The 115,343-nt window shown below is 38.1% G+C and carries 111 protein-coding genes and 17 tRNA genes (1 of these 128 running past the window's edge); 73 read left to right on the forward strand and 55 right to left on the reverse strand.

Features of this window, described 5'->3' with window-relative positions:
* On the reverse strand, positions 1-182 hold a 182-nt coding region (locus BUB03_RS22150), incomplete at its 3' end, for a hypothetical protein (RefSeq protein ID WP_228417938.1).
* Positions 183-287: 105 nt separating this feature from the next.
* Between BUB03_RS22150 and BUB03_RS19030 the strand changes: the two genes are divergently transcribed.
* The gene (locus BUB03_RS19030) at positions 288-1,406 is read left to right on the forward strand and encodes a vWA domain-containing protein (protein ID WP_073066162.1); all 1,119 of its coding nucleotides are present in this window, start codon (positions 288-290) and stop codon (positions 1,404-1,406) included.
* Between the two features lie 58 nt (positions 1,407-1,464).
* On the forward strand, positions 1,465-2,904 hold the full coding sequence (locus BUB03_RS19035) for an AAA family ATPase (RefSeq protein WP_073066164.1): 1,440 nt from the start codon (positions 1,465-1,467) through the stop codon (positions 2,902-2,904).
* Positions 2,905-3,165: 261 nt separating this feature from the next.
* Here the strand turns inward: BUB03_RS19035 and BUB03_RS19040 are convergent, their stop codons facing one another.
* Together BUB03_RS19040 and BUB03_RS19045 are read right to left on the reverse strand one after the other, a co-directional pair.
* Positions 3,166-4,794: an acyl-CoA carboxylase subunit beta gene (locus BUB03_RS19040; RefSeq protein WP_073066167.1), complete on the reverse strand. Its 1,629-nt coding sequence runs from the start codon at positions 4,792-4,794 to the stop codon at positions 3,166-3,168.
* A gap of 292 nt (positions 4,795-5,086) precedes the next feature.
* Entirely contained in the window at positions 5,087-5,614 is a 528-nt protein-coding gene (locus BUB03_RS19045) for a GNAT family N-acetyltransferase (RefSeq protein ID WP_073066169.1), read from the reverse strand.
* 248 nt (positions 5,615-5,862) lie between these two features.
* On the opposite strand from BUB03_RS19045, the gene BUB03_RS19050 reads away from it, so the two are divergent.
* The 4 genes from BUB03_RS19050 (at position 5,863) to BUB03_RS19065 (ending at position 11,550) form a co-directional block, all read left to right on the forward strand.
* On the forward strand, positions 5,863-6,741 hold the full coding sequence (locus tag BUB03_RS19050; RefSeq protein WP_073066172.1) for a DMT family transporter: 879 nt from the start codon (positions 5,863-5,865) through the stop codon (positions 6,739-6,741).
* A 13-nt stretch (positions 6,742-6,754) separates the two neighbouring features.
* Positions 6,755-7,837, forward strand: a complete 1,083-nt coding sequence (locus BUB03_RS19055; RefSeq protein ID WP_073066174.1) for a putative type IX sorting system protein PorV2 — start codon at positions 6,755-6,757, stop codon at positions 7,835-7,837.
* Positions 7,838-7,861: 24 nt separating this feature from the next.
* Entirely contained in the window at positions 7,862-8,620 is a 759-nt protein-coding gene (locus BUB03_RS19060) for a hypothetical protein (RefSeq protein ID WP_073066176.1), read from the forward strand.
* Between the two features lie 71 nt (positions 8,621-8,691).
* Entirely contained in the window at positions 8,692-11,550 is a 2,859-nt protein-coding gene (locus BUB03_RS19065) for a T9SS type A sorting domain-containing protein (RefSeq protein WP_073066178.1), read from the forward strand.
* Positions 11,551-11,594: 44 nt separating this feature from the next.
* Here the strand turns inward: BUB03_RS19065 and uvrC are convergent, their stop codons facing one another.
* Positions 11,595-13,388: an excinuclease ABC subunit UvrC gene (gene uvrC, locus BUB03_RS19070; protein ID WP_073066181.1), complete on the reverse strand. Its 1,794-nt coding sequence runs from the start codon at positions 13,386-13,388 to the stop codon at positions 11,595-11,597.
* An 85-nt stretch (positions 13,389-13,473) separates the two neighbouring features.
* A complete protein-coding gene (locus BUB03_RS19075; RefSeq protein WP_073066183.1) occupies positions 13,474-14,235 on the reverse strand; it encodes a hypothetical protein in 762 nt (253 codons plus the stop codon).
* Between the two features lie 129 nt (positions 14,236-14,364).
* On the opposite strand from BUB03_RS19075, the gene hutH reads away from it, so the two are divergent.
* The 4 genes from hutH to BUB03_RS19095 all read left to right on the forward strand — a co-directional run bounded on the left by hutH (position 14,365) and on the right by BUB03_RS19095 (position 18,477).
* Positions 14,365-15,855, forward strand: coding sequence for a histidine ammonia-lyase (gene hutH, locus BUB03_RS19080; RefSeq protein ID WP_073066568.1), 1,491 nt, complete (start codon positions 14,365-14,367; stop codon positions 15,853-15,855).
* 7 nt (positions 15,856-15,862) lie between these two features.
* The gene (locus BUB03_RS19085) at positions 15,863-16,330 is read left to right on the forward strand and encodes a DUF2059 domain-containing protein (protein ID WP_073066186.1); all 468 of its coding nucleotides are present in this window, start codon (positions 15,863-15,865) and stop codon (positions 16,328-16,330) included.
* Between the two features lie 88 nt (positions 16,331-16,418).
* The gene (locus BUB03_RS19090) at positions 16,419-16,865 is read left to right on the forward strand and encodes a GNAT family N-acetyltransferase (RefSeq protein ID WP_073066189.1); all 447 of its coding nucleotides are present in this window, start codon (positions 16,419-16,421) and stop codon (positions 16,863-16,865) included.
* Between the two features lie 121 nt (positions 16,866-16,986).
* A complete protein-coding gene (locus tag BUB03_RS19095; RefSeq protein ID WP_073066192.1) occupies positions 16,987-18,477 on the forward strand; it encodes a S8 family peptidase in 1,491 nt (496 codons plus the stop codon).
* A 94-nt stretch (positions 18,478-18,571) separates the two neighbouring features.
* Here BUB03_RS19095 and ygiD read toward each other — a convergent pair whose 3' ends face one another.
* Together ygiD and BUB03_RS19105 are read right to left on the reverse strand one after the other, a co-directional pair.
* On the reverse strand, positions 18,572-19,399 hold the full coding sequence (gene ygiD, locus BUB03_RS19100) for a 4,5-DOPA-extradiol-dioxygenase (protein WP_073066194.1): 828 nt from the start codon (positions 19,397-19,399) through the stop codon (positions 18,572-18,574).
* Between the two features lie 109 nt (positions 19,400-19,508).
* A complete protein-coding gene (locus BUB03_RS19105) occupies positions 19,509-20,021 on the reverse strand; it encodes a YceI family protein (protein ID WP_040997027.1) in 513 nt (170 codons plus the stop codon).
* A gap of 357 nt (positions 20,022-20,378) precedes the next feature.
* Here BUB03_RS19105 and BUB03_RS19110 point away from each other — a divergent pair, with 357 nt between their 5' ends.
* The 4 genes from BUB03_RS19110 (at position 20,379) to BUB03_RS19125 (ending at position 24,613) form a co-directional block, all read left to right on the forward strand.
* Complete coding sequence (locus BUB03_RS19110; protein ID WP_073066196.1) at positions 20,379-22,517, forward strand: S9 family peptidase; 2,139 nt, start codon at positions 20,379-20,381, stop codon at positions 22,515-22,517.
* Positions 22,518-22,655: 138 nt separating this feature from the next.
* Complete coding sequence (locus BUB03_RS19115; protein ID WP_073066199.1) at positions 22,656-23,681, forward strand: LLM class flavin-dependent oxidoreductase; 1,026 nt, start codon at positions 22,656-22,658, stop codon at positions 23,679-23,681.
* 81 nt (positions 23,682-23,762) lie between these two features.
* Positions 23,763-24,014 carry a VF530 family protein gene (locus tag BUB03_RS19120; protein ID WP_040997025.1) on the forward strand — a complete coding sequence of 84 codons (252 nt, stop codon included), beginning with the start codon at positions 23,763-23,765 and terminating at the stop codon, positions 24,012-24,014.
* 98 nt (positions 24,015-24,112) lie between these two features.
* Positions 24,113-24,613: an FKBP-type peptidyl-prolyl cis-trans isomerase gene (locus tag BUB03_RS19125; protein WP_040997023.1), complete on the forward strand. Its 501-nt coding sequence runs from the start codon at positions 24,113-24,115 to the stop codon at positions 24,611-24,613.
* A gap of 38 nt (positions 24,614-24,651) precedes the next feature.
* Here the strand turns inward: BUB03_RS19125 and BUB03_RS19130 are convergent, their stop codons facing one another.
* Together BUB03_RS19130 and BUB03_RS19135 are read right to left on the reverse strand one after the other, a co-directional pair.
* Positions 24,652-25,029, reverse strand: coding sequence for a YchJ family protein (locus tag BUB03_RS19130; protein ID WP_073066201.1), 378 nt, complete (start codon positions 25,027-25,029; stop codon positions 24,652-24,654).
* A gap of 218 nt (positions 25,030-25,247) precedes the next feature.
* Positions 25,248-27,389, reverse strand: a complete 2,142-nt coding sequence (locus tag BUB03_RS19135) for a M3 family metallopeptidase (protein ID WP_040997018.1) — start codon at positions 27,387-27,389, stop codon at positions 25,248-25,250.
* A 58-nt stretch (positions 27,390-27,447) separates the two neighbouring features.
* Between BUB03_RS19135 and BUB03_RS19140 the strand changes: the two genes are divergently transcribed.
* Positions 27,448-28,284 carry a head GIN domain-containing protein gene (locus BUB03_RS19140; RefSeq protein WP_073066204.1) on the forward strand — a complete coding sequence of 279 codons (837 nt, stop codon included), beginning with the start codon at positions 27,448-27,450 and terminating at the stop codon, positions 28,282-28,284.
* A 3-nt stretch (positions 28,285-28,287) separates the two neighbouring features.
* On the opposite strand, the gene BUB03_RS19145 is transcribed toward BUB03_RS19140, so the two are convergent.
* The 5 genes from BUB03_RS19145 to BUB03_RS19165 form a co-directional block, all read right to left on the reverse strand.
* The gene (locus BUB03_RS19145) at positions 28,288-30,177 is read right to left on the reverse strand and encodes a monovalent cation:proton antiporter-2 (CPA2) family protein (protein WP_040997015.1); all 1,890 of its coding nucleotides are present in this window, start codon (positions 30,175-30,177) and stop codon (positions 28,288-28,290) included.
* Between the two features lie 6 nt (positions 30,178-30,183).
* Entirely contained in the window at positions 30,184-30,705 is a 522-nt protein-coding gene (locus tag BUB03_RS19150) for an NAD(P)H-dependent oxidoreductase (protein ID WP_073066207.1), read from the reverse strand.
* Positions 30,706-30,894: 189 nt separating this feature from the next.
* Positions 30,895-31,701 carry a TPM domain-containing protein gene (locus BUB03_RS19155; RefSeq protein WP_073066209.1) on the reverse strand — a complete coding sequence of 269 codons (807 nt, stop codon included), beginning with the start codon at positions 31,699-31,701 and terminating at the stop codon, positions 30,895-30,897.
* Positions 31,682-32,113, reverse strand: coding sequence for a TPM domain-containing protein (locus tag BUB03_RS19160; protein WP_073066212.1), 432 nt, complete (start codon positions 32,111-32,113; stop codon positions 31,682-31,684). Before BUB03_RS19160 ends, BUB03_RS19155 begins: the two co-directional genes overlap by 20 nt.
* Complete coding sequence (locus BUB03_RS19165; protein WP_040997006.1) at positions 32,113-32,718, reverse strand: LemA family protein; 606 nt, start codon at positions 32,716-32,718, stop codon at positions 32,113-32,115. The genes BUB03_RS19160 and BUB03_RS19165 overlap by 1 nt, the downstream gene beginning before the upstream one ends.
* A 73-nt stretch (positions 32,719-32,791) precedes the next feature.
* Between BUB03_RS19165 and BUB03_RS19170 the strand changes: the two genes are divergently transcribed.
* Both BUB03_RS19170 and BUB03_RS19175 read left to right on the forward strand, forming a co-directional pair.
* Positions 32,792-33,286: a dihydrofolate reductase gene (locus tag BUB03_RS19170; RefSeq protein ID WP_040997004.1), complete on the forward strand. Its 495-nt coding sequence runs from the start codon at positions 32,792-32,794 to the stop codon at positions 33,284-33,286.
* Between the two features lie 75 nt (positions 33,287-33,361).
* The gene (locus BUB03_RS19175; RefSeq protein ID WP_040997002.1) at positions 33,362-33,931 is read left to right on the forward strand and encodes a membrane protein; all 570 of its coding nucleotides are present in this window, start codon (positions 33,362-33,364) and stop codon (positions 33,929-33,931) included.
* 61 nt (positions 33,932-33,992) lie between these two features.
* Here the strand turns inward: BUB03_RS19175 and BUB03_RS19180 are convergent, their stop codons facing one another.
* The 3 genes from BUB03_RS19180 to BUB03_RS19190 form a co-directional block, all read right to left on the reverse strand.
* Complete coding sequence (locus tag BUB03_RS19180) at positions 33,993-34,625, reverse strand: trimeric intracellular cation channel family protein (protein ID WP_073066213.1); 633 nt, start codon at positions 34,623-34,625, stop codon at positions 33,993-33,995.
* A gap of 99 nt (positions 34,626-34,724) precedes the next feature.
* Positions 34,725-35,189, reverse strand: a complete 465-nt coding sequence (gene coaD, locus BUB03_RS19185) for a pantetheine-phosphate adenylyltransferase (RefSeq protein ID WP_027373487.1) — start codon at positions 35,187-35,189, stop codon at positions 34,725-34,727.
* Positions 35,190-35,318: 129 nt separating this feature from the next.
* On the reverse strand, positions 35,319-36,305 hold the full coding sequence (locus BUB03_RS19190) for a D-alanine--D-alanine ligase (RefSeq protein ID WP_073066571.1): 987 nt from the start codon (positions 36,303-36,305) through the stop codon (positions 35,319-35,321).
* 155 nt (positions 36,306-36,460) lie between these two features.
* Here BUB03_RS19190 and BUB03_RS19195 point away from each other — a divergent pair, with 155 nt between their 5' ends.
* The 6 genes from BUB03_RS19195 to murI all read left to right on the forward strand — a co-directional run bounded on the left by BUB03_RS19195 (position 36,461) and on the right by murI (position 43,399).
* Positions 36,461-37,564, forward strand: coding sequence for a PASTA domain-containing protein (locus BUB03_RS19195; protein ID WP_040996998.1), 1,104 nt, complete (start codon positions 36,461-36,463; stop codon positions 37,562-37,564).
* A gap of 71 nt (positions 37,565-37,635) precedes the next feature.
* Complete coding sequence (locus BUB03_RS19200) at positions 37,636-38,709, forward strand: RluA family pseudouridine synthase (RefSeq protein ID WP_040996996.1); 1,074 nt, start codon at positions 37,636-37,638, stop codon at positions 38,707-38,709.
* A gap of 51 nt (positions 38,710-38,760) precedes the next feature.
* On the forward strand, positions 38,761-39,711 hold the full coding sequence (locus BUB03_RS19205) for a PorP/SprF family type IX secretion system membrane protein (protein WP_040996994.1): 951 nt from the start codon (positions 38,761-38,763) through the stop codon (positions 39,709-39,711).
* A 50-nt stretch (positions 39,712-39,761) separates the two neighbouring features.
* Positions 39,762-40,886 carry a radical SAM family heme chaperone HemW gene (gene hemW / locus BUB03_RS19210; RefSeq protein ID WP_073066216.1) on the forward strand — a complete coding sequence of 375 codons (1,125 nt, stop codon included), beginning with the start codon at positions 39,762-39,764 and terminating at the stop codon, positions 40,884-40,886.
* A gap of 50 nt (positions 40,887-40,936) precedes the next feature.
* The gene (locus BUB03_RS19215; RefSeq protein ID WP_073066219.1) at positions 40,937-42,526 is read left to right on the forward strand and encodes a DUF4139 domain-containing protein; all 1,590 of its coding nucleotides are present in this window, start codon (positions 40,937-40,939) and stop codon (positions 42,524-42,526) included.
* Positions 42,527-42,568: 42 nt separating this feature from the next.
* Entirely contained in the window at positions 42,569-43,399 is an 831-nt protein-coding gene (murI, locus tag BUB03_RS19220) for a glutamate racemase (RefSeq protein ID WP_040996991.1), read from the forward strand.
* Between the two features lie 53 nt (positions 43,400-43,452).
* Here murI and BUB03_RS19225 read toward each other — a convergent pair whose 3' ends face one another.
* Positions 43,453-44,052: a nitroreductase family protein gene (locus BUB03_RS19225; RefSeq protein WP_073066222.1), complete on the reverse strand. Its 600-nt coding sequence runs from the start codon at positions 44,050-44,052 to the stop codon at positions 43,453-43,455.
* Between the two features lie 85 nt (positions 44,053-44,137).
* Between BUB03_RS19225 and BUB03_RS19230 the strand changes: the two genes are divergently transcribed.
* Complete coding sequence (locus tag BUB03_RS19230) at positions 44,138-44,488, forward strand: winged helix-turn-helix transcriptional regulator (RefSeq protein WP_073066225.1); 351 nt, start codon at positions 44,138-44,140, stop codon at positions 44,486-44,488.
* Here BUB03_RS19230 and BUB03_RS19235 read toward each other — a convergent pair.
* The 4 genes from BUB03_RS19235 to BUB03_RS19250 all read right to left on the reverse strand — a co-directional run bounded on the left by BUB03_RS19235 (position 44,485) and on the right by BUB03_RS19250 (position 46,903).
* Positions 44,485-45,057, reverse strand: coding sequence for an RsmD family RNA methyltransferase (locus BUB03_RS19235; RefSeq protein WP_040996985.1), 573 nt, complete (start codon positions 45,055-45,057; stop codon positions 44,485-44,487). The two genes, BUB03_RS19230 and BUB03_RS19235, sit on opposite strands and share 4 nt — an antisense overlap.
* Before the next feature lie 84 nt (positions 45,058-45,141).
* On the reverse strand, positions 45,142-45,858 hold the full coding sequence (locus BUB03_RS19240) for a DUF3822 family protein (RefSeq protein ID WP_040996983.1): 717 nt from the start codon (positions 45,856-45,858) through the stop codon (positions 45,142-45,144).
* Between the two features lie 18 nt (positions 45,859-45,876).
* Entirely contained in the window at positions 45,877-46,371 is a 495-nt protein-coding gene (locus tag BUB03_RS19245; protein WP_073066227.1) for a Smr/MutS family protein, read from the reverse strand.
* Between the two features lie 34 nt (positions 46,372-46,405).
* Positions 46,406-46,903 carry a metallophosphoesterase family protein gene (locus tag BUB03_RS19250; protein WP_073066230.1) on the reverse strand — a complete coding sequence of 166 codons (498 nt, stop codon included), beginning with the start codon at positions 46,901-46,903 and terminating at the stop codon, positions 46,406-46,408.
* Positions 46,904-47,036: 133 nt separating this feature from the next.
* Here BUB03_RS19250 and BUB03_RS19255 point away from each other — a divergent pair, with 133 nt between their 5' ends.
* Positions 47,037-48,581 carry a serine hydrolase gene (locus BUB03_RS19255; protein ID WP_073066233.1) on the forward strand — a complete coding sequence of 515 codons (1,545 nt, stop codon included), beginning with the start codon at positions 47,037-47,039 and terminating at the stop codon, positions 48,579-48,581.
* 168 nt (positions 48,582-48,749) lie between these two features.
* On the opposite strand, the gene BUB03_RS19260 is transcribed toward BUB03_RS19255, so the two are convergent.
* Positions 48,750-49,226, reverse strand: coding sequence for a SixA phosphatase family protein (locus tag BUB03_RS19260; protein WP_073066574.1), 477 nt, complete (start codon positions 49,224-49,226; stop codon positions 48,750-48,752).
* Between the two features lie 115 nt (positions 49,227-49,341).
* Between BUB03_RS19260 and ruvX the strand changes: the two genes are divergently transcribed.
* The 6 genes from ruvX to BUB03_RS19290 all read left to right on the forward strand — a co-directional run bounded on the left by ruvX (position 49,342) and on the right by BUB03_RS19290 (position 53,959).
* Positions 49,342-49,758: a Holliday junction resolvase RuvX gene (ruvX, locus tag BUB03_RS19265; RefSeq protein ID WP_040996975.1), complete on the forward strand. Its 417-nt coding sequence runs from the start codon at positions 49,342-49,344 to the stop codon at positions 49,756-49,758.
* Positions 49,755-50,327, forward strand: a complete 573-nt coding sequence (gene def, locus BUB03_RS19270; protein WP_073066235.1) for a peptide deformylase — start codon at positions 49,755-49,757, stop codon at positions 50,325-50,327. Before ruvX ends, def begins: the two co-directional genes overlap by 4 nt.
* A 79-nt stretch (positions 50,328-50,406) precedes the next feature.
* Entirely contained in the window at positions 50,407-50,961 is a 555-nt protein-coding gene (locus BUB03_RS19275) for a DUF5606 family protein (protein WP_040996971.1), read from the forward strand.
* Between the two features lie 259 nt (positions 50,962-51,220).
* On the forward strand, positions 51,221-51,988 hold the full coding sequence (gene mazG, locus BUB03_RS19280; protein ID WP_073066238.1) for a nucleoside triphosphate pyrophosphohydrolase: 768 nt from the start codon (positions 51,221-51,223) through the stop codon (positions 51,986-51,988).
* 1 nt (position 51,989) lies between these two features.
* Positions 51,990-53,072 carry an FUSC family protein gene (locus tag BUB03_RS19285; RefSeq protein ID WP_073066240.1) on the forward strand — a complete coding sequence of 361 codons (1,083 nt, stop codon included), beginning with the start codon at positions 51,990-51,992 and terminating at the stop codon, positions 53,070-53,072.
* 2 nt (positions 53,073-53,074) lie between these two features.
* Complete coding sequence (locus BUB03_RS19290; protein ID WP_040996966.1) at positions 53,075-53,959, forward strand: hypothetical protein; 885 nt, start codon at positions 53,075-53,077, stop codon at positions 53,957-53,959.
* 103 nt (positions 53,960-54,062) lie between these two features.
* On the opposite strand, the gene BUB03_RS19295 is transcribed toward BUB03_RS19290, so the two are convergent.
* On the reverse strand, positions 54,063-57,776 hold the full coding sequence (locus tag BUB03_RS19295; protein WP_073066243.1) for a metallophosphoesterase: 3,714 nt from the start codon (positions 57,774-57,776) through the stop codon (positions 54,063-54,065).
* A 26-nt stretch (positions 57,777-57,802) separates the two neighbouring features.
* On the opposite strand from BUB03_RS19295, the gene BUB03_RS19300 reads away from it, so the two are divergent.
* Positions 57,803-58,972, forward strand: coding sequence for a Pycsar system effector family protein (locus tag BUB03_RS19300; RefSeq protein WP_073066245.1), 1,170 nt, complete (start codon positions 57,803-57,805; stop codon positions 58,970-58,972).
* 15 nt (positions 58,973-58,987) lie between these two features.
* On the forward strand, positions 58,988-59,911 hold the full coding sequence (locus BUB03_RS19305; RefSeq protein WP_073066248.1) for a bestrophin family protein: 924 nt from the start codon (positions 58,988-58,990) through the stop codon (positions 59,909-59,911).
* Here BUB03_RS19305 and BUB03_RS19310 read toward each other — a convergent pair.
* From BUB03_RS19310 to BUB03_RS19390, 18 genes are all read right to left on the reverse strand, one after another.
* Entirely contained in the window at positions 59,908-62,214 is a 2,307-nt protein-coding gene (locus tag BUB03_RS19310; protein ID WP_073066251.1) for a GAF domain-containing protein, read from the reverse strand. The two genes, BUB03_RS19305 and BUB03_RS19310, sit on opposite strands and share 4 nt — an antisense overlap.
* A gap of 548 nt (positions 62,215-62,762) precedes the next feature.
* Entirely contained in the window at positions 62,763-64,142 is a 1,380-nt protein-coding gene (locus BUB03_RS19315) for an NADH-quinone oxidoreductase subunit N (RefSeq protein WP_073066253.1), read from the reverse strand.
* Between the two features lie 16 nt (positions 64,143-64,158).
* The gene (locus tag BUB03_RS19320) at positions 64,159-65,652 is read right to left on the reverse strand and encodes a complex I subunit 4 family protein (RefSeq protein ID WP_040996955.1); all 1,494 of its coding nucleotides are present in this window, start codon (positions 65,650-65,652) and stop codon (positions 64,159-64,161) included.
* A complete protein-coding gene (gene nuoL, locus BUB03_RS19325) occupies positions 65,652-67,565 on the reverse strand; it encodes an NADH-quinone oxidoreductase subunit L (RefSeq protein WP_073066255.1) in 1,914 nt (637 codons plus the stop codon). Before nuoL ends, BUB03_RS19320 begins: the two co-directional genes overlap by 1 nt.
* A gap of 3 nt (positions 67,566-67,568) precedes the next feature.
* A complete protein-coding gene (gene nuoK / locus BUB03_RS19330) occupies positions 67,569-67,898 on the reverse strand; it encodes an NADH-quinone oxidoreductase subunit NuoK (protein WP_034703571.1) in 330 nt (109 codons plus the stop codon).
* A gap of 4 nt (positions 67,899-67,902) precedes the next feature.
* Positions 67,903-68,400, reverse strand: coding sequence for an NADH-quinone oxidoreductase subunit J family protein (locus BUB03_RS19335; RefSeq protein WP_040996952.1), 498 nt, complete (start codon positions 68,398-68,400; stop codon positions 67,903-67,905).
* Complete coding sequence (locus BUB03_RS19340; RefSeq protein ID WP_040996950.1) at positions 68,400-68,957, reverse strand: NuoI/complex I 23 kDa subunit family protein; 558 nt, start codon at positions 68,955-68,957, stop codon at positions 68,400-68,402. The genes BUB03_RS19335 and BUB03_RS19340 overlap by 1 nt, the downstream gene beginning before the upstream one ends.
* A 128-nt stretch (positions 68,958-69,085) precedes the next feature.
* Positions 69,086-70,150, reverse strand: a complete 1,065-nt coding sequence (gene nuoH, locus BUB03_RS19345; protein ID WP_073066259.1) for an NADH-quinone oxidoreductase subunit NuoH — start codon at positions 70,148-70,150, stop codon at positions 69,086-69,088.
* 99 nt (positions 70,151-70,249) lie between these two features.
* Positions 70,250-71,248: an NADH-quinone oxidoreductase subunit G gene (locus BUB03_RS19350; protein ID WP_040996945.1), complete on the reverse strand. Its 999-nt coding sequence runs from the start codon at positions 71,246-71,248 to the stop codon at positions 70,250-70,252.
* A gap of 43 nt (positions 71,249-71,291) precedes the next feature.
* Positions 71,292-72,170 carry a hypothetical protein gene (locus tag BUB03_RS19355; protein WP_139258931.1) on the reverse strand — a complete coding sequence of 293 codons (879 nt, stop codon included), beginning with the start codon at positions 72,168-72,170 and terminating at the stop codon, positions 71,292-71,294.
* Between the two features lie 7 nt (positions 72,171-72,177).
* Positions 72,178-73,536, reverse strand: a complete 1,359-nt coding sequence (gene nuoF, locus BUB03_RS19360; protein WP_073066261.1) for an NADH-quinone oxidoreductase subunit NuoF — start codon at positions 73,534-73,536, stop codon at positions 72,178-72,180.
* A gap of 101 nt (positions 73,537-73,637) precedes the next feature.
* A complete protein-coding gene (locus BUB03_RS19365) occupies positions 73,638-74,147 on the reverse strand; it encodes an NADH-quinone oxidoreductase subunit NuoE family protein (RefSeq protein WP_040996940.1) in 510 nt (169 codons plus the stop codon).
* Positions 74,148-74,250: 103 nt separating this feature from the next.
* Positions 74,251-75,474: an NADH dehydrogenase (quinone) subunit D gene (gene nuoD, locus BUB03_RS19370; protein WP_040996938.1), complete on the reverse strand. Its 1,224-nt coding sequence runs from the start codon at positions 75,472-75,474 to the stop codon at positions 74,251-74,253.
* A gap of 74 nt (positions 75,475-75,548) precedes the next feature.
* Positions 75,549-76,043 (reverse strand): NADH-quinone oxidoreductase subunit C, encoded by a 495-nt coding sequence (locus BUB03_RS19375; protein WP_040996936.1) that lies wholly within the window; start codon positions 76,041-76,043, stop codon positions 75,549-75,551.
* 5 nt (positions 76,044-76,048) lie between these two features.
* The gene (locus BUB03_RS19380; RefSeq protein WP_034712360.1) at positions 76,049-76,609 is read right to left on the reverse strand and encodes an NADH-quinone oxidoreductase subunit B; all 561 of its coding nucleotides are present in this window, start codon (positions 76,607-76,609) and stop codon (positions 76,049-76,051) included.
* A 95-nt stretch (positions 76,610-76,704) separates the two neighbouring features.
* Entirely contained in the window at positions 76,705-77,076 is a 372-nt protein-coding gene (locus BUB03_RS19385; RefSeq protein ID WP_040996932.1) for an NADH-quinone oxidoreductase subunit A, read from the reverse strand.
* Between the two features lie 121 nt (positions 77,077-77,197).
* Entirely contained in the window at positions 77,198-77,374 is a 177-nt protein-coding gene (locus BUB03_RS21955) for a hypothetical protein (protein ID WP_175547517.1), read from the reverse strand.
* A 169-nt stretch (positions 77,375-77,543) separates the two neighbouring features.
* Positions 77,544-78,677: a GNAT family protein gene (locus BUB03_RS19390; RefSeq protein WP_040996930.1), complete on the reverse strand. Its 1,134-nt coding sequence runs from the start codon at positions 78,675-78,677 to the stop codon at positions 77,544-77,546.
* A 106-nt stretch (positions 78,678-78,783) separates the two neighbouring features.
* Between BUB03_RS19390 and BUB03_RS19395 the strand changes: the two genes are divergently transcribed.
* Positions 78,784-79,494 carry a zinc metallopeptidase gene (locus BUB03_RS19395; protein WP_175547518.1) on the forward strand — a complete coding sequence of 237 codons (711 nt, stop codon included), beginning with the start codon at positions 78,784-78,786 and terminating at the stop codon, positions 79,492-79,494.
* On the opposite strand, the gene BUB03_RS19400 is transcribed toward BUB03_RS19395, so the two are convergent.
* The 8 genes from BUB03_RS19400 to rbfA form a co-directional block, all read right to left on the reverse strand.
* Entirely contained in the window at positions 79,491-80,096 is a 606-nt protein-coding gene (locus BUB03_RS19400; protein WP_073066267.1) for an IMPACT family protein, read from the reverse strand. The genes BUB03_RS19395 and BUB03_RS19400 overlap by 4 nt on opposite strands.
* Before the next feature lie 114 nt (positions 80,097-80,210).
* Positions 80,211-80,387 carry a bacteriocin-like protein gene (locus BUB03_RS21960; RefSeq protein ID WP_155859135.1) on the reverse strand — a complete coding sequence of 59 codons (177 nt, stop codon included), beginning with the start codon at positions 80,385-80,387 and terminating at the stop codon, positions 80,211-80,213.
* 143 nt (positions 80,388-80,530) lie between these two features.
* Positions 80,531-81,562 (reverse strand): bifunctional diaminohydroxyphosphoribosylaminopyrimidine deaminase/5-amino-6-(5-phosphoribosylamino)uracil reductase RibD, encoded by a 1,032-nt coding sequence (gene ribD / locus BUB03_RS19405; RefSeq protein ID WP_073066269.1) that lies wholly within the window; start codon positions 81,560-81,562, stop codon positions 80,531-80,533.
* Positions 81,563-81,625: 63 nt separating this feature from the next.
* Positions 81,626-83,428, reverse strand: a complete 1,803-nt coding sequence (locus BUB03_RS19410) for a DUF349 domain-containing protein (RefSeq protein ID WP_040996926.1) — start codon at positions 83,426-83,428, stop codon at positions 81,626-81,628.
* A 75-nt stretch (positions 83,429-83,503) separates the two neighbouring features.
* Positions 83,504-84,241 carry a shikimate dehydrogenase family protein gene (locus BUB03_RS19415; RefSeq protein ID WP_040996924.1) on the reverse strand — a complete coding sequence of 246 codons (738 nt, stop codon included), beginning with the start codon at positions 84,239-84,241 and terminating at the stop codon, positions 83,504-83,506.
* A 61-nt stretch (positions 84,242-84,302) separates the two neighbouring features.
* Positions 84,303-86,093, reverse strand: coding sequence for an endonuclease (locus BUB03_RS19420; protein ID WP_073066272.1), 1,791 nt, complete (start codon positions 86,091-86,093; stop codon positions 84,303-84,305).
* Between the two features lie 70 nt (positions 86,094-86,163).
* Positions 86,164-87,369, reverse strand: a complete 1,206-nt coding sequence (locus tag BUB03_RS19425; protein ID WP_073066274.1) for an ABC transporter permease — start codon at positions 87,367-87,369, stop codon at positions 86,164-86,166.
* Positions 87,370-87,372: 3 nt separating this feature from the next.
* On the reverse strand, positions 87,373-87,732 hold the full coding sequence (gene rbfA, locus BUB03_RS19430; RefSeq protein WP_040996922.1) for a 30S ribosome-binding factor RbfA: 360 nt from the start codon (positions 87,730-87,732) through the stop codon (positions 87,373-87,375).
* A gap of 94 nt (positions 87,733-87,826) precedes the next feature.
* Between rbfA and mce the strand changes: the two genes are divergently transcribed.
* Together mce and BUB03_RS19440 are read left to right on the forward strand one after the other, a co-directional pair.
* On the forward strand, positions 87,827-88,225 hold the full coding sequence (gene mce, locus BUB03_RS19435) for a methylmalonyl-CoA epimerase (protein ID WP_073066277.1): 399 nt from the start codon (positions 87,827-87,829) through the stop codon (positions 88,223-88,225).
* A 62-nt stretch (positions 88,226-88,287) separates the two neighbouring features.
* A tRNA-Ile gene (locus tag BUB03_RS19440) sits at positions 88,288-88,361 on the forward strand.
* Between the two features lie 48 nt (positions 88,362-88,409).
* Here BUB03_RS19440 and BUB03_RS19445 read toward each other — a convergent pair.
* Entirely contained in the window at positions 88,410-89,987 is a 1,578-nt protein-coding gene (locus BUB03_RS19445) for a Na+/H+ antiporter (protein ID WP_073066280.1), read from the reverse strand.
* A 235-nt stretch (positions 89,988-90,222) separates the two neighbouring features.
* Here BUB03_RS19445 and map point away from each other — a divergent pair, with 235 nt between their 5' ends.
* The gene (gene map / locus BUB03_RS19450; RefSeq protein WP_073066283.1) at positions 90,223-90,987 is read left to right on the forward strand and encodes a type I methionyl aminopeptidase; all 765 of its coding nucleotides are present in this window, start codon (positions 90,223-90,225) and stop codon (positions 90,985-90,987) included.
* 72 nt (positions 90,988-91,059) lie between these two features.
* Here the strand turns inward: map and BUB03_RS19455 are convergent, their stop codons facing one another.
* Together BUB03_RS19455 and BUB03_RS19460 are read right to left on the reverse strand one after the other, a co-directional pair.
* The gene (locus BUB03_RS19455; protein WP_040996914.1) at positions 91,060-91,266 is read right to left on the reverse strand and encodes a bacteriocin-like protein; all 207 of its coding nucleotides are present in this window, start codon (positions 91,264-91,266) and stop codon (positions 91,060-91,062) included.
* A 196-nt stretch (positions 91,267-91,462) separates the two neighbouring features.
* Positions 91,463-93,604 (reverse strand): TonB-dependent receptor domain-containing protein, encoded by a 2,142-nt coding sequence (locus tag BUB03_RS19460; RefSeq protein ID WP_073066286.1) that lies wholly within the window; start codon positions 93,602-93,604, stop codon positions 91,463-91,465.
* Between the two features lie 302 nt (positions 93,605-93,906).
* On the opposite strand from BUB03_RS19460, the gene BUB03_RS19465 reads away from it, so the two are divergent.
* Positions 93,907-94,953, forward strand: a complete 1,047-nt coding sequence (locus tag BUB03_RS19465; protein ID WP_073066288.1) for an MBL fold metallo-hydrolase — start codon at positions 93,907-93,909, stop codon at positions 94,951-94,953.
* Between the two features lie 160 nt (positions 94,954-95,113).
* On the opposite strand, the gene BUB03_RS22155 is transcribed toward BUB03_RS19465, so the two are convergent.
* The gene (locus BUB03_RS22155; protein WP_073066291.1) at positions 95,114-95,965 is read right to left on the reverse strand and encodes a DUF4822 domain-containing protein; all 852 of its coding nucleotides are present in this window, start codon (positions 95,963-95,965) and stop codon (positions 95,114-95,116) included.
* A 178-nt stretch (positions 95,966-96,143) separates the two neighbouring features.
* Between BUB03_RS22155 and BUB03_RS19475 the strand changes: the two genes are divergently transcribed.
* The 4 genes from BUB03_RS19475 (at position 96,144) to BUB03_RS19490 (ending at position 98,739) form a co-directional block, all read left to right on the forward strand.
* Positions 96,144-96,872: a DUF434 domain-containing protein gene (locus BUB03_RS19475; protein ID WP_073066293.1), complete on the forward strand. Its 729-nt coding sequence runs from the start codon at positions 96,144-96,146 to the stop codon at positions 96,870-96,872.
* Positions 96,859-97,509, forward strand: a complete 651-nt coding sequence (locus tag BUB03_RS19480) for a hypothetical protein (RefSeq protein ID WP_073066296.1) — start codon at positions 96,859-96,861, stop codon at positions 97,507-97,509. Before BUB03_RS19475 ends, BUB03_RS19480 begins: the two co-directional genes overlap by 14 nt.
* 127 nt (positions 97,510-97,636) lie before the next feature.
* Complete coding sequence (locus BUB03_RS19485; RefSeq protein WP_073066298.1) at positions 97,637-97,957, forward strand: hypothetical protein; 321 nt, start codon at positions 97,637-97,639, stop codon at positions 97,955-97,957.
* Entirely contained in the window at positions 97,954-98,739 is a 786-nt protein-coding gene (locus BUB03_RS19490) for a TatD family hydrolase (RefSeq protein WP_073066301.1), read from the forward strand. Before BUB03_RS19485 ends, BUB03_RS19490 begins: the two co-directional genes overlap by 4 nt.
* A 121-nt stretch (positions 98,740-98,860) precedes the next feature.
* Here BUB03_RS19490 and deoD read toward each other — a convergent pair whose 3' ends face one another.
* Positions 98,861-99,571, reverse strand: coding sequence for a purine-nucleoside phosphorylase (deoD, locus tag BUB03_RS19495; RefSeq protein ID WP_040996904.1), 711 nt, complete (start codon positions 99,569-99,571; stop codon positions 98,861-98,863).
* Between the two features lie 250 nt (positions 99,572-99,821).
* Here deoD and BUB03_RS19500 point away from each other — a divergent pair, with 250 nt between their 5' ends.
* The 31 genes from BUB03_RS19500 to BUB03_RS19625 form a co-directional block, all read left to right on the forward strand.
* Positions 99,822-100,211: a VOC family protein gene (locus BUB03_RS19500; RefSeq protein ID WP_073066304.1), complete on the forward strand. Its 390-nt coding sequence runs from the start codon at positions 99,822-99,824 to the stop codon at positions 100,209-100,211.
* A gap of 298 nt (positions 100,212-100,509) precedes the next feature.
* Positions 100,510-101,133 carry a hypothetical protein gene (locus BUB03_RS19505; protein WP_262484342.1) on the forward strand — a complete coding sequence of 208 codons (624 nt, stop codon included), beginning with the start codon at positions 100,510-100,512 and terminating at the stop codon, positions 101,131-101,133.
* Positions 101,123-101,836, forward strand: a complete 714-nt coding sequence (locus BUB03_RS19510; RefSeq protein ID WP_073066306.1) for a hypothetical protein — start codon at positions 101,123-101,125, stop codon at positions 101,834-101,836. The genes BUB03_RS19505 and BUB03_RS19510 overlap by 11 nt, the downstream gene beginning before the upstream one ends.
* 6 nt (positions 101,837-101,842) lie before the next feature.
* Positions 101,843-102,976 carry an AAA family ATPase gene (locus tag BUB03_RS19515; protein WP_073066320.1) on the forward strand — a complete coding sequence of 378 codons (1,134 nt, stop codon included), beginning with the start codon at positions 101,843-101,845 and terminating at the stop codon, positions 102,974-102,976.
* Positions 102,949-103,692, forward strand: coding sequence for a hypothetical protein (locus BUB03_RS19520; RefSeq protein ID WP_073066323.1), 744 nt, complete (start codon positions 102,949-102,951; stop codon positions 103,690-103,692). Before BUB03_RS19515 ends, BUB03_RS19520 begins: the two co-directional genes overlap by 28 nt.
* Positions 103,683-106,064: a hypothetical protein gene (locus BUB03_RS19525; RefSeq protein WP_073066324.1), complete on the forward strand. Its 2,382-nt coding sequence runs from the start codon at positions 103,683-103,685 to the stop codon at positions 106,062-106,064. Before BUB03_RS19520 ends, BUB03_RS19525 begins: the two co-directional genes overlap by 10 nt.
* The gene (locus tag BUB03_RS19530; RefSeq protein WP_073066327.1) at positions 106,054-107,760 is read left to right on the forward strand and encodes a US12 family protein; all 1,707 of its coding nucleotides are present in this window, start codon (positions 106,054-106,056) and stop codon (positions 107,758-107,760) included. The genes BUB03_RS19525 and BUB03_RS19530 overlap by 11 nt, the downstream gene beginning before the upstream one ends.
* Positions 107,753-108,772: a soluble NSF attachment family protein gene (locus BUB03_RS19535; RefSeq protein WP_073066330.1), complete on the forward strand. Its 1,020-nt coding sequence runs from the start codon at positions 107,753-107,755 to the stop codon at positions 108,770-108,772. The genes BUB03_RS19530 and BUB03_RS19535 overlap by 8 nt, the downstream gene beginning before the upstream one ends.
* A gap of 845 nt (positions 108,773-109,617) precedes the next feature.
* Positions 109,618-109,691 (forward strand) — tRNA-His (locus tag BUB03_RS19545).
* A gap of 82 nt (positions 109,692-109,773) precedes the next feature.
* Positions 109,774-109,850: transfer RNA gene (locus BUB03_RS19550), tRNA-Lys, on the forward strand.
* Between the two features lie 103 nt (positions 109,851-109,953).
* Positions 109,954-110,027, forward strand: a tRNA-Arg gene (locus BUB03_RS19555).
* Positions 110,028-110,034: 7 nt separating this feature from the next.
* A tRNA-Asp gene (locus BUB03_RS21965) sits at positions 110,035-110,105 on the forward strand.
* A 68-nt stretch (positions 110,106-110,173) separates the two neighbouring features.
* Positions 110,174-110,245: transfer RNA gene (locus BUB03_RS21970), tRNA-Pro, on the forward strand.
* A gap of 122 nt (positions 110,246-110,367) precedes the next feature.
* A tRNA-Ile gene (locus BUB03_RS19560) sits at positions 110,368-110,441 on the forward strand.
* An 88-nt stretch (positions 110,442-110,529) separates the two neighbouring features.
* A tRNA-Met gene (locus BUB03_RS19565) sits at positions 110,530-110,603 on the forward strand.
* An 88-nt stretch (positions 110,604-110,691) separates the two neighbouring features.
* Positions 110,692-110,763 (forward strand) — tRNA-Asn (locus BUB03_RS19570).
* A 174-nt stretch (positions 110,764-110,937) separates the two neighbouring features.
* A tRNA-Cys gene (locus tag BUB03_RS21975) sits at positions 110,938-111,019 on the forward strand.
* 190 nt (positions 111,020-111,209) lie between these two features.
* Positions 111,210-111,293: transfer RNA gene (locus BUB03_RS21980), tRNA-Tyr, on the forward strand.
* An 83-nt stretch (positions 111,294-111,376) separates the two neighbouring features.
* Positions 111,377-111,448 (forward strand) — tRNA-Glu (locus BUB03_RS19575).
* A gap of 265 nt (positions 111,449-111,713) precedes the next feature.
* Positions 111,714-111,787 (forward strand) — tRNA-Leu (locus BUB03_RS19580).
* A 6-nt stretch (positions 111,788-111,793) separates the two neighbouring features.
* Positions 111,794-111,867, forward strand: a tRNA-Leu gene (locus BUB03_RS19585).
* Between the two features lie 112 nt (positions 111,868-111,979).
* Positions 111,980-112,055 (forward strand) — tRNA-Phe (locus tag BUB03_RS19590).
* 100 nt (positions 112,056-112,155) lie between these two features.
* Positions 112,156-112,228: transfer RNA gene (locus BUB03_RS19595), tRNA-Gln, on the forward strand.
* Between the two features lie 8 nt (positions 112,229-112,236).
* Positions 112,237-112,307, forward strand: a tRNA-Trp gene (locus tag BUB03_RS19600).
* Between the two features lie 113 nt (positions 112,308-112,420).
* Entirely contained in the window at positions 112,421-112,702 is a 282-nt protein-coding gene (locus tag BUB03_RS22160) for a ribonuclease H-like YkuK family protein (protein ID WP_228417940.1), read from the forward strand.
* Positions 112,684-112,923 (forward strand): ribonuclease H-like YkuK family protein, encoded by a 240-nt coding sequence (locus tag BUB03_RS22165; protein ID WP_262484343.1) that lies wholly within the window; start codon positions 112,684-112,686, stop codon positions 112,921-112,923. Before BUB03_RS22160 ends, BUB03_RS22165 begins: the two co-directional genes overlap by 19 nt.
* Before the next feature lie 69 nt (positions 112,924-112,992).
* A complete protein-coding gene (locus BUB03_RS22170; RefSeq protein ID WP_228417942.1) occupies positions 112,993-113,133 on the forward strand; it encodes a hypothetical protein in 141 nt (46 codons plus the stop codon).
* A gap of 40 nt (positions 113,134-113,173) precedes the next feature.
* Positions 113,174-113,770, forward strand: coding sequence for an ATP-grasp domain-containing protein (locus BUB03_RS19610; protein WP_073066332.1), 597 nt, complete (start codon positions 113,174-113,176; stop codon positions 113,768-113,770).
* A gap of 11 nt (positions 113,771-113,781) precedes the next feature.
* Positions 113,782-114,153 carry a cyclic-phosphate processing receiver domain-containing protein gene (locus BUB03_RS19615; protein ID WP_083539016.1) on the forward strand — a complete coding sequence of 124 codons (372 nt, stop codon included), beginning with the start codon at positions 113,782-113,784 and terminating at the stop codon, positions 114,151-114,153.
* Positions 114,153-114,716, forward strand: coding sequence for a DinB family protein (locus BUB03_RS19620; RefSeq protein WP_073066335.1), 564 nt, complete (start codon positions 114,153-114,155; stop codon positions 114,714-114,716). The genes BUB03_RS19615 and BUB03_RS19620 overlap by 1 nt, the downstream gene beginning before the upstream one ends.
* 5 nt (positions 114,717-114,721) lie before the next feature.
* Positions 114,722-115,343 carry the 5' portion of an RNA ligase, Rnl2 family gene (locus BUB03_RS19625; protein WP_073066338.1) on the forward strand. Its footprint extends 392 nt past the window's final position, so only the first 622 of its 1,014 coding nucleotides appear in the window; it begins with the start codon at positions 114,722-114,724; the stop codon falls past the right edge of the window.

Raw genomic sequence — 115,343 nt, forward strand, 5'->3', positions numbered from 1 at the left:
ACAGAAGTTAAGCCCACCAGCGCCGATGGTACTGCGACAAGCGGGAGAGTAGGCCGCCGCCAGTTTTTATTAAAAGTCTCATACAACATGTTTGTGTGAGACTTTTTTGTTTTTATACCCCTTATCTTTGCAATAAGCAATAAGCAATAAGCAATATCTACAATTTCCGTTAATCTGTTCATTTTCTTTATTCTACTTTAAAATATTAATCATATTATTTTTATTCATAAAAATTAAAATAGATTAAATCTCTTAAAGGCCTTTTATTTATGTCGTAACTTTATTATATGAAAGAGCATATTGTGAGAGGGTTCAGATTTGAAACTTACAAAGCACCGGAATTATCTGTATTTGACCGGTTGCTGGAAATTTTTACAGATTTGCTGACCCATACCTCGGGAGATTTTGATGAAGCAATCGACTGGCTTCGAATGTTGGATGAAGAATACCAGCTGACTATTCCGGAATACACTATTGATGATTTTATTGAAGACCTGAAAAAGAAAGGATATATCCGTGAAGAAGTTGATCCTAATGGTGGAAATGGAATTCGTTTGAGTGCAAAAATGGAACAGAATATCCGTAAACAAGCACTTAATCAGATATTCGGGAACCTTGGAAAAAGTGGAAACGGGAATCATAAAACCAATAAAAGCGGAACGGGAGAAGATACAACAGGGGAATTCCGTAATTATAGCTTTGGAGATCCGGTAGAGAAGATTTCTATTACCGAAAGTCTAAAGAATGCCCAAATCAATAATGGAATCGGAGATTTTCATCTTACTGAAGATGATTTAATTGTTGAAGATAGTATTTACCAATCTCAGATGAGTACGGTTTTGATGATCGACATCAGCCACAGCATGATTTTGTATGGAGAAGACCGTATCACTCCAGCCAAAAAAGTGGCGATGGCGCTTGCGGAGCTTATCACAACGCGTTATCCGAAAGATACTTTGGATATCATTGTTTTTGGGAATGATGCCTGGCCCGTGAAAATTCAGGAACTTCCTTACTTACAGGTTGGGCCGTATCATACGAATACGGTTGCCGGGCTTCAGCTGGCGATGGATATTTTACGCAGAAAAAGAAATACCAATAAACAGATTTTCATGATTACCGACGGGAAACCAAGCTGTGTTCGTCAGTCGGATGGTACCTACTACATGAATTCCTATGGTTTGGATGAATATGTTGTTCAGAAATGCTATAATATGGCGTCTCAGGCGAGAAGGTTACATATTCCGATTACTACTTTTATGATTGCACAGGATCCTTATTTGCAACAATTTGTAAGTGAATTTACGGAAGCCAATCAGGGAAAAGCTTTTTATACGGGATTGAATGGACTAGGTCATATGATTTTTGAAGATTATGAGACTAACCGTAAGAAAAGAATTCGCTAAAAAATCATTATTCATAAAATATTCAAGAAGTTAATAAATCAGATTTTAAATAAATAAAATGACTGAAAAGCCAACTATACAAACACTAGGCTCATTAAGAGCATCAGGATACCTATCAAAAAACATTAAAGACGAATTAAGAGATAATTTAAAAGCCAAAATTCGCAATAAAGAATCTGTATTTGAAGGAATTTTCGGATATGAAAATACAGTTATTCCTCAATTGGAGCATGCTATATTAAGCCGGCATAATATTAATTTATTAGGATTAAGAGGTCAGGCAAAGACCAGGTTAGCAAGAATGATGACGTCTTTACTGGATGAATGGATTCCTTTTATTGCAGGAAGTGAAATTAATGATGATCCGTTTCATCCGATTTCCCGCTATGCTAAAGAATTAATTGAAAAAGAAGGTGATAATACCCCGATAGAATGGCTTCACCGTGATGAAAGATTTTTCGAAAAACTGGCGACTCCGGATGTGACTGTTGCCGATCTGATCGGTGATGTGGATCCTATTAAAGCTGCCAACCTTAAGCTTTCTTATGCGGACGACCGTGTAATTCATTTTGGGATGATTCCGCGGGCAAACCGTTGCATTTTTGTCATTAATGAATTACCGGACCTTCAGGCAAGGATCCAGGTTTCTTTGTTTAATATTTTGCAGGAAGGAGATGTACAGATTCGTGGGTTTAAGGTGAGGATGCCTTTGGATATCCAGTTTGTTTTCACAGCGAATCCTGAAGATTATACGAACAGAGGAAGCATTGTGACTCCTTTGAAAGACCGTATCGGATCCCAGATTTTGACCCATTATCCTGAAAACATCAATATTGCCAGAGAAATTACCCGGTATGAATCCAGCTTAGACAGTCGTCAGAAAAATGGAGTATACGTCCCTTCTCTGGCGAAAGATCTTTTGGAACAGATCGGTTTTGAAGCTCGTGACAGCGAATATGTAGATTCAAAAAGTGGAGTGAGCGCCCGTATGAGTATCACTGCTTTTGAAAATTTATTGAGTACGGCAGAACGCAGATCTTTATTAACCGGTGATGAAACAACATCAGTAAGGTTAAGTGACTTTGTGGGCGTAATTCCTGCGATTACAGGGAAAGTGGAGCTGGTGTATGAAGGTGAACAGGAAGGGGCAGAAGCGGTTGCCCAGTTGCTAATTGATAATGCGATCAGAACTTTATTCACCTCTTATTTTCCGAAAGTGGAAAAGCTAGAGAAAAAACATATTGACGGGCCGTTTAGCCAGATTACGGATTGGTTTCTGGAAGATGACGGTTCCTTGGAAATTACCGATGAGTCTTCAGATGAAGTGTATGCAAAATCTCTTAACAGAATTGTTCCTCTTGACCAGATCATTGAAAAATATCAGCCGGATACATTACCTGAAGATATTTTATTCTTAAAAGAATTTATTCTTTGGGGACTAGCAGTTAATAAAAAACTGAATAAAGAGAGATTCAGAACGGGCGTGTTCTTTTCTTAGAATTGAATTTATTTAAAGCTATTCCCGCTTTCCGCACTCGCTATTTTCTATTTTTGGCTGTGGCGGCTTTGCCGCCGCAGCCAAAAATAGAAAATGAGCTCAAACAATTGCTGCAATCGGGGCTAGGGTACAATCAGTATTTATAAATACTGAAAAATAAAGGAATTTTAAAAAATTACAATGCTTCTAAAAGCTTGAACAAAAAAAGATGTGGAAAACCAATTCCACATCTTTTTATATTTTCAGGATAACTCAGGATTATCAAACCTGGATAACTCCCAGATTAAATTTTTCAGTAATAGGAGAGTGATTGGCGGCTTCAATACCCATGGAAATCCATTTTCTTGTATCTGTAGGATTGATGATCGCATCTGTCCAAAGTCTTGCAGCGGCATACGTGGCCTCTGTCTGCTTCTGATACCTTTTGGTAATGGTATCCAAGATTTCATTGTGCTCTTCCTCGGAGATTTCTTTACCTTGCTTTTTCAAAGTAGATTCCTGGATTTGAACCAAAACTTTTGCTGCTTGTGATCCACCCATTACAGCAAGATCTGCCCATGGCCATGCTACAATTAATCTTGGATCATAAGCTTTACCACACATTGCATAGTTTCCGGCTCCGTATGAGTTTCCGGTGATAATTGTGAACTTTGGTACTACAGAATTGGAAACGGCATTTACCATTTTAGCTCCGTCTTTAATAATACCGCCATGCTCGGATTTTGAACCTACCATAAATCCTGTAACATCCTGAAGGAATATCAAAGGAATCTTTCTCTGGTTACAGTTGGCAATAAACCTTGTTGATTTATCAGCTGAATCCGAATAAATAACCCCTCCAAACTGCATTTCACCCTTTCCGCTTTTTACAAGCTTTCTCTGGTTGGCTACAATTCCTACAGACCAGCCATCAATTCTGGCCGTTGCGCAGATGATGCTTTTCCCGTAGTCAGGTTTATATTCTTCATATTCCGAATTATCTACCAGACATTTAATTATTTCATAGGTGTCATACTGCTCCGCTCTGGAAACAGGGATTATTCCAAAAATGTTGTCTGGATTTTGCTTTGGCGGAAAACTTTCTATCCTGTCAAATCCTGCTTTTTCAGTACTTCCGATGGACTTCATGATGTTTTTGATTCTGTCCAGAGCATCTTTATCATCCTTAGCCTTATAATCGGTAACTCCTGAAATAGAGCAGTGCGTAGTAGCTCCTCCAAGAGTCTCATTGTCAATAGTTTCCCCGATGGCTGCTTTGACAAGGTAGCTTCCGGCTAGGAAAATAGAACCGGTTTTGTCAACAATCATGGCTTCGTCACTCATGATCGGAAGATAAGCACCTCCGGCAACACAACTTCCCATAACCGCTGAGATCTGGATGATTCCCATAGAGCTCATCTTGGCATTATTTCTGAAAATACGTCCGAAATGCTCTTTATCAGGGAAAATTTCATCCTGCATTGGAAGGTAAACTCCTGCAGAATCAACCAGATAGATGATCGGAAGTTTATTCTCCATAGCAATCTCCTGTGCTCTAAGGTTCTTTTTTCCGGTAATAGGAAACCAGGCTCCAGCTTTTACAGAAGCATCATTGGCTACAACAAGGCACTGTCTGCCGGAAACATAACCCATCACGACTACCACTCCGCCGCTAGGGCAGCCTCCATGCTCTTCATACATTTCGTAACCTGCAAATGCACCGATTTCTATAGAATCTGAACCTTTATCAAGAAGATATTCAATTCTTTCTCTGGCTGTCATTTTTCCTTCATCGCGAAGCTTTTGAAGCCTCTTCTCTCCGCCTCCTTTTTTTATTTCAGCGAGCAATTGATTGATATCAGATAATTTTAATCTATTCTGATCTTCCCGTTTATTAAATTCAAGGTCCATAAAATTTCAATTTTTTACGGCTAAAGATACTATTTTTATAATGAATGAAGGCTGAAGTAAAACAAGTGTTTAATATATTGGTTCTCAGAAAATTGTGAAATTTTTAACAAAAAATTATTTTTAAATTACTGATATTTTTTCTAACTTTACTTCAGAGTAAAAGGGATGATATTCCCTTATATTTACTCTAAGTTCCTAGTTTATTTTTTTAATAGTTTATTATTTGAAGGCCCTGAACGTTGAACAAATTTTCAGGGTTTTTTTATGTCCATTAAGTTCAAATTATGCAGTATTATTCAGCATAATATTTTCTGTACTCTATGATATTCAGATAAGAAGATACCCCTTTGTTTTTCTGGTATTTTTTATAAGGGCTGAACCCTAACTTTTCCGGGATTTTTCTACTTGCTGTATTTTCTTCATCAACGGGATAGAGAATATATTGAAAGGTAAAATTATTTTCTGAAAATTCAATCAGGCTGGTAATAATTTCAGTGCCTAATCCCATACCCTGCCTATCTTTTCTTAACCAGAGTCCAAGTTCTATAGACTCTGCCGTTATATTATGAATGCCACAGCAGCCTATAAATTGATCATTAAAGTCAAGAACAGTCATTACCAGATCAGTATTCTTTAACAGAGATTCTTTGGATGCCTTTACAAAACTAATGACGTCATTTCTATCCCCTGTTGGATTGAAAGGCATATATCTGGTAACTTCTGCAATGAAGCATTCGTTTATGTCGTCAATATATGATTCATCCACTGGTTTCAGAATCAACCGATCTGTTGTGATCCTAATATTGGTATTTAATCTCATTACGCAAATCTAAAATTTTTATCTTATCATAAAGTTTTTGTGTCATAAACCCTTAATTCCAACCAGGTTTTATTGTTGTTTGATAATTGAGTAAATGTATCTTTTTTATTATTTTCTAAAATTAATTATAGAAAAAATATAAAAACAGACTAAATAATTATTTGTTAAAATAATATTTATATTTTTTTATGAGATTTATAAAAGCCTATTTGTAAATTTGCCTGTTAAAAATTTACAGAAGTTAGGATATGCAAAAATTAGCGCTTTTCAGGCTGCACTTGATTGTTTTTTTATGGGGGTTCACTGCAATTTTGGGAAAACTGATTCATGCTAATGCCCAGATTCTTGTATTTTACAGAATGCTGTTTGCAGCTGTGTTTTTATTTGTCTTTATCAGGGTTTATAAAAAGGAAAGTATTAAAGTATCAAGGAAAATATTTTTTCAGCTTGCAGCAATAGGTTGTGCCATGGCACTTCACTGGTATTGCTTTTTTTATTCAATTAAAGTATCCAACGTATCGATAGCGCTAAGTTGTCTTTCACTTTCCACTTTATTTGCCTCTATTTTAGAACCTGTAATTTTTAAAAGGAAGATCGATATATCAGAAGTCGTAATGGGGGTGGTAATAGTAGCCTGCATATTACTGATCTTTAAAACTGAATTTCATTTCAAAGAAGGGATTGTCTACGGGATACTCTGTGCGGTGTTCGGGACTGTTTTCTCTGTTTTTAACGGCAAAATGTTTGGTAAAACCAGCTCGGGAAACATTATATTCTATGAAATTTTTAGCGGATGGTTTGTTCTCGCTCTATTTTATATGTTTACAGGACAGATTTTTCAGATGAATGAAATAAATTACAGAGATCTGGCGTTAATATGCTTACTGGCAAGCGTTTTTACTGCTTTTCCAATGTTGGAGTCGGTAAAGCTGATGAAATATATTTCGCCTTTTACTCTAATTTTAACAGTTAATTTAGAACCTGTCTACGGAATTATACTAGCTTTTTTTATCTTTGGAGAATCAGAAGAAATGAGTCCTATATTTTATGTGGCTTCAGGCGTTATGATACTGGCAATCATTGCAAACGGATTAATGAAAGCCAGAAAACAAAAAAACTTTAACTAAGCATCAAATTTATATGATGAAGAAATATTTTTTACTTGCATTTTCACTGCTGTTTGGGCTGTCTCAATCTCAGATCATAAGAAAATACTCCAATGAATTTTTAAATATCGGTGCCGGAGCGAGAGGGCTAGCCATGGGTGGGGCTGTAATTTCCAACCAAGATGATGTGTATTCACCCATGTGGAACCCGGCCGGTTTAATGGCCATTGAAAAAGACTGGCAGGGAGCAGCAATGCACGCAGAATATTTCGAATCCATCGCAAAATATGATTATCTGGCATATGCAAAAGTTCTGGAAGAAGGAGTGTTTGGAGTTTCAGTTGTCAGATTGGGGGTAGATAATATCCTGAACACAACCCAGATGATTGATTCTGAAGGTAATATAGATTATGATAAAATTACCAAATTTTCCCAGTCTGATTATGCAGCCATCCTTTCTTATGCCTTTAATCCTGCCGGAAATACTAAACTTGATGTCGGGGTAAATGCCAAAATTGTTTACAGAAATGTCGGGAAATTTGCCAGCGGATATGGTTTTGGTTTCGATATCGGAGCTATTTATAAAGCAGATAACGGATGGAAATTCGGAGGGATGCTGCGTGATGCAACGACTACGGTAAACTTTTGGAGCATTAATCAGAAAGAACTTTCAACAGTGGTGAACGGGGAAGAATTTAACCCGGCACCAAAAGATAAAATGGAACTTACCATGCCAAAACTGAATGTAGGGGCAAGTAAGATCTTCAACATTAACAGCAGCCTTTATGTATTGCCGGAAGCAGGGATCAACGTTGATTTTGCCAAAACAGCAGCTTTGATATCAACAGATTTTGCAAGTATTACACCCTATGCCGGTGCTGAACTTGGATATCAGAAAATGATCTTTGTACGACTTGGGGTGAACAGGTTTCAGTCCATTACAGATATTGAAGACCTTAAAAGAAAAGTTTCTTTCCAGCCAAGTGCAGGTATCGGGATAAGATACCGCGGACTTACACTGGATTACGCGATTACCAATTCAGGAATCGGAGGATCCAACTTCTATTCTAATTTTTTCTCTCTTAAACTGGATATGGGAGCGTTCAGAAATGATTAACTTTGAAACGTAATTTTAAAAGCAATGAAAAAGATTTCCATACTTACATGTATATTCGCAGTAACAGCTGTTTTTGGACAGAGAGTTTCAGATTATAAATATATTTCCATTCCTCAGACGTTTAAGGATTTTGAAAAAGAATCCTATGGCCTGGATGGAGTTTTGATAAAGACCTTAAAATCTAAAGGCTATATAGCGATTCAGGAAGGAAAAGATCAGTGGCCCGCTGAAATTGACAAAAGCTCATGCAGTTTTGCAACAGGTAATATCAATAATAAAAGCAGCTTTCTGAGAAACAAAGTAGAAGTCGAGTTCAAAGACTGTAACGGAAAGGTATTATTTTCATCAAAAGGAGACTCCAGTCTTAAAGAATATAAAGAAGGATATCAGGACGCCCTTAACCGTTCTCTGGTTTCACTTCCAGTTTCAAATCCGATAGCAAATCTTCAGGTTACAAAAACTGAAAGTCCGAAAGAACAACAGGTTGTGAAAAAAGCTGAAGAGGCTTCATCTGCACCCGTTTCTGAAAATAAATCAGGAAAATACACCAACGGTAAGGTAAACCTTCAGAAAATCCAGGTAGATAATAATCAGTTTATCCTGGCAGACGGAGGAAGCTCTGTGCCATTTGCTGTTTTTAAAAATTCTTCCAAAAAGGATGTTTTCAGAGTGAAACTTTCGGATGGAAGCTATACCATCGGATATTTCGAAAACGGAAATATCGTGATCGATATGCCGCAAACCAACGGAGAATTTGCCAAAGAAGTATTTTCAGCAAAATAAAGATACATTTGAACAACACTATAATCCTTAATTCAAACGTAAGAATGAGTTAAGGATTAAATTTTATACTTATGAAAAAAATTTATATTTCCATATTGGCAGCTCTGTCAATATATTCCAATGCCCAAAATGTTTTCAATGCCAAGCTACATGAAATAAATTTCGGTTCTTCTGGTGATCCCGGAAATTTAATTAAGTTGAATGATCTGATCATCTTTCCGGCCACAAGATACAGTGATGAAGGAAGAGAACTCTGGTGTTTTAATTCTGTAACTCAAAAGTCTGTATTACTTAAAGATATTTTTCCAGGTTACAACAGTGGTTTATCTGGTTCTCCCTCTTTTGTAAATGTAAACGGCAAAATATATTTTGTAGCACAAGATACTTTTTCTAGCTATCAGCTTTGGGTAACAGATGGAACCGTTGCCGGAACGATGAAAGAAAAAGATCTCGGCACAAATTATTCTATCGGTAACCTTGTTGTTGCCGGAAATAAAATTTTCTATTATGTACAAAATGAATTGTGGTCGTATGACACGGTTTCAAAGGTACTGCTGAAAGTGAAAACTTTTGTGTATTCCGGGGATGTAAAAATGTATTCATTTAATAACGAATTAATTATAGGAGCCGATGACGGTGTATCTGGAAAAGAAATCTGGAAATCGGATGGGACGGTAGCTGGAACTGTTCTACTGAAAGATATTGTACCTGCAGGCGGAAGTATTTCCGGAGATTTCAATATACTTCCCATGAATAATAAGTTCTACTTTATTGCCAGTCTGGGAACCGGATATGGACTTTATGCCAGTGATGGAACTGAGGCCGGCACAGTTCCGGTAAAACCTTTAAGGGCACCGAGGTTGAACGGAATTTCTGCAGATAATTATTTTGTATTTGAAGGATTCGATCCTGATGCGGGAGGAATGGAACCTTGGGTATCAGATGGAACGGCTGCAGGTACTAAAATGCTTAAAAATATTATGCCGGGAAATACCAGTTCCATGGGCAATAGCAAATTTATAAAACTTAATAATAAAATATATTTCGATAGCAATGGAAATGGAGTAAGCACGGCTTATGGCGACTATATCTGGGAAACAGATGGTACTGAAGCAGGTACTGTTTTATTTAATACCCCATCTGGGACGGAATTATATGGAAAAAGTTCAGATGGTATGCATCTAATTCTTACAAAACCAAACTACGGCAACAGATATTGGATAACGAATGGAAACTCATCTCAGACATTTGAAATTACGGATATTGGAATGCCTTATAACAATAGCTTTATTGATCTGAATTCTAAAATTTATCTTACCGGGTATAGTCCAAAGAATGGAACAGAACTATTCTCTGTAAATCCGATTTCTCAGAACTCTTCTTTAGCTACTGATATCAGCAGATTTGAAAGTTCTGCACCACATTCTTTTGGTATTCTGGACAACGAATTTATTTTTATTGCAGCAGATCGCCAATATAACAACCAACTCTACAAAAGAAATAAAAATACACAACAGCTTGAAAGACTTTCCACCTTTGGAAACACTTCTTTTATGGGAATGTTTTCTGATAATAAAGATACTTTCTTTAAAGTAGGAAACTATCTTTATACTAAAAACGGAACTCCAAATCCAAGGAGCGGAATGTACAGAACAGCTGGTACAGAGATATATTCAGAAGGATTGTCTACACCGCCGGGTACGGTTACTTATGATAATTCTTTCTATGTCAATTTAAATGACAATACCCTTTTATTTTCCGGCTACAATAATATAATAGGAACAGAATTATGGAAAATCGATAACGATACAGATACAGCGGTTTTGGTAAAAGATATTTCAACAGATAACATGGGAAGTATGTACAATACAGACTCTCAAACTGCAGTTTTGAATGGTTTTGCCTATTTTGTAGCTAAAGAAAACGGAAAGCTGGGGATCTGGAAATCCGATGGTACATCTGCAGGAACTTCAAAAGCGATTGAATTCAGTTATCAGGACGGAACAGATGGAGATATTAAAGTATTAAAGAGTTTCAACAACAAGCTCTTCTTCACAAAAAGACAGGAAAATTCAAGCTATGGACAAAATGAACTGTGGGCTTCAGATGGGGATCAGGCATCTGCAGTGTTGTTGAAGAATTATGGCTCAGGAAATATTTCCAGAGAAACAGAAGTTCTAAATGGTAAATTGTTTTATAATACTACAGGATATCCATCAGGTCTCTATTCAACAGATGGTACTGTCGTGGGAACTACCGAAGTTCTAAGCGGAAACTTTTTTGGAGAAACTAAATTCAAAAAATGTGGAAATCAGTTGTTTTTTACCAATAACAATGGAGCTCAGCTTTGGAGAACGGACGGGACGGCCAGTGGTACTTTCAGTTTAGTGTCCAATTTGTCTTCTGCAAAAGAGATGATTTGTGTTAATAATTATCTGTACTTTCTGAATGGAGATTCGCAGAAAGTATGGAAAACAAATGGTATGGCTTCCAATACAATGCCAATGGATATTTTTGTAACCAATGATGACAATCAGCTGCTGTCTAATGAAAATATAGAAAGAATAGCAACTGATGGAGAAAGATTATACCTTTCCATTACCACAAAAAATCATGGTACTGAATTGTATGAAGTTACGGATACTTTGCCGGCTCATTTGGCTACTGATGATATTCACAGAGCGGATGAAAAAAATGCTAATGCGGATATTCAGATTTATCCTAATCCTGTTACAGAATATTTTTCTGTAAAAAGTAAAGAAAATTATAGAATTGAAACAGTAAAAATCTTTGATGCTTCTGGAAAATTGATGAAGAGCATAATGAACACTAATGATAAAATCAACGTATCAGATCTCTCTTCAGGAATATATTTTGTTAGAATAAAGACCGAAAAAAGAGAACATCTGGGCAAGATCATTAAAAAATAATTATACAAAAGGCTCTTGGAAAGAGCCTTTTGTATTTTACAATATTAATTACCGTTGAAATATTCATAAATAACAGCTGCCTTACTTTTCCCAAGAATCTCCTCCAGGGTTTCAAGGTTTGATTCTTTGATTCTTTTTACAGATTTCAGTTTAGAAAGGAGAAGTTCAATTGTTTTTTCTCCAACGCCCGGAATTTCTTCAAGCTCAGATTTGATGGTAGAATTTTTTCTCCTTGTTCTGTGATGCCTTACCCCGAAACGGTGGGCTTCATCCCTTACTCTCTGCAGGATTTTTAAAGTTTCAGATTTTTTATCAAGATATAAAGGAATAGAATCTTCAGGAAAGAAAATTTCCTCCAGCCTTTTGGCGATCCCTACAATCGTGATTTTGCCATAAAGACCTAATAATTTTAAGCTTTTTACAGCAGATGAAAGCTGCCCTTTTCCTCCGTCTATAAGGATCAGTTGCGGAAGATCTTCCCCCTCGTCCAGCATTCTTTTATAGCGGCGGTAGATTACTTCTTCCATGGTTGCGAAGTCATTGGCGCCTTCTACCGTTTTGGGATGGAATATCCTGTAATCTGCTTTACTTGGCTTACCGTCTTTAAAAACGACACAGGCAGAGACAGGGTTGGTTCCCTGGATATTCGAGTTATCGAAACCTTCAATATGTCTAGGTTCTACAGGCATCCGAAGCAGCTTTTGCATTTCGGACATAATTCTGTTCGTATGTCTTTCCGGATCTACAATCTGTACCTGCTTTAGTTTTTCTAAACGGTATTCTTTTGCATTCTTCTCGGAAAGTTCCACAATTCTTTTTTTGTCGCCAACTTTGGGAACGATGAGTTTTACATTCGGGATTTCCACAGATAAATGGAACGGAAGTAATACTTCCTTGGAATCGGAGCCGAATTTCTGGCGGATCTCGATTAAAGCTTCTTCCAGAATATCTTCATCGGTTTCTTCAAGAATTTTCTTTATTTCAGTGGTAAAACTCTGGATGATATTTCCGTTTCTGATCTTGAAGAAATTGACATAAGCCGCCGTTTCATCACTCGTCATTCCAAAAACATCCACATCATCAATATTAGGATTTACCACCGTATTTTTAGCCTGGTAATCTTCCAGAATATCCAGTCTTTCCTTGATGATCTGTGCTTCTTCAAATTTAAGGTTGGAAGCCATTTTCATCATCTGATTCACCAGATATTCTTTAGCTTTCCGGAAATCTCCTTTGATAATCCCACGGATAGCATCGATCTTTTCATCATAATCCTCTTTGCTTTCCAGATTTTCACAAGGGCCTTCACAATTTTTAATGTGATATTCCAGGCAAACTTTGTACTTTCCTTCTGCAATTTTTGAAGGGGAAAGATTAAGATTACACGTTCTTAGCTTATAAATATGTTTAATGGTATCCAGTAAAATCTTTGCCGGACGTACCTTAGCGTAAGGACCATAGTATTCAGAACCGTCCTTGATTACATTTCTGGTCAGGAATATTCTTGGAAAACTTTCATTTTTAATGCAGATCCATGGATAGGTTTTGTCATCCTTCAGCAATACATTATAAAAAGGGCGATGCTCCTTGATCAGGTTGTTTTCCAGTAAAAGAGCATCATACTCACTGTTTACGATGGTTGTTTCCAGGCGGGCGATCTTGCTCACCATTATTTTAATACGGTAGCCCGGAAGGTTTTTATTGAAGTAGGAGAGAACCCTTTTCTTTAAATGCTTGGCTTTTCCTACATACAGCAATTGATCGTTTTTATCATAATAACGATAAACGCCAGGTTCCGATGGTAAAGTTTTGAGCTGTAATTCTAAAGAAGGATTCATATAACAAAATTAAGGAAACTTTCCCTATTTAAAAAAGAAAACCTGCAGATGACTCTACAGGTTCATTTTATTGTTCAAAGTATTTTTATCCGTGGTTCATTTCGGTGTATTGATAGATCAGGAAGCTTAGATAATCCCACTCTACAGAGTTTTTAGGATATTTTTTCATAAACTCGGCATTGTCTCCAAACAGGAAATCGTAATTGTCTTCAAAATCATCCTTGTGAAGCCACATTACTTTTTCACCCTTTTTTACATAATAAGATTTGATGACACCACCGCCAAATGCAGGAGCACCACCAAAACCTGTAGATATGGTTTCTGAAGCAAAAGGATCATGATAAACCGTAATAAGTTCATTAAATTCAGGATTTATAACCTGCATTAAAAAAGCTTTGGGCTCTTTCTTGTTTTTTAAGGAAACAATCTGGTTTTCGTAGGGGATTGCATCATTGGTTACAGATTTACTGTATTTTTTGGTGCTGTAATTTCTCATGTTTGAAATGAACTTTCCTGCTTTCATAGATTTTTCCCTCTCTGTCGCATACAAATACATTTCAGCAATGTCTGCCGCCGCAAATTTCATGGGCTTTCCTGTATCAACATCTTCAATTGTAATGGAAAGAATCTGTCCCCTCTGTTTTTCCCACGATTTACTGTAACCCTGGTGTTCAGTATTGTCTTTTAATATAATTGTAGAAACCTTTTTATCAGATGCAGTATCGAAACCTTCGTTAAACAGATAACGATTCATTTCTTTTCTTTCTTCTTTAGAATATTTTACTTTCTGGGCGAAAGCTGTTGTACTTGCTACACATACAGCAAGGAGTAGAGTTTTCAGTTTCATGTATTATTGTTTTTAATTTCGGCAGTAAAAATAGCAAATTAATTTACTTGTTATTTAGAAAAATATAAGACGGTAAAATTTAGCTTTTACAATTATTGTTAAATGTGTAATTTTAAGAAAATTTTAGAAATGATATACGGTGTAGATGTTTTCACTTTCCATGATGTTCTGGAAATCTGTAAAAAACCAGGTAAGGCTAAACTTAATAAAGCAGCCAAAGAACAGATTTTAAAATCTCAAAAAAATGTTCAGAAAATAGTAGAGTCCGATAGATGCGTCTATGGGATCAATACTGGTTTCGGGCCTCTCTGCGATACCAAAATATCAGCTGACGAAACTGCCCAGCTGCAGTATAATCTTATTATTTCTCATGCAGTAGGAGTAGGAAAACCTATCCATAAAGAACTTTCCAAAATCATGATCATTGCTAAAGTTCATGCTTTATCAAAAGGATTTTCAGGAGTTTCCCTGGAAGTGATTGAAAGACTGATCCTGATGCTGGAAAAAGATATTATTCCTGTAGTACCGGAGCAGGGTTCTGTAGGAGCATCCGGAGATCTTGCGCCTCTTGCCCATCTTGTACTTCCATTGCTTGGATTGGGACAGGTTTGGGAAGGAGATCAGATTTACGAAACGATGGAAGTTCTGGAAAGACACGGTCTTGAACCATTGGCCCTGGGCCCGAAAGAGGGTTTGGGATTAATCAACGGAACCCAGTTTATTTTGGCTCATGCAATCAAAGGACTGGAAAAGTTTGAATACCTGCTAAATCTTGCGGATATGACTGCTGCCATGAGTATTGAAGCTTACAGAGGTTCTGAAAGCCCGTTTAAAAAAGAGCTTCATGAGATCAGACCCTTCGAAGGCAGCAAGAAAGTAGCAGCCAGAATGGTTAAATTTTTAAAAGGCTCAGAAAATATGAAGGCCCACGAAGACTGTGAAAGGGTTCAGGATCCATATTCCATGAGATGTGTTCCGCAGGTACACGGTGCCAGCAGAAATGCCTTTGAACACCTCAGAATGATGGCAGAAACTGAACTGAATTCTGTAACAGACAACCCGATCGTTCTAAGCGCTGAAGAATCTATTTCCGGAGGAAACTTCCACGGACAGCTGATGGCTCTTCCATTGGATTACGCTACACTGGCGGCAGCAGAGCTTGGAAATATTTCAGACAGAAGAAGTTATTTATTGCTGGAAGGAAAATATGGACTTCCAAGATTGCTGACAGAAAGCTCAGGACTAAATTCAGGATTCATGATCCCGCAATATACTTCAGCCGCTTTGGTTACGGAAAATAAAACATTGTGTTTCCCGGCTTCGGCAGATTCTATCCCTACAAGTCTGGGGCAGGAAGATCATGTTTCTATGGGAAGTATTTCCGGCAGAAAATTCAATCAGGTGCTGGGAAATCTGGTTAATATTTTAGCTGTGGAATTAATGTTTGCAGCACAGGGGCTGGAATTCAGAAGACCTTCAAAATGCTCGAAGATCATCGAAGAAAACTTTGCCATCATTCGTTCAAAAGTGAAAAAGCTTGAAGACGACAGGTTAATAGGACAGGATATGCTTGCCATTGCAGAGCTGATCAATGAAAGAAAGTTTAATGTAGACGCTTAATTAGTAAATGAAAAAACTAATCACTATTTTAAGTCTTTTTATCGGAACTCTTGCCTTCTCTCAGGCTTCTGAGGCTAAAATCCGTGAATTCATTAAAATTACGGGAGCTGATAAAATGGCTATTGCAGCGGTGGAGCAGTATATATTGCAGTTTAAAGAAAGAAGGGCGGATATTCCGGAGGAATTCTGGAGTGAATTTGCTGCAGAAGTTACATCTGATAAAATGACTGATCTTTATATTCCGATTTATGCTAAATATTATACTGAATCAGATCTTGATGAGCTTATTAAATTTTATAAATCTCCCATTGGACAAAAAACGCTTAAAGTAATGCCTTCTCTTATGAAGGATAGTATGGAAGCAGGAGGAAAAATGGGAAGTGAAATAGCTCTTCAGGTAATGGAAAGACTTAATAAAAAAGCCGGTTACCAAGATCCGCCACCACCTATGCCGGAAAAAACGGAAAACAAATAAATTGAAGGCTTCCTCTTACCGGGGAAGCTTTTTACTTTACATTTTAGTATTAAATATTTAAATTGCATTAAATTTTTTGAATAAACCAATGATCACTAGTAGAACCGATTCTTCCAATACAGACTTTCAGGATTTAGTAAAGCTTCTGGACGCCGATCTGGCTGTCCGTGATGGAAAAGACCATGAATTTTACCATCAGTTTAACTCAATTGATGCATTGAAAAACTGTGTGGTAGCTTATTCTGAAGATGCAGCCGTTGGTTGTGGTGCATTTAAACCTTTTTCCGATGATGCTGTAGAGATCAAAAGAATGTATACCAATGAGGAAATGAGAGGGAAAGGATTTGCATCGAAAATATTAAATGAACTAGAGATCTGGGCCAAAGAAGAAGGGTTTAGCAAATGTGTTCTGGAAACAGGCATCAAGCAACCGGAAGCCATTGCTCTGTATGAAAAAAACGGATATTACAGAATTCCTAATTACGGACAGTATATTGGTATTGACAATAGCGTTTGCTTTGAGAAATTACTGTAAATTTTTTAACAGCTAGCTGCATATAAAGATTCATATTCAGGTAATACTAAATTCATTTTTTATAAGCTTTTAATTCACATCAAAGTGTTATATTGTGGTTCCAAACCATAAAATTAATACTATGAAAAAAAGTGTATTTTACCTTCTGGCACTGTTCCTTACATTGAATTCGTGTACCAGGGATGAACTTCAGACCGAAAATCCATCTGTTCAAGTTGTTCAGAAAGATCCTTTAACAGGGAAACAGATCAATTCGGAAATTAACAGTACGATCAAAAACAGCGGAACATTTAACTGGAAAAACGCTTCGGACCACTTGCTTTGGAGTGCAGTTTTCAGGGGAAACAGGATGGTTTCCATCGGCTTTGGAGCATCAAAAGATGATTTCGACAGAAGCCTGTCGGCAAACAGCAAAGCAATGGAAGCTGAAATTCTTGATGTTATCAGACAGCAGGAAGGTGTTGAGCCGACCAGATTTCTGATTTCTTCCGATCAGTATCTTAATCAGATAGATGTTGTCGTAGAAAAGGAAGAAACTATTACAGCACTGCGAAAAATGAAAACCATACGCTATGTAGAGCCGGGAGATTATCATTATTTTGAAATAGAAAACAGCCTCAATCCCAATGCAAAATCAAGTGGTTCTTCAGGCTGTGGATTTGATTCTGCTGTTTTAAATGCCGCAGATTATACTACAACAGCTCCTAATGCTAAAATTCCATGGGCCTTTACCCAGCACAATATTCCTAATGCATGGAGCTACAGTACGGGAGCAGGAGTGACCATAGGATTGATTGATACCGGAGTTTCGCCCGAACAGACCTTATTGGGAAGCAGTTTCAATACCGGAGCATCTTCCGGAAGAACAATCAGCAAATTCGGATCATATGTCAACGGATCCACTACAGACGGTCCGGCTGATCAGTGCGGGCATGGAACAAAGATGGCTTCTGTAATGGCAGCCCCGAAAAATAATGCAGGACTTCCTGTAGGAGTTGCTTACAATGCCAATCTTATTACTTATCGCGCGGCTTCCAATGTTGTGCTTGAAACTTCCAGTGAACAGAATGGCGTAAAAACAGCATTCACTGATCTTGCCAATAATGCCGGTGTGAAGATTATTTCCATGTCCATGGGACATATTTTCTCCGTCGGAAAGATTGAAGATGGAGTGAAATACGCCTATTCCAAAGGAAAACTGATTTTTTGTGCAGGAGGAACCTCTACCAGTTTTACCAATTTTGTCGGCGTGATTTTCCCGGCAAGTATGTCCGAAACACAGGCCGTAACGGGAGTAAAAGAAGGAACTTCCAATCAGAAATGTGACGTTTGCCACTCCGGAAGCCAGATCGATTTTACCTTCCAGATGGAAAGAGCGAACGGAAATACAGTTCCGGTTTTAAGTTATTACAACAATCAGGCTGATTATGTAGGCGGTTCATCAGTGGCTACCGCTGCTACAGCAGGTATTGCGGCTCTGGTCTGGGCCAAAAATCCGTCATGGACAAGAGAACAGGTGCTGAATAAAATGAGACAGTCTGCCACCTATTATCCTACTGTAAATTCAAATTATGGCTACGGAAACATCAATGTTCTGAAAGCAGTACAATAAGTCATTATAATATAAAATATTGGGAATATCTCAATCTGCCTGAGCGGCACGGATTGATGATATTCCTTTTTTTAACTGCAATTTCATATGCTGGTTATCCTATTCTTACACTGGTCATGCTTAGAGATCCTCCGATCAGTTCATCATTGAATAAGGAAAGGTTTTCGGCCTTATCCTTTAAACCTAATGTATAGATCAGCGGAAGATAGTGATCCGGTGTAGGGACAGCATATTGGAGCGATGTGCCCTGTTTCTGGTAATCTATAATATTCTGGAAATTTCCGTCCAGAAGCCAGTTGTTGGTTTTTTCACGCGCTTCAACAGCCCAGTCCCAGCCGGCACCTACCGTGTCAATATTTTTCCAGTCGATCAGGCGGAGATTATGGACAATATTCCCGCTTCCGATAATCAGAATTCCTTTTTCGCGGAGTTTATTCAGCCTTTTGGCAAGATCGAAATGATATTGCGGAGGTTGGGTATAATCTATACTCAGCTGTATGACCGGAATATCAGCATCAGGATACATGTGTTTAATTACCGACCATGCGCCGTGGTCAAGTCCCCAGTTGTGATCTTCCTCCACTAAAACTGGAGCCAAAAGCTCAGCTGTTTCTCTGGCCAGTTCAGGGCTTCCGGGAGCAGGATACTGCACATCAAATAATGCCTTCGGAAAACCTCCGAAATCATGGATTGTTCTGGGCATATTCATTGCTGTTACAAAAGTTCCCTGTGTATACCAATGGGCAGAAACGCACAAAATGGCATAAGGTTTCGGAATTTCCTGAGCCGCTTTTCTGAAACCCTGTACAAACTGATTTTCTTCAATAGCATTCATTGGTGAGCCATGCCCTAAAAACAGAACAGGCATTCTTTGGGTATTTCTGAAATTATCGCTGATATTTTGCAGATCGTTGAGATTCATAAATAAGTAATTATTGAAAAAGGTTCAAGGCTTTTAGAAAAATCCCTGAACCTTTTGTACGTTAATTTTATGATAGTTTTTTGAGATATTCTCAAAAACCAGATCTATTTTATGCCTGTTTTACAAACTGTAATTCTCCGGCGATTTTTACTTCATCACTTACCATTACACCTCCTGCTTCAAGAGCTGCATTCCAGTTAAGTCCGTAATCTTTTCTGTTAATTTTCCCTTCAAAAGAAAATCCGGCTTTTGTATTTCCCCACGGATCAACGTTAATTCCACCGAAGTCTACATCTAAAGTGATAGGTTTTGTAATACCGTTTACAGTAAGATTTCCGGTTACTTTATCATTTAAAGCCTGAGACTCGAATGTAATAGTAGGATATTGTTCCGCATTGAAAAATTCAGCTGATTTCAAATGGTTGTCTCTGTCTGTATTGTTCGTGAATACAGAATCAGTCTGTATGGTAGCTGTAGTTTTAGCGTTGGCGAAGCTGTCATCTTCAGATTCAATTTCAGCGTTGAAATTTCTGAAGCTTCCTTTTACATTAGAGATCATCATGTGTTTTACTTTGAAAGTAATTTCACTATGCGTTGGGTCTAGGTTCCATTTTGTTGCCATTGTATGTATTTTTGTTTGTTATTAATACTGCAAATGTAGGGTGGGGAACATATACAAATCATTGATTTAGGTTAAGAAATGAAATTGATAGGTGAATGGTCAATTAATGGTACTGAAAAAATTCACCATTGACGATAGATATTTCGCCCAAGATTTCAATTGAATAATGATTATTAGTACTGAAAAAAATCACCATTGATGATTCACCATTCACACTAATTCTTCCCGCTTTTTCCTACCATTAAGTTAAGGATTTATTTTTATCAGTACATTAATTCTGTTTTATGAATGTTTTATTTTAACATTTGTTAACGGATGGTTTTTATTTCTTATTTTTGAAGGATTCAATTTTATACAATGAAATTATATAGATTTTCTTTATTGATGCTGGTTTTGGGTGGTTCTGCAATAGCACAGACCCAAAAATTTACAATGGCGGAGGCAGTAAACGGACTGAGAACAAATCTGGCCGTAAAAAATATTTCCCAGTTTTCTTGGACTGCAGATGGTAAATCGTATATCCAGGCTGTAAAAGGCGGTTATCTGATTACTGATCTTAAGACCAACAAACAGGATACACTTGTATCTTTAACCCAGTTGAACAGATCATTCTCTGATGCTCAGCTGAAAGCTGTTCCACAGATTAAATTCATCAGCGGGTCAAGCGGTTATTTTAATGCCAATGATAAAATGTTCTGGATCGAAAAATCCGGAAACGATTGGAAGGTGAAGACAGCTGCATTAGACGGAAATGCATCCAATGTGAAAGTATTCGGAGATAACCAAACCTTTGCATTCACCGTAAAGAATAATTTATTTGTTAATAAAAACGGAAAAACAGTTGCTGTAACCAATGATTCTGATGAAAATATCATCAACGGAGGTGCAACAGTCCACAGAAATGAATTCGGAATTGATACAGGAATTTTCCCTGCACCGAATTCAGAAGCAGTAGCATTTTACAGAATGGATCAGACAATGGTAGCGGATTATCCCGTTATAGATTGGTCCGTAACGCCGGCAGTAAACCATAATATCAAGTATCCAATGGCGGGGCAGAAATCCCATGAGGTAACTTTAGGGGTTTACAATATCAAAAATCAGTCAACCACTTTCCTGAAGATTGATGGCGAAAAAGACCAGTATCTGACAGCAGTTACCTGGAGTCCGGATTCAAAATATATTTTTGTTGCTGTTCTGAACCGTGGGCAGAATCACATGAAAATGAATCAGTACGATGCAGCTACAGGAAATCTGGTAAAAACCCTGTTTGAAGAAACCAGCGATAAATATGTGGAGCCTCAGCATCCGCTTACTTTTTTCCCGAATTCCAATACAGACTTTATCTGGCAAAGTCAGAGAACCGGTTATAATCATTTGTTCCATTATAGTCTTGAAAAAGGGCTTATTGCCCAGATCACAAAGGGAGACTGGCTGGTAACAGATATTTTGGGCTTTAATGATAAGAAAAAGGAAATCTATTTCACTTCTACGAAAGAAACGCCTCTGGAAAAGCATTTGTACAAGATCAACTGGACAAACTTTAAAATGCAGCGTCTTGATAATGCGGCAGGTGTACATACAGGAATCCTGAGCAGCGACGGGAATTACCTTTATGATACTTACAGCAATGCAGGTACGCCCAGATCTGTCAATATTATTAATACCAATACGGCAAAATCTACAAATATTCTTACGGCAGAAAATACATTGAAAAACTATCAGAGACCTGAAATTAAAAATGTAGAATTAAAAGCTGATGACGGAACACCGCTTTACGGAAAGATCATCCTTCCGACAGATTTTGACGCCAACAAAAAATATCCTGTAATCGTTTACCTTTATAACGGACCGCACCTGCAACTTGTAACCAATACCTTCCCGGCATCAGGAAACCTTTGGTACGAATACATGGCGCAAAACGGATACATTATTTTCACCATGGACGGAAGAGGTTCTGCCAACCGTGGAATGAAATTTGAGCAGGCAGTGTTCAGAAACCTAGGAACTACCGAAATGAACGATCAGATGAAGGGTGTAGATTACTTAAAGTCACTTCCTTATGTAGATTCCCAGAGAATGGGTATTCACGGATGGAGCTTTGGAGGATTTATGACCACAAGCTTTATGCTTCGCAATCCGGATGTCTTCAAAGTTGGTGTTGCCGGAGGTCCTGTGATCGACTGGAAAATGTACGAAATTATGTACGGTGAAAGATATATGGATACGCCACAGGAAAACCCTCAGGGATATGCAGTGGCTAATCTTCTGGATAAAGTTCAGAATCTGAAAGGGAAATTGCTGATGATTCATGGCGCTCAGGACGATGTAGTGGTTTGGCAACATTCCATCAAGTTTATAAAATCTGCTGTAGATAATGGAGTTCAGCTGGATTATTTTGTGTATCCGGGACATCCGCATAATGTGATCGGGAAAGACCGTGTTCACCTGATGCAGAAAGTAACGGATTACTTTGATCAGTATCTGAAGAAATAATAGGAAAATCCAGCCGTCAGGCTGGATTTTTTAATTTAGTAATAAACTCAGAAATCCGTTCTTATCAAAGATCAATGCTTTTGATCTTCATCATTCGTAATTTTGCTTATCTAAAATGTAAAACATAAATTCAGAAATATGGAATTAGGAATAGGAATGTTTGGTGACCTGGCTTTTGACCAGGCAACCGGAAAATATAGAGATGCAGGTGTTAAGATCCGTGAAATACTGGATCAGGTGAAATTAATGGATGAGGTAGGACTTGATGTTTTTGCTATGGGAGAACATCACCGTCCGGATTATGCAGTTTCGTCACCGGAAATGGTACTGGCTGCAGCGGCAAGTATCACTAAAAATATAAAGCTGGCAAGCGGAGTAACGGTTTTAAGTTCTTCAGAGCCTGTAAAAGTATATGAAGATTTTTCAACTTTGGACCTTATATCAGACGGAAGAGCTGAAATATTTGTAGGAAGAGGTAGCTTTATCGAATCATTTCCATTGTATGGATATTCATTGAATGATTATGAAGAGCTTTTTGATGAAAAACTGGAACTACTGTTAAAGATCAATTCAGAAGAAAATGTAACCTGGTCAGGAAAGCTTCGTGCACCTATGCAGAATCAAACCGTTTATCCGAGAGCGAAAAATGATGGAAAACTGTCAATCTGGAGAGCGGTAGGAGGAACTCCACAATCTGTTTTAAGTGCTGCGAAATTAGGAATGCCTTTAGTGGTAGCAATCATTGGAGGAATGCCTGTACAGTTTAAAAACTTGGTGGAATTCTACAAACAGGAATATCAAAAGGCAGGGCACGACGTATCTCAAATGCAGATTGCCATTCATTCACACACTTTTGTAAGTGATGACAAGGCTGTTGTAGACGGTTATTTCAATAATTATAAATCCCAGATGGACAGAATCGGGGCATCCAGAGGCTGGGCTCCTTACACCAAAATGCAGTATGACGGTGGAAGAAGTAAAGACGGAGCTCTATTTATAGGAAGTCCGGCAGAAGTGGCTGATAAAATTGCCTACATGAAAGAGATTTTTGGTATCACAAGATTTATCGGGCATATGGATGTAGGCGATCCGGCTCACGATGTTATGATGAAATCCATTGAATTATTCGGGGAAAAAGTAAAACCGGCTATTCAGAAGCTTTAAAATAGAATCCTGTTGTATACCAGCAGGATTTTTTTAGAAATCTTAATCATATAATTATATTACTTTTACAGAAAAATAGCAATGCAGGAACAATCCAAAGATCCGCTGCACGGAAAAAGACTCGATGCCATTCTTGAAGAACTGGTAGAATATTATGAAGGCTTTGAGAAACTTGGTGAGCAGATCAATATAAAATGTTTTACAGATAACCCCAGCATTAATTCGTCACTGAAGTTTCTCAGAAAAACTCCCTGGGCCAGAACCAAAGTGGAAAGCCTGTACCTCTATGTATTAAGACAGAAAAAAAAGAACGAATCAAAAAGAAGAGATTAAAAAGGATTTTTGTTTTAACGGGTTTACACAGCCAATCATTTCAAAAATAGTATATTTGTGATGTTAATCGTGAAAGCATCACGAAAAAAAGAAAAAATATGACAATTGAAAACAACCATGTTGTAGCAGTAAGTTACATACTTCATACCATCGAAGAAGATGGAAGTAAGATTCTTGTAGAAGAAACAACAGCAGAAAATCCGCTTACATTTTTATACGGTGTAGGAAGAATGATTCCAAAGTTTGAACAGAATATTCAGGGTCTGAAAGCAGGTGATAAAGCATCTTTTGTGATTCAGCCTGAAGAAGCTTACGGAGAAAAAGATCCGAATTCAATCGTGCAGTTGCCGCTTGATATGTTCCAGGAATCAGGAACTCCGCCTGTAGGGGCTATTTTGCCTCTATCCGACGGTCAGGGAAATAATTTCCAGGCGTTTGTAGTGGAAGTAACTCCTGAAGGAGTCGTAGCGGATCTTAACCATCCAATGGCTGGAAAGGTTTTAGATTTCCAGGTAGAAATTTTAAACACACGTCCGGCAACGGAAGAAGAACTGGCACATGGCCACTCTCATGGAATTGACGGGACAGATGCCCACTAAACCATAATGAAATGTCCGGATTTTTTCCGGACATTTTTTTATTCTAAAAATTCTCCGCTCACATAAAACCAACGGTTTTGAATCATTTTGAATTTCGATAATTCATGATGAATATGTTGATGCCCCTCCTCATCAGTATAGTAGGCTTTAAATTCAACTTTGCTCACAGATAGCTTATCTATAATTTCCAGTTTTGTCCAGGTATTAATTTCACCCCATTCCTGCAGATCTTTTTTATTGTGAAATTGTCTTTTAACCGGAGATGTGGTTTCCATTAAATAGTCTCCATTCGGAACGGCAAATGCTGAAAACCGGGAACGCATTAAAGCTTCTGCAGTAGGAGCATGCTTTTCTCCGGTATGGTAAGGCTTGCAGCATTCTTCGTAAGATTTTCCCGAGCAGCAGGGACAGTCCATATTTCAAATTTTTATTGAGCACAAAAATAGAGATTTTATCAATAGAAACGGGCTAAAGCCTGTTGATTCGAAATTGCAGAAAAGCAATAACCATAGTGGCAATTCCAATATTCAATAGAAATGGGCTTTAGCCCATTTAATCAAACAGAATTATTTCATCGGCTTTAGCCAAAACTTATAAAAAAAGAAGCACCCTTTCGAATGCTTCTCTGTATAATTTATTTTATAAAACCTCTGTTTCTCAATAAAGGCTTAATGTCCGGATCATGACCTGTAAAATCTCTGAATGCCTGGTTAAGGTCTACAGAATTTCCTACAGAAAGAATATATTTTCTGAATCGGTCTCCGTTTTCTCTGGTAAGTCCGCCATTGTTTTTAATCCATTCCCATGCATCATTGTCAAGAGTTTCAGACCAAAGATAAGCGTAATATCCTGCAGAGTAACCTCCGCCCCAGATGTGGGCAAAATAAGGAGTATGGTATCTTGGTGGTACTGTCGCTAAGGTAAATCCATGACTGGCCAATGACTGTTTTTCAAAATCAAGAACAGGAATTAGTTGGCTTTCATTGGTCACGGTATGCCAATCCATATCCAAAGCAGCAGCAGAAACAAGCTCTGTCGTCATATATCCTTGGTTGAAAGTAGCTGCTTTTTTAATTTTATCAACCAAAGCCTGAGGAATCGGCTGTTTCGTTTCGTAGTGAATTGCATAGTTTTTAAGAACTACAGGATCCAGTGCCCAATGCTCATTAATCTGTGAAGGGAATTCCACAAAGTCTCTCGGAACACTCGTTCCTGAAAGCGACGGATATTTCTGGCTTGCAAACATTCCGTGGATAGAATGCCCAAATTCATGGAACATTGTGGAAACATCATCATAGCTGATCAGGGAAGGTTTTCCCGGAGCCGGCTTCTGGTAATTGTAGCAGTTGACAATCACAGGTTTTGTTCCTAAAAGATAAGACTGCTCCACGAAGTTGCTCATCCAGGCGCCTCCGTTTTTAGAATCTCTTGTATAGAAATCAAGATAATAGATCGCAATAGATTTTCCGTCATGGTCAAAAACTTCATAAGTTACCACATCAGGATGATAAACAGGAAGATCCGTTCTCTTTTTAAATGTCAGTCCGTAGAACTTTTCCGCGGCGTAGAAAACTCCTTTTTCCAAAACAGTAGTTACTTCAAAATAAGGTTTGATCTGGTTTTCATCGAGATCATACTTTGCTTTTCTTACCTGTTCTGCATAGAAGTTCCAGTCCCAAGGTTCTACTTTGAAGCCTCCTTTCTGCTGATCGATGAGGTCCTGGATATCTTTTGCCTCACGTCTTGCTGTTTCTACAGCAGGGGTCGCGATCTGGTTCATCAACTTCGTAGCGGCTTCAGGTGTTTTAGCCATCTGGTCCTGAAGTTTCCATTCGGCAAAGCTTTTCTTGCCGAGGATCTGAGCTTTTTTAAGCCTTAGCTTAGCAAGCTTTTCAATCGTTTCGCGGGTGTCATTTCCATCACCTTTTTCAGCTCTCAGCCACGATGCTTTGAACAGTTTTTCTCTTGTTGCTCTGTTCTTCAAATTTTGAAGTAGAGGCTGCTGTGTTGTATTCTGAAGGGCAAGAAGATATTTTCCCGGCTGTCCTGCGGTTTTGGCATCAGCCGCCGCAGCTTCGATCTCATCGGCAGAAAGCCCGTCCAGTTCCTTGGCATCAGAGAAAAATACGCCTCCTTGTTTTCTTGCTTCCAGTAATTTATTGGCATATTGAGTAGAAAGTGAAGCAAGCTCCTGATTGATCTGCTTTAGTTTTTCTTTATCAGCCGAAGAAAGATTGGCTCCTGCAATTTCAAAATTCTGCTTGTAATACTGAACCAGTTTTTTGCTTTCAGGATCCAAACCGTCTTCTTTAATAGACTTGATTCTTTTATATAAATTTTCATTCAGGTACATTTTATCGGAATGCGCAGCAAAAATGGGAGCGTATTCTTCATCTAAAGCCTGAAGGGTAGGGTTGGTATTTGCGCTTGTAAGATTAGAAAATACAATGGTGGCTCTTTTTAAAACCTCACCGCTTTTTTCCAGGGCTACAATGGTATTTTCGAAAGTAGGAGCTTCCGGGTTGTTGGCAATTTTCAGAATCTCAGCATCGTGCTGTTTAAGCCCGAAATCGAAAGCCGGTTTGAAATGTTCATTTTTAATTTTATCGAATTCCGGAGCCTCATACTGAAGCTTGCTTTTCTTCATAAAAGGGTTTGAAGACAGGGATGGATCGGTAACAGGAGTCTCCTGTTGAGTGTCGGTTTTCTTCATGGTAGTACAAGATTGATTAAGTGCCAGAGCAGAAATTAACAATACCGATGAAATATTTTTCATAAATTAGTTGTTATTAAAGTATAAAGATATTAAAACTTAATTTATAAAAGCAGTAAACATGAAATCAACAACTCTTTTTGTATTCTCAGCCTTCGCGCTGATGACCGCATGTAATGATAAACATGACCGAAGAAATGGTGAAAATAACTATAATAATGATAAAGACAACGGGTGGGTAGATAATGTGATCAACAAAGAAAGCGGCCCGGTGAGAGAGAAAGAATTTAAGGGAGATTTTGATGAGATTGAAGTTTCCCAGGCGATAGAAGCGGAAATCATCAAGTCTGAAACAGAAAAAGTGGTTATTTCCGCACCGGAAAACATCATCAATGAAATTCTGGTAGACAACAGCGGCGGAAAGCTTCATATTCATTATAAAAGAGGCATCAGGGTGATGAACAGCCATAATGTGAAGGCAAAAATTTATGCAAAAGATTTCTCAAAACTTGTTGCCAATTCTGCGGCAAGTATCCATGTGAAAGATAAATTTACACAGGAAAAAGTAGATATTGAAATATCCAGCGCAGCAAGTGTTTCCGGAGATCTTGAGGCCAATGATTTTGATATCTCGGCGGACAGCAGCAGCAGCTTCAACGGAAAAGTCTGGGCAGTGGATCTTGATGTTGATGCTTCTTCGGCAGCCAGTATTGATATTTCCGGGAAAGCTAAAAATGCAGACGTCACTTCCTCATCAGGAAGCAGCATCTCAGCTAAAGAACTTGTTGCAGATAATGTAAAAGCTGAAGCCTCCAGTGGGGCAAGTGTTCATATCGGCGCGGTTTTATCCGTAAATGCTGAAGCTTCATCAGGAGGCAGTGTGGATATTGCTAAAAGAGGAGAGCTTAAAAATGTAACCAAGGAGGAAAGTAGTGGCGGAAGCGTCAGTATTCAATAATAATTAATTGGAGGATTCCTCGTCATTTTCTTCTTCATCTGCTGACGAGGAACCTTCCCAATCTTTGTTATCAAAATTAAGGTTATCATAAGCCAGTAATTCCTCCTCCCGCTGGAGGATTTCTTTTGTGGTGAACAATAAGATCTCATCATCATCCTTTGCTTTGGCCAGTCTTCTGATAGAGGCTTTATCTATCGCCATAAATCTTTGTCCGAGACGTCTTGCCGCGTATTTTCTCATACCCGTTTCGTGAAGAACATCAACAGCCATATCTACAGCGGTTCCCAAGGTTTCGCGGTAAATATTTTCAATGCCGTTGTTGAGGTAATTATAAGCATCAATCCTGTTTTTAGCTCTTACAAAAATCTTGACTTTGGGATAATGTTCCCTTACCAGTTCAGCAATAAATTTATTATCATCAGGATCATCAAGACAGAGAACCAAAATTTCAGCGTCTTCAATTCCTGCAGCTCTTAGAATAGGGATTCTGGTAGCATCTCCGTAATATACTTTGAAGCCATAGCTCCTTAACAGCTTCACCCGGTCGGAATCCCTGTCCAGAACCGTTGCTGAAATTTTATTAGCCTTTAAAAGTCGGCCCACCGTACTTCCGAAATGTCCGAAACCTACAATAATGATTTTCTTCTGGCTAACGGTATTGTCCAGAATATTGAAATCATTATCCGTATCAGGAACTTCCCTGATAAACTTAGGCGTAATCAATTTATCATTAATAATCAGAAGGATAGGGGTAATACACATGGTAATGGCAGTAACCGCCATCATTTGTGCGTTGAGTTCAGGGCTTAACAGGTAAAGATCCGAAGCGTAATTAATTAAAACAAAGGCAAATTCCCCTACCTGGGAAAGGGCAAATGCATAAAACAGACTCTGCGGTGTATCAATCTTAAAAAACTTTCCAATGGCATATAAAACCACAAATTTTACAATCAATACGGCAAAAACAGTAGAAAAAATAAACAGTGGGTCCTGCTGGATAATATTAAAATTGATGGTAGAACCTACACTTACAAAGAATACAGCCAAAAGCAAACCTTTAAACGGATCAATCTGGGCTTCCAGTTCATGCCTGAACTCGCTGTTGGCAAGCATTACCCCTGCAAGGAAAGCGCCCAGTGCCGGCGAAAGTCCTATGGCTACCATAAGCTCTGAAACCCCTATGACAAGGAATAATGAGGATGCCGTAAGCAGTTCCGTCATTCCTGACTTTGAAACATATCTTAAAAATGGAACAAATACATATCTTCCCAATAGGATCAAAATAGCTACTCCTAAGATCACCGTCCCTGCCTGCAGCCATTCCGGGAGTTTCTGGATCAGAATCTGTATGTCATTATCATGATGATTTGCTTTATAATTGGCAATAATCGGTAGAATCGCCAGAATAGGGATCACGGCAATATCCTGAAACAGAAGCGTGGAGAAGGAAGCCTCTCCTGCAAGGGTTTTAAGGTTATTTTTTTCCTGAAGGGTCTGCAGTACAATAGCTGTGGAGGAAAGTGCAAAACACATCGCGATGGCAACAGCTTTATCTATCCTCCATCCGGCACTGATGAAAACAAGGAACAGAAGTGAAATGGAAAGCAGCATCTGCGTAAGTCCCAAACCTATAATTTTCTTCCGCATTTCCCAGAATTTCCTTGGCTCCAGCTCCAGTCCCACCAGGAAAAGAAGCATAATCACACCAAACTCACTGGCGTGCATGATATCGTTAACATCTTTCCCGGTAAGCCTCAGAACATAAGGGCCGATAATGATGCCTCCCAAAATATATCCTATCACGGAACTCAGCCCAAATTTTCTCGCAAGTGGAACCATAATAATGGCTACACCAAGAAAAATTAATGTATTCATTGCTAAACTGGATTCCATATACTATTATTGGTTGAGGAGTTCTGTAAATTCTTTCTTATGTAAAATAATATCTTTTTTGCTTAGTTTATGGGCTTCATAAACAATTTTAATGTGCTTGATATCAGCTTTGAAAACCCTTAAAGAAACAATCAGTCCGCTGATCAGTTCCTCTACGGTGTACTGGTAGGTTCCGTTTTTACTGAATGACCTTTCTCTTCCTCCGGTCGTTACCAGGATATAAATTTCTTTGCCTTCCAGCGGATTGGTTTCGCCTTCCTTGAGCCAGTCGCGGTCAAAAACTTCATCGATCCATAGCCTTAATAAAGGCGGCATTCCGAACCAGATAAGCGGAAACTGAAAAATAAAACGGTCATAATTTTTTAATCTTTTCCTTTCCCTGAACGCTGCAATATGAAAATCAGGATATTCTTCGTAAAGGTCTCTAAGGGTAAAATGCTGGTGGCGGACATAGAAATTAATAAGCTCTACATTAGAATTGGAGTGCTCTAAATAGGGATGTGCAAAAACTACCAGCGTCTTTTTCATATACCTGTTTTCAGTAAATATAACGAAAAAATATTGAATTTAAAATGGGTTTTATGTGATTTTATTAATTTTTCAATAATTAAAATTGAATTTAATGTTAAAATAAACAAATAAATAGCTAGTATTTAATATATTAAATAAAAAATCGGGCAGACCGCCCGATTATATTGAATTTTGTTATGTTTCTTATTACCATCCGCCGGATGCACCGCCTCCTCCAAAGCTGCCTCCTCCTCCAAAGCCGCCGAATCCACCGCCGCCGGAACTTCCACCACCAAAACCGCCTCCTCCGAAGCTGCCCGGGAAAGGGAAGAATCCACCAGGATAATTTCTCCGTCCTCTTCTGGTAATGATCACATCATCATCGTCATTATTGCCGCCTCGTCCTCCGCCTCTGTTACCGAAGATAATTGCCAGAAGAATGAAAATCACAAATGCGATGATAAGGATCTTAAATGCACTTCCATTTCCTGAAGGTGAGGTTTCTTCTACTGGTTTGAATTTTCCCTGAACGGCTTCCATGATTGCGGAAGTACCACGGTTGATCCCTTCATACCACTGTCCCTGCCTGAAATTGGGAGTGACGATATAATCAAGGATCTGACCCGCCACGGAAGCTGTGAGATACTGTTCCACAGCTCTTCCCTGCTGGATAGACATGGTCCTGTCTTCAGTAGCAATCAGGAAAACAACACCGTTATCCACGCCTTTTTTTCCGATTCCCCATTTCTCGCCGAACATGGTTGCCAGAAAGTTAACGTCTTCTCCTTTGGTAGAAGGAATGATGACTACTTCAATTTCTGTGGAGGTAGAATCCGAAAATTTGATCAGCTTATTGTTCAGCTCATCTTTTTGCTGCTGGGTAAGCAACCCTGCTTCATCAAACACAGGATATAAGACCGCGGGTTTTTGCGGAATCGTATACTGTGCTGATACAAAAGTGTAAAAGCAGAGGAATATGAATGAAAATACTATTTTAAGAGAACGTAATCTCATTAGGAAGCTGATTGGGGTTTTCTCCTTCTACAGGAAAATATTTTTTGAGTTCAAGACCGGTTTCCAGGATACCGCTTTTTAAAGCTTTATAATAATTTCCTTTGGCAAATTCAGTAGTAATGTAGTCGTGCAGGTGATCCCAATACGACTGGTGTACTTTTTCATGAATTCCGATATCTCCGATAATGGTCAGGTATTTCTGTTCGAAATTCACATGGAAAAGCACTGCATTTCTGTCGGTAGTTTTATTCATACAAAGCTCCTTGAACACTTCAAATGCAGTTTGTGCATTCTCTGTTTCCGTGTTCGAGTCGATATGGACCCGGATCTCGCCTGTAGAATGTTCTTCTGCCGATTGTATCGCCTCCACAAGGGAATTGATCTGCTGATTTGTCAGAAAACGATTCATTATTATTTAAATACTTCAGGAGCTTTTTCAGCACCGGCTTCAGCCTTGAAGAAAGGTTTTTCTTTAAAGTTGGTAAAATTTGCCAGAATATTATTCGGGAACGTTTTGATCGTTGTGTTGTAATCTTTCGCAGCATCATTATAATAAACTGTTTCAGTTCTGATGCTGTTTTCAATCGCCGTATATTCTCTCTGGAAGTTGATGTACTGCTGGTCAGCCTTCAGGTTAGGGTAAGATTCCACTACCGCCATCAATCTGCTTAATGCACCGGATAATTCCCCCTGTGCGGCCTGGAATTTTGCCATGTCAGCTTCTGTCATATTCGTTGGGTCAACGTTGATAGACGTAGCTTTTGAGCGGGCTTCAACCACTTTTGTAAGAGTTTCCTGTTCAAATTTTGAATAGGATTTAACCGTTCTTTCCAGGTTTGGAATAAGATTGGCCCTCTTCTGATATACAGTTTCTATATTGGACCACTTGGAATTTACGTTCTGTTCTTTCGAAACGAAATTATTGTAACCGTTTTTTCCCCAGAAGAATATTACACCTACAATAATAAGCAGTGCGATACCGATAGTTCCTGCGCTCAGGCAGCCTTTATTTTTCATAGTTTATTTTTTTAAATTTTTTGTGCTAACCAAATATACAAATTATGTGCTAATTTTGTAAAAAATTATCAGAATGACAACAATAGTGGTGGCAATGGGAGAGAAGAACGAGATCGGTTTTGAAAATAAACTGCTGTGGCATCTTCCTAAAGACCTGAAGCACTTTAAAGATATTACTTCCGGACATCCGGTTATTATGGGAAGAAAAACCTATGAAAGTATAGGTAAACCATTGCCTAACCGTACCAATATTGTTATTTCCAGGAAGAAAGACTGGTTTGAAGAAGGAATTCTGATCGTAGGAAGCATTAAAGAAGCCGTAAAATTTGCCAAAAAGATTGATGAAGAGGTTTTCATTATCGGTGGTGGGAATATTTATGAACAGACGATGGAAATTGTTGATAAATTGGAAGTTACTTTAGTAAAAGCTGACCTTGAGGCCGATACCTTCTTTCCAAAGATCAATGAAAAAATCTGGAAAAAGACTGACGAAATATGTCATGAAAAAGATGAAAAGAATCCATATGATTTTTGTTTTCAGACCTATGAAAGAATCAAGAGTGAATAGCAGCGAAAATTCTAACAGGTAACCTCTAGCTTCTAACCTCTAAATTTTCTATCTTTGCACTTCTAAAACTGAATAATGAATAAGTACATAAAAATTGCAGTTGCAGCAGTTCTTATCCTTTTAGGACTTTACATGATGATTTTCACAAGAAATCTGGGCTGGGGAATTGTAGTTTTCCTTCTGGCAGCAATACCTATCATACTATTCTTCAAGAATGAATATATTCTTCTTGCCTTCTGGCAGCTGAGAAAACAGAATATGGAAAAGGCAGCACAATGGTTAAACGGAATTACCAATTACCAGGCACAGCTTCATAAATCCCAGTATGGATATTTTCACTACCTGTTGGGACTGACACAAGCACAAGAACATCCTGCAAAAGTGGAACCTCTAATGAAGAAAGCTTTGGAATACGGTTTGAATATGAAACATGACAGAGCGATGGCTACACTGAATCTTGCAGCAGCAGCTATTTCCAAAGGAAGAAAGCAGGAAGGACAGAAACTTCTGGAAGAGGCAAAAAGATTAGACAGCGCGGGAATGATGACAGACCAGATTAAAATGATGAAAGAACAGCTGAAAATGCCATCCATGCAAAAGCATATGCATAACCCGAATATGAGACAGAGAGGAAAATTCTTCTAAGAAAATACAAAACGAAAAAGCACCTGATCCAGGTGCTTTTTTATTTTAAACCAAACAGTGATCACATTTCCGAGTTATGATCATGGCCGTAAAATTTGGGTATCTGCCATTGGTATTTTACAGCCAGAGTCCTGATGGCAACAATTAATAGAATTGTAAATATCTGTATAAATGTATAGGAAAGCGGTATATACTTTGTCATTAAAAGGAAAACGGATCCTCCGACAATACACGCTGTAGCATAGATTTCTTTCCTGAAGATCAGTGGAATCCGGTTCAGTAGAATATCCCGTATAATTCCTCCGAAACAGCCCGTGATCGTTCCCAGGGCAATACATATGAAGGGATGAATTTCTGCATTAAGTCCTTTCTGCACACCGATAATGGTAAATAATCCCAGCCCGAAACTGTCAAAAATAAAAAGGGTTACTTTGAAGTTCTTTTCGATCGATTTGAAGATCATGGCGAAAATACTTGTTCCCAGTATTAATGCACAAGTCAGCAAGTCATGCATCCAGAAAACCGGAATATCCAGCAGAAGATCCCTTACAGTTCCTCCGCCAACGGAAGTAACGAACGCAATAATCAGAACCCCAAACGGATCAAGACGTTTCTGCATAGCGGCAAAGCTCCCAGACATCGCAAAGGATATGGTTCCGAGTACTTCTATGGCAAAATTGAACTGTTCGTGCATATGTTTATGAATGATAAATGATAATTAATGAATGATTCCTGCATCTGCAAATTTTCGGCCATTCATTAATTATCATCTATCAATTATCGATTATACAATTTATCTCTCCACCCTCACCGAATCCGGAACCAGCAGTTCATATTCTCCGCCGTGGTTGATGATCTCTCTTACAATGCTACTGCTGATGAAAGATTTTCCGGATGAGGTTAATAAGAATACGGTTTCCAGTTTTTTGTGGGCCAAGGTCCGATTAGTATGAGCAATAGCTTTTTCGAATTCAAAGTCGGCAGGATTTCTTAGACCTCTGATGATGTACTGTGCATTTTTTTCGAAGCAGTAGTCTACCGTTAATCCTTCAAAATAGTCAACCTCCACATTAGGGAATTCGGCAACAGAATTTTGGATAAATTCCATTCTTTTTTCCAGGGGAAACATATATTTTTTCTGGGAATTCTGCCCGATGGCAATAATCAGTTTGTCAAAAAGCGGAGCCGCTCTTTCAATGATATCATAATGTCCCAGGGTAATAGGATCAAAAGATCCCGGGAAAACAGCAATTTTCATGTTTTACGTGTTATGATGAGTTACGTGTTGTGAGTTTCGGATATGTGGTGTGAAATGTTTAGGATTATACTGCTAATCTTTATTTTCCCCTCTATTTAATCGTCAACTCCCATCCTCTAATTTCTTCTATTATTTTTTATTCAATGCTTTTTCTACTTCGTTTCCGCAAAGGTCTGTGATGGATATTCCGTAAATTTTTGCCTGTTGCGGAAGAATGCTGGCAGGGGAGAATCCCGGATTGGTATTCATTTCAAGCATGTAAGGAATCCCGTCCATAAGGATGAATTCGCTTCTTGAAAAACCACTCATTCCAAGGGAATTGTAAGCTCTTTTTGAGATTTCTTCTACTCTGATTCTTGTTGCATCATCAATTCTTGCAGGGGTAATCTCTTCTGAAGCTCCTTCATATTTGGCTTCATAATCAAAGAATTCGTTGGTAGGAACAATTTCGGTGATTCCCAGAACGATAGTTTCTCCTTTGAAATCTATAACGCCTACAGAAACTTCCATTCCGTCCAGGAAGCTTTCGATCAGGATTTCATCATCTTCTTTGAAAGCAATTTCCGTAGCGGCAATTAATTCTGATTTCTCCTTCACTTTTGAAATTCCCAAAGATGATCCGGACTGGTTAGGCTTTACAAAAACAGGAAGCCCAAGACTTTCGACAATTTCGTCAACATTAATATTTTCTCCTTTTCTTAAATAAATGCTTTTTGCAGAAGGAATTCCGTATTTGGAAAGTACAGCTAATGTATCTTTTTTATTGAAGGTAAGAGCACTTTGGTAGAAATCACATCCGGTATACTTCTGTCCGATGGCATCCCAGTAAGCCTGAAGAATCCCGTTTTCACCCGGAGTTCCGTGGATAATGTTGAAACAGGCATCGAATTTCAGTTTTTCATTGTTGTCCAGCGTTACTGAAAAATCTCCGCGGTTGATTTCATATTTTTTGTCGTTTTCACCCAGAAAATACCATTCATCTTTAAGGATAACTACTTTATATACATCATATAGATTTCTGTCAAGAGAATCGTAAATCAACTGACCGCTTTTTAGGGAAACCACATATTCATCCGAATAGCCTCCCATAACAACGGCAACACTTTTTTTGCTCATAACCATTATAGTATCAATTAAGGCAAATTTAATCATTTTATGTAATGCAATAAGGGAAATTCAGAAATTTTAAAATTCAAAATGAATTGTATTAAATAAAAGCACATTTAAAATTATTAGCTATATTTGCCGTTATAATTAAAGTATTTTTAAGTATGCTTAAATCACTTTTCAATTGGAAAGTTTTACTGAATTTAGTAGTCGCCATCGGTGTTTTTGTGGGGTTGGTGTGGCTTACTTTCCGCTGGTTGGAGTACCATACAAACCACGGTCAGGAAATTCCTGTGCCCAACGTTATTAATAAATCGGTGTATGATGCCGTAAAAATATTAGAGGATACCGGACTGGAGTATGAAGTAGACAGTGCGGAATATAATCCTAAATATAAACCTTTCCAGGTTTTAAAGATGCATCCTTTATCCAGCTCGCGTGTAAAACCGGGATCACTGGTAAGAATTGTAGTGAACCCAAGAACCTGGGCGCCTATTACTGTTCCGGATGTGATCAATAAATATTCAGGACTGGCTTTCCAGAGACTGGATCAGGTGGGGCTTAAGATCGGTGATACCATCTATGAACCGAGTATTCAGAAAGATGCTCTTTTAAGAGTATTATATAAAGGTAATGCAGTGAATCCGGGTTCACGACTTCCGAGATTCTCCGTGATCGATGTTGTGGTAGGATCAGGACCTATGAGAAATATTTCTATTCCTAATGTGGTGGGGCTTTCGGTAAAAGAAGCAAGAGCAGTAATCGCAAGGAGCTTATTTGAAGTAGGTCTTGTAGAACATGAGGATGGAAGTAAGGATGAATCTGATATTATCTATTATCAGGATCCGGCTTCCGGGGATGTAAGAGATCAGGGAATGCAGATTGACCTTTGGGCCAGTAAAAGAACCCCTGCAGAACTTAGGGCTAAAGTAGAGCAGCTGAATTCTATTTACAGAATGAAAGTAGATACTTCACTGCCTCCGGTACACTATGAAGAGGTTCCTACCTATTCGGAACCCAATTATGAACCGCCTGTAGCCGCTCCGGTACCAAGAAAAGAAGTTCCTAAACCGGAACCAGCTAAGACAGAACCCGCCAAGACGACAAGTGCAGCTACCGGTGCTAAACCTGCAGGAACTACAGCAGAAAAGCCTAAAACTACTGCAACCGGCAGTCAGACTTCAGGTAATAAACCGGCAACTACCGGAAATACAGCTCAACAACAGCCGGCTCAAAAACCAAAAGCTAAGAAAATAGTAGTAGAATAATCACTATTTATTATAAAAAATATAGGCTTCAACTGCAAAATGTTGGGGCCTTTTGCGTAAAAAATAAAACAATGGCAGAAGATAACGAAGATTTTTTTGACGAAGAATTATTAGAATCCGACAGTTTGGAGAATATCGATATTGATGAAGAAAATAAGGGATTATATGAGCACCTTAATATCAAAGTTGATAAAAACCAGGAGCCGTTAAGGATTGATAAATTTTTATTGATATACAGACAGAACTCTTCACGGAACAAAATTTCGCAAACCTGCAGAGCAGGAAATGTTGTGGTCAATGGTGCCCCGGTAAAACAGAACTACCGTGTAAAGCCCGGCGACCAGATTTCAGTGCTTCTTGCCCATCCGCCAAGACAAAATGTAATCATTCCTCAGGATATTCCTGTGAATATTATTTATGAAGATGATGATCTGGTAGTTGTAGATAAAGAACCGGGAATGGTAGTACATCCAGGCCACGGAAACTGGGACAAAACTCTGGTAAACGCACTGGCTTTCCATTTTGAAAAGAATGGAGAGAAGTCTGATCTGGACAGGGTAGGACTTGTTCACCGGATTGACAAAGATACATCCGGCCTTTTGGTGATCGCTAAAAACGAATATGCGCTGAGCTTTTTAGCCAAGCAGTTTTTCAACAGAACGACAAAAAGGTTATACTGGGCTTTTGTCTGGGGAAATCCACAGGAAGATGAGGGCACCATAAGAGGGCATATAGGAAGGCATCCTAAAAACCGTATGCAGATGTCCGTTTATGAGGATGGAAGCCATGGAAAGCATGCCGTGACCCATTATAAGGTTTTGGAGAGGTTTAGATATATGACCTGGGTAGAATGTAAGCTGGAGACCGGAAGAACCCACCAGATCCGTGCTCATTTCAAGCATATTGGCCATACTTTGTTTAATGACGAAAGATATGAAGGTCATACCCCGCTCAGAGGAGTGAATCTGCCTAAGTATAAGCAGTTTATAAAAAATGTATTCGAAATTCTCCCTAGACATGCACTTCATGCCCATACTTTAGGGTTTATACATCCAACAACTAAAAAGGAATTATATTTTGAGAGCCCAATGCCTAAAGATATGGCGGATGCTGTAAAAAAATGGAGAAATTATTTAGAAAACTAAAAATATATTGAGAATTTTTTTATATTTGTTGAATTGAAATCAAGATTTGTTATGAGAAAACTATATGCTATCGTATGTTTAGCTCTTTTGTCAAATGCATACAAAGCACAAGAATCACTACCATACTATCAGCAATATCTTCTGGATGGTGAATTCCTGTTCAACCCAGCTCAGTACGGAAAGACCGACTACGTACAGCTTAATGCTAATTACCACAAACAATTTGACAAGTTTAGCGATTCTCCAAATACGCAGTCTATAGGAATCAACGGGAACATTTTCGACAGAGTAGGAGCAGGGCTCTCTATTTTCAGAGACAGTAATGGACCTATTTCTGCAGGCGGTATTACAGCGGGAGCTTCATACTTTATTCCACTAAGTAGTGAGGGAGACAGAAAAGACCAGTTCTCTTTCGGTACCAGTGTTTCATTTTATAATATGAACTTCGACTATACTTCAGTGAACGTTGAAGATGGTTACGATCCTTTATTGATCGGGAAAGAAGGGAATATTTTTATGGCTTATGCCAACTTCGGGGCAGCTGCTACCTACAGAAATATTTTCGCAGGAGTGTCTGTAAACGATATTGCACTAAGCAATGATAAGGCTATTGTAAACGGAATTGAGCCTTCCCCAATTAAATTCTTCTTAAACTTAGGATATGACTGGCATTTTGCTGACAATATCTATGTAACGCCATCAGCGTTGATCAACCTGAACACCAATTCAACAAGAATGATCGACTATAACTTAATGGCTACTTTCTTTAACGATATCAATTCATTCTCTGCCGGAGTAAGCTACAGAACGGTACAGAACAGATTCGACAGCCAGCAGCTTCAGATTGCACCGGTTATTAAAGTAAGATTCAATAAATTCATGGTCGGAGCTACTTACAACATCGGAATGTCTGATATCCAGACTTATGGTGGAAACAGCTTCATGATCAGTTTAGGATATAACTTCGACAACTTTATTAATCATAGAGGATATAGATATTAATCTGATATAATTTAAATAAATTTGAGCTCTGAAATTTTCAGGGCTTTTTTATGATATATATTCACATTCCATTCTGCAAGCAGAAATGCAGCTACTGCAACTTTCACTTTTCTACATCTTTAAACTTTAAAGATGAAATGATCCGTGCCATGAAGACCGAAATCCGGCTTAGAAAAGATGAATTGCAGAATAAAAATCTGAAATCCCTGTATTTTGGAGGCGGAACCCCTTCCATTCTTTCGGCAGATGAAATTAAAGGTATGATTGATGAAGTGCAGAAGTATTTCAGCTTCGATAGCGATATTGAAGTTACTTTGGAGGCTAACCCGGATGATCTGGATAAAAACTTTTTAAAACAATTAGCTCAATCGCCGGTCAACAGGCTTTCCATAGGCACCCAGAGTTTTTTTGAAGAAGATCTTAAACTGATGAACCGTGCCCATAATGCATCTGAAGCAGAAAGTTCCATCAAAAGAGCACAGGATTTTGGATTCGATAACTTAAGTATAGACCTTATTTATGGTTCTCCAACCTCGAATCTTGAGATCTGGAAAGAGAATTTAAACAAAACCATAGCCCTTGAAGTTCCACATATTTCATCTTATGCGTTAACCGTTGAACCCAAAACAGCTTTGGAAAACTGGATTTCGAAAGGAAAAGTTGCCGGTCCGCAGGAAGAAGAGCAGAATAAAGAATTTTACTATCTGTCAGATTTTTTAAAAGACAATGGTTTTGAGCATTATGAAGTATCCAATTTTGCAAAACCCGGCTTTTATTCAAGGCATAATTCTGCGTATTGGAAGTATAATGAATATCTCGGAATCGGACCTTCGGCACATTCTTATAACGGATTTGATGTCAGAAGCTGGAATGTTGCCAACAACCAGCAGTATATTAAAAAGCTTTTTACCGGAATTCTTGCCAAAGAAGAAGAGATCCTTTCCCAGGAAGATCAGTTCAATGAAATGATCATGATCGGGCTGAGGACAACTTGGGGCGTAGATCTTGAGAGCCTGAAGAATAAATTCAATGATAAAATTCTTGAGCATTTCCAACACGAGATAAAATCCAAAATAGAAGAAGGTATTTTAGTCACAGAAGACAATCATCTGAAAATTCCGGAAAAACATTGGTTTATGGCGGATGGAATTGCTTCAGACTTATTTTTGGTATAGCGTTTATTAATGTATATTTGAAATCTTACTTTAAATAAAAACTATTAACTATGAAAAGAAACTTATTTTTCTTTTTTCTCTTTTTAAGTGCTTTACATTTTTCGCAAAAACCAATTTTCACAAAAGCAAAAGTAAATGCTGTAAACGTTTACAGAACATCTGCAGAACTTCAGAATACAGTCAATGTATCAGTTCCGGCTGGAACGTCCGAGATTGTAATAACCAATATTTCAGATGAGATTGTAGAGAAATCGGTGCAGATTAATACCAATAACAAGGATATTTCCGTTCTTTCCGCTCAATATAGAAGCAGTTACAATTCGGATTATTTTGAAAATAATAATCCCAACGGGAAAAAAATTAAAGATAGTATCGGTATTTTAGAGAATCTCAGTACAAAAATCAATATAGAAAAACAGACCAACGAGAAAACACTGGAGCTTTTAGATAAAAATCAAAGTCTTCTGGTGGGAAGCAGTGCCTCAAGCGTTGCACAGCTAATGCAGCTGACAGAGTATTATAAAACGAAGAGAAACGAAATAAGCTTGGCACAGCTTGATATTAATAAAAAATATACCGAAACAATTCTAAAGCTTGAAAGGTTAAGAAACCGTTTGAAAGCAAATGCAGAAGCTGAAGAAACGTTTTCCGACGGTGTCCTTGTTCTGAAAGTTGTAAGCAATACAGCAGGGAATGCCAGAATGAATTTAGGATATCTGGCAGAAAATGTTTTCTGGGAACCTTTTTATGAGGTAAAAGGAAATAAACTTACAGAGCCATTGGATATTACTTTTAAAGCAAAAGTAAGACAAGATACGGGACTTGACTGGAAAGGAGTAAAACTTTCACTGATCAATGCAAGATCTTCCAGAAATAATGAGGCTCCGGTAATGAATCCCTGGTTTCTGAACTCTTATAAAAATGAAGAAAGAACAAGCAATGGTTATTCTGACAGAAAAGATACATTGCGAACCCAGCAGATTGAAGAAGTTGTAATGGTAGGATATGGCATCAAAATTAATGAAAATCAACTGAATGTAAGTTTTGATGCAGATATTCCTTATGATATACTCTCAAATAATGAAGATCATTTCATTAATTTGAAACAAATGAAAATTCCTGCAGAATACAAATACTATACGGTTCCAAAATACAGCACTACAGCATATCTGGTTGCCGAAATTAAAGATTTTAACAAGTACAATCTGATTTCGGGTTCAGCCAGCGTTATTTTTGAAAATATGTATGTAGGAGAAACAAGAATAAATCCTAATCAGACAGATGATAAGATGAGCATTACTCTGGGGGACGACAAGAAGATCAGTATACGTAAAGAAATAGTGAATGATAAGGCAAGTGAAAAATTATTCTCTTCGTATCAGGAAAAAACAGTTACTTATGATATTATCGTCCGAAATAATAAAAAAGAGGCGATCAATATTGATATAAGAGATCAAATCCCTTTGAGCAAAGATGAATCTGTAAAAATTGAGCTTCTTCAGAGTGATAATGCAGAACTGAACAAAGAAAAAGGATTTTTAACCTGGAATGTTAAAGTCTTGTCATCTGAAACAAAAAAAATAAGAGTAAGTTATAAAGTAAGATATCCAAAAGATTTTTCGATCAGTAATCTTAATTAAATATCCGATTATTCACTATTTTTGTATAAAATTTCAGTTCACTTGAAAACTAAAAAGCAAGATTATTCACATCTTTCACCAAGCCAGCCTATCGGTATTTTCGATAGTGGGGTGGGAGGACTTACCGTAGCTAAAGAGATCAAAAGACTTCTTCCTCACGAAGACCTGATCTATTTTGGAGATACCAAACACCTTCCGTACGGTGAAAAGTCGAAGGATGCGATCATAGAATATTCTACAAAAATCACCAATTTTCTGCTTGAGCAGAACTGTAAAGCTATTGTCATTGCGTGTAATACGGCTACGGCAAATGCTTTGAATGAAGTGATGCAGTCTGTTAATGGGAAAGTTCCTGTTATAGATGTTATTAATCCGGTTGCAGAAAAGGTAGCCTATGAAATTCACAATAATGTTGGGGTAATCGCCACAAAAGCTACTGTGAATTCCGGGCTGTACAAAAAAAGCATCAGAAAGCAGAATAAATGGATCAAAGTTGATGAGCTGGCTACCCCGTTACTGGTTCCTGCCATCGAAGAAGGATTCAAAAACCATCCGATAACGCACGCTATCATTTATAATTATTTGAGTAATAACAAGCTCAAAAATATTGAAACACTTATTCTCGGCTGTACACACTATCCTTTGCTGATTGATGAAATCAAGCAATATTACGGAAACCGAGTACGTGTGATTGATTCACCCAATATTGTAGCCAACCATCTGAAGATTATCCTGGATAAGTATCATCTTCTGAATGACAATAATCCGAAGCCAAACTACCATTTTTATCTTTCGGACCTTACAAAGAACTTTGAGAAGATCTCTAAAAAATTCTTTGGAAAAACAATAGATCTGGAATTGAAAGTTTTATAATACAAAAAGCTGTTTCTCTTGAAACAGCTTTTATTTATGAGAAAAGTCCCATATTAAGGTTCTAAAACAACCATTTCGCTCTTCAGCCTTCTTTTTGGGGTTATCTCCGGATGATTGCTGTCGTTTTCATCTCTTTTCCCGATGGCTACGGCAAAGAGCGTTTTATAGGAACTATTTTCCAGGATATCGTCATATTTTTCAGTTTCAATACCTTCCATAGGAGTAGAGTCTATTCCCATAGCTGCACAGGCAGAAAGAAGAACTCCCAGTGAAAGATACACCTGATGCCCCATCCATGCACGAACAGCATCTTCACCATTAGGTTTTACCATGCTTCTGTAATAATTTACCGAACCTTCCGGAAGATTTTCCTCGATCTGCTTTTCAAAATCTTTGGGATTCCTCAGTACCTGAAATACAATTAAATGGCTGCTGTCCAGTACTTTTCCTTTGTTGAAATAAGACGCTTCTGCCAGCTGTTCTTTAAGCTCAGGTTTATTAATGAAAATAAAATTCCATGGCTGGCTGTTGATGGAAGACGGGCTTAGATTAAGGATTTCTTTCAATTCTGCAACTTGTTCTTCACTGATTTTTCCCTGAGGATTATACTTTTTTACCGTATACCTCTTTTTCATTTGCTCTAAAAAGTTCATAAATTATTGCACTATCATTTTTATAGTTACAAAATTAATGTAAGTTTACTACCTTTGCAATAACGGTAAAAAAGGATAGTATAAAATGTATACCATAGACAACAAAGAATACCCATGCTGTACCAGTGTAACAATGAAATTTATAGGGGGAAAGTGGAAGGCGGTAATTTTGCATCACTTACTGAATGGTGCTAAGAGATACAATGAGCTGAAAAAGTCTATTCCAACCATTACGGAAAGGACTTTGAGCCTCCAGTTAAAACAGCTTGAAGAAGATCATATCGTCAACAGAAGAGTATATACGGAAAAACCTCCGCTGATGGTGGAATATACCCTTACGGAATTTGGAAAAACATTGCTCCCCGTTCTGGAAGCTATTACCAATTGGGGAATTGCGGCACCGGAACATTCCATAAAAAAAATAATCAGGAACTAAATTTCCTGATTATCTTCTTTATTCGCTTCGAAAAAACTGAAACTTACATTTCCGTATTTTCGGGTATCTATTAAATTGGGATGCTCCAGCTTCATTCTGCTCTGATGTTCCACAATCAGAACCCCATTGGGCTTCACAAATTTATTATTCAGAACCAGGGACAGCAGCTCATAATATTTCTTTTCCTCCATTTCAAACGGAGCATCAGAAAATACAATTTCAAAGCTTTTCTTATTCCTGAATTTTTTAAGCCAGTCAAAAACATCACCTCTCTGAACATTAATTTGCAGCGACATGTCAAGTTCAGAAGCAGTTGAATTAATAAAACTGGTATGTTTCGGATTCAGTTCCACTGAAGTTACATCCTGACATCCTCTGGAGGCAAATTCGAAAGTAATGGAACCTATGCCTGCAAAAAGATCAAGTACGGAAACCGACTGCATATCATATTTATTTTCCAGGATACTGAAAAGGGCTTCTTTGGCAAAATCTGTTGTAGGTCTTACCTCAAAATTTTTGGGAGCCGCAATTTTTTTTGCTTTCCACTTGCCGGATATTATTCTGAACATATTGGTTTAGGGTTTAGGTAATAGGTTTTAGGGATCAGGGAAACATTTATAAGGCTAAGCCCTGTTCCCTTATTCCTAATCCCTTTAATTAAGTATAAAATTCTTATTAGGAACATTGTCAAAAACAATTCTCATGTTTTTAACGAATTTCTGAAGCTCGGAGATGAAGGTTTCGTTTTCCGTGGTTTCACCGTAAGCGTAGAAGTTGGTCTCATTAATTCCGAAACCTATTTTGCTTAGCGTAAACATCACGAAATACAGAAAGTCGACCTCAGAATTCACATCCAGGTTGTTGTATAAAATAACCTTCTTGTTATCAATGGCGAAAAATTCACATTGGTTATGATATAGGTTAATATGGATTTCCTTATTGTTCTTATTGTTGATTGAATTTAAAAACTTTTCGCCGGAGAAATTAAAATGAACCGGGACTGCCAGCTCTTTTATTTTCCTGTAAAAGTTTTTAGGAAACGTATAGTAAAACTGTACCCCGAATTTTTTATTTACAGAAAGCATCAGTTCCTCTTTTTCCCTGTCTGCCGGTGCATTGAAGGCAATCAGTTCAAACCCGGCTTCATGCTCTGAAAACCCTTCAGGCATCAGGGTGAAATGGTTTAATGCAGAGATCACATGGATTTCATCAAACCTTTGTTTAAGAAGGATTTCGTCCAGCTTTTCTTCAATAAGATTTTCAGGAGTTTCTTCAGTAACGAAATAAGACTTTTCTTCCTGAATGCTTTTGTTTTTTGCAATCTGGTAGATTAATCCGTCTTTGGTAAAAAGTAAATTAAGTACGTTCATATTTCAATTGCTGCAAATTTAGTGAAATTCTATCATAACAGCACCCGATTGATGATGAAGTATTTCCTTATTATAAAAATCGATATCTGCCTGGCTTTCCAAAACATCCATTACCATTCTCTGCAGTATTCCGTCACCAATTCCGTGTACAATCTCTAATCTTTTCAGATTGTGCTTTCTGCAGAAGTCCAGAACCTCCATCAGCTTTGCTTTTTGAATAAAGAGCCTCTCGAAACTGTCATAATCACCAGGATTCTTAACCAGATGATCAAAGTGAAGATCCAGGACCATATGATTTTTCTGATGCTTTTTGGAGATAATTTTTTTTGGTTCAGCTTTTTTTACTACCCGGATATTTTCATAAAGGTCCGAATTTTTTGGAACCAGCTTTTCTTTTGGATATTGGTAGGTAAACCCATACTCATCCTTAAAAACAACAATATTTCCGTTCACGGAAGTAATAATTCCGCTTAAATCTTCATCTACTACAGAAACTTTGTCTCCGATTTTCATGTATTGTGTTCCTTCTTTTATTGTTGTCAAAAAATTAATTTTTCGGTCCCAGCTCAATGATTTCCAGATCTTTTATTTCTTCCCCTTCCACCACGAAACGCATCATTGTTCTCACCTTATGCCATCCCTGCTTGCCACAGGCTCCGGGGTTCAGATGAAGAAGATTGTTCTTTTGGTCAAACATTGCTTTTAATATATGGGAATGACCTGAAATAAACAGTTTAGGTGCTTTTTCAGAAATTTCCTTGTAGGCAAGCGGAGTATATTTCCCGGGATATCCGCCGATGTGGATCATTAAAACTTCCAGATTTTCACAGAAAAAACGATTCACTTCAGGAAATTCAGCCCGGATCTTTGCATGGTCTATATTTCCGTAAACCCCTTTTAAAGGTTTTATTTTTTCCAGTTCTTCAATAACCTCCATACTTCCGAAGTCACCACAATGCCAGATTTCATCGGCTTCACGGGCATATTCTAAAATCCTGTCGTCTATATAGGAATGGGAATCGGAAAGAAGGAGAATTTTAGTCATTAAGATTTGAATTTTTGCAAAGTTAGGAAAGATTTATTTTCTATTAAAGATCAGGTTGTTTTTAAATAAACAAAGTTTTGCAGGAGGGGCCGGCATCGTCTAATATTTACTAAATTTGAGAAAATTTATAAAAATGAAGCAGAAATTTTCTTTTCTACTTTTTCTGGCAGCAGTAGGGCTTTTCAATGCCCAGGTTGAAGAAAAAAAACTGGATGAACTGATCCAGAATACCTTAAAAACGTTCGATGTTCCGGGAATGTCCGTAGGGATCATAAAAGACGGAAAAGTGATCTATTCCAAAGGGTTCGGACAGCGCTCCTTAGCCACCAAACAACCGATGGATGATACTACACTGGTAGGAATTGCATCCAATTCAAAAGGGTTTACATGTACTGCGCTGGCTATCCTTGCAGACGAAGGAAAACTGAACTGGGACGATAAGGTTTCAAAATATATTCCTGAATTCCAGATGTACGATCCGTATGTTTCCCAAAATGTAACGGTTAAAGACCTTGTAACCCACAGAGCCGGGCTAGGTTTGGGGCAGGGTGACCTGATGTTTTTCCCGGAAGGCGGAAGCCTGACTGTTAATGATATTGTTCACAACGTAAGATATCTGAAGCCGGAAAACCCTTTCCGAACTAAACTGGATTATAACAATATCATGTTTATCGTAGCCGGAGAAGTAATCCACAGGATTTCCGGTCTTAGCTGGGCGGAATTTATTGAGCAGAGAATCATGAAACCAGTAGGAATGACCTCCAGCTATGGAAGCTACAACAGAGCAAAAGCAGTAGCTAACAAGATTGACGCACATGCCCCTGTAGATGGTAAAGCCATCGCAGTTCCCCACGACTGGAACGAAACAGGAAATGCTGCAGGAGGAATTATGAGTAATATCAAAGATATGACTACATGGGCAGATTTTCTTTTAAATAATTTCACCACAAAAGACGGAAAAAAACTGGTTTCAGATAAAAATGTACAGCAGCTGTGGAGCCTGCAGATTCCGGACAGGGTTGCTTTAAAAAATCCTTATGATACAAGTTTCTACGGCTATGGATTAGGATGGTTTTTAAGCGATGTAAAAGGACACAAGCAGATCCAGCATACGGGAGGATTAATTGGAACCGTTACGCAGTTTACCCTGATTCCGGATATGAAATTAGGAATTGTAGTGTTGACCAACCAGCAGTCCGGGGCAGCTTTTAATACGATCACCAATACGGTTAGAGATTCTTATCTTGGTGTGGCAGACAGAAACTGGCTTAAAACATACAGCGAAAGAATGTCAAAAGTAAATGCAGATTTTGACAAACAGAAAAAAGAAGCTTTTGCTAAATCCGAAGCTTTTAAAAAAGAAAAAAACCTTCAGCCTAAGCCAGAACAATTTGTAGGTAAATACAATGACCAGTGGTTCGGAGATGTTGAAATTTCTCAGCAGGGAAATACATACAGAATTTCCTGTCAAAATTCTCCAAGACTGAAAGGAGAACTGCTTCCTTATTCCAATAATTCTTTTATTATTAAATGGGATGACAGAAGTTATGATGCTGATGCCTATATCATGTTCAACTATGATGAAAACGGAAAAGCAGAATCTGCAAAGTTGAAGCCTGTTTCAGATGTTACGGATTTCAGCTTTGATTTTGATGATCTGGATCTTAGAAGAAAGTAGAGGTATAAACGAAAGCAAAATAACGAAAAAGCAAAATTGCAAAGCATTATTTATTCAAATATTCAATAGGAACGGGCTTTAGCCCGTTTTTTTATTATTTATCAAATATAGATGTTCTCCTTTTTAAAGAGTAAAAAAGGAGTAGGAGAGATTAAATAAAAGGAAGAATTATATTTTTCCAGGTTCATAAAAGAACAGAAGCTTCTTTTTGGCACCTTCAAATTCAGACCATGAATTACAGTCTATTTCAAAACCGGCTACTCCGCAGGTTGGGAAATGAAAAATATCCTCAGAAATGGAATTCGCAAAATTGGAAATTCCGTTGTTATGGGAAAAAAAAGCGACAGAGCTCACACTGTCATCCAGATCGTAAATTACAGATTCGAAATTTTTTTCAGAAGGGTTATACAGTTTATCTTCCGTAGAAACTGTAAGCTGGTAAGCCTGGTTAAAGATCTTGCATGTATTCAGTGCACGAACTGCCGGGCTGGAAACAAACCGGTCAATCGTAATATTATTGCTTTTCATGAATCTGGACATGTTCATAGCATCTTTTAATCCTTTGTCTGCCAAAGGCCTGTCAAAGTCCTCCGTTTCTTCCGGCCAGTCGCTTTTCGCATGTCTTACGAGGATGAGTTTCTTCATATTTTCGTTTTTTGGAAGATTAAAATTATAAAAAAAATAATGGAATAAAACATGATTTTTATAAAAAAGCTGCGTTATGAATAAAATCATTAAATTTTACTAAATTTGCACACTTATGGGACAGATCCTTGCAATAGACTATGGAAAGGCACGCTGCGGCATTGCTGCGACGGATGATATGCAGATTATTGCCAGTGCTCTGGATACCGTTGAAACACGGTTTTTGATGGAGTTTCTTAGGAAATATTTCACCGAAAACAAAGTGGATGATGTGGTAGTAGGCCTTCCTACAGATTTGAAAGGAAATATATCCGAAGTGGAGACCGATATTTTAAAATTCATTGAAGAATTTCAGAAAGAATTTTCCGGTATCGCAGTCCACCGCCTTGATGAAAGGTTTACCTCAAAAATGGCTTCTTTTTTTATCTCCCAAAGCGGGAAAAGCAAAAAAAAGAGACAGGAAAAGGGGTTAATAGATAAAGTAAGCGCAACGATTATATTGCAGAATTTTTTAGAACAAAGAATAAGATGATTTTACCGATAAGAGCTTTTGGGGATCCTGTTTTGAGAAAAGTAGGGAAAGATATAGACAAAGATTATCCCGGTTTACAGGAACTTATAGATAATATGTTCGAAACGATGTACAGTGCAAACGGCATTGGGCTGGCAGCACCGCAGATCGGGCTGGACATCCGTCTGTTTGTGATCGATGTAACTCCTCTTGCAGATGATGAAGATTACGAAGACATCAAAGATGAGCTGGCCGAGTTCAAAAAAGTTTTCATTAATGCCAGAATCTTTGAAGAATCTGGCGAAGAATGGAAATTCAATGAAGGATGCCTTTCTATTCCGGATGTAAGAGAAGATGTGAAGAGAAAAGGAACGATCGTTATTGAATATTATGACGAAAATTTTGTGAAACATACAGAAACTTTTTCCGATATTAGAGCCCGCGTAATTCAGCATGAGTATGATCATATTGAAGGCGTGCTGTTTACCGATCATCTGAGTGCTTTGAAGAAAAAACTTGTAAAAGGTAAACTGACGAAAATCTCCCAGGGCGATGTAAGTATCGGCTACAAAATGAGATTTCCAAAATAAATTTAAACTAGGATTAAAAACAAAATAATAAAAAGCAAAAAGCTTCGTGCCAATTGCAGAATTTACAAAAAATAAAATTATGCTGTTAGAAAAAATAATTTCAATTTCCGGAAAGCCAGGACTTTTCAAATTAGTTTCCCAATTAAGAAACGGTTTTATCATTGAAGATGTTACCACTAAGAAAAAAGTAAGCATCGGAAACTCCAGTCAGGTGAGTTTATTGGATAATATCGCAATGTTTACGGTTGATAAAGAAGTTCCTTTGTTCGAAGTTTTTGAAAATATTGCTAAAAATAACGATTACAAAGAAGCGATTTCCCACAAATCTTCCGATGAGATTCTGAAAGAATTTATGACGGCTTCTCTTCCTAACTATGATACGGAAAGAGTATACGCTTCAGACATCAAAAAACTGGCTCAGTGGTACAACATCCTTCAGAAAGCAGGATATATTACCCCTGAAAGCTTTGTAAAAGCAGAGCCGGAAACATTAGACGGTGTACAGGAAGAAGTAAGTATTGAAAAAGAAGCTCCTAAAAAAGCTCCAAAAGCTGAAAAGCCTGCTACTCCAAAAGTAAAAGCTACTTCTGCAGCTAAAGCCGCTCCAAAAAGTACCCACACAAAGAAAGGATAATCCCTTTTTGAATTTGAAATACAAAACCTTGTCAAAAATGATGAGGTTTTTTTGTTTTTAGGTAGCAGATATTAAGTAACAGTAAATTTCGAGAAAGTTTATATTAGGTTTTATCTTTAAACATTAAACATTAAACATTAAACATTAAACATTAAACATTAAACATTAAACATTTTTTTACCTTAAACTTTCACTTCCGACTAATACCACAGAGCCAAAATATCCCTTACCTTTGTATAGATCGAATTTCTCATTACTTATGAATACCAGACAAGAAAAACTAGAAGCTTTCGGAAGATTATTAGATATTATGGACGATCTCCGTGAAAAATGTCCGTGGGACCAGAAGCAGACTTTGCAATCGCTCCGTCATCTTACTCTGGAAGAAACCTATGAGCTTTCGGATGCGATCCTTCAGGAAGATTTACAGGAGATCAAAAAAGAGCTTGGTGATGTACTGCTTCATTTGGTTTTTTATGCTAAAATCGGTTCTGAAAAAGAGAGTTTTGATATAGCCGATGTCATCAATTCCTTAAACGAAAAACTGATCTTCCGTCATCCACATATTTACGGGGATACAGAGGTGAAAGATGAGGAAGAAGTAAAGCAGAACTGGGAAAAGCTGAAGCTGAAAGAAGGAAACAAATCTATTTTGGGCGGTGTTCCGAAAAGTCTTCCGAGTTTGGTAAAAGCCTACAGGATCCAGGATAAAGTAAAAGGAATCGGTTTTGAATTTCATGATGCGGAAGATGCCTGGAAGAAAGTAGATGAAGAAATCAGGGAGTTTCATGAAGAAACAGATCCTGTTAAAAAAGAAATGGAGCTGGGGGATGTATTTTTCTCACTCATCAACTATGCAAGAATTTCAGGACTGAATCCGGACTCTGCTCTGGAAAGAACCAATTTAAAATTTATTTCAAGATTCCAGAAAATGGAGAGGCTGGCTGAAGAATCCAATATAAAACTCGCCGACCTGTCCCTGGAAGAAATGGATGTATTGTGGGAAAAAGCAAAACTGATGGCATAGCATGAAAGTACAGCGTTCCGTACATCACAGATTTCAGTATCTGCTGGAGTTTAAAAAAACAGAAAGGAAATGGCATTTCCCGTTTCTTGCGGCACTTTGTATCGGGAGCTGCTTATTCATCGGTTATTTCTTAGGAAAGCCCAATTACGGAAGCTTATCGAGTCTGGGAGCGCTTACAATTTTATATTTTACTTCAGCACCCATCAGCCAACGGATGATTCATCTGGCCGTTTGTGCATTCGGGATGGTCTTTTCTTTTACTATAAGTCTGTTTTTCAGCTTTAATGCCTATACAGCAGGATTATCTTTGGGAATTGTCTCTTTTCTGGCACACTTTATAACATCGTATTTTAAAATTCCTCCACCAGGAAACTTTTTCTTTATCATGCTGGCGGCTATGGCAAGCACCTATCAGTTTGACCTGGAAATGATTCCTGTAAGGGTAGGACTTGTGGCTATGGGAGCCATTTTATCCTGTACATTAGCTTTTCTGTACTCTGTTTTTATAGAGAAAGGAGAGGTGCTGGCTATTCCCAGGAGAAGAAAGTTTAACAAAAGAAGATATACTAAATTTGTAGAAAGTACCATTATAGGATTTTTCATGATGCTGACACTGATTGTAGGGCATCTGCTTAAATTTGAAAATACCTACTGGATTTCCATTGCTGCAATAGCGATTATCCAGGGACGTAATTTTGAACATGTCCGTCAGCGGAATATGCACAGAATTCTTGGAACCTTTATTGGAATAGGTTTTGCATGGCTCATTCTGCTCTTTGATCCTGCCAAAATAGAAATGATCATCATTATTACAGTTTTGCAGTTTATTATAGAGCTGCTTATTGTAAGGAATTACGGTTTTGCGGTGATTTTTATAACCCCATTAACGATTCTTTTAACGGAAACCGGAAGTCTGGTTCATCATAATGTAGAAGATCTCATGCATGCGAGGCTTTTAGACACTATTATAGGAAGTCTGATCGGTTTGGCTGCCGGCTTTTTTCTTCATCATCAGCAGATAATTAATAACTTAGAGAAAAATATCCGGTACTCGTATTTTCAGTTTAAAAAATTAAAAAAATAGCTATGTTGCGTATTCTTACTTTATCCGCTTTCTTACTATGGAGCTGTAATCCAAAAGCTCAGGACAGTCCTAAAACCGAGCCTCTGAAAGTAGAATTTTCCCTTCCTAAAAAATTGAAGGAAGTTTCCGGGATCGTATTGTCTCAGGATAAAAATACCATTTGGGCTATAGAAGACCAGGGCAACAAGAATATGGTATACGGCCTGGATATGCAGGGCAAACTGGTGGCTGATGTTCTTGTGGAGAATGCTGAAAATAACGATTGGGAAGATATTACAAAAGATACTCAGGGGAATATCTATCTCGGAGATTTTGGAAATAATGACAATAACAGACAAAATCTGGCTATTTTGAAACTGGATCTGAAAGATGCTTCCCAAAAGACAACAAAGGCTGTTCAGACTACAAAATTTCATTACGAAGGACAGACGGAATTTCCTCCGAAGAAATCGAACTGGCTGTATGACTGTGAAGCTTTTGTAGAAATGAACGGTAATTTTTATCTTTTTACCAAAAACAGAAGCAAAGGCTTTGACGGAACTTTCCTCGTATTCCAGGTTCCCAATAAAGAAGGAGATTTTGAAGCCAAATTAATAGGGAAACTTAAGCTGGCAGGAAAATACAGTGATGCCGCCATTACTTCTGCTGCTGTGAACAGTACGCAGGATAAAATCGTTCTGCTTACCCATAAAAATATCCATGTTCTTTCCGGATTTACCGCAGATAATTTTAATACTGCTAAAATTGAGAAAGTACCGTTAAATCATAATTCACAAAAAGAGGCTGTTGTTTTCCTAGATGATAAAACACTCCTGATTGCTGACGAAAAAGATAAGGATACGGGCGGAAAAGTATATAGATTTGAATTGAATCCTCAAGGCAAATAAATGTAACAGGCAAAAAAAAGTTACAAGCAGAATATTCTATTCGTTAAAAAATAAGAGGGACAATTTTTGTCCCTCTTTTGCTATATAAATTTTTTCTTCGGATTTAGAAAGTCATTCCTACGCCGCCGGAGATCCTTCCTCCATCGGAACCATAGAAATAATTCAGTCTTGCAGAAAGCATATCAACAACGCTTATCCAGAATCCGGCTCCTACAGACTGGTGCCATTTTTTTGAATCTTCATGATCATTCCATACACGGCCCAGGTCATAACCGATCAGGACTCCCATATTGGCGGGGATGATATTGTTCCTTACCCTTCCGAAATCCCAGCGGATTTCAGAGTTATTGGTGAAATAAGATTTGCCTGAAAATCTGTCATTACGGAAAGCTCTCATTCCGTTATTTCCGCCTATACTTGCTGCCTGGTAGAATTCGAAATTATTGTTGCTGATCCACATGGCGTTGCTGGAATTGGCAAAAACAAAATTTCCCCTTTTGTCCAGCCTGTGATCGATCGTCAGTGTACCGTTCAGGGTGAAGAAATTCTTTTCAGTATTGGAGAGATTCGTTTTCCAGTCTGCATTCAGTAATAATTCCAGACCCAGGGTAGGGAAGGCATTATTATCCAGGTTTTTGAAGCTGAATGTATAATTGACTCCCGCAAACTGCTGGCTTTTGAAAACTTCAGGTCTCACATCCGGCGACTGATCTACAAAGCGGTCGCCTTTTCTCTGTACCTTATTATCTTCAAAGGTAAGCTGGAACTGATGCTGAAGATTCATCCAGCTCTTTTTAGAGATAGACGGTGCGAAATTGAACTTAGAGATTCGTGCCCTGTTGTATTCTCTTTCCGTATTTTCTTTATCATATTGACTTTCGTTGGACAGCCCAAAGAAGTTTTCAGCAAATCTGGGTGTTGTATAAGCCGCATCCAGATTGAAATCCCATCCGGATATTGCCTTTTTGAAAATTCCTTTATAAGCAGCATTGAACCCACCTGTTGCCGTATAAAAATTAACTCTAAGGCTGTGCTTTTGGGTATAAGGGTCGCGAATGAAATTATTGACGGTATAATTGGCCAGAACCCCTAAAATTACACCATCATCCGGATTGTAATCCGCATTCGGATAGCCTGCAAAGAAATTGTATTTCGGATGCTTATAGTTGTATGTATTGATATCATAGTCATCGGAAATATTTTTTGTTCCGCCACCGTTGTATGTATTTTTCTGGGATTTAAAATCGTAGATTTTTACACTTTTCCCATCAGCAATATTGTACACATCATGATTATAACCGCCCACAAGCCTGATATTCATCTTCGGTCTTCCTTCGCCTGAAACTTCATAAATATCATCATCTTCAAGGCCATAGATCCAAAGTTCTTTTGTTTTGGAATCATCATATGTTTTTTCAAAAACCAATTCAGGGTTTTCTTTGTTTTTATCTAATTTATATTGCTGTACGTGAACAGTATTTGCTGTTTTTGTGATAACGAATTTATCAGGATTCACTGTTCCGGCAAGAGGAACTTTTTCCTGCAACACATCATAATATTGCGAAGCATAGTCCTGAAGTTTTGTTTTTCTGACTTTTAGTTTTCTCTGAATATCAGCAATCGTTTCATCACGTACTTCTTTCGGAAGATTCGCGAAGGCGTCATCAATATCGGCATCTGTAAGATGTTCCTGGATGTATTTAGCCTGCGCAGTCCATTCTTCCTGTGAAGCTCCTTTTAAAAAGATGAGGTCCAGCGGATACGGTTCCATATTCATCCACTTCACATTTTTAATATCATCCTTAAACGTTTTCATATGGCGGATAGCCGGAACATTCATAATGATCTTAAAAGCAGCTCCGTCATACTTACTGAAAGCCTGGTCCCTGTCTTTTGGGATAGGCTTGTAAACAACCTGGTCGCCATTCTGGTATTCTGCCCATTTCCACTGGTCAGAATGCCTGTCCCAGTCGCCGATAAGCATATCGAAAATCCTTGCTCTTATATAAGATTCCCGGTCTACCGAATATTTGTAATTTTTAGTGAAATTTTTCAGTACATCATCGGTCGAAACAATGTCTTTAGCGTTATCAAGTGAAGCTAAGGTCTTGGGATCAGATGAAAAACGTTCTTCAATCATGTACATTTCATCACCATAGTTTTCATTATATTCTCCCAAAGCATATTGTTTCGGGATATAATAAAGCTTCGGATTGCTGTGGAAAATGCCAAGTTTATCAGCCATGTTTCCTACAGAAAAAGGAGTAAACGGGTGATTGGTGGTATAAAAATCAAGCAGGAACTTTTCAGGAAATGTATTATTCAGCTCATTTCCGAAGGTACTTTTTTTGAAGGCCATATTATTCAGGAAACGAACGGCACTCTTCTTTACACCACGCATAACGAATTCCTGTCCGTCTGCTGCTTTCAGCCTCAAGCTGTTCGACTGGTTGCCTCCACCTTCTCTGAATGGTGTAAAGCCACCGTTCAATGATGCAAGATCTGCGGTTGGCGCTTCAATCGGGATACCGTAATATTTTCTGTAGTGCTCACCCCATAGCCAACGGTAAACAGGTCCTTTTTGGGTAAGTTTTACAGGATAAACGCTTGAAGTTGCTGTGGCCGGAAAATCTTTTGGATAATTATTCACAAAGGCATCCGGTTTTGAAATCACAGAAATATGGGCAAGCTTTTTAAGGCTGTTATCTTTTGTAGAAAAATATTCCACGTCTGTACTCTGGTCTTTTCTGATATTCAGAACGGCAAAACCGCTGCCCCCGTAAGAGAAATCAGTCTTTTCCGCAATCGTAGCAGGATCGGTCTTGGAACCGGCACCGCTGATAATCTGCCTGATATTCCTGTCTTCATGATACTGCAGGTTATGATCATGCCCGGAAACAAAAATAATGTTTTCCTTATCCTGAACAATGCTTTTCAGTCTGTTGGCAAGATCTGCATAATGTTGATTATTAATATCTTCCAAACTTGCTCCGGAAGAACTTCTCAACACATTAATCAAACTTGCTGCAATAGGAACAGGAATCTTGCTTTTCAGAGGATAAAGATGTGATTTTGCAGAATTGAATCCTGCATGTGTTCCACTGCTGATGACAGGATGATGAAGAGCTACAATAATCCTTTTATCCTGATTTTTGGTTATAAGGTCTTTAAATTCCGTGAAAAAATCCTCACGGGTTTTAATGGTGCAGTTTTTATTTACACCCGGGTACTGATCCCAGTTGACAAGGGCCCATTCCGTATCAATGACAATAAGCTTAATATCTTTGGATAAACTAATATCATCGATGCCACAGGAATTTTTAGGAAGAAAGGTTTTTTTATCATTAAAATAGGCTTTCACAAGATCTTCCTGTGCCTTTAATCCTTCAAGACCGTTGTTCCAGTCATGATTTCCCGGAATAACAAGTGTTTTCCCTTTAAAGTTTTTGGTAATGGCAAGCTGATTTTCCAGTTTTTGCTTTGCCAGCGCATAATCTTTGTCGGATTCTTTAGGCAGGCCGTTAGGGTAAATATTATCACCAAGGAAGATCAGCATGGAATTGCTGTCTGCGGAATCCAGCTTGCTTTTGAGTAAGTCTAAGGTATTCTGCGCCTGAGGCTCATCTGCATTTCCGGCATCACCGATCAGGAAAACTTTAAAATCATTTTCAGATTTTATATCAGAATTTTTTATTTCAAATAAGTTTTTACCCTTTTTTACGTTATATGTTGCGCACGAATAGAGAACTCCCGCAGATAATACTGCCCTAAAGGCAATAGAAGTTTTTTTTAAATGAGTTTTAAAGGATAAATTCATAAATTTACATTAACAAAAATTCAGGAATGAATATTTTACACAAAGCTAAAGATTATGTAGAAATCTTATTCAAAGATAAGTTATCTTCTGTATACTTTTACCATAATTTTATCCATACGACCTATACTGTGAATAAGGCCGAAGAGATTATGCGAAATACACCTGTTTCCAAAGAGGATCAGGAAAAGGTGCTTCTGGCCCTCTGGTTCCATGATACAGGATATGTGGAATGTGCACAGAACCATGAAGAAAAAGGAGTAACCATCCTTACCGATTTTCTGAAACAGGAAAATTATCCTGAAAGTTATATTGAAGATGTTTCCCGACTGATCCTGGCAACCAAAATTACCTATCAGCCGCAGAACCTTCTGGAAAAAATTGTAAAAGATGCGGACTGCAGCCACTTTGCCAGCCACGATTATAATGATATTTCCGATGCCCTGAGAAAAGAATGGGAGCTCACCAATGTAAGATGTTTTTCCAATGACGAATGGAATGCCGGCAATCTTGATATGCTTAAAAACAAGCATCATTATTATACGGAATACGCAAAGGAAAACTGGGAGCCTCTGAAAAAGAAGAATATCAAGAAAATAGAAAAGAAGCTCGAAAAAGAAGAGGATAAAAAAGAAAATTCCGATAATAAAAAAGAGCCTAAAGAACCGAAATCTGACCGCAGTGTAGATACCCTGTTCAGAGTAACCCTGAATAACCATACCAGACTGAGTGATATTGCCGACAGTAAGGCGAATATCCTTCTTTCGGTGAATGCCATTATTATTTCCGTCTGTCTTTCCGTGCTTGTTCCTAAGCTGGATACGCCTAAGAATGCCCACCTGATCATTCCGAGCTTTATTCTGCTTACCTCAAGTGTTCTGACCATCATATTTGCCATTTTATCAACAAAACCGAATGTGACGAAGACGAATTTTACAGCTCAGGATATTGCCGACAGAAAGGTGAATCTTCTGTTCTTCGGAAACTTTCAGCGAATGCTCTTCAGCGATTATCACAATGCAATGAAAGATTTAATCAAAGACAGGGATTATATCTATGATTCTATGGTGAAAGATCTTTATTTTCTCGGAAAAGTCCTGGACAGGAAGTATAAACTTTTATCCATTACCTATAAGATATTTATGGCAGGAATTATCATTTCCGTACTTTCTTTCGGGTATGCTTTTCTTTCTCTTTAATTAAAAAAAACTGCGATGATAGTAAGACAGCGGACCAACTGGCTGAAAATGTTGTTTATATGGAGAGGTTCTGTGCTGAAGAAAATTATCGTTCAGCTGGCTGTAATTTTATTATTTTCACTGGCCATCTATTTTTTTAAAGGAAAAATCTTCGATTATAAAGTACATCTCAATCCTACTATTTTTACGCTGATCGGTCTGGCACTGGCTATTTTCATGGGATTCTGCAACACGGCGAGCTATGACCGCTTCTGGGAAGGCCGGAAACTTTGGGGACTGCTCGTGATCGAAACAAGATCCTTTACCAGACAGATGCTCTCAATGGTGAATGATCCCTCGCCGGGAGCCAGAGAAGAGAAAGAAAAGATCATTAAAATGGTATCGGCATTCTGCTGGTCCCTGAACTATCAGCTAAGGGAGAAATCCGGGACGGAGCATTTAGCAAGACTTCTTTCCCCGGAACAGGTAGAACAACTAAAGGATAAGAAATTTATTCCCAGCATTATTCTCGGTTTTATTGCAGACTGGCTGAATGAGCAGCAACGGAAAGGCCATATCGATACAATTGTAATGACTTCCATGAATCATCATCTGAACCAGTTTTCTAATATTTTAGGTGGTTGCGAAAGAATTCACAATACGCCGCTGCCTTTTGCTTACAGTATTTTGCTTCACCGCACGGTTTATCTATACTGCTTCTGGCTGCCTTTTGGATTGGTAGATACGGTTGGCTGGATGATGCCTTTAATTGTCCTCTTAATCAGCTATACATTTATTGCGCTGGATGCCATTATTCAGGAGATCCAGGAACCTTTCGGAGAGGAAGAAAATGATCTTGCCCTGAACAACATGTGCAGAACGATCGAGTACTCTATTTTCGAGCAGGCAGGAATGCCACAGGGTGAACTGAAAGAGGCAGATTCTTATTTTGTTGACTAGCTTTGAGTCAAAGAAACCCTCAGTGCCAGCAGACCCGTAATTCCCTGCAAATCTTCCACTTTTAAGAACTCCACATCATTCTGCAGGATTCCTTTTTTCTGAAGTTTATTGATGTATTCCAGATATTCTCGCTGGTTTTCCATTCCGAAATAAACAATGGTAATCTTTCCTGGACAGGTTATTCTTTCCGGAGAGTCTTTGATATGGGCTTTATCAAGGCGTTTTTTTATAATTTCATAATACGAATTGTAGGCGCCGTCCACATCGAAGCGTTTCTCGTCCATTCTGAAGCGGATGTCTATTTTTTCATTATAGACAAAAAGTAGCGAAGCTATATCCAGCTGGATCGGCAGATTGTTCTTAAAGGTCTGGAATTCCCGTTCCATGTTGCAGATCGTCTTCAGCTGCCAATACCTTAATTTGTGGACTACTTTTGAAGTGTAAGCAAGTTCCGGGGCAATATTATGTCCGATGTATAAGTTATGCTCTACGCCATCGGATTTGAACCTTTCAAAGTAATGCGGGAAGATCTCCTGGGCTTTAACCTGGCTTTCGTCCAGCATATCGGCCAGTTTCCTGTTGACCAGCGTTATAGAATCATCCAGATTTTTTCTGTTGGCATAAAAAAGATCGGTTTGAGAAAAGACCTGCAGAAAATAATCTTTGATCTTGTTTTTTATCTCCCTGTCGGTTTTCAATTCCAGTTTTCCCTGGAGATAAGGATGGATCTCTTCTCTTAAAAATCTCTGAAGGCGCTGTTCCGTATCAGCCTTAATTTCATTATTCAGCTCATTTTCAAAAACATCAAGGGCCAGAAGATATTTCTCCGAATCGGAATTAATAAGGGTGAAAATATCGTGGAGGCTTTCAAGCTGCTGGTTGAGATCTTCAAGCATCAGATTAAAACGCTTATCCGAAGAAGAACGGATGTCCGAGAAGCCAAAAAGAGGAGTGAGGTTTTTAAATGTAATCTGTTTCAGGGTATACATTTTTTTCCCAAGTGAGGCATTGAAATACTTTTCAGCTTCATTCCTGAATTTCCATACGACACTGTCGTGAATAGAGGTATATTCACGCTGAATAATAGCTTCTATCTGGTAGTTTTTTTCAAAGCTGAACCTGTTCAGGGAGAAAAGGATCATATCAGTGAAAAACTCCATTTTTTTAAGCTTTAATCCGTTAAAACTATTGGCTTGCGGAGAAGTAAATTCCATAATAGCCAAAAGCTCATTGTCTTTCATGATAGGAATTACCATGAAACTGTTGATATTGTTATCCCTTAAAATACTAAAAGAGGGAAGATTTTTAACATCTTCATCCAGTTTATTGACATTGGAGACAACAATCGGTTTAGAATTATGATTGAGATTGTTGAAAGTATTCTTTCGGGTTTCTTCATCAAATGCATTGATCCAAAAATCGAGGACATGATGGGTGAATATATTTTCGTAAATAGGCAGCCTGCCAAGTTTCTGGTCTTTTTTGTCAAACAGCATTAAACCGAAATTAAGTTCCGGTACATCGAAATAAGATTTGAAAATTTCTACCAGGTTTTCATTAGGACTCAGATCTTCCGGATCAATCTCAATCATACTGGATTTCAGATCAGACAGAGCCACTTCCGAAGTGCAGTCTACCAGAGAAATAATAGTGAAGCCTTTTAATACCCATGATTTTGAAGGAAAATATTTTTTCCAAAGCTTAAAGTCATCAAGGTTTTCAAGCAGCATATCCAATACATCATCAGAAGGAATTTCTGCATTTTCAGTTGGATAAATGTCTGTAAAATCTGCATTTACCGTGATCTTATAATGCTTCATGATTCCCTGTCTGTTCGGAATATCGTAATAAAACGGCATGGTGCTTTTGATATCCCTTTTGAAATAGGTCTGAAGGATAAGACAGCAGCAGAAAACATAAAACTCATTATCATCAATGTTCCTGAGTTCTATTTCAAAATCTTTCCCGGCGTCTTTCAGTATATTTTTAAATCTTTCAGTATAATTAAAAGTGATATTGGAAAGCGGAATACTGGCAGCTTTAATTTCATTGTTGGTAAGCCCCGTAGGGAAAAGGTCTGCAAGCAGAAGCCTGATGAGGTCTTCATGTTTATCAAGAAGTGTCACATCCTGGAAACCGTCTTTCAGTTCCTGAAAATTCCTTGTTCTTTCAATAAGTGACTCGGCATAATTGACACGGTATTCGAGGCGGTCATTATAGCGGATATGTTCCAGCACATCCAAATATTTTTTGAATGATATAATAACCTGAAAGGGAGCGTCTTTTTTGTAAAGATGAGCCAAGAGCTGAAATTTAAAGTAAAGTTATGAAAAAAACATTACTTCCAAATGTATTGCAAATAGATGAAAGTTACCTTTGTAAGCCATTTTTTTATTTTTCCTGAATAAAATCCGAATATAGATATAGCAATGATTACTGCTTTCTTTTCTTTTTCAAAAATTCCGCAGTTTTGTGAATAAGATTGGGATAAAATTCTGATGTTCCAATCTTTAGTTCCCGGGGTACCGGAAATAAAAATTTCATAAGCGGAACAATAAATATAAGGGCAAAGGCTGCGAACGGAAGACCATAATTTGCCGTTTCTGTTTTGTCTTTACTTATAAAAAATAATTGCTGAAATAATTAAAGTGGTAAACAGGTTTATAATGACTTTTTGATTGTGATGAATGTTATTCAAATGCAGTTGTTTGGGGATATGATCTCTGCTTATTTTATTGTTTAGTTACATATTAATATAAAACCTTAAAAATTTACTAAGCTTATTCGAATCATATTTTACAAAAAAAGCACAACTGAAAAGTTGTGCTTTATATATGCTATAGTGAAACTTCTATAATCCAAACTGTCTAGCAAACAGATCCGGGAAAATTCCCAGAATAATAATAGATGCTATGACAAATACCGCTACAATATTATAAGTAAGGGTTACTTTTTCTGAAGATTTGAATGTAGATTCTTTAAAGAAGAACATTGCAATAATCAGTCTTAAATAATAGGCAATGGAAAGGGCAGAACCTAGTACTGCGATGACTACCAAGAAAGCCGCACCGTTCATGGCCTGGGAAAATAAAGCAAATTTACCCATAAAACCGGCAGTTAAAGGAACTCCAGCCATTGAAAGCATAGAAATAGCTGCTGCTGTGGCCAATAGAGGCTCAGTTTTAGCCAATCCTTTGAAAGCTCCGAAAGAAGTTTCTCTTTTCAGTTTTTCTACCCAGATCAGGCACATGAAAACTCCTACCGTAGATAGTGAGTAAGCAAACAGGTAGAACGCCAGGTTGTAAGTAGAAAGGCTTGTCATTCCGAAGAACACCAATCCGATGTACCCTGCATGGGATACTGAAGAGTAAGCCAGCATTCTTTTCGCGTTGGTCTGTGCAAGACCCATAACGTTTGCCAAAAGTAAAGTAATGATCAGGAATACTCCTAAAACATTGATCCATTCGTGGGTAACACCTGTAAAACCTATCGTCATCAGTCTGAAAAGAGCAAAGAATCCTGAGATCTTTACTACACTCGCCATGAATGCTGTGATCAAAGAAGGTGATCCTGCATATACATCAGGACTCCACATATGGAAAGGAGCTAAAGCTACCTTGAATGCCAATGCACAAAGAATCAGCAATACTCCTAAGATGAACATTACATCTGTAGAGTTGGCTAAACCAAAATCATGGATTTTATAAAGGTCAAAGCTTCCCGCACTTCCATAAATAAATGCAATCCCGAAAAGCAAGAAACCTGTCGCAAAAGCACCCATTAAGAAATATTTGATTGAAGCTTCGTTTGATCTTAAATCAGTTTTGTTGGCACCGGCCATTACATACAACGGAATGGAAAGAATTTCTACTCCTAAGAAAAGGGTTACCAGATTCTGGAATCCGAAGAGAATAATTCCTCCGCATAATGCAAAAAGCATCAGCGCGTATAGTTCCGACTGGTGGCTTCTGTGATTGCTGAAAGCAAAACCTCCCAGAAAAAATAACAATAATGTCGTTACAATTGATATTTTAGTGAATAACGCAGTATTGGCAGTATAGTCATACATGTGTCTGTACTGTTCGAAGAACGCACATTCCGGCATGAAGCTTACCCATAACGCGATGATTAATCCCAAAATCCCAATGTATCTTGCGAATTTTCCATGTTCAAAAACTCCTGAAAATAACGCAACAACTGCCGTTAGGAAAACAATAATTAAAACACTCATTTTTTAAAATATCAAATTAGCTTACCATTGATTGGTAGATAAACTTCAACGAACTATTCACCATATCGATTATCGGTTGTGGGAAAATACCAAATACAATCACAAAAACCGCTAAACTTGCCAATACGGAGAATTCTACACCGGAAAGGTCTTTTGCTGTGCTTAAAACAGCTTCATCTCCTTCTCCGAACATTGCTTTTCCGTAGAATCTCAATAAATATACAGCAGCGAGAATTACCGTAAGACCAGCAATTACTGCTGCAAGACCATTAAAATCATATACAGATTTCAACAGGATAAATTCCCCGATGAACCCATTGGTTAACGGAACTCCCATTGAACCTAAGATGATGATCAGGAATAACACGGCAAATTTAGGAGCCACTTTGGCTAAACCTCCCATCTGTCTGATATCTCTTGATTTGAATCTCTTGTATAAAATATCGCAGCAGTAGAATAATCCAACTACGTTGATACCGTGGGCAAAAGTCTGAACTAAAGCTCCCTCAGCACCTTCAATGTTAAATGTTCCTCTTAAAGAAATTACCGCAGAAGAGAAGATCCCTGCAACCATCAGTCCTACGTGAGAGAAAGATGAATAAGCAATGATTCTCTTCATATCTGTCTGGATAATTGCGATCAACGCACCGTGAACAATTCCTATGATGGCAAGGATAATAACGATCTGTCCGGAAATTCCTGCAATAGGAAGCGGAGTGATCGGAAGTAAATAACGCATTACCCCATATACTGCCATTTTCAGCATGATCCCTGATAAAAGCATGGATCCCTGAGTAGGAGAGTAGGTATACGTGTCCGGCTGCCATGTGTGGAAAGGAAATACCGGCAATTTCACTGCAAATGCAAAGAAAATAAACCAGAATACCACAGTCTGCTGTACTTCGTTAAGATCAGCATTGTAAAGATCTGTTAAAGCGAATGATGCAGAGTGGTTGTACACATAGATCAATCCGGCTAACATAAATAATGATCCAACGAATGTATATACGAAGAATTTTGTAGTGAACTCGAATCTTTTGTTTTCCTGTCCCCAAAGTCCGGCAATGAACCAGATTGGGATCAGGGTTACTTCCCAGAAAATGTAGAACAGCAATCCGTCAAGGGATGTGAAAACTCCTACAAGACCAAACTGCATCAGCAGGATCAGACCGTAGAATGTGTTTCTGTAGCTTACATTTTCGTTGAAAGATGATAAAATAATGATCGGCGTAAGAATATTGGTCAACAATAAAAGCAGTAGGCTCATCCCGTCAATCCCGAAATGAAGCGAGCTTTTAATAAATTGTGACCAAGGGTAATTGATCTCGTGCTGCAATACACTGTCTACTGTCGGATTAAAATTAAAATCCGCTGCGATGTAGAAAGTAATAAGCATTTGGACCAACGCAATTCCCAGCGCCAGATATTTGCTGGATTTATCTTTCCATGCAAAAACTAATCCCGAACCTACTAGAGGTAATAGTAATAATGTTAATAATAAACCAGACATTATTGTAATATAAAGTTAACAATCAGTATAATTCCCACCGCTAAAGACATGATAAGAATATAGGTCTCCACATTTCCGTTCTGGATACGCTTCATGGCTTTTCCGCTGTCTTCAGCACCTTCGCCCACGAAGTCTACAAAACGGTCAAGGATTCCTTTATCAAACATCTTTCCTCCGCGTCCTAATCCTTCAACAGTTTTTACAATCAATGCATTGTAAAGTTCGTCTACATATAGTTTTTTAGCAGAAAGCTTTTCCCATCCGGTATAGCTTTCTTCTGCAAGAGCCAGTTTTTTCTTCTTCACGTAAGTATTTTTTACAACAAACCAAACGGTGAAGAACATAAGAACTGTAGCTCCCAGCAATATCATTTCAGTACCAAACGGAACGCCTGAAAGGGTAGCTTCCATCTGGCTGAAGCTTTGCTCGGTAAGAACAGGCTTAAGCCATTCCATTAATTTTGCATAATGACCGTGTCCGATGAAGTGAGGAAGGTTGATGAAACCTCCAAGCACAGAAAGGATAGCCAGTACGATCAACGGAAGCGTCATATTAGACGGGCTTTCGTGTAAGTGGTGTTTTTGTTCTTCTGTACCTCTGAACTCTCCGTGGAAAGTAAGGTAATACAGTCTGAACATATAGGTTGCAGTTATTGCCGCTAAAACAAATAAGATTACCCAGTAAATAGGGTTTTTAGCGAAAGCTGCTACTAAAATTTCGTCTTTTGAGATCATTCCTGACAATAAAGGGAAACCTGAGATTGCCAATGTTCCGATAAGGAAAGTAGCATGGGTAATTGGGATATACTTTTTAAGCCCACCCATGAAACGCATGTCCTGCTCGTTGCTCATCGCGTGGATTACAGAACCTGCTCCCAGGAACAATAATGCTTTGAAGAAAGCGTGCGTCATTACGTGGAACATCGCTGTTGTATAAGCTCCCAACCCTAAAGCAATGAACATAAATCCAAGCTGTGAAACGGTAGAGTAAGCTAATACTTTTTTGATATCGTTCTGACGAAGCGCATAGAATCCTGCTAAAGCTGCAGTCAGGAATCCGATGAATAAAATGCCTCCCTGAACGGTAGGTGCCAAAGTGAATAAGAAGTTTGATCTTACTACCAAATAGATACCCGCAGTTACCATCGTTGCCGCGTGGATTAACGCAGAAACTGGAGTTGGCCCGGCCATCGCATCCGGTAACCATGTATATAAAGGAACCTGAGCTGATTTACCGGTTGCCCCGATAAATAAACTCGCCGTAATAAAGATAATTACTGTTCCGTCCAATTCAAATTTTGAAGAATTTTGCGCTACCGTAAGGTAATCTACAGCATTGGTTTGCGCAGCGATCATAAAGATACCGATCAATAATGCAAGGTCACCAATTCTGTTCATGATGAAAGCTTTTCTTGCTGCTTTACCATATTCTTCGTTGGTATACCAGAATCCGATTAACAGGTAAGAACAAAGACCTACGCCTTCCCATCCAATGAACAGGATCAGGTAATTGCTTCCCATTACCAGAAGTAACATGGAGAAGATGAAAAGATTAAGATAAGTAAAGAACTTATAGAAACCTTTGTCGTGGCTCATATATCCGATAGAGTACAGGTGAATCAAAGATCCGATCCCTGTAATGATCATCACCATCATCAAAGAAAGCTGATCGATCTGGAACCCGAAATTGATCTGAACCCCGTTTACTGTAAACCACTCAAATGCTTTTACTATAACCGGCTGGCTTTCAGAATTCATATTCATAAAAAGACTTACCGCAATACAGAAAGATCCGAAAACCATAGCTGTAGCCAGCGAGCCTACCAATATTTTTGGAAGATTTTTCCCGAATAAACCGTTAATAAGAAACCCTAAAAGTGGTAAAAGTACTATTGCATACACTAAATTTTCCATTCCTTATCCTCTTAATTTATTAAATATACTTACATCTACAGAACGGGTATTTCTATACAGCATAGCAATAATTGCCAGACCTACCGCAACTTCAGCGGCGGCTACCACCATAATGAAGAAAACTAAAAGCTGTCCGTCTCCGTTTCCTTTGTACGCTGAAAAAGCAGCTAATAAAAGGTTTACAGAATTCAGCATAAGCTCTACACAGCCCAAAATAACAATAGCGTTTTTTCTCAGCAATACTCCCAAAACTCCCAGACAGAATAATACTGAAGAAAGTATGATGAAATAATTCAGAGGGACGCTTTGTATAAATGTATTTACTTCTCCCATAATTTTATAAATCTTTTTTACCGATTAATACCGCACCTACAATACCTGCCAAAATTAGGATGGATGCAAGCTCAAACGGCAAAACATATTCGTTAAACAAAAGCCTTCCCAGATTTTTCGTAAGACCCACACCTCTGTCTACATTTTCAACAACAATGTGGTTGTCCTGAACGCCTCTGAAAACACCTAAAACTCCAATTAATAAAAGCCCGGCTGTAAAAACCCCGACAAATTTTAAAGTATTGCCCTTCTTACTTTCGTCTTCTTTATTAAGGTTAAGCATCATCAGAATATAAAGGAATAGTACCATGATGGCACCTGCGTACACTATAATCTGGATAATCGCAAGGAATTGTGCATTCAGAAGGATGTACATGCCCGCAATGGAAAACATCGTAACAATTAATGACAAAACAGCATAGAGAGGATTTCTTGCAAATACAAAGTAAACCGCACTTGCCACTGCTAAAAACGCCACCAAGAAAAATAAAATCTGATCCATTATTTTACCGCATTTTTTTGTTTCTCGGATTGTCTTGTCGTAATGTCAATCCTTTCATTTATTTTTTCAACCAACTTATCTTTTCCGTAGATGAAAGAACCTCTGTTGGTTTCCACATCCACCAATCTGTCTGTAAGATAGATGGCAGATTTCGGACAGGCTTCTTCACACATTCCGCAGAAAATACATCTCAGCATATTGATTTCATATACTGATGCATATTTTTCTTCTCTGTAAAGTCCTTTTTCCTCCTTGGTTCTTTCTGCAGCCGTCATCGTAATGGCTTCTGCAGGACAGGCTACGGCACAAAGTCCACAGGCTGTACATCTTTCTCTGCCTTCCTCGTCTCTTTTCAGAACGTGCTGACCTCTCCAGATGGTAGTTCTCGGCTTTTGTACCTCAGGATATGAATATACTGCGGGAGCTCCTTTTATCACGGTTCTTACAGCATGCTTGAATGTAATCCCCATCCCTGTAAAGATAGCAGGAAGGTAGATTTTTTCAGCAAGGGTCATTTCTTTGTTGGAAACAACTTTTGATCTGTTTGTAAGTTTCATTTAATTATAGATGTTAGATGTTAGACGTTAGATTTTAGACTAATCTTGCCTGTTATCTTAATTTTTAATATTTAATTCATACAAACCTTATAGGTTTTTAAAACCTATAAGGTTTAGATACGGTTTAATTAATTTCCAAACGCTAAAATTACAGCACCTGTAATTAATAAGTTTACCAATGCCATTGGAATTAAAGTTTTCCATCCTAAGTGCATTAGTTGGTCATATCTGAATCTTGGAAGCGTCCATCTGATCCACATGAAGATCAGAATTCCGATTACCGTTTTCGTTAAAAATGCTACGATACTCAAAATTCCTGCTGCGTTTTCGCCCCAGTTCTGAGTAACCCATTCAATTCCCGGATAGTTGTAACCTCCGAAGAAAAGAACCACCATGAACGCATTGGAGATAAACATATTCACATATTCGCCGAACATATATAAACCTAACTTCATGGAAGAATATTCTGTAGAATATCCTGTTACAAGCTCAGATTCACATTCAGGTAAATCGAAAGGGTGTCTGTTGGTTTCTGCCAAAGCTGCAGTAAAGAATACCAGGAAAGCAATCGGCTGGTAGAAAATATTCCAGTTCAGTCCGGAAACCCATGGAATAACTCCCCAAAGATTTCCTGTTGTCTGGCTTTCGGTAATTTCTTTTAAATCTAAACTTCCTGTCATCATAATGATAGAAAGTAGTGCTAATCCCATCGCCAATTCGTAAGAGATCATCTGTGAAGAAGCACGGATAGCACCTAATAATGAATATTTGTTATTCGAAGCCCAACCTCCGATCATGATTCCGTATACCCCAATGGAAGCCATTCCGATGATGAAAAGTACTCCTACATCAATGTTGGCAACCTGCAGGTCAAAAGATGTTCCTGCAATATTTAAACTTTTACCCCAAGGAATAACCGCTCCTGTAATTAATGAAATAAACATTACCAATGCCGGACCCAATACGAAAAGGAATTTTTCTGCATTGGCAGGTGTAAAATCTTCTTTAAAGAAAAACTTTCCACCATCAGCAAGAGGTTGCAGCAATCCGAAAGGTCCTGCTCTGTTGGGACCAATTCTATCCTGCATGATAGATGCTACTTTTCTTTCTGCCCAGGTAGAGTAGGCTGCAATCGTAAGAGACAGCAGGAAAAGTGCCAGTACAAGTATAAGTTTAAATGTTAGTAAATCCATTTTTATTTTTAGATGTTAGAAGATGGGAGCAGAAAATTGAATATTCTCATTGATTTCTGTTTCTCATTTTCAAATTAACTAATTATCAAATTTTCAAATTTATTGTTCGTCTTTTTCACTGATTTCTTTCGCCATAGGATTGTCTAATACTCTTAGCTCATCCTTAGGTTTTTCGTAGTGATTCAATGAAATTACTGAATGTCTGTCGATATGTCTAGGACCTTCAATGTTCCAGTCAGAAAGTTCTTTTCTTTCGAAACGGCAAGTATCGCAGATGAATTCTTCCACTTCTCCCCATTGGTCTTTTCTGGCAGTCACTCTGATGATTTCATCACCTTTCATCCAAACTACGGCTTTTCCTGAACATTTATCACATTTGCAGGTAGCATTCATTGGTTTTGTGAACCAGACTCTGCTTGCAAAACGGGAAGTTCTGTCTGTTAATGCTCCCACCGGACAAACATCAATAATGTTTCCGATGAAGTCGTTATCTAAAGCTTTATTCAAATAGGTAGAGATTTCAGCGTGGTCTCCTCTGAAAAGAATTCCGTGCTCTCTTTCTCCTGTTAACTGGTTTGCAGCCAATACACATCTTGCACAAAGAATACAACGGTTCATATTCAGCTTGATATTCGGACCAAGATCGTCTGCTTCGTATGTATTTCTTTCAAATTCGGTTCTGGTCTCAAGGTTCCCGTGCTCATAGCCAAGATCCTGAAGGTGGCATTCACCGGCCTGATCGCAGATAGGGCAGTCCAGCGGGTGGTTGACCAACAGGAATTCGGTAACGGCTTTTCTTCCTTCCTGAGCTTTTTCAGAAGTAAGATTTTTCACTTCCATACCATCCATTACGTTAGTTCTGCAACTAGCGACTAATTTAGGCATAGGACGCGGATCTGCTTCGGATCCTTTCGAAACTTCGACCAAGCAAGTTCTACATCTCCCTCCACTGGTTTCCAATTTGCTGTAATAGCACATTGCAGGAGGTACAGATTTTCCACCGATTTGTCTGGCAGCTTCCAAAATAGAAGTTCCAGGCAAAACTTCAGTAGTCTGTCCGTCTATAGTTATTTTGAATTTTTTAACCTCTTCGCTCATATTCTATGCTTTCGCTTATGCTTTTAAGGCGTTAAGCTCTATTTTAATTATACTTCTTCGTGTTAAATGTATATCCGATGCCTGCAAGGACCTGTCCGAAAACAAAATCCTGACGTGCTTTATCCGGCTTATTATTTAATGTAGTCTTGATATCCCACATATTGATATATCCGGCTTTAGCCTCTGCCCTGATCATCCAGTTTTTCCAGAAAACCATGTTAAGGCTGGTTCTAAGATCGGTTCCCATACCTGCTACGTGAAAACGGTCACTTCTTTCATTTCCAAAAAGCTTGATGTTACTTTTAGGAAACATCACCCCGATTCCTGCTCCATAAGACCATACCAGATCTATATTCTTTTTATGAACAAGGTTCCTGTATTTCTCAAGACCTAAATTTTCATAATTCAATCCATCCGTATGCTCAAAAGTAAGAAACTGTTCGTCAGCTAAATTTACCTGACCGTTCTGTACCATTCCTGCATATTTAGGATCTGAAATTGTGCCTGAAAAATCAACGGTCTGATTTTGCTTCATCACATATTTCATATGATCTATCCCTAAAACAAGGGCTAAATTATCTTTTATAAAATATCCAATCCTGAAATTGTACTGTGTTACGGTAAACCAGCTTGGATCAAAATAAACGATTCCAAATTTTGTAGGCTTATCTCTTGCCTGTACATTATTCAGTTGAAAATCGTAACCATTTCCTGTAAAATGGATATCTGAGTTGCTAAAAGCACCTCTGTTCCAGCCAAAGAAAACAAACACCTGGCCTTTCTTGCTCAAAGGATTGGGTTTCTGTTTCTTTTCTTTTTTTGGAGCTACCTCCAGTTTATATTCTTTGTCTAATGTATCCTGTTTTATTTGCCCAAAAGCAAACCCCGACATCATTAAGCCGACAACCAATAACTTCTTCATTTTTTAGCTATGCATTTTTTTCAACAGCCGGAATAGGGTCAGCATAATTAGCTAATCCATAATTTTGTGTCTGAGACAGCTCAGGGTTTTTAATGTGCCACTCAAATTCATCTCTGAAATGACGTATTGCTGCTGCAACCGGCCATGCTGCTGCATCTCCCAACGGACAAATCGTGTTTCCTTCGATCTTTCTCTGGATATCCCAAAGTAGATCGATATCTTCCATTTTTCCTTCTCCTTTCTCTATTTTCTTTAAAATCTTATACATCCATCCCGTTCCTTCACGGCAAGGAGTACATTGTCCACAACTTTCGTGATTATAGAATCTTGCTAAAGTCATGGTGTGTTCCACGATGCACTGGTCTTCATCCAGAACGATGAAACCTCCTGAACCCATCATGGTTCCGGTTGCGAAACCACCGTCTGCCAATGATTCGTAGTTCATATATCTTGGCTCTCCGTTCACTGTTCTCAACAATAAGTTTGCTGGAACGATTGGAACAGAGCTTCCTCCCGGAATACAAGCCTTTAATCTTTTACCGTCTTTAATTCCACCACAATATTCGTCAGAGTAGATGAATTCTTCTACAGTGATGGTCATATCGATTTCGTATACCCCCGGTTTGTTGATGTTTCCGCAGGCAGAAATTAATTTTGTACCTGTAGATCTTCCCACTCCGATTTTGGCGTACTCAGCACCTGTAATGTCAATGATTGGAACAATTGCCGCAATAGATTCAACGTTGTTTACCACCGTTGGTCTTTCCCAAAGACCTTTTACAGCCGGGAATGGTGGTTTTAATCTTGGGTTTCCTCTTTTTCCTTCAAGGGATTCAAGCAATGCGGTTTCTTCACCACAGATGTAAGCTCCACCACCTCTCTGAACATAAATTTCCAAATCGAAACCTGTTCCCAGGATGTTTTTACCTAAAAATCCTGCTGCTTTGGCTTCTTCAATAGCTTCTTCAAGAATATCAGGAATCCATGAATATTCTCCACGGATATAGATATATGAAGTGTTTGATCCTAAGCAGTAAGAGGAAATCAGCATTCCTTCAATCAATAGATGAGGAAGGAATTCCATTAGATATCTGTCTTTGAAAGTTCCGGGCTCAGATTCATCTGCATTTACCACCAGGTGTCTTGGAACGCCTTCCGGTTTTGCCAGGAAGCTCCATTTCATCCCTGTCGGGAATCCGGCTCCACCACGGCCACGAAGTCCGGAAGCTTTTACTTCTTCAAGGATTTCATCGGGTGTCATTTTCAAGGCTTTTTCAGCTGCAGTGTATCCTCCCTGTTTGCGGTAAGTTTCAAAGTAGCGAATGCCTTCTATATGTGCGTCTTTAAGTAAAAGTTTTTTACTCATTGTTATTTGCTTCTTGCAATTGGCTTCTGGCTTCTTGCATTAATTATTATTAAACTTTAGTGAATAATTTAAAATCTAAAATTTAGAATTTAAAATTTCTATTAATCCAAGGCAACCTGTCCCTGTCTGCAAAGATCAAGGATTTCGTCCACTTTTTCTATCGTTAAATTTTCATGAAAGAATTTTCCAAGCTGCATCATTGGTGCGTATCCGCAGGCTCCAAGACATTCGGCAGGCTTCAGGGTGAACATACCGTCTTCAGTAGTTTCCCCGTCCTTAATGTTCAGTTTGGTTCTGATATGGTCAAGGATTTTTTCGCTTCCGCATACCATACAAGGTCCCGTTCGGCATACTTCCAAAACATATTTACCAACCGGTTTCATATTGAACATGGTATAAAAAGTAGCTACTTCATATACTTCAATTGGCTTGATACTTAATAATTCAGCAACATAATCCATCACAGGAACGTCTAACCATCCTCCGAATTCTTTCTGTGCTAAGTGAAGTACAGGAAGAAGAGCAGACTTTTGTCTTCCTTCAGGATATCTTGCGATAATTTTGTGGACCTGTTCTAAACTTTCCGGTTTAAAAGCTATTGTTTCGCTCATTTTATTGAATGTATTATTGTACAATGTACAATGTACTAATGACTTATTTATTTTAATCACTGCAAAATCATAAATACATTTTACAATGATACTTTTTACAATTTTATGCGTCTAATTCTCCCGCAATAATATTCATACTACACATGGTAACGATCGCATCTGAAATTACAGAACCTGTGATCATTTCAGGGTAGGCCTGATAGTAGATAAAGCATGGTCTTCTGAAGTGAAGTCTGTAAGGGCTTCGTCCGCCGTCGCTCACCAGATAGAATCCTAATTCTCCGTTTCCTCCTTCTACAGCATGGTAAACTTCTCCTTTAGGAACGTCTGTTTCTCCCATTACAATTTTGAAATGGTAGATCAGAGCTTCCATTTTCTGATAAACATCTGCCTTTTCAGGAAGGTAGAAATCGGGAACATCCGCGTGGAATGGTCCTTCAGGAAGGTTTTCGTATGCTTGTTTGATAATTTTAATAGATTCCCAGATTTCCTGCTGACGGACCATGAAACGGTCGTATGTATCACCTGCAGTTCCTACCGGAATAATGAAGTCGAAGTCTTCATAAGAAGAATAAGGCTGTGCAACTCTTACATCATAATCTACGCCAGACGCACGTAAGTTCGGACCTGTGAAACCATAGCTTAATGCTCTTTCTGCAGAAATGGCTCCTGCTCCGATGGTTCTGTCCATGAAAATTCTGTTTCTTTCCAATAACGTACAGAATTCTTTGAATCTTGGCGGGAAAGTTTTAAGGAAATCCTTTAATAACTCATGGAATTTCGGGGTGAAATCTCTTTCAAAACCTCCGATTCTTCCCATATTGGTGGTCATTCTCGCTCCGCAGATCTGCTCGTACATATCATAAATACGTTCTCTTTCGATGAACATGTAGGTAAGACCTGTAATTGCTCCTGAGTCCATCCCGGTTACTCCGTTACAGATCAGGTGGTCACCGATTCTTGCCAGCTCCATTAAAATAACACGCATATAATCTACACGTTTCGGAACTTTAACACCGATGAGCTTTTCAACTGTCATATGCCAACCTAAGTTATTGATGGGTGCAGAACAGTAATTCATACGGTCGGTAAGGGTAGTGATCTGAGAATAATTTCTTCTTTCGGAAATTTTTTCAAATGCTCTGTGGATATATCCTACGGTTTGCTCTGCGTGAAGGATTCTTTCCCCATCCATCGTTAAGATGTTCTGGAAGATTCCGTGAGTTGCCGGGTGGGTAGGTCCTAAATTGAGGGTGTAAAGCTGCCCGTCAATCTGCTCCTTACTTTCGTATTGGTTAAGTATATTAGATAATGAGTTATCTTTCATAATTTAAATGCTTTAGGCTTTAGGCGCTAGGCTTTAAGCTTACTGCTTATTGCTTATTGCTTACTGCATTATTTTTATCTTCCGAACATATCATCGTTCTTATCTGTTCTGGTACCGTCTTCAAGTCGGTATTCCTTCAGCATAGGATGGTATCCGAGGTCTTCCATATTGAGGATAGGTCTCAGATCAGGATGTCCTTTAAATTTAATTCCATAAAAATCATAGGTTTCTCTTTCCATCCAATTGGCTCCTGCAAATAATTCCACAAGGGAGTCCACTTCAATATTTTCTCTGGACATAAAGATCTTCAGACGCAATCTGAAATTGTCCATCATATTATGAAGGTGATAGATGACACCAATTTCCTTGTCCGGAAATTCGGGATAGTGAATCCCGCAGATGTCGGTAAGAAAATTGAATCCTAACGATGAATCTCTCAGATAGTGAATGATCTTTTTGATATCATCTTTCTTCACCTCAATGGTTAACATTCCATAAGGTTCTGAGCTTGAAATGACAGATTCCGGAAATTCTCTTGTGATTGCTTCTAATACAAATTCGTTTGTCATTTCCGTTAGTTGCTTATGTTGTAAGAATCTAATAGTTTCTGGTATTCAGGCATATCTCTTCTTCTGATGCTTTCGCTTTCTGCAAGGGCCTGAACCTGCATTACCCCTTCGATGATCTGTTCCGGTCTCGGAGGGCATCCCGGAACGTATACGTCAACCGGAATAATTTTATCAATTCCCTGTAATACAGAGTATGTGTCAAAAATACCACCGCTGGAAGCGCAGGCTCCAACAGCAACCACCCATTTTGGCTCAGCCATCTGAGTGTAAACTTCTTTCAGGACGGGTCCTAACTTTTTGGATATGGTTCCGCAAACCATCAGCATATCTGCCTGTCTTGGTGAGAAAGAGTTTCTTTCCATACCAAATCTTGAAGCATCATAGGTAGGGTTCAGGGTTGCCATAAACTCGATACCACAACAAGAGGTTGCAAAAGGTAACGGCCAAAGTGAAAACTTTCTTGCCATTCCGATTACACTGCTCAGTTTCGTTGCGAAAAAACCTTCTCCTTCAAATCCTTCCGGAGCAGGTGCATCTGTTCTTATTACTGGTTTTTTATCTGACATCTTGTAGATGATTTTAGATTTTAAATTTTAGATTTTAAATTAACTTTTAATTCAAAATCCCCATCTAAAATTTTAATTTAAAATTTATAAATTCTCTATTTGTCCCAATCTAATGCACCGCGTTTCCAAACATAGAAAAACGCCATGAAGAAAATTGCAACAAATGTAAGTACGGCCAGGAATCCTTCCATTCCGAATTCTCTGAAATTCACCGCATATGGGTAAAAAAATACGATTTCAATATCGAATAGTACGAATAATACCGCAGTCAGGAAGTATTTAATGGAAAACGGCGTTCTCGCATTTCCCTCTACAGGAACCCCACATTCCCAGCTTTGGTTTTTTACAGAATTTCCTTTCTTCTGTTTTGGTCCCAGAAAATGGGCTCCAAGCAAAGAAACAGCTACGAATGCCACAGCTACACCTGCTTGAATTAGAATTGGAATATAACTTTCAGGTAAATTCATTTTTGCATTATTATCTCAATTTGCAAATTTAGCGAATAAACAAGAAAGCATGAAATTAATAAGCTTAAAAGTGGGATGAAAATAGGGAAAAGTGGTAATTTAGAATCAATAAAAATAGTATTTATTTCTTCATTTTTTTGAGGAGAGAATAGGCCATGAACGATATATATCCAAAAAGAATACTGGCAAGAGCAATATTAACGATCGTATTCATCCTGTCGTCCTCGATACGGAAGAAGAAATTGTAAGCAATGAATATGGCAATAAGAACGGCGAAGACAATGAGATGTGGTTTCATGGGATGGATGTTGTGAGGTTCGGGTTTCGTGATGTGGGTTTAGTGTTTTGAAGTTTTAGGCAGGGTAGATGGTTTGAAATTTCCAGGTTGTAAAGTTTGAGTTATTAGTTTCAGATATAAAATAAGTCTACTAATAACTCATCGCTTATTACCCATTACTCATTACTCATTACTCATTAACTAAAGTCATGGAGTATGTCCTTCTTCTCTTATGGTTTACAGGGTTGTAGTCCTGCCACAGTAGCTGAACACTTTTGTTTTCTTCCAGTTCAGGATTGGTTTCTGCAAACTGAATTCCCATACTGGTAAAACGTACAAAAATTTCTTTGAAGATAATGGCCGTTACACCACGTCTCTGGTATTCAGGGTGAATTCCGATCAGATAAAAATTGGCCCGGTCGTTTTTCTTTCCTGCCTGCAAAAAATGCCACCATCCGAATGGAAGGAGCTTTCCTTTTGACTTTTGTAGTGCTTTGGAATAGGAAGGCATTGTAATGGCAAAGGAAATCAGTTCATTGTTTTCGTCCACTACACAGATCACGTAGTTTTTGTCTATAAAAGGGAAATACTTTTCTTTGTAAGTCTGTATCTGCTCATCCGTGATAGGAGTGTAGGTAGAAAGGTGCTTATAAGTTTCATCAAGCAATTTAAACATAGGTTCTACGAACGGTAAAATTTCCTGCTTTGATTTGAAATTAAGTACTTTAAGCTTGTATTTCTGAGCGATCAGTCCACTGAATTTTTCGACTTTTTCAGGAAGAACTTTTGGGAAGTTCATTTCATATTCCACCCATTCCTTTTCTTTGGTCATTCCAAGATCTTCCAGGTGTTTAGGATAATATTCATGATTATAGATTCCGATCATGGTAGCTAATTTGTCGAAGCCCATCGTAAGCATTCCGGCCTTATCAAGATTGGTAAAGCCCATTGGCCCTTCGATCTTCTCTATGTTATTTTCTTTGGCATAATCTATAGCTTTTTGAATCAACGCTTTAGAAACTTCTTTATCATCAATAAAATCGATCCATCCGAACCGGACTTTTCTGATGCCTAGTTCCTTTTCTTCTTTATGGTTGATGATTACAGCGATTCTTCCAACAACTTTATTGTCTTTCAGTGCAAGATATTGTTTCGATTTTGAATACTGTAGTGCCGGATTTTCCTTTTCGTCCCAGATTTTGAATTCGTCTTTGATAAAGGAAGGGACATAATAAGGATTATTTTTATAAAGATCCATTGGAAACCTTACGAACTTTTTTAATTCATCTTGGTTTTTTACTTCAATAACTGAAACTTTAGACATAGTTTAGAGGGTAATTAAAGAGCAAATATAGATAATAAAATGTAATACTTTGGCACAGTTTTTACATCATTATGATTAAAATTTAAACACAAAAAATCTATATAAAATGATGGGTTATTATATCATTATCGGTATTTCAATGATGGTGAGCTGGTGGGTTTCGTCGAGATTGAAATCGAAATTTGAATATTATTCCAATGTACATCTCAGAAACGGCCTTTCCGGAAAAGAAGTGGCAGAAAAAATGCTTAGAGATAACGGGATCAATGATGTGCAGGTAATTTCCGTTCCGGGTCAGCTGACGGATCATTATAACCCGGCAGATAAAACAGTTAATCTTTCAGAAGGAGTCTATATGCAGAGAAATGCTGCGGCTGCGGCTGTAGCGGCACATGAATGTGGGCATGCAGTTCAGCATGCGGTAGGATATTCAATGCTGAATCTGCGTTCAAAACTGGTTCCTGTTGTTAATATAAGTTCTAATTTAATGCAGTTTGTCCTAATTGCCGGTATCGGGATTATGGCGGCGACGAGATCTATTGATAATCCAAACGGTAATACTACGGTTCTGGCGATAGGAGTGGCGATGTTTGCAATGACAACGCTTTTTGCTTTTGTAACCCTTCCGGTGGAATATGATGCAAGTAACAGGGCCATGAAATGGCTTAAGGATACAGGAACAGTTACTCAGGAAGAATTTGTGGGGGTTCAGGACAGCCTGAAATGGGCGGCAAGAACGTACGTTGTTGCAGCTATCGGATCTCTGGCGCAGCTTTTATACTGGGGATCTTTACTGTTAGGAAGCAGAAGGGACTAATCTATAAATTCAAATGAAACATACTGCATCTCGGATAATTTATCTGAGATGCTTTCTTTTTGGGATAATTTTAAAGAAGCGATAAGGATACAGTTTTCATTGGCATCAAAATTCAGAACCTTTGCATCAAATTTCGAAAGGAGGGTGAAAATGGTATTCTGCTGATTAAAGTTAAACTGAATTTCAATTTCTGTTTCAAGCTCCCGGGTGACAATATGGGCTTCTTCCAGTGTCATCTTGGCGCATTCTTTATAGGCTTTCACCAATCCTGAAACGCCAAGCTTTGTGCCACCATAATACCGGACAGAAATTACTAAGACATTCGTTATTTCATGGGCCAGAAGCTGATTGTAGATCGGAAGACCCGCGCTTCCGGATGGTTCTCCATCATCATTGGCCCGGTAATTTTCTCCTTCAAGGCCCATTCTGAAAGCATAGCAGTGATGGGTCGCTTTAGGGTGCTCCGCCCTGATTTTATCTAATGCTGCCTTTAATTCCTTTTCATTATTGACAGGAAAGGCAAATCCGATAAACTTGCTTCCTTTTTCTTTTAGTAAGGTGTTTTCTATGGGTTTTTCTATGGTTTTGTATTCAAACGTCATTCGTGCCGGCTTTATCAATGCAAAAGTATAAAATACAGGATAAGTTATGCAATCATAAATTAAAAAGAAGCCGTCAAAATTTTGACGGCTTCTTTTATTTTACGACAGGTCCTTCTATGATCCGCAATAATCCAATGGAAGCAGACACATGTAGTTTGTAGGACCACAAAAATCTTCAGGACACTTATCTCTGCATCTTGTGGGTTCTCCGGTAGGAAGTGTACAGTTTACAAATGCTCCGCCGGTAATGCTTTTTAAGCCAATTCTTGAAATTTTCTTTAGATTTTTCATTTTAATTATAATTTGGATTCAAAGTTTTAATTCACCATGAAGTTACTTATTTGTTTTCTATTAAAATGTTGTTTTCTGAAAATTTTATTATGTTAAATGACTTATGCTAATGTAAATGATACTGATAAAATAAAAATTTTAATCTAAGGATTTAGTTTGTAAAATGAAATTGTATTATCTCTGAATATTTTAATATCATTGGGTTTAAGGTCCGATATATCAGGTGCTTTAGTACCATTCTCCAGTAGGAGGCTTTTGTTTCTGATTACAATAGCTTTGTCCCAAAGCCCTTCTTTAATAAACTGCTGTAGGGTATAGCTGCCTCCTTCTATAATAACGGATTGTATCTGTTCTTTGTACAGAACAGTCATCAGGTTGTTCAGAAAGTTTTCTTTTTCAATCTTGATGAATTTGATATGGTCTTTGGTTTCTTCTTTTTTACTGTTTATAACCAAAGTTGGTGCCTCAGGGGTATATATTTTAAAATCTTCCGGAACTTTCAGATCGAGATCAATAAGGATTCTGAAGGGGTTTATTCCTTCAACATTTCTTACGGTCAGGCTTGGATTATCATTCAAGGCAGTTTGTGTACCCACTAAAATAGCGTGCTCATCGGCTCTCAACTGATGTACGAACTGGTTAACCAAAGTATTTGAAATAGCTGTCGGTTTGAAATCTTTATCTAAAAAACCATCTCCTGATTCTGCCCATTTTAAGATAATGTAAGGTCTTTTCTTTTCGTGATAAGTGAAGAATCTTTTATTAAGTTCAATACATTCCTTTTCAAGTACTCCTGAAACGGCTCCGATACCTGCATCCTGAATAATTTTTTTTCCTTTTCCATTTACCTTGTCATGGGAATCCATCGCGCCTATGACTACTTTTTTAAAGCCAAGTTCTTTGATTTTTAAAGCACACGGTGGTGTTTTTCCATAATGGGCACATGGTTCAAGAGAAACATAAATGGTGGATTCCGGGATAAGAGCCTTGTTTTCTACTGAGTTGATCGCATTGATTTCAGCATGGTTTTCTCCTGCTTTATGATGATATCCTTCCCCGATAATCTTTCCTTCATGAACAATCACGCTGCCTACGAGAGGGTTGGGGTAGGTTTTACCAAGGGCTTTTTGAGCCAGCTCAATGCATCTTTTTATGTATAATTCGTCGGTATTCATAAGGTAAAAAGAAAAAGCGAAGACAAATTTCTTTGCTCCGCCTTTTTATATTTGTTTAATAAATTAATCTCCTGTAATGATATTGTGAAGATTCTGTTTTAAGGTTTCCAGATGAGCCTTCTTCTCGTCAATCGTGTTGAATGTATCTCTCAGAAGAGGATTTTCTCTTGATGGCTTGTTGAAGAACGCAAGGTTGTTTTCAAGTTTTACAATCTCACCTTCAAGGTCAGAAATCTGGCTCTTGATCTTTCTTGCTTTGTCTGTAAGCTGGTTTTCTGTTAATCCTTCTTCTTTAAGTTCAAGTTCATTGATCTTATTCAGCTTCAGTTTTTCTCTTAAAGCTCTGTTGAATTCGGTATTGATGGAAATTTTGTCTCTCGGTACCTTTCCGATGTTGTTCCAGGCTGTTTTTATAGCTTCTATTCTTTCGATACTGCCTTCTTCGTTGGAAACGGTCTTCAGTTCTTCAAGGATTTCTTTTTTCTGCTTGTAGTTTTCTTTCCAGTTATCGTTGGATGCGTTATTTTTCTCTCTGTAATTATTGAAAAATGTGTTACACGCGTCGCGGAATTCATCCCAGATTTTATTGGTCATGCTTTTTGGAACATGCCCGATCTTTTTCCAGTCTTCCTGAAGTTTTTTGAACAGAGGAACGGAAATATCCCATTCTTCATTGTTCATATTATCCTGGGCAGTCTGGATAAGCTTCAGTTTTTCTTCCAGATTGGCCTGTTGGGAGCCTTTCAGGGATTTATAGTAATTGTTTTTTGTTGTATTGAAGCCTCTGAGCGTCGTTTTGAAATCATTCCAGTTTTGGTTGGAAAGTTTTCTTGGAACGCTTCCTGTTTTTAAGAATTCTGTGCGGAGATCTTCCACCCTCTTAATTGCATTCTGCCAGTAACTGTGGTTAGGCGTTTCAGAAGGCTCGGACAGTTTCTTAATTTCCGCAATGATCTGATTTTTCTTTTCCAGATTGGTGTTCTGTTCACCTTCGATAGCTGCTGAAAGTTCAGATTTTCTTTCGTGGATTTTGTTGGAAATCTCCTTGAATTCTTCCCATGTTTTTTCCCGGAATTCTTCAGCTACAGGTTCAGCTTCTTCTTTCCATAGTTTATGAAGATATTGAAGCTCGTTCAGTGCTTTCTGAATTACCGGCTCATTTTCCAGTTCTTTGGCACGGGCAATGATGTGCTGCCTTTTTTCCAGATTATGGCTGAATTCCTGTTCAAGAAATTCTTTATTCAGATCCAGCATCTGATAAAACTGATTCAGGTGATGGAAGTAGTTGTTATTTAGGATTTTAAATTCAGACTTAGCAACCTGTCCTGCTTTTGACCACTCTTCTTTGATCTCACGGATGGATTTGAAGAGATTGGTTCCCGGTTCGGAATTGGTATAAAGATTTTTAAGCCTTTCTATGATATTCTGACGGTGCTCAAGGTTTTTCTTTTGCTCTTCGTCCTGAGATTTCTGATAGCTGTCGTGCTTTTCTCTGAAAATATTGATTAAAGCAGAGAGCCTGGACTGTGAAGGATGCTCGTAGCTGAAGTTTTCAGGGGCATTTCCGCCTTCTGTATATTCATGCTTCTTGTCTTCCACTTCATCATGGATGTAATGACTTGCTTTTTCTTTTAACTGGTTGAATCTTTTGAAATTTTCACCTGCATTAGGTGAGTTGATAATGGTTTCCATTTCTTTCAAAGCATCAGCCAGAGAGATATCCTCAACATGGTCTTCCTCTAAATGTTCTGCATCATCATGAGTATTTTCAATGGCAGATGCAGAGGTTTCCGAGGTTTCTTCCGGAGATACTTCATTAGAATTTTTGTTTTCTTCGTTTTCAGAAAGATTGTTTTCTGTAGTCATAGCAAATCTTTTATGTGAGTGGCGTTAATATCCTTTTGTATATAGCTGTAAAGTCAATTAAGGTACTAATTTAGGTTATTTTTTTTGAAAATTCCAAATTTCCCAGGCTTTTTCTGCTTGCTGTTCAAGCATATAATACCCATTGACTGTTTTCGCTCCTTTTTCTGATGCATTGATGATGAATTGGGTGTAATTCGGGTTGTAGATCAGATCTATGATCAGATGTTCGGAAGTGATTCCTTCAAAAGGAAATTCAAGGCAGTCCTCAACGTTAGGAAATGTACCTACAGGTGTACATTGGATGATGATTTTATAGTCGCGTACCGTATCACTGTCGAGATTATTAAAATTAACTTCAGAATTTCTGGAGATAATGATGGATGGAATTCCGTGTTTATCCATGACATATTTCACAGCTTTTGCAGCCCCGCCATTTCCTAAAATCAAAGCTTTGTCCTGGTGTGGTTTCTTATGGAGAAGAAGCGTTTTCTCAAAACCGAAAGCATCGGTATTGTAACCTGTCTTTTTTCCGTCTTTGATTAAAACACAGTTGACTGCTCCAATTTTCTCCGCTTCGTCACTCAGGCCGTCAAGGTAATCCACAATTTTTTCTTTGTAGGGGATGGTAACATTAAATCCCAAAAGCTCAGGATCATTAAGGAGCTTCTTTACTTCATCAATTTCATTCAGGTCGAAAATATCATAGGTGAAATCTTTCAGCATTAATTTCTGAAATTTGTCTTCGAAGAATTTTTTGGAAAAGGAATAGGAAATATTCTTTCCTATCAATCCTAATTTTTTATTGGAATCCATACATCAAAAATAAAAAAAAGACCGAAGAAATCGGTCTTTGTTACTAAATATTTTTTACGGGTTAGTCTACCATGAATTTTGTAGAGAAACTGTCTGTTTTTAAAATGTAGTTTCCTTTGGTAAGTCCTTTAAGGTTGATTTTGTTTGAGTTTTTAAACGGATTTGCAATCACTTCGATTAATTTACCGGAAAGGTCATAAATCTCAGCTTTATAAATTTTATTTAAATTTTCACCTTTTACGGATAGTTCATTATTTCTTACCGGGTTAGGGTAGATTGTGAATTCCGATTTGTCTTTTTTCACCTCCGAAGTTCCTAATGTACCAAAACATGTCCAGGTAAGGTCATCAATGGCGACTCTATTTCCTGTTATCGGATTTACAATTTTAATGACAATATCTCCGCTTACGTTAATGTTATTGATTGTAATTGAAGCTGCTGGAGCTGATGCAGTGTAAGGAATTGTTCCTACTGTTACACCATTTACCAGAACGTTGAGACTGCCCGGATCGCCACTAAATTTCAGTTGGGCTTTTAGAGATAAGCTTCCAATACCTCCTGAAATTGTACTACTTGTAAGACTTCCGTTTCTGATAGTAATTGCTTTCCCTGAAAGTGTCTGGTCGGTTCTTGCATCGGTTGCGGTCCAGGTAATATTATTATTAGTCCATACTGTTGTTGCATATGTATTTGGAGCACCTGTAATTGTCTCAAAATTTTCAGTTCCACAGCTTGTTCCTCCCGGCTGTCCTGCTAAAGTTGTTCCATCTGCATTGTTACTTTGCGGAGAGGCATTTCCTGAAGCATCTTTAGCAATCACATAGAAAGTATAAGTGGTAGACGGCGCCAATCCCTGAACAGTGGCAGTAGTGCCTGAAACCGTCATTTTGAATACTCCGTTAGCATATACATCATAGCCTGTAACCCCGATATTATCTGTAGCCGCTGTCCAGCTTAAAGAAATCGTACTGGATGTAGGATTCTGAGTAATAAGGTTGGTAGGAGCAGTAGGAGCCTGTGTATCTGCAACCGGTGTGCCCCATATCTGGTTAACGTAAGAAGGGTTGTCTATAAATGGATTTCTGTTTCCCTGATAGGTATAAGATGCGTTGTTTCTGGCAATTTCCTCAGCGGATACAGGATCTGCAGCATGCCAGGCTAAAAGCTGGTTCAGTTCCCATGGCTGAAGACCCGGGAAGGCTGATCCGCCAAGCATATTTCCTGTACTGAATCCTGAAAGGCCGTCTTCATATCTCGTTACGAAATAGAAGATCATTCTTGCTACATCACCTTTGAAAGCATCGATAGGCTCAAATACAGTTCCCCCATATCCAGGAGATGCTGAATTTCCGAGCTTAGAACCATTATACGAAGTAAAAGTAGCATTCTGTACTTTCCCGAATGGATAGTTCGATCTCATACCATTGACTTTCCCATCTGTAGCACGGATGAAATGAATATCTGCTACCATTGGATGTGCCTCATTGAATAAGCTTTGGGGTACAATATGCTCTCTGTTGTAGCAGTCACCCTCACTGTTATAGCCACTACCACCACATTGATTTGTACCTAAGGTATATGAATAAGAATCTGGTCCATTTGGATTTTCAGAGTAAATATCCAGAATAGTTCCGTCATTTTCATAGAAATTGTCACGGTCTGTTGTTGCGTAACCAGTCCATAGACCATTGTAGCCATTGTCCTGATGCCCTTGCGAAATTATATTTTTAAGAGCCGTTTTAAGTTGAGCACCAGTCAACCCTGTAGCAGTAGCATAATAACCGGCTGGTGCTTGTGCTGATGCAAAAATAATTGCAAAACTTAATAAGAAAAAAGATAAAATTTGTTTCATTTCAAAAAAATTGGGCCGTAAAGGTACAAAAAATTGAAAATGAAGTATATTTTATTTTAAATTCGTCATATTAACTTTTGGTAATATAATCTTTGCTGATTTTGGAAAAGAACCATGAAATAATAATTCCGAACAGGGAAGCCGTGAATGCTACGATAAGATAATTTTTCCCGACAATTTTTACAGGAAAAGGAAGTATTTCATTAGCTCTGAAGAATTCCGTATAAAGCTGGAAATAGCAGAGCAGCGTTCCTAGAATTAATCCGGAGATAACTCCCGAGATTACGATAAGAAGTCCGGTATAAAAATAGGTCATTCTTAAATGGCTGATCGGAAAACCTAGTGAAATAAGAGACCTTGACTGTTCTTTTTTATCAAGCTGAAGAATAATAATGGCTCCGGCCAGATTAAAGGTTGTAATAAAAATCACCAATGCAAAAATCAGGTAAATGAACATTTTTTCTGTATTGATCATCTTCCAGAAAGCTGCATTTTCTTCTTCCTTGGTTTTTATTTCGATATTTTTGCCCAGTGAGGCAAGGAGGCTCTGCTTTACAGCATCAGCATTCTCCGGATTTTTTAATTTAATTACAATCTGATAGGCTGATTTCTTGGGAAGGTTCAGTAATTCTTCTGTAAGTTCTATCGGAGCAATGATGTAACTGTCAAGCTGTTCTTTTCCGGGAAAAACACCTGTTACCAGAAAATCTCTTTTATTGTAGATGTCCTCTTCCTTATTAATGATCCCCGTTCCCGGCTTAGGCATAAAAACAGTTGCATAATTTCCTGAGGAATCTATAGGAATCGAAAGTCTGTTGTGAAGATTGGTTTCCATCAGCACTTCATTGGAGTACTTGAAACTTGGATAAGTGCCGTAGAATACATCTTTATCAATAGGATTCACTTTCGTGTAAGCGGAATCAACACCTCTTAAATAAGCAATATCGCCTTTATCTTTATAATTAACATAGACTTTTTCCTCAATGACACGGGAAAAACTGCTGATTGCTTTGTCGTTCTTTAAAACAGACGCAACCTTATCCATGTCTTTCACAGTTTTGCCTGATGTACTTTTCAGGGTGAGGTCTGCGTGAAGATTGGAAATAAGATCTTTATTCAGGATTTCAAGGCCCGAGAATACTGATATAATAACAAACATTGCAGTTACAGCAACCATCATTGCACCTACCGAAAGCCAGGTAATAAAGGTCACAGCAGTACTCCCTTTTTTAGCCAAAAGGTATCTGGATGCTATATAAAATGCAATATTCTTCAAGATTTATAAAACAGGATTATCGCCTTCGCCTCTTAATTCTCTTTCCAATTTTTCGACATCATCAAGAGCAGTGTCAAGATAAAAGTTAAGCTGCGGAATAATACGTACCTGTTTGGCCATTTTCTGACCGATAAAATTTCTGTACTGAGGTTTGTTTTCTTCAATTTCTTTCATCACCGCGGAACGGAATTCCTGCGGGAAAATACTTAAATAAATTTTAGCAATACCCAGATCTGCCGTTACTTTTACATCTGAAACGGATACCAATATACTCTGCTTGCTTTCTGAAGACTGTTTGCGGAAAAGCTCTGCGAAGTCTTCCTGGATAATCTGTGCTACTTTTCTTTGTCTGTTACTTTCCATAAGTTATGCAAATTTAGTACTTTTGTTTGAATTGATACCTTTGAAATTCAGCTCCGGTATCAAATTTACGATTTAATTATATTTATTAGTATTTATGAAGCTAGAACATATCGGTATTGCGGTAAAATCTTTAGGAGTTTCTGATGAGCTTTTCGCCAAATTATTAGGAAAAGAATCCTATAAAAAAGAAAGTGTGGAAAGGGAAGGAGTAACAACCTCTTTTTATGGAACGGGAGAAAGTAAAATTGAACTGCTGGAAGCCAGTAATCCCGAAAGTCCGATCTCAAAATTCATCGATAAAAAAGGGGAAGGCATCCATCATTTGGCGTTCGGGGTAGAAAATATCCTTGAAGAGATCGAAAGATTAAAAAAAGAAGGATTCCAGTTTATCTCCGAGGAACCGAAAGAAGGTGCTGATAACAAATTAGTTGTCTTTCTGCACCCAAAATCCACAAATGGAGTGCTGGTAGAACTTTGTCAAGAAAAGCAATAAAAAGTTTTGTAGTGAAAGAAATTTTGCTATTTTTGCAATCACAAAATTTAACCAAGTTTTGAGGTCCTATAGCTCAGTTGGTTAGAGCACCTGACTCATAATCAGGTGGTCCCTGGTTCGAGCCCAGGTGGGACCACAACAAAAACCGCAATACTTTATTGGTATTGCGGTTTTTATTTATGTTCTAACTTTTCATATTCAATCTTTCCTCCTGAAGATCAAGTAAGCGAAGATGTTTTCTGATGATTTCTTCATCTAATAAAAGCTCTTCGCGGTTTTTATTGATAAGCCAGATTCTTTGAGTTTCGAGAATGTCAATATAAATATTCCGGTATTCTGTGAAATTAATAATGATTTCGGAACTGCTCAACTGTTTCTCATATTTCTCTAATTGATCTTTCAATGCAGGGAAGCTTTCTATTTTGTGAGCATAATCTTTACGGATTTTATCCACTGCCACCTGAGCAAGGCTGTTTTGAATGTCATAATCGATTTCTTTTTCACTTCTCACAAAATCCCGGTCTATGGGTGGGAATTTTTTCAATAAAAACGGAAGAGTAAGTCCCTGAACAAGCAATGTTAAAAGAATTACGAGAAATGTGATGAAAAGAATCAGGTTTCTTTGTGGGAAAGGAGTTCCGTCATCTAAAGTTAAGGGAATTGAAAGTGCCGCAGCCAGAGAGACTACGCCTCTCATTCCTGTCCAGCCAATGATCATAGGGGTTTTCCAGCCGGGAGATTGTGCATCTGCAACTGTGATGAAATTTCTCATAATTAAGGTCGTAACCACCGCTGCATAGCCTGCGAAAATTCTTACAATAATCAAAACTGCGGTAACCGCAACTCCATAACCTATTGCGGTGTAAATATCGGTATCGCCTAAACCGGAAACAATCTCGGGAAGGTCTAAGCCGATGAGCATAAAAACAATCCCGTTGAGTAAAAAGCACAGACTCTCCCAAACCGTTACAGTACGTATTCTGGAGGCACTGCTCAAAAAATCGTGACTGCGATAAGAAAGGAATAAGCCACCACTTACTACGGCCAGAATACCGGAAGCGTGAAGCTGTTCTGCTGCCAGATACATCGAAAAAGGGGCAATAAAAGTAAGTAAAATGTCAGTGTTTGAATCGGTAGGTAAAATTTTGTGCATTTTCAGGAAAATATACGCGATTAGAAGTCCGATTCCTACGCCTCCAACACACATCCATACAAAACTTCCGGCTGCTTCATGCCATACAAACTGTCCGGTTGCTGCAGCAATCATCGCAAAGCGGAAAATGATTAAAGAAGATGCATCGTTCAGTAAGCTTTCACCTTCGAGAATAGAAGCTAGCCTCTTAGGTACTTTTACAAATTTTAAAATCGCTCCGGCACTTACTGCATCAGGTGGAGAAACAATTCCGCCCAATAAGAAACCTAACGCTAAAGAAAATCCCGGGATAAAATAATTGGCAAAAATAGCGACCGATAACGCAGTGAAAAACACAACAACAAAAGCAAAACTGAAAATAATCCTGCGCCATCGCCAAAGTTCTTTCCATGAAGTTGACCAGGCGGCTTCATATAATAAAGGTGGTAGAAAAATGATAAATATTAATTCAGGTTCTATTTTTATGGGTGGTACTCCAGGAATAAAACTTATTAAAAGACCTGCCAGCACAAGCAAAACAGGATAGGCCACCTGAATTTTTTTAGCCAGCATAATAAGCATGGTGATGAGAAGAACTAAAAAAAGATAGAATTCGAAATTTTCTAACATGTGCAATTTTTCAGATAAATATATATTAAATTTTTAAAAAAGATTGACGCTTATTAAAATTAAACAGGCTCTAAATGTTGATATAGGATATATATAAAATTTTACCTTCAACAACTCATGGATTGGGAATAATAGCAGATATGTCTACAATAAAAGAAACTGAAATTCTTAACTTTGTAATTTTCAGGGAAAATATCATTGAAATATTTTACAATTACCATCAAAAAGAAATAAAATGTCAATAACAAATGAACAGGAATTAGCGGGAATGCAAAAAGTAAGTGAGGCTGTTGCCTATACTTTAAAAGAGATGATCAATTATGCTCAGCCTGGTATGACGACAAAAGAAATTGATGAATATGGCGCTAAGATCCTTTCCGGTTTCGGGGCAAAATCAGCACCTTATTTAACGTATGGTTTCCCGGGATGGACCTGTATAAGTGTAGACAATGAATTTTGTCATGGTATTCCGACTGATGAACGGGTTTTAAAAGAAGGCGATCTTATTAATATTGATGTTTCAGCGGAACTCAACGGCTATTGGTCAGATAACGGAGGCTCTTTCATCATTGGAGAAGATATTCATTCCCATCAAAAGCTTGTAGATGCTTCCAAAGAGATTTTACAGAAAGCAATTAACAATATTAAAGGAGGTGTAAGAATAGCTGATATCGGATTTCTTATGGAAACTGAAGCTAAAAAGAGAGGTTTTAAGGTCATTAAAAACCTTGGAGGACACGGAATCGGAAGAAGCCTTCATGAACAGCCGGATGAATTGATGAATTACAGAAACCGTTTCGATTCCAGACGGTTCAAGAAAAATTCCGTAGTGGCAATCGAAACATTTATCTCAACCTCTTCAAACCTTGCCGTAGAGCTTAATGACGGATGGACGATGGTAGGCAATAAAGGCGGCTATATGGCACAGCACGAACATACCATTGTAGTGACTGATGGGAAACCGATCATTTTAACTGAAATGAATGAGATCCTGAACTAAAATTCAGACGCGTATAAAACGATAAAAAGCCACTTACAGTACTGTGAGTGGCTTTTTAATGGTAATTAATTCTTACAAAGGAAGCTTATAATCACATTTGGGATCATTGCCGATTTCAACTCCAGGAATAACTTCACCGCCAGGGCAATACTGATTGCATGCATTCCATACTTTGGTGCTGTTGATGTAACAAAAACAATTACATGGATGAACCGGAATTGGTCCTGCTCCCTGAATTTCCCTTAAATTTTGTCTTCCGATTTTCTTTAGATTTTTCATAATGAATATTTTTAATTGGTTTAGTGAAGTTAATAAAAAATATAAATTCAATTTTAATATTTTTTCATATAAGTGATTAAAAATCATATACTAAAATGAAAATTTGCTATACTGTCAGGAAATCATTTAGATATATCAATATAAAAACAAACCACCTGCATCAATGCAGGTGGCCTATTATGTATGAGTAATTCCGTTACTTTCCGCCGCCTCCGCTTTTCTCCACGTCTGTTTTGGTATTTCCTTTTACCTTTTGGTTTCCGAAACGTTTTACGAATGAAAGCGAAAATCCGTACCAGTCGGATTTCAAAGCTGACCTGAAAGTTCCGTCCGGGCTGTAAGTAGTGGTATCAAAATTGGGTCTGCTGAAAATATTCATCAGCTGCAGGCTTACCTCCATCTGTGTTTTAGGGAATATCTTCGTGGCAGAGATATTATGGAAAATATTGGTTCTGTTGGCCAATGAGTTTCCATTGTTCTGATTAGAGACTTCCACCCATGCGCTCAGGTTAATATTTTTGTTGAAAAGATTCGTATACGAGAGATTGGCTGAAGCTCCCATATAACTGATGTAATCTCTGCTGTCAAGTTTATTCACTTCGTTGAAGTCATGGTTATCGATATAGTACCACCCAACTCCAACGTTTACATTCAGCTTGTTTTTCAGGAAAGTCTGATTGGTGTTGGCAAAAAGATAATACTTCTGCACTTTCCCGTTAAGATTGTCCGGCAGGGTAACCGTCCGGCCGTCTTCCTCTGCAAAGGTGGTCCAGTAATCCTTATCCGTATACATGTACCTTGCAGAAAGGAAATACTTCTTCATGAATCCGAATTTCATATAAAGCCGGTGGCTTGGGTTAGGCTCCAGATCCATATTTCCGCGCGAGAATGTTCCATCATTGGTAGGCACCAGGAACGGATTGAATTCCGAATACCACGGCCGCCAAAGATTACGGTTATACGTTAAACTCAGATCATATTTATCCGAAAAAGAATATTTCAGCAATAAATTCGGGAGTAGAGTACCGTAAGAATCCTTTCTTTCCGTTCCGGCCACATCCTGTCTCATTTTATAATCAATGTGCTCATAGCGTACCCCGATTCTTGTTTCCAGTTTTTCGAAGAACGTTTTACTGAAGTTGACATACAGGGAATTGATATTATCCTCATAATGAAAGACATCATTGGGACGGAGATTATCTGCATTATTCCCTGATAAGCTGTTGGGAATTACATTATTGTTAAAATCCATTTTCCCGCCTACTTCAAAACTGCCTCCTTTTCCCAAAGGTTGGGTATAATCTACTTTCAGGTAATAATTCCGGGTTTGTTCATGAGAGTTGATACCAAGCCTGTTGATGGCTGACGAAGTATCATAGGTCTTTAAAAACTCATTCGTATTCTTCTGAGAATTGTAGTTGGTTCCCAGATTCACATCCAGAATCTTGTTTTTTTCCTTATCGTAATATTTATAAAAAATATTGGTCCCAAGCGTGCGGTAACGTCCTGTTACATCCTGATTTTGGTGGTAAGCATCAAACAGGGAGTCATTTTTTGTTCTGATGAGGTCTGCATCAGAAGTTGATGAGTTTCTACTCTGATAATATTCAAGAATAAGGCCTATATTATTTTTATCATTCAGTTCATATTCAGAAGTGGAGGATAGGGAAGGACTCTGGCCCCTGCCTAAGGTTTCATTGCTGATCCTGGTAACATCATTATCCTTATATAAGCTGTTGACACTGGTATTTTTTTGAAAGTAAGTATTGTCGCTGTAACTGCCGATTAAAGTCTGTGTAAAATTTTTCTTGTGATAATTAAGGTTGAGATTGGTATACTGCGAATTTTTGGTATTCTGCCTGTTGTTAAAGGTTACACTGCCTTTCATTCCTTCGTCGTCTCTTTTTTTAAGCACGATATTGATGACCGATCCGGCGGTTTCGTAGCGTGATGAAGGGCTTGTGATCACTTCAATTTTCAGCAGGTTATCTGCAGGAATCGTTTTCAGGTATTCCTTTAATTCCTTGCCTGTAAAAACAGATTTTCTGTCATTGATATAAACCGTTACCGATTCCCCTTCCGCTTTTACAGCATCATTATTATCAATGCTTACCAAAGGGGTCATTCTGAGGACGTCCCAGGTTGTATTTCCCGCAAGAATTGAGCTGTTGGATACATTAAACACTGTTCTGTCAGCTTTCGATTCCACGGTAGGTTTTCTTGCCGTTAAGGTAACTCCTTCAATTTGATTTTCTTTCTGCTTGATGGTATCATTTTTTGCCTGTGCAAATAAAAAAGAACCTATTAATAAAGCGGCCGAAGATATAATTATTTTCATTCAAAGTGATATTTCACCAATAAGACATTTATTGCTGAAAGTTTGTTACATCAAACTAAGAAAATTAGTAAAAAATTAACAAATAGCGGGTTTTGTGATAAAATGATACAGCCTATAAAGTCGGTTCAAAATCTTTTTAGTAAGTTGTTGTTTATTCTAAAGTTCTTCAGACGTCAGGAAAATGATGATAATCTAAAGTAAAAATCCTCTTTATTCGTTTATGCTATAAATAAGAAATCTATTCATATATTTATTATTCTGATTCTCTAAAAAATAAAGATTCAGAACAAAAAAACAGCAGAATGAATTTTAAAAAACAAATGGGGCAGTTTCCCAATGAAAAGAGAAAAACCTATTTCAGCACACTGTCCAACTATACCAACGGGAAATTTCAGAATATACTTCCCACACCAGCACTCCTGGAAGGAGAAAGCATGACCAAATTACTATTCCAGACCTTACGCAGAACAGAAAATGTAAGCCCCAAATTACCTGTCCCGTTCGTAATAACTGACCTGAAGAATCTTAAACCTGACGAAAATGTACTGGTATGGTTTGGGCACAGCTCCTATTTTATCCAGATTGATGGCCAAAAATTCCTGATAGATCCTGTATTTAGCGGGAATGCATCCCCAATGCCCGGTTCTATAAAAGCCTTTGCCGGATCGGACCACTATAAGCCGGAGGATATGCCGGAAATCGATTTTCTTCTTATCTCACATGATCATTGGGATCATCTCGATTATTCAACCGTTCAGACACTGAAAGATAAAGTAGGTAAAGTTATTTGCGGTTTGGGAACCGGGCAGCATTTTGAATACTGGGGTTGGGAGACAGAAAGAATTATTGAAAAAAACTGGTGGGAAAGTGTCGGTTTAGCAGATGGTTTTACCATTACACTTACACCGGCAAGACATTTTTCCGGACGACTTCTGAACCGGAATATTTCACTCTGGACATCTTTTGTATTGCAGACGCCGTCTAAAAAGTTGTTTCTTGGCGGCGACAGCGGTTACGGGAACCATTTTGCAGAAATAGGGAATAAGTACGGCCCTTTCGACCTTGCCATAATGGAATGCGGGCAGTACAACGAAAAATGGCCATACATCCACAGTCTTCCTGAGCAGATTATCAAGGAAGTTCAGGAACTGAAGGCTGAAAATTTCATTCCTGTTCATAATTCAAAATTCAAACTCGCTCAACATCCATGGTTCGAACCTTTGGAGCTGGTTTCAAAATACGCGGAAGAAAACAGTATACCCGTTACACTTCCAATGATAGGGGAAAAAGCAGATCTCGATCAACTAGGAAAAGTAACCTGGAAAAAATGGTGGCAGGAATTGATGTAATGATTGAATGCACCTCCTTAATCCATTAATTTCTTCTTTGATTCCTTACAATATACACTCAAGAAATAGAACTTTGTGTGAAAAGCTAAGCACTATTCAAGTTAAAATCCGGCCCAAATCTGAGCCGGATTTACCATTCATCATCAACTAAATTAAAAAATTATGGTTCCTGATGAGCCACTTTCGTATGGATGATATCGTAATAAACAGAAGGATTTCCTGCATCGGGAATAATTCTGTAAGTAAATTCAGAACTATTCAAAGTAAGAATATCAACAACCCGCGTAAAAAGTACATTTCCATTGGCATCCAGAGCAGTGATTGTTCTTTTCTTTCCATCCGGAGAGATGGACCATGTTCCCTGTGACCTCAGGACGTTATTCAGTCCGTAAATCGTAAAAGTTCCGTTCGCTTTAAAATAAGAATATCCTACAAAGCCTGCTACACTTGCATCAGTCAAAGCTACCGGATTTCCGTTTTTATCTTTAGCTCCGGTGGTTTCCCATGGAGTGGAAGCCAGGATAAGCTGTCCGTTCGCCGGTTCTGCATGAGCCGTTTTTGTATGGATAATATCATAATAAACGGAAGGATCATTTGGATTGGTGTGGATTCTGTAGGTGAATTCATTTCCGTTAAGGACAAGAATGTCTACTACACGGCTGAAAATCGAAGTGCCGTCAGGATTAAGCGCTGTAATGGTTCTTGTTTTTCCTTCAGCATCCACAGCCCATGTTCCACGGGATCTCAAAGCGTCATTGAGATTATAGATTGCAAAACTTCCGTCAGCTTTGAAGTATGCGAAGCCAACGAAACCTGCTACACTTGCATCCGTAAGAGCTACAGGATTTCCGTTTTTATCTTTAGCCCCGGTCGTTTCCCACGGAGTGGAAGAAAGGATCTGTGAAGGAGTGGGTTGTTCCGGAACAATATCATCGTTATCAGAGCATGATACAAAAGCTGATAGCATCAATACAGCAGTGATCAGGTAATAGAATTTTTTCAGTGTATTCATAATTGATATTTTTATTCTCTGCAAACATATTCCTTATGAAAATCAAAACGTTGTACAGAATATCTCTTTTGTTGTAAAATGTATAACTCTCCATTTGATATATAAATTAATTGACAGAGAATAAACCATAAATAACGAATCAGGATAATTATTTCCGCTTAAAAAACTATTTTTGAATATGAATAACAGAAACCGTGGAAAAAATACCGGAGATGATGTGCTGTTTGGCTCTGAAAAACAATTGAGCAGACTGAAAATGGCAGCAAAGGACATGCTGTATTTATTGACGCGGGATTATCCTGAGAAAGCTTCTTCAGAACTGGTAGGAAACAGGTATAAACTGAAGACCCGTCAGATCCAGGCTCTACGTGGAGCTTCTGCATCGGAGAAACAAATAAAGGATAGAAAACTCAGACAGCTGGAAGCGGCAGAACTGGAAGGCAAAATTCTTTATATCGATGGTTTTAATGTGCTTATCCTGATGGAAAGCCTGCTCTCAGGAGCTTATATTTTTGAGGGATCCGATGGATGTTTCCGCGATCTTTCAGGCGTTCACGGAACCTATAAAAGGGTCAACCAGACTTTAAGAGCAGTGGAACTTGTGGCAGTTTTTTTCAAAAAAATCAAAATACAGAAATTGATATGGATCTTTGATAAGCCGGTTTCCAACAGCGGAAGAATTAAAGAAATTATTCTTGATTTTGCCCACGAAAATAACCTGAACTGGGAAGCCGGACTGGAATACAATCCGGATAAGTTCTTGGCAGAAAACTCAGAAATAGCAATATCTTCAGATGCATGGATACTGGATCACTGTAAAATGTGGTTTAATCTCATAGGATACTTGGTTATAGAAGAAAAGCTACAGGTAAACCTTATAAAAATGTTTGAAAATGCAACTGTTTGAACCTTATATTCCCCTGATTTCAGATTCATGGAAGGAGAAATACCATGCCGTTCTTGCCGAAGAACATCTTCAGGCTATGGAAAATAATATCCTGAAATTTAAGAATGACCAGCTGGAATGGGGTTTTCCATATTTTAATGAAGAAATTAAAACAGACCGGACAGAAAGTTTCAGAAAATTCACCGGAATATTTCAAAGTAATAATCCTGATGAGGTAAAAGCAGTACAGCTGGAAAAAATCCCGTTTGAGCACTGGTTAAATGTTCTGGGCCAACGTCTCACTTCCGCCAGTATTCGTGATGAAAATGCCATTCCTCCTTTAAAGGAAACCCTTATTCAAACCTGCTGTCAGCCATTTAATGATGAAATAACCGTTTCGCAAAGAGCCTGGGAAAAGCATACCGGAAGAATGGATGATCAATTCTGGGGAGAGGTCAGGGGTAACAACCAGCAGAAACAGGAAAAAGTGATGGAAAAGATCTCTTACATTTTAGACAACAGAACCTGGTGGAATGTTTTTTATCACTACAAACATGAGCTTGTTTTTGAAGCCAGGGAAAAGGAAGGTCATGGTATCCGCTGGAGCCACGGAGGGAAAAAGCTGATAGGTTTCCTAGAAAAATTCATCAATGAGTAAAGTGAAATTTGCACTGCGTAAAAAGGTTGCGCATCGAAAAGCTAATTTTGCCTGAAAAAGCAGTTTAATCTGAAGAGCAAATTTTACTTATTAGCAGCAATAACTTATTTTCCTTTTAATAAAAAACATGAGAAATATTTACAATAAAGGCAACTTCAGAGCTGGCGAAGACGGAAAAATTTCCCAGGAATTAAGAAAGTATGGCAATAAGAAATGGCGGAGAACACAAAAAGCAGCTATAGAAGATCAGTTAAGTGAAACATTTAAATTCAAAAAAGCCAGAAAAAGCCGACATAAGATAATCTGGGTGAAAATAACGAAAGAATTTAACGGAAAAAAACAGTCTGATTATCGCGGGTTTTATTCTGAAAAAGAATTTGCAAACGTTTTGAAAGGCCCTAATATTCTAAGATATTTTTACATAAAAAACAAAAACAGAAACAAATGAATACATATATTGATATTGGCATTAATCTGACCAATAAACAGTTCTATAATGAACATGAAGAAATTATCAACCGTGCCCTGGATCATGGGGTAGAACAAATGATCCTCACGGGAACAAGCATACGCGGAAGCAAAGAATCTGCTGAAATTGCGGAAGACTATCCGGAGATTTTATTTTCTACAGCCGGAATCCATCCCCATGATGCGAAATCTTTTAACCAGCAAAGCATTTCTGAGCTCAGGAGCCTTCTGAAACTGGACCATGTGGTCTCGGTAGGAGAGTGCGGGTTGGATTTTGACAGGGATTTTTCTCCAAGGCCTGTTCAGGAAAAGTGCTACAGGGCTCAGCTGGAACTGGCTCTTGAGATTAGCAAGCCTCTTTTCCTCCATGAAAGATCGGCTTTTAAAAGATTTAATGAAATTACGGATGAATATCTTTCTGAACTGCCGGAAGCAGTTGTCCACTGCTTTACAGGAACACTGGATGAAGCGAAAGTCTATCTTGATAAAGGTTTCTATTTAGGATTTACCGGAGCAATAAGCGATGATAAAAGGTTTAAACATCTGGAAGATGTTGTCAGATACACGCCGCTTGACCGCATGATGATAGAAACCGATGCCCCTTTTATGCTTCCGAAAAATATGCCGAGAATGCAGAACCGCCGCAACGAACCGTCTTTTCTTCCTTATGTAGCCCAGACTATCGCTCAATGGAAGAAAATCAGCATTTCGGAAGTAGCGGAAGAAACCTCAGAAACCACCAGAAAATTTTTCAGATTATAAAAAAAGAGCTCTACAAATTTAGTAAAGCTCTTTTTTTAGCGAAACAGCAAAACAGGATATTACCTATCAGCTTCTTCGCTTTCTTTGCCTTTTCACCTTTCAGCCTTTTCGTCCTTCCCCTCTAAAGACTTTTCAACGCCGATTCCAAAGCCAGTTCCATCATTGGTTTAAGGGCTTTTTCTCTTTCATCAGCAGAGATTTTTTCGTGGGTAGGAATAATGTCGGTTACAGTAAGGATTGTAGCAGCATTTTTTCCTAAATATTGGGCATTCGCAAATAATCCGAAAGCTTCCATTTCTACTGCCGGGCAGTTATATTTTGTAGCAATGGCAGGAATATTCTGATCTTTTCTGTAGAAAATGTCACTGCTGTGGACGTTGATCGCTTTTGCAGCCAAAGATAGTTCCTGAGCAGTTTCATTAATTGTTCCGAAAATATTTCCCTGGTGAGGAAGGATTTCGTCTTCAATTTCCCACGCATATTTTGCATAAGTACTTTCACTGGCCGCATTTTCAATATTTAAAATATCAAAAAGCTTAAGATCTGTAGTATAAGCTCCGCAGGTCCCGATTCTGATGATGGTATCTACTTCATATTCCGTAAATAATTCAAAAGAATAGATCCCGATACTCGGAAAGCCCATTCCGCTGGCTCCTACAGTAATCTCTTTACCTTTGTAAAGGCCTGTATAATAAAAGATTCCTCTTGTTTTGCTTACCAGTTTAGCGTTTTCCAAATAATTTTCAGCAATATATTGTGCACGAAGCGGATCCCCCGGCTGCAATACTACTTTAGCAATTTCTCCTTTTTTTGCACTGATGTGAATACTCATAATGTTATTTTGAAGGAACAAAGATAACAACTTTTAGATTGAAATGTCCAGAATGTTCCTTGCGCAGATTCTTCTTCATGATGGGACACGGATCTGACCGGTTGGAATAAGAAAAATCTATAATCTGTTTAATCTGCAAAAAAATACAAATACTGTACTGTATTGCAAATACAGGATCAAAAAGCAATAACACAGAAGAAGTATTTCCATACTCTGCTTCTTATTTTAGCAAAAATTAAAGACAGATACAATGAAAATAGAGCATGTTGCGATCTGGGTAAAAGATCTGGAAAAAATGAAAACATTCTACCAGACCTATTTTGGAGCCGTTTCCAATGAGAAATACCACAATCCTGTAAAGCATTTCCAGTCTTATTTTTTGAGCTTTGAAAACGGCTGCCGTCTCGAAATTATGAACAGACCCGATATTCAGGAGAGCGGGAACTCTTATGATTCCCAGCAGTTCGGGATTATTCATCTGGCGTTTTCTACGGGAAGTAAGGAAAAAGTAGATGAACTGACAGAAATTTTAAGAAAAGACGGTTATACCATAGCGGGCGAACCCCGTACAACAGGTGATGGCTACTACGAAAGCGTAATTCTGGATCCGGAAAATAACATTATTGAAATAACTGATTAAAGTAAGGTTTTATGGATTGGATTAGGTTTCGGCGGCAAAGCCGCCGAAACCTAATCCATCAAATATTTTAAACTTATTTTTTGACACCAGACTCATAGTTTTCATCATAAAACAATCTGTTTCTTTATCTGTCAAATCCGGATAAAATACACTGTGAAAATAATTTCACCTTGATTTAATCAGCCTTTTTATCAATTATACAGGGAAGTATTATTTAACTATTAATCATTCATATAAAATTTTATTCTCTGCGAAATAGTTTTATTTTTGTTAGATGATGCAAACCGGCTCCCCATTTTTGGATACTATCTTTCTGCTGCGGAAAAGCGGCAGCATGACTGTTTTTACAGATATACAGCAGATTTCAAAAAAAGAAGAGCAGGAAGCAGGAAATTATTTTGAAGCGGAATTTGAAAACGAAAGACTGGAATTTTTATCTTCGGAAATCCGTTGTCATAAAGAAGCAGCGGTTTGGGCAGCTAAGGTTTTATACCACAGTACCCAGCTCTATCTTATCCGGAAAAATACAGCAAAAGATCTGGAAAAGCTGATTCCAAAATTGAAAATAACGGCGGATACTTCTTCCCTATTATCTGCGGATTTATCATTAAGGTTCTTACCTCAGATAGCATCTCTGCTGCATGCTGCAGATCCAGATGATCCGTTGATTAAAATTCTGGAAGATATTCTTACACAGTTTCATTATTCAGCGGTTGGGTATCATCTTGATTTGGGAAAAGTCAATTGGGAAAAAGAACTGAAGGACAAAACCTACCGGAAATTATATCTGGAGAGAATTGTTGAAAAGAAAGCTTATGAGCTGGCTGAAATTCCCTATATTAATAAACTTTTAATAGCAGATTTCGGAATATACAAAGATATCTATTGGAGAGATTTAAAGATTGTTGAACATGGAGATTAATACTGCGGTTACCCTCGGTTTTGTAACAGCGTCCTACTTTTTTATTTTCAGTATTCTGGCATACTATGCCCAAAAGATCATCTTTAAAAAGAGGATTAAAGAAGTTCATATGTTTATGTCATTCTCAAAACCTTTGTATTCTTATACCCTCAGAAATGATGTTGAGGTGAAATATGGCTATATACCGCTTTCCAGCTATATCAATGTTGATTTCGGGGAAGCTGGGCTTACAGGCCCGGAGCAGAAAAAATATGAAGCGGAAATCAGGAATAATGGTATTGCTTTTCAGATAATGATAACCGTTTTTTTCCTGGTAGTTTTTGGTGCATTAAATTTTATTCTTGGAAATAATACGCTGACGATGTTCAGTGATTTGGGCTCCAATACCTGGGCATTAATTTCCGGAAAACAGGAATTTTCGGATTTTGCGGTATTTATTCACAGCCAATATAATGCTTACGGAAAAAATTTTTACATAGTGGCAGCTACAATGATGTATTTCATTGTGATTGCATTACTGATGATTGTTACCTCATGGTCTCCGTACCTGTCACTGATTTTATCCTTGTTGATTGTAGTAATCTATTGTTTATTGGTTTTTAAATATTTCGAATTACCGCTTACTTTCTATATAGATCTGATGCTCGCATTGATTATTAGTGGATTTATATACTTTTTATTATTAAGATTTTTCATAAAATAAATACTGATGACTCAAAATATTACAAAACTTAATACCGTTCTCAACTACGTAAAAGATACTTTTGTAGGAAAAAATGATGTAGTGGATCTGTTGGGAATCTGCCTGTTGGCTAAAGAAAATGCATTTCTGTACGGACCTCCCGGAACCGCAAAATCTGCCATTGTAAGAACACTCTCAAAAACAGTAAAAGACGGAAGAAACTTTGAGTACTTATTAACCCGCTTTACGGAACCGAACGAAATTTTCGGGCCTTTCGATATCCGTAAACTCAAAGAAGGGGAGCTCCTTACCAATACCGAAGGAATGATGCCGGAAGCTTCACTCATTTTCCTGGATGAAATATTCAATGCCAATTCAGCGATTCTGAATTCACTTCTTACCGCTCTGAACGAAAAAATCTTCAAAAGAGGAAAAGAAACAAAAAAATTGCCGGCGCTCATGTTCGTGGGGGCCAGCAATGTTCTTCCGGAAGACGAATCGCTTAACGCATTATTCGACCGTTTCCTCGTCAGAATCAATGTGGATTATGTAAATCCTGAGCTTCTTCAGCAGGTCCTTCTGGCCGGAAGAAAGCTGGAAAACGAAACAGAAACCCATATTCCGGAAATTCTTGCAGATGAAATCAGGGAGCTTCAAAACCTGTGTAAAACAGTGGATTTGAAACCCATCTACGAAGTTTATCTAAACACCATCATCAGTTTAAGAAATACAGGAATTGCCATCTCAGACCGTAGAGCAGTAAAGCTTCAGAACCTGATTGCTGCCAGTGCTTTAATCTGTGGAAGAAATGAAGCCGTACTTTCCGACCTTTGGGTGCTGAAACATATCTGGGATACGGAAGAACAGATTGAAATTCTTGAAGGCATCATCAACAGAACCATTGAAAAAGACGATCATCCGCAATCCCATCCACAGGCTATGCAGAACAAAACTCCTAATCCGGAGGAAGTAATGAAAGACGTAAAAATCCTTGTGGAAAAATGGAACAGCGGAATGCTCAGCTTTGAAGAGCAGAATGTGATCAAAGATAAACTGAGATACCTTCAGACCCGCTGCGACTGGATCAGAAACCCGGAACAGAAACAGTATATACAGCAAGAAATTGAAAGCTTATGGCAGAAGATCCTTCAAAGTGTGTAAAAGAATTCCGCGCAGAAATTCCCCGTGCCGATGAAGATGTTCTCGGCTCAATAAGAGACTGGAAAAATATCCATATTGCGGTGGATGAAGAAACGGTATGGCTGAAAGGCTTCACTGATGAACAGACGGTATCCGCAGAAATCCGGCAGCTGCCGAATTTCATATTGTATGAACTGCGTGAAGGTCTTCTATTTAGAAAAGGAGCGCTGGTTCCGGACAAAAAAATGAGAACCGCTTTGCTATGGTCACCGATAGATAAGGCATTGCGTCTTACCTTTCCGGCTTCCAACCAAAACTATTTTGGGATAGATGAAAAAGTTAAGGTTGGCTTAAAGCCAGGCAGTGAAGAACATCCTGCTTTTGCATTATTAAGTATAATTTCAGAAATTAAAGAAAGCATTCCCGCCCAGCCGGATTTCAAGCTTGAAAAAATTGAATGGACGGTAATTAATGATAAAGCCCTGTTTCTGGGAACACCATTGTTAAGCCTGCCGGGTAAAGCCTATTGGACAAGAGGCGGACACCTTCTGCCTGCAGGTTTTGAATTCGAATTTAAAAATATGAGTTCACTTCTGCAGCGGCAGTATAATAAAAATTTGGACAAATGGCTGTTATGGAATGAAGACGGAACCTATCTTCCCATTAAAAAAGAAGATTTACGACCACTGTCTGTAAGCTCATTCCGTCTTACTGAAAAAACAAAAGAATGGATTTAAACGAATATTTCCAGTCATACGAAAACTACTTCTGGGAGTGGGAAACCGACGAGGATATCGCCGGAGATTCCGGATACCATGATTATAACCTCATCTCGATTCCGGGTGTTGGGGCAATAGCCTACAGACCTTACGTGATGGAGATTCTGAAAGAACTTCAGCCACAGGGATGGCCTCCTTTCGGGGCATTGCTTATGGTATTATATGCAATGCAGGACGGATACACAGATTTCGCAGGTCCCTTAAAACATACCGCTAATTTTCACAGCATCGGAAATTTTGATTTCACCGCAGAAAAAAGCATTGAATTCCTTGAAAAACTTAAATCATTAAATAAAACCTATAAACAGGGACAAAACAGAATAGTACTTCTTCAAACCTTATTTCAGGATTCACATAACAGGCTGGCTTCAGGTAAAGCAGAAATGATCCTCACAAATTATTACCGCAGACCTCACATACTGGCTGCAAGTGCAGAAAAAAAATATGCAGGCCCATCAGCAATTAACAGGGATCTGAGTACCCTCAATCTTTTGAATGAAAGATTCCCTACCACGCAGTCTATTGTTGATGCTATGCGGGATCACATGGATGAACCGGAACTGGATGACGAAGTAGTGGAAGAGGAAACCACTGTAGAAACGGATAAAGACTTTATTCAGCAACTCATCGAAGAGCCCAAAACCTTTCAGGTAGGCAGTCTCATTAAAAGAATATGGAGCGGATTAAGAATTCCTATGCGTCACCTTTCCCCGGGAGAACAGCCTATCGGAGGAATTTCTGATATGGCGAACAAAGGAGATCTGCATAGGATGCTGCTTTCTGAATTTGCCAATGATGATGAGGTTTTCATGAACCGTGTGGCCAATAACGAAGCATTGTATATTCAAAGAGAAATACCGCCGGAAGAAAATATTTTTGAACGTATTATTTTAATCGATACTTCCCTTAGAAACTGGGGAATACCGAAAGTAATGGCATTTGCATCAGCTATTGCCGTCATTAAACATCCCAAAGCCCATTCAGAATGTAAAGTTTTTGCACTGGGACAGGCATGCATCCCGATTTCTCTGGATAAAACCGAACATATTATTGAAAACCTGAATCAGGTAAGCCCTGTTCTGGAAGTGTCAGAAGCTCTGGAAAAATTCTTTAATGAAGAACATACTGAAAAAGATCTTGAAGTATTTTTCATTACTCATCAGGAAAATCTTGCCGATGAAAAAATAAGGAAAGTAATTCATGAAAACAGGGACAGGTTAAAATTCCTGATCACAACAGATGCAAACGGTGAACTGAATTTCTACAAACATCATAAAGGAGCCAGAAAACACATTCAGAAGATAAAGCTTCCCTTGCAGGAATTATGGGCCAATCCGCCGCAGCGTAAGCAAAAAGCCCATCAGATCAACGGTAAGAAAACAGATCTTCCACAGAATTACCCGATCCTGTTTCCGACCCCGTCCAATAAAATTGCCCAGTTCTTATATGAAGGTGAATTTTATATTCTGAGTTCAAAAAAACAGCTGCTGAAGACCTATCTTTCTGATAATTACTATGACCGGAATTCCTATGATTATTACAAAACCTATCATGGCTGTGAAGTTCTGATTGAAGATATTTCGGTGAGACCGAGAGGACAGTTTGCTCTCGCTAAGAACAAACAGCAGCATTTTATTTTATGTCAGTACCAGGCTGATAAAAAGCTGGTTTCAAAACTCAATCTGAACACTAAAGAATATTCCGAGCAGAATGTTACCGGATTGAATATTCCCGGCTCCTATCACCTGATCTATTTCGGAAAGAATTTTTACCTTCACCAGCCTACGAATTCTTCACTTTACAAAATCAATCTGGAAGGGAATGTATTTGTAGAAAACATTTTCAATGATGATGGCGAAATAGATAAAAATGTGGCAAAAGCAGAGATCGAAGCAGCCAAACTTAACCGAAGCGGCATGAAGATCATCAGCAATTTTAACAGAATAGGCATCAACGAGAACAATAATCTGGTGATTTCAGGAAATGAACTGAGCAGGATATACGATAACTCCCTGAACCTTTATAAAAACAGGTTTGAAGTAAAGATCCTGGCAGAGCAGAATAAAAATAAGTTTACATTCCAGGATGGCAGCGAAGTGATTACAGATTCCCGCGGAATGCTTACTTTTAAAAGCAGTAATACCGGAATACCAACATTTTATATTCCTTCCACAGAATACGGCTTTTTAGCCCTGGCGACCGATACCGAATATGGCGGATCAGAATATTACCTTCCAAAGCATACCTTACTAAAAGTGAAAACGATGGAAGAAATGTATACTCAGTATTTAACAGCATTTATTAACCAGATCCTGGATTATGGAGCTTAGAATAAAACCTTTTCCTAAAAACAGTTATCCTAAAAAAGGCCTTTTGATTAAAGATCCTTCACCCCGAGTATGGCTTCATGAAATGGAAATACTGGGAATAGATCTCAATCACATAAAGTCTTATGCTATTCCTTCGGATCAGCCCAATGTCCTGTACGGATGTTTACTGGTTTTTAATGATGAAGCGCCTCAGGAAATCGGAAGAAATGCTTATTTCCAGTGTGTGGATGACCAGCTTTTTATCCCTGAAAATACCATATTCTATCCAAAAATCAACCCGGAAGACTGGCTGTCTGCCGGTTCAGTATTGATGGTGATGCATCCTGAATTTGGTTTTGTAAAACTTACGGAAGAAATAGACTGGCTTTCTGTGATACAGGAACCCGAAATTTCAATCGGAAAAGTAAGAAGACCTTCAAACGGAGTGAAAATTCCGCAGCATATCGAAAGTTTCACCGTTGAGATGGATGATGAAAAAGTTCTGGAAACCCTTCAGCAGCCGAAAAGTGAAGAGGAATGGATGAACAGCCTTCCTTTCGACCTGAAAAAAGTAATGGCAGGAAACAAAAAAGAAATTGAAAAGTATTTAAAATATTTAGAAAAATATCCTGACAGAGCTGTAGAACTAGGTGTTCCGCTGGATATTATGGGAACATCCCGCGGCGACGGTTTTGGAAAATTTACCTTTGGAGACAACTGGCTGAGTTCTCTGTTCGGAGGTTCAGGAGACCGGAAGGAAACTGCAGGAAGCCGGAATTTCCGGTGGATATTCTGGGGTGTTGTAGTGATTGCTATTCTTTTCAGGATTTTCATGCCGGCAGATAAAGACAGGACCCAGAAAGAAGATTTTCTTGTTTCATCAGGTAAAATTATGAACGGGACGGAAAAACTTCAGTCAGATATCATTGCTTATCAGTCCGGGGTGACAGATATTGACATGAAAATCGACTCCATTTACGGAAAAGAAAGGAAAAAGCTTTCCAATGAATATACTGCGGCCGGAGCTGCCATGTCAAAAGACAAAAACGAAAGAGAGCGGTATAAAAAGTCAGGAGGCAGAAACCTGGGGGAGGTTGGAAATGATATTGAAAAACTGAATGCCAGAGAACAAAACAGCAGGGATTCCCTGAAAATTGTATATTCAAAAAGAATTACAAAACATCTTGTTCAGCAGGAAGAAGCCATGAAACATAAGATTTCAGATTCACTGAAACAGTACACCAAAGGAAAACCTGTGAATGGAGAGATCGTGAAATTTATTTTAAAGAAGAAGCAGGCTCTCATAGCAGATTCCCTCGGAAAGTTATATGGAACACTTGATATAACGGAACTTCCGCCGGCTCCGGTTAAAGATTCAAAAATTGGAACCCTTGAGTCGGGAGAAAGCAGTGATTATAAAGAAACCAGGATTTCAGATATCCTGTATCTAGTGATTTTCATGTTCGGGGCTGTAGGGCTCTATTCTTTTATTTTTAAAAGAAAATCATTAAACCTCGGTGGAGACAATGTACCGCTTTGGGTGAAGATAATATTGTCTGTTATGCTGGTTTCCATGCTGGTATATTTATTTTATCCGCTGATAAAAATGTTTGGCTACAACTGGTTCGTATGGATTCTGGTGATCTTTGTGATCCTCCTTCTCTACCGCCTGTTCAGCGAAGACAAAACCATTTTAAAGCCTGATGACGATGAATAAACAGAAATTTATAGACAAATTCCTGATTGCATTTATGATCCTGGCAGTGTTTAAGATCATTGGAATCGCAGCACAGCTTTTTCACGAAAGTTTTTGGAGTGTAGTGGGGACGCTGGCTATTTTCCTGGTTGTAGCTTTTATTATTATGATTGTAATCACAGCCCTAAAAGATAAAGAACAGAACGGCAGAAATTCAGGAAGAAGAGGTTCCGGTGGCGGAAACTTTTATCTGGAAACTTCCTTATTTGACAGAATCAGAAACAAATACGAAGAGCTTGCTGAAAAATATATCGCAGAGAAAGACTATAAAAAAGCAGCCAAAGTTTACATGAACCTCCTTCAGGATAATTTCCGCGGTGCAAAAACCCTGGAAAATGGCGGCTTCTATAATGAGGCAGCAGCTGTTTATCTTAAAAAATTAAATAATAAATCAGAAGCAGCGTCCTGCTACGAAAAAGCAAAACAGTACAAAAAAGCAATTGACCTGTACAAAGAAATGCAGCAGAAAGAAAAAGTAGGAGACCTTTATAAAGAATTGAATGATATAACAAATGCCCTGAGCTATTATCAGATGGTTGCGGATGATTATACAGCCAACAATCAGATGGTAAAAGCATCACTGGTATACAGCAAAAAAATGGAACAGCCGGAAGAAGCTCAAAAAATTCTGTTGCAAGGATGGAACGAAGATAAAGATGCTTTCAACTGTCTGAATAATTATTTTGCCAATGTTTTTGACCTTAAAAAACTGGAAAAAGAGATCCGGAACCTTTATCGGGATACTCCATCCTACAAAAAGGGAATCTATCTTGAAGCCATGAAGCACGAGTTTAAAAAAGCTCCTGAGCTGCAGGCTGTAACCCGTCATATTGCTTATGAAATTATTGCAGAAAAAGTAGCCACCCGTTCCGAAATCATTAATGAGTTGAAACATTTCAATCCTGATGACAGTGTAATTTTAAAAGACATTTCGAGGTTTAAAACCGGAAGAAACCGGATATTAAGAAAGTAAGATTCAAAACTTAAGAATTTAATTAAACAAAGTTTTATTTTACCGACAGGAATAAGGTGGCTGAGGTACCCTCAGCCACCTTATTCTTAACAAACAGAAACTATTATTTCATTTCTCAAAAACAATTTTTCATATCTTTGCGCCAGAAAATTATGACACTACAAAGAGCACATATCAATGTAAATCTATGCGATAGCCCTTCAATAAAAGGATTATTCGGATACGAATGGATGATATGGAATGAGGCGAAATGTGCTTGCTTTGAAAATTATTTACAATAAACCCGTAAAAATTTAAACAAAATACCGCAGAAACGCCTCGATAACTCGAGGCGTTTCTTGTGTTTTAGGCCATAAATTATTTAGAATGAAAAAAAATAACCATATAAACGAAAATTTTTTAATCAATAATGAACATTTAATACAATAAATAAGAGTGATAAGTAACCCGATGAGAGACAGTCATTTAGGTATTTAAGAGATCTGCAGGATATTGCGGACAGATATTGTCTATGCTTAATTTTTAATTTAACTATTTGATTTTCAATTATTTAATCTAAAAATAAATTTGGAGATTAAAAAATTTCGTACTTACTTTGCAACCGAAAATTGAAAGCAACAGGTTTTCACGATTCAAAAACTTTTTAAATAACAAGAATATAATGAAACAATTACATAACATATCTAATCAGTATTCAAGACTAAGCGGACAGGAGCCGAAAGGATATCCTTGTATGATTCTCGATATTGAATTTATAAATAAAAGGTGCTTATATACGTAGGTCTCAGTGATCTGACACGTCAAAATATATACAGCGCCTCCCGAAAAGAGGTGCTTTTTTTATGGTTTCTTTAGCTTATTTGGTAAAGCGCCGGTCTGTGAAACCGGAGAACAGGGTTCGATCCCCGAAGATACCCCAAAATAGAATGGTCAATTCGTTCCACTGTGAATTTAAAATTGACGGGCAAAGCAATAATAATTGACCATTCGCATTAAAAAACAATCTCATAGCTCAAATGGTTAGAGCACCGGTCTTTTAAACCGGGGGTTGAAAGTTCAAATCTTTCTGGGATTACCATTAAATGTGAATAAATCAATGGTGAGTTTTGCTTCACAAATGAATTTTTGAAAAATTGATAAGCAAAAGCGAATTGACAATTGAGCATTCACCAATTAAAAACGGTCTCGTAACTCAATTGGACAGAGTATCGGTTTTCTAAACCGTAAGTTTCAGGTTCGAATCCTGTCGAGGTCACAAAATAGGTCTATTGAGGTAATGGTAACCTGCCCGGCTGTCTCTTGGGCACTGCGAGTTCGATTCTCGCATAGACCGCAAAGATTCACGGAAAGTTTTGGCTCCGGCTGTCTCCCGGAAAACAATACTGAAGTGAATCTGAAAAACTGGAAAGATAACGGTGGTTGTTTACCCGTCTTGGACGCGGGAGGTCATAGGTTCGAATCCTATTCTCCAGACGAATTTTGCTTATGGCAAAGATGAGAAGTGAAAGGTGAAAGGTGAAAGGTGAATTTTGCTTCGCAAGTGAATTGAAAAATTGACGGTGAAACGAATGACAATTTAGTATTCACATCAAAACGATTTCGTAGCTCAATAGGTTAGAGTGTCGGTCTGATACACCGGAGGTTGAAGGTTCGAGTCCTTCCGAAATTACAAAAAGTGAAAGGTGAATTTTGCTTCGCAGGTGAATTGAAAAATTGACGGTGGAACGAATTGACAATTGACCATTCACATCAAAAACGATTTCGTAGCTCAATAGGTTAGAGTATCGGTTTCATAAGCCGGAGGTTGAAGGTTCGAGTCCTTCCGAAATTACAAAAAGTGAAAGGTGAATTTTGCTTCGCAGGTGAATTGAAAAATTGACGGTGGAACGAATTGACAATTGACCATTCACATCAAAAACGATTTCGTAGCTCAATGGTAGAGCACCGGTCTGTTAAACCGGAAGTTGAAAGTTCGAATCTTTCCGGAATCGCAGATAACTAAATGTTAATTGTTTCAAAAGAAGAGAAAAAAGGTATGTCAAGAGCAGAAGATCTTTACGCCAAATACGGAAAAATACCGACAGCCTTTTTCTTTTTATTAGAAATTAGAGGTTAGAAGTTAGTTTAAAAATTATTCATTACTAATTGCTAATTCCTCATAAAATGATGGTTCGCCGAAGTGGAAGAGTCGGGGCGGTCTGCAAAACCGTTGTAAAAACTGAGTGGGTTTGAATCCCATAGCCATCTCAAATAACTAAAATGAGATTAGTTCCGGAGAAAAGTAAAAGTTTGTCGAGCGCAGAAGTTCTTATATCAAACTAAAAATAAAGACAGGCTTTGTTTTTCTTCACAAAAAAGAATTTGGATGTTGGAAATTGGAAGTTAGAAAATGGTGAGAAGCGTAAAAGTTATCCATTACTTATTACTCATTATACATGGAAGTACGCCGAAGTTGGAGAGTCGGGGCAGACTGTAAATCTGTTGCTTCATTGCTGAGCAGGTTCAAATCCTGCTACTTCCACAAAACCGCTGATAATGTAACGGCAGCATGCAGGAAAAGTACTCTTGTTGTTCAGGTTCGATTCCTGGTCGGTTGGTTTAAACGCTCCATTAGCATAGCGGTAAGTGCATCCGGCTTTCTACCGGACGACAAGGGTTCGATTCCCTTATGGAGTACATACGTGAATGATCATACATCAATTGTGAATATATAATACCATGAAAGTTCAGATTGAGAAATAAAATTGATTGATCATTCACAGAAAAATGGGAAAGAGAAAAGTTTGTCAAGCGAAGAAGATCACAAACACTAGCAGGCATAGTTTATACAGACAGGCTTTCTCTGACCTTTCATGAGTGATGAGCAATAAGTAATTGTAAATGATGAAAAAATCAATTGTAGTATTAATCATTGCTCATTCTGATTACTAATGAACAATTCGCGGGAATGGTGGAAATGGTAGACACACTTGATTTAGGCTCAAGGTTTTGGGGGTTCGAATCCCTCTTTCCGTACAAAATGCCTCTCTATTCCAACTGGCAGAGAAAACGGCTTTAAACCCCGTAAAGTCCCGGTTCGAATCCGGGGAGAGGTACAGGAATATGAATAATAAGCAATAAGTAATTATTGTAAATGGTTAATATTGAATTGATGAACGCAATTTATTGCTCATTACTCATTACCAATTACTTATTAATTATAAGCCCGGAAGAGTGGTGTACAAGGTGTGCACGCTAGTCTGAAAAACTAGAGGCGCAGGTTCGATTCCTGCCTGTTCCACCAAAATATAAATGATGATTGATCAGTAATTAATGATAATAGTGGATTGTAAAATTCACATATCGAATCAATTATCAATCATCATTTATAATCAAAGCTATCCTGATTCATAGTGTAACTGGTCAGCACACAAGACTTTGACTCTTGTTGTTCAGGTTCGAATCCTGATGAATCAACAGAAACTACTCTGATGGTGTAATGGCAGCACCCCAGTCTCCAAAACTGAGGGTATAGGTTCGAATCCTGTTCGGAGTGCAAAAAAATGATAATAAATGGTCAATAGTCAATAGTGAATTTAAAATTGATAAGTGAAACGAATTGACCATTCACGATTGATAAAATAAACAATTTAAAAACATGTAGAAAAAATGGAAACGCAACAAGAAGTATGGCAGAATATGAACGGAATTTTTTTCCGCAAACCTATCACGCAGCTGGTAGAAGAAGCCATTATCCGCGAACAGGCTAACGGTCACCGTCTGAAAGTATGTGTGGGTTCAGACTCCCACGTATATGGCGATGCGATCAGTTATGCAACGGCAATCGTATTCGTTCGTGAGGGAATTTTAATTTCCTTTCCAAAGGAGCGTTTACCTTTATCAGAAAAGAAAGAGAAATACAGAAGATCAGTATCAAAGAGCGAATGCTGAATGAGGTGAACAGATCCGTAGAAATTGCTTATGCTATCTGTGCCATTCTGGATGCTTATGGAGTAGAAATGGAGGTACACGCAGACATTAATACCGACCCGGATTTTAAGTCTAATGCAGCATTGAAGGATGCAATGGGATACATCTTGGGAATGGGCTATGTGTTTAAAGCAAAACCTTATGCATTTGCAAGCTCCAATTGTGCTGATATGATGGTTTAATGAAGAAAAAACTGGAAGTTTCAAAGACTGTGAAAAACAAATAAAAGAACCTAATAAAAACTGATAACCATGTATTTTTTAATTCAGGCTAATGTGTATCTAGACCCCGATCATTATAAAATTTTTGATGCATTGGAAGAATTGAATATTGATTATGATGTAATTAATATTCCGCCAGCAGCAGAAAAAATAGACTTCAAAAACAAATAGAAAAGATGTTTTTGTCTATGGTTCGGTGACGATTGCGAGATTGGCAAAGCAGAATACAGAATGGTTCCCAGGCTCTTTTTACGGTGGTAATCATTTATATGAAGTGTATTCTAGGTATTATGGTGAGCATCTTTTGAATCATCAGGTTTCCATTCACAAAATTTCAGAAGATTTGATCTGGGGAAGTGGCGAAACAAAATTTATCAAACCATATAATGAAGCTAAAATTTTTACAGGAAAAGTTTTCACAGAAGCAGAATGGAGAGATTTTGTTGTTGAATCTATCGAAAGCAAATTAAATAGGATCACAGAAGATTCTTTAGTACAGGTTTCTGAAGCTAAACGAACGATCAAAGAAGCAAGACTATGGATTATTGGCGGACAAATCATCGATGGAGGGTATTATAAATTTAATGACGATGCTCCTTTCGAAGAAAAAGTTGCAGAAGACGGATTTGCGTTTGCAAAAGAAATGATCCGACTTTTCAACCTTGAAGAAGCCTTTGTAATGGATATTTGTTTAACGGATAAAGGCTGGAGAATTGTTGAAATAAACTGCATCAACAGTTCCGGATTTTATCCCAATACGAATGTGAAAAGCGTTATCAAAGCATTGAGTATCTACTTTTCCAGCTAAAAAATGAAACCATGGAAATGACCAAAAGATTATTGTTTCTGGATGATATAAGATACCCGGTTGAGGCGTATCATTATACCCGACAGGACATTTTCCTCAGGAAAGACTGGCATATCGTTCGGAACTATGAACAGTTTGTCAGCAGAATTCTGGAAAAAGGACTCCCGGACATGATCTCTTTTGATCATGACCTCGCAGAAGTACATTATCTGCAACCCGGTTCCGGTGAATACACAGAAAAAACAGGCTACGATTGTGCCAAATGGCTGGTAGAATATTGTATGGATCATCATTTGGATCTGCCTGAGTTTTACTGCCATTCCATGAACCCTGTAGGAAAGGAAAATATTGAAAGCCTTTTAAAAAACTTTAAAAACTTGTAATGGATATTTTTAGATTGATTCAGGATATAAAAACGCATTTGACCCTTAGTTTTAACGAGGTTGACGAGTGGTTTGATCAAGATAAAAGAACGCTGAACTACCAGCCTTTAAACGGTGGCTGGACGGTTCAGCAGATTTTAGAACATATTTATCTCACCAACTTTTATCTGCTCATTTTGATTGAAAAAGGTTCAAAAAAAGCAATGCGGAATTACAGAGATCTTGATCTGAATGCTGAAATAAAAAATTACAGTTTTGATAAGGAGAACTTTGAAAAAATAGGTGAACATGGGGCTTTTGAATGGATAAGACCTGAGCATATGGAGCCAAAAGGAGAATTGGATTTAAAGGAAATCAGAAGCTTGATTTCAAAGCAATATCATCAGTGTTTAAACTATTTAGACCTGATGAAAAACGGAGAAGGCCTCCTTTGTAAAACAACAATGACAGTCAATGGTCTGGGGAAGATCAATGTGTATGAATACATTTATTTCCTTTCCCTGCATGCCAGGCGACACATTATTCAAATGCAGAATAATCAATTAGAAATTATTAAAAATTAAAAGAAATGAATTTCAAAACATATAACTCTATAGAGAATGCTTACCAGACCCGCGTGATCGATCAGATCAGGATGCAGGGGTTTGGGGATGAGGTTTTCATTGTACAGGAAAAGGTTCATGGAGCTAATTTTTCTTTCTTTACCGATGGAAAGGAAATTAAAATAGGTAAGAGAACAGCTTTTATTGAAACAGGTGAAAAATTTTACAATGCCCACCAGATTTTGGACCGCTACGGAAGAAATGTAATTGAACTGTTCCAAATGGTGAAAAGCATGTATCCTGAAACTGAAACTGCAGTCATCTATGGCGAATTATTCGGGGGAGGTTACAAACATAAAGATGTAGTACCAGTAAAAGATGCTGTAAAAGTACAAAAAGGTATTGAATATGCCCCACATAATGAATTTTACGCTTTCGACATTAAGCTGAACGGAACTACATATCTGGATACAGATGTGATGAATCAGATTTTTGAAGAAACTGGTTTTTTCTATGCTAAAATAATATTTCAGGGTTCGCTGGAAGAAGCTTTGAAGTTTCCGAATGTTTTTGATTCTAAAATTCCAGGATGGCTTGGCCTGCCCGAAATTGAAAACAATATCTGTGAAGGAACTATTATCAAAACTT

The organism is Chryseobacterium oranimense (assembly GCF_900129755.1).
GTDB lineage: Bacteria > Bacteroidota > Bacteroidia > Flavobacteriales > Weeksellaceae > Chryseobacterium > Chryseobacterium oranimense.

Bases quoted from the DNA above. Each gene is read 5' to 3' on its own strand.
- BUB03_RS19030 (WP_073066162.1), top strand. From the start codon at position 288: ATGAAAGAGCATATTGTGAGAGGGTTCAGATTTGAAACTTACAAAGCA.
- BUB03_RS19035 (WP_073066164.1), top strand. From the start codon at position 1,465: ATGACTGAAAAGCCAACTATACAAACACTAGGCTCATTAAGAGCATCA.
- BUB03_RS19040 (WP_073066167.1), bottom strand. From the start codon at position 4,794: ATGGACCTTGAATTTAATAAACGGGAAGATCAGAATAGATTAAAATTA.
- BUB03_RS19045 (WP_073066169.1), bottom strand. From the start codon at position 5,614: ATGAGATTAAATACCAATATTAGGATCACAACAGATCGGTTGATTCTG.
- BUB03_RS19050 (WP_073066172.1), top strand. From the start codon at position 5,863: ATGCAAAAATTAGCGCTTTTCAGGCTGCACTTGATTGTTTTTTTATGG.
- BUB03_RS19055 (WP_073066174.1), top strand. From the start codon at position 6,755: ATGATGAAGAAATATTTTTTACTTGCATTTTCACTGCTGTTTGGGCTG.
- BUB03_RS19060 (WP_073066176.1), top strand. From the start codon at position 7,862: ATGAAAAAGATTTCCATACTTACATGTATATTCGCAGTAACAGCTGTT.
- BUB03_RS19065 (WP_073066178.1), top strand. From the start codon at position 8,692: ATGAAAAAAATTTATATTTCCATATTGGCAGCTCTGTCAATATATTCC.
- uvrC (WP_073066181.1), bottom strand. From the start codon at position 13,388: ATGAATCCTTCTTTAGAATTACAGCTCAAAACTTTACCATCGGAACCT.
- BUB03_RS19075 (WP_073066183.1), bottom strand. From the start codon at position 14,235: ATGAAACTGAAAACTCTACTCCTTGCTGTATGTGTAGCAAGTACAACA.
- hutH (WP_073066568.1), top strand. From the start codon at position 14,365: ATGATATACGGTGTAGATGTTTTCACTTTCCATGATGTTCTGGAAATC.
- BUB03_RS19085 (WP_073066186.1), top strand. From the start codon at position 15,863: ATGAAAAAACTAATCACTATTTTAAGTCTTTTTATCGGAACTCTTGCC.
- BUB03_RS19090 (WP_073066189.1), top strand. From the start codon at position 16,419: ATGATCACTAGTAGAACCGATTCTTCCAATACAGACTTTCAGGATTTA.
- BUB03_RS19095 (WP_073066192.1), top strand. From the start codon at position 16,987: ATGAAAAAAAGTGTATTTTACCTTCTGGCACTGTTCCTTACATTGAAT.
- ygiD (WP_073066194.1), bottom strand. From the start codon at position 19,399: ATGAATCTCAACGATCTGCAAAATATCAGCGATAATTTCAGAAATACC.
- BUB03_RS19105 (WP_040997027.1), bottom strand. From the start codon at position 20,021: ATGGCAACAAAATGGAACCTAGACCCAACGCATAGTGAAATTACTTTC.
- BUB03_RS19110 (WP_073066196.1), top strand. From the start codon at position 20,379: ATGAAATTATATAGATTTTCTTTATTGATGCTGGTTTTGGGTGGTTCT.
- BUB03_RS19115 (WP_073066199.1), top strand. From the start codon at position 22,656: ATGGAATTAGGAATAGGAATGTTTGGTGACCTGGCTTTTGACCAGGCA.
- BUB03_RS19120 (WP_040997025.1), top strand. From the start codon at position 23,763: ATGCAGGAACAATCCAAAGATCCGCTGCACGGAAAAAGACTCGATGCC.
- BUB03_RS19125 (WP_040997023.1), top strand. From the start codon at position 24,113: ATGACAATTGAAAACAACCATGTTGTAGCAGTAAGTTACATACTTCAT.
- BUB03_RS19130 (WP_073066201.1), bottom strand. From the start codon at position 25,029: ATGGACTGTCCCTGCTGCTCGGGAAAATCTTACGAAGAATGCTGCAAG.
- BUB03_RS19135 (WP_040997018.1), bottom strand. From the start codon at position 27,389: ATGAAAAATATTTCATCGGTATTGTTAATTTCTGCTCTGGCACTTAAT.
- BUB03_RS19140 (WP_073066204.1), top strand. From the start codon at position 27,448: ATGAAATCAACAACTCTTTTTGTATTCTCAGCCTTCGCGCTGATGACC.
- BUB03_RS19145 (WP_040997015.1), bottom strand. From the start codon at position 30,177: ATGGAATCCAGTTTAGCAATGAATACATTAATTTTTCTTGGTGTAGCC.
- BUB03_RS19150 (WP_073066207.1), bottom strand. From the start codon at position 30,705: ATGAAAAAGACGCTGGTAGTTTTTGCACATCCCTATTTAGAGCACTCC.
- BUB03_RS19155 (WP_073066209.1), bottom strand. From the start codon at position 31,701: ATGAGATTACGTTCTCTTAAAATAGTATTTTCATTCATATTCCTCTGC.
- BUB03_RS19165 (WP_040997006.1), bottom strand. From the start codon at position 32,718: ATGAAAAATAAAGGCTGCCTGAGCGCAGGAACTATCGGTATCGCACTG.
- BUB03_RS19170 (WP_040997004.1), top strand. From the start codon at position 32,792: ATGACAACAATAGTGGTGGCAATGGGAGAGAAGAACGAGATCGGTTTT.
- BUB03_RS19175 (WP_040997002.1), top strand. From the start codon at position 33,362: ATGAATAAGTACATAAAAATTGCAGTTGCAGCAGTTCTTATCCTTTTA.
- BUB03_RS19180 (WP_073066213.1), bottom strand. From the start codon at position 34,625: ATGCACGAACAGTTCAATTTTGCCATAGAAGTACTCGGAACCATATCC.
- coaD (WP_027373487.1), bottom strand. From the start codon at position 35,189: ATGAAAATTGCTGTTTTCCCGGGATCTTTTGATCCTATTACCCTGGGA.
- BUB03_RS19190 (WP_073066571.1), bottom strand. From the start codon at position 36,305: ATGAGCAAAAAAAGTGTTGCCGTTGTTATGGGAGGCTATTCGGATGAA.
- BUB03_RS19195 (WP_040996998.1), top strand. From the start codon at position 36,461: ATGCTTAAATCACTTTTCAATTGGAAAGTTTTACTGAATTTAGTAGTC.
- BUB03_RS19200 (WP_040996996.1), top strand. From the start codon at position 37,636: ATGGCAGAAGATAACGAAGATTTTTTTGACGAAGAATTATTAGAATCC.
- BUB03_RS19205 (WP_040996994.1), top strand. From the start codon at position 38,761: ATGAGAAAACTATATGCTATCGTATGTTTAGCTCTTTTGTCAAATGCA.
- hemW (WP_073066216.1), top strand. From the start codon at position 39,762: ATGATATATATTCACATTCCATTCTGCAAGCAGAAATGCAGCTACTGC.
- BUB03_RS19215 (WP_073066219.1), top strand. From the start codon at position 40,937: ATGAAAAGAAACTTATTTTTCTTTTTTCTCTTTTTAAGTGCTTTACAT.
- BUB03_RS19225 (WP_073066222.1), bottom strand. From the start codon at position 44,052: ATGAACTTTTTAGAGCAAATGAAAAAGAGGTATACGGTAAAAAAGTAT.
- BUB03_RS19230 (WP_073066225.1), top strand. From the start codon at position 44,138: ATGTATACCATAGACAACAAAGAATACCCATGCTGTACCAGTGTAACA.
- BUB03_RS19235 (WP_040996985.1), bottom strand. From the start codon at position 45,057: ATGTTCAGAATAATATCCGGCAAGTGGAAAGCAAAAAAAATTGCGGCT.
- BUB03_RS19240 (WP_040996983.1), bottom strand. From the start codon at position 45,858: ATGAACGTACTTAATTTACTTTTTACCAAAGACGGATTAATCTACCAG.
- BUB03_RS19245 (WP_073066227.1), bottom strand. From the start codon at position 46,371: ATGAAAATCGGAGACAAAGTTTCTGTAGTAGATGAAGATTTAAGCGGA.
- BUB03_RS19250 (WP_073066230.1), bottom strand. From the start codon at position 46,903: ATGACTAAAATTCTCCTTCTTTCCGATTCCCATTCCTATATAGACGAC.
- BUB03_RS19255 (WP_073066233.1), top strand. From the start codon at position 47,037: ATGAAGCAGAAATTTTCTTTTCTACTTTTTCTGGCAGCAGTAGGGCTT.
- BUB03_RS19260 (WP_073066574.1), bottom strand. From the start codon at position 49,226: ATGAAGAAACTCATCCTCGTAAGACATGCGAAAAGCGACTGGCCGGAA.
- ruvX (WP_040996975.1), top strand. From the start codon at position 49,342: ATGGGACAGATCCTTGCAATAGACTATGGAAAGGCACGCTGCGGCATT.
- def (WP_073066235.1), top strand. From the start codon at position 49,755: ATGATTTTACCGATAAGAGCTTTTGGGGATCCTGTTTTGAGAAAAGTA.
- BUB03_RS19275 (WP_040996971.1), top strand. From the start codon at position 50,407: ATGCTGTTAGAAAAAATAATTTCAATTTCCGGAAAGCCAGGACTTTTC.
- mazG (WP_073066238.1), top strand. From the start codon at position 51,221: ATGAATACCAGACAAGAAAAACTAGAAGCTTTCGGAAGATTATTAGAT.
- BUB03_RS19285 (WP_073066240.1), top strand. From the start codon at position 51,990: ATGAAAGTACAGCGTTCCGTACATCACAGATTTCAGTATCTGCTGGAG.
- BUB03_RS19290 (WP_040996966.1), top strand. From the start codon at position 53,075: ATGTTGCGTATTCTTACTTTATCCGCTTTCTTACTATGGAGCTGTAAT.
- BUB03_RS19295 (WP_073066243.1), bottom strand. From the start codon at position 57,776: ATGAATTTATCCTTTAAAACTCATTTAAAAAAAACTTCTATTGCCTTT.
- BUB03_RS19300 (WP_073066245.1), top strand. From the start codon at position 57,803: ATGAATATTTTACACAAAGCTAAAGATTATGTAGAAATCTTATTCAAA.
- BUB03_RS19305 (WP_073066248.1), top strand. From the start codon at position 58,988: ATGATAGTAAGACAGCGGACCAACTGGCTGAAAATGTTGTTTATATGG.
- BUB03_RS19315 (WP_073066253.1), bottom strand. From the start codon at position 64,142: ATGAGTGTTTTAATTATTGTTTTCCTAACGGCAGTTGTTGCGTTATTT.
- BUB03_RS19320 (WP_040996955.1), bottom strand. From the start codon at position 65,652: ATGTCTGGTTTATTATTAACATTATTACTATTACCTCTAGTAGGTTCG.
- nuoL (WP_073066255.1), bottom strand. From the start codon at position 67,565: ATGGAAAATTTAGTGTATGCAATAGTACTTTTACCACTTTTAGGGTTT.
- nuoK (WP_034703571.1), bottom strand. From the start codon at position 67,898: ATGGGAGAAGTAAATACATTTATACAAAGCGTCCCTCTGAATTATTTC.
- BUB03_RS19335 (WP_040996952.1), bottom strand. From the start codon at position 68,400: ATGGATCAGATTTTATTTTTCTTGGTGGCGTTTTTAGCAGTGGCAAGT.
- BUB03_RS19340 (WP_040996950.1), bottom strand. From the start codon at position 68,957: ATGAAACTTACAAACAGATCAAAAGTTGTTTCCAACAAAGAAATGACC.
- nuoH (WP_073066259.1), bottom strand. From the start codon at position 70,150: ATGGATTTACTAACATTTAAACTTATACTTGTACTGGCACTTTTCCTG.
- BUB03_RS19350 (WP_040996945.1), bottom strand. From the start codon at position 71,248: ATGAGCGAAGAGGTTAAAAAATTCAAAATAACTATAGACGGACAGACT.
- BUB03_RS19355 (WP_139258931.1), bottom strand. From the start codon at position 72,170: ATGAAGAAGTTATTGGTTGTCGGCTTAATGATGTCGGGGTTTGCTTTT.
- nuoF (WP_073066261.1), bottom strand. From the start codon at position 73,536: ATGAGTAAAAAACTTTTACTTAAAGACGCACATATAGAAGGCATTCGC.
- BUB03_RS19365 (WP_040996940.1), bottom strand. From the start codon at position 74,147: ATGAGCGAAACAATAGCTTTTAAACCGGAAAGTTTAGAACAGGTCCAC.
- nuoD (WP_040996938.1), bottom strand. From the start codon at position 75,474: ATGAAAGATAACTCATTATCTAATATACTTAACCAATACGAAAGTAAG.
- BUB03_RS19375 (WP_040996936.1), bottom strand. From the start codon at position 76,043: ATGACAAACGAATTTGTATTAGAAGCAATCACAAGAGAATTTCCGGAA.
- BUB03_RS19380 (WP_034712360.1), bottom strand. From the start codon at position 76,609: ATGTCAGATAAAAAACCAGTAATAAGAACAGATGCACCTGCTCCGGAA.
- BUB03_RS19385 (WP_040996932.1), bottom strand. From the start codon at position 77,076: ATGAATTTACCTGAAAGTTATATTCCAATTCTAATTCAAGCAGGTGTA.
- BUB03_RS21955 (WP_175547517.1), bottom strand. From the start codon at position 77,374: ATGAAACCACATCTCATTGTCTTCGCCGTTCTTATTGCCATATTCATT.
- BUB03_RS19390 (WP_040996930.1), bottom strand. From the start codon at position 78,677: ATGTCTAAAGTTTCAGTTATTGAAGTAAAAAACCAAGATGAATTAAAA.
- BUB03_RS19395 (WP_175547518.1), top strand. From the start codon at position 78,784: ATGATGGGTTATTATATCATTATCGGTATTTCAATGATGGTGAGCTGG.
- BUB03_RS19400 (WP_073066267.1), bottom strand. From the start codon at position 80,096: ATGACGTTTGAATACAAAACCATAGAAAAACCCATAGAAAACACCTTA.
- BUB03_RS21960 (WP_155859135.1), bottom strand. From the start codon at position 80,387: ATGAAAAATCTAAAGAAAATTTCAAGAATTGGCTTAAAAAGCATTACC.
- ribD (WP_073066269.1), bottom strand. From the start codon at position 81,562: ATGAATACCGACGAATTATACATAAAAAGATGCATTGAGCTGGCTCAA.
- BUB03_RS19410 (WP_040996926.1), bottom strand. From the start codon at position 83,428: ATGACTACAGAAAACAATCTTTCTGAAAACGAAGAAAACAAAAATTCT.
- BUB03_RS19415 (WP_040996924.1), bottom strand. From the start codon at position 84,241: ATGGATTCCAATAAAAAATTAGGATTGATAGGAAAGAATATTTCCTAT.
- BUB03_RS19420 (WP_073066272.1), bottom strand. From the start codon at position 86,093: ATGAAACAAATTTTATCTTTTTTCTTATTAAGTTTTGCAATTATTTTT.
- rbfA (WP_040996922.1), bottom strand. From the start codon at position 87,732: ATGGAAAGTAACAGACAAAGAAAAGTAGCACAGATTATCCAGGAAGAC.
- mce (WP_073066277.1), top strand. From the start codon at position 87,827: ATGAAGCTAGAACATATCGGTATTGCGGTAAAATCTTTAGGAGTTTCT.
- BUB03_RS19445 (WP_073066280.1), bottom strand. From the start codon at position 89,987: ATGTTAGAAAATTTCGAATTCTATCTTTTTTTAGTTCTTCTCATCACC.
- map (WP_073066283.1), top strand. From the start codon at position 90,223: ATGTCAATAACAAATGAACAGGAATTAGCGGGAATGCAAAAAGTAAGT.
- BUB03_RS19455 (WP_040996914.1), bottom strand. From the start codon at position 91,266: ATGAAAAATCTAAAGAAAATCGGAAGACAAAATTTAAGGGAAATTCAG.
- BUB03_RS19460 (WP_073066286.1), bottom strand. From the start codon at position 93,604: ATGAAAATAATTATATCTTCGGCCGCTTTATTAATAGGTTCTTTTTTA.
- BUB03_RS19465 (WP_073066288.1), top strand. From the start codon at position 93,907: ATGAATTTTAAAAAACAAATGGGGCAGTTTCCCAATGAAAAGAGAAAA.
- BUB03_RS22155 (WP_073066291.1), bottom strand. From the start codon at position 95,965: ATGAATACACTGAAAAAATTCTATTACCTGATCACTGCTGTATTGATG.
- BUB03_RS19475 (WP_073066293.1), top strand. From the start codon at position 96,144: ATGAATAACAGAAACCGTGGAAAAAATACCGGAGATGATGTGCTGTTT.
- BUB03_RS19480 (WP_073066296.1), top strand. From the start codon at position 96,859: ATGCAACTGTTTGAACCTTATATTCCCCTGATTTCAGATTCATGGAAG.
- BUB03_RS19485 (WP_073066298.1), top strand. From the start codon at position 97,637: ATGAGAAATATTTACAATAAAGGCAACTTCAGAGCTGGCGAAGACGGA.
- BUB03_RS19490 (WP_073066301.1), top strand. From the start codon at position 97,954: ATGAATACATATATTGATATTGGCATTAATCTGACCAATAAACAGTTC.
- deoD (WP_040996904.1), bottom strand. From the start codon at position 99,571: ATGAGTATTCACATCAGTGCAAAAAAAGGAGAAATTGCTAAAGTAGTA.
- BUB03_RS19500 (WP_073066304.1), top strand. From the start codon at position 99,822: ATGAAAATAGAGCATGTTGCGATCTGGGTAAAAGATCTGGAAAAAATG.
- BUB03_RS19510 (WP_073066306.1), top strand. From the start codon at position 101,123: ATGGAGATTAATACTGCGGTTACCCTCGGTTTTGTAACAGCGTCCTAC.
- BUB03_RS19515 (WP_073066320.1), top strand. From the start codon at position 101,843: ATGACTCAAAATATTACAAAACTTAATACCGTTCTCAACTACGTAAAA.
- BUB03_RS19520 (WP_073066323.1), top strand. From the start codon at position 102,949: ATGGCAGAAGATCCTTCAAAGTGTGTAAAAGAATTCCGCGCAGAAATT.
- BUB03_RS19525 (WP_073066324.1), top strand. From the start codon at position 103,683: ATGGATTTAAACGAATATTTCCAGTCATACGAAAACTACTTCTGGGAG.
- BUB03_RS19530 (WP_073066327.1), top strand. From the start codon at position 106,054: ATGGAGCTTAGAATAAAACCTTTTCCTAAAAACAGTTATCCTAAAAAA.
- BUB03_RS19535 (WP_073066330.1), top strand. From the start codon at position 107,753: ATGAATAAACAGAAATTTATAGACAAATTCCTGATTGCATTTATGATC.
- BUB03_RS22160 (WP_228417940.1), top strand. From the start codon at position 112,421: ATGGAAACGCAACAAGAAGTATGGCAGAATATGAACGGAATTTTTTTC.
- BUB03_RS22170 (WP_228417942.1), top strand. From the start codon at position 112,993: ATGTATTTTTTAATTCAGGCTAATGTGTATCTAGACCCCGATCATTAT.
- BUB03_RS19615 (WP_083539016.1), top strand. From the start codon at position 113,782: ATGGAAATGACCAAAAGATTATTGTTTCTGGATGATATAAGATACCCG.
- BUB03_RS19620 (WP_073066335.1), top strand. From the start codon at position 114,153: ATGGATATTTTTAGATTGATTCAGGATATAAAAACGCATTTGACCCTT.